The sequence below is a fragment of the Ruegeria sp. YTSA072 genome (assembly GCF_059610285.1).
Genome location: NZ_JBXWNI010000002.1, coordinates 280,847 through 396,189 on the forward strand (window position 1 = coordinate 280,847; position 115,343 = coordinate 396,189).

General features: G+C 56.8%; 101 protein-coding genes, 2 tRNA genes and 1 pseudogene (1 of these 104 cut by a window edge). 44 read left to right on the plus strand and 60 right to left on the minus strand.

Translation table 11 applies throughout. The annotated features are described in order from the left end of the window. The 4 genes from AC2FIB_RS05630 to AC2FIB_RS05645 all read right to left on the minus strand — a co-directional run. Positions 1-685: the 5' portion of a F0F1 ATP synthase subunit gamma gene (locus tag AC2FIB_RS05630; protein ID WP_058275508.1), read on the minus strand. Its footprint begins 191 nt before the window's first position; the window shows 685 of its 876 coding nt (coding positions 1-685); the start codon lies at positions 683-685; its stop codon lies beyond the left edge, outside the window. Positions 686-700: 15 nt separating this feature from the next. Then, positions 701-2,239 (minus strand): F0F1 ATP synthase subunit alpha, encoded by a 1,539-nt coding sequence (atpA, locus tag AC2FIB_RS05635; RefSeq protein ID WP_058275507.1) that lies wholly within the window; start codon positions 2,237-2,239, stop codon positions 701-703. Further along, the gene (locus AC2FIB_RS05640) at positions 2,240-2,800 is read right to left on the minus strand and encodes a F0F1 ATP synthase subunit delta (RefSeq protein ID WP_058276054.1); all 561 of its coding nucleotides are present in this window, start codon (positions 2,798-2,800) and stop codon (positions 2,240-2,242) included. Positions 2,801-3,111: 311 nt separating this feature from the next. Continuing rightward, positions 3,112-3,846: a class I SAM-dependent methyltransferase gene (locus AC2FIB_RS05645; RefSeq protein ID WP_109313357.1), complete on the minus strand. Its 735-nt coding sequence runs from the start codon at positions 3,844-3,846 to the stop codon at positions 3,112-3,114. 61 nt (positions 3,847-3,907) lie between these two features. Between AC2FIB_RS05645 and gloB the strand changes: the two genes are divergently transcribed. The 3 genes from gloB (at position 3,908) to AC2FIB_RS05660 (ending at position 8,198) form a co-directional block, all read left to right on the plus strand. Continuing rightward, positions 3,908-4,675, plus strand: a complete 768-nt coding sequence (gloB, locus tag AC2FIB_RS05650) for a hydroxyacylglutathione hydrolase (RefSeq protein WP_496733866.1) — start codon at positions 3,908-3,910, stop codon at positions 4,673-4,675. Positions 4,676-4,847: 172 nt separating this feature from the next. After that, positions 4,848-7,172, plus strand: a complete 2,325-nt coding sequence (gene clpA / locus AC2FIB_RS05655; RefSeq protein ID WP_058275504.1) for an ATP-dependent Clp protease ATP-binding subunit ClpA — start codon at positions 4,848-4,850, stop codon at positions 7,170-7,172. 138 nt (positions 7,173-7,310) lie between these two features. After that, positions 7,311-8,198 (plus strand): YHYH protein, encoded by an 888-nt coding sequence (locus tag AC2FIB_RS05660; protein WP_496841804.1) that lies wholly within the window; start codon positions 7,311-7,313, stop codon positions 8,196-8,198. 25 nt (positions 8,199-8,223) lie between these two features. On the opposite strand, the gene AC2FIB_RS05665 is transcribed toward AC2FIB_RS05660, so the two are convergent. The 3 genes from AC2FIB_RS05665 to AC2FIB_RS05675 form a co-directional block, all read right to left on the minus strand. Next, entirely contained in the window at positions 8,224-9,924 is a 1,701-nt protein-coding gene (locus AC2FIB_RS05665) for a peptidoglycan -binding protein (RefSeq protein ID WP_496841805.1), read from the minus strand. Positions 9,925-9,927: 3 nt separating this feature from the next. Next, entirely contained in the window at positions 9,928-11,106 is a 1,179-nt protein-coding gene (locus tag AC2FIB_RS05670) for a biopolymer transporter ExbB (RefSeq protein WP_496733863.1), read from the minus strand. 69 nt (positions 11,107-11,175) lie between these two features. After that, positions 11,176-11,706, minus strand: a complete 531-nt coding sequence (locus tag AC2FIB_RS05675) for a gamma-glutamylcyclotransferase (protein ID WP_496733861.1) — start codon at positions 11,704-11,706, stop codon at positions 11,176-11,178. A gap of 67 nt (positions 11,707-11,773) precedes the next feature. On the opposite strand from AC2FIB_RS05675, the gene AC2FIB_RS05680 reads away from it, so the two are divergent. Further along, positions 11,774-12,775 (plus strand): DUF2125 domain-containing protein, encoded by a 1,002-nt coding sequence (locus AC2FIB_RS05680; RefSeq protein ID WP_496733860.1) that lies wholly within the window; start codon positions 11,774-11,776, stop codon positions 12,773-12,775. On the opposite strand, the gene AC2FIB_RS05685 is transcribed toward AC2FIB_RS05680, so the two are convergent. The 4 genes from AC2FIB_RS05685 to AC2FIB_RS05700 all read right to left on the minus strand — a co-directional run bounded on the left by AC2FIB_RS05685 (position 12,772) and on the right by AC2FIB_RS05700 (position 17,087). After that, positions 12,772-13,608 carry an extensin-like domain-containing protein gene (locus tag AC2FIB_RS05685; RefSeq protein WP_496733858.1) on the minus strand — a complete coding sequence of 279 codons (837 nt, stop codon included), beginning with the start codon at positions 13,606-13,608 and terminating at the stop codon, positions 12,772-12,774. The genes AC2FIB_RS05680 and AC2FIB_RS05685 overlap by 4 nt on opposite strands. Next, positions 13,605-14,525: a prephenate/arogenate dehydrogenase family protein gene (locus AC2FIB_RS05690; RefSeq protein ID WP_496733857.1), complete on the minus strand. Its 921-nt coding sequence runs from the start codon at positions 14,523-14,525 to the stop codon at positions 13,605-13,607. The genes AC2FIB_RS05685 and AC2FIB_RS05690 overlap by 4 nt, the downstream gene beginning before the upstream one ends. After that, positions 14,522-15,607, minus strand: coding sequence for a histidinol-phosphate transaminase (hisC, locus tag AC2FIB_RS05695; protein ID WP_496733855.1), 1,086 nt, complete (start codon positions 15,605-15,607; stop codon positions 14,522-14,524). The genes AC2FIB_RS05690 and hisC overlap by 4 nt, the downstream gene beginning before the upstream one ends. A 64-nt stretch (positions 15,608-15,671) precedes the next feature. Next, a complete protein-coding gene (locus tag AC2FIB_RS05700) occupies positions 15,672-17,087 on the minus strand; it encodes an aminotransferase class V-fold PLP-dependent enzyme (RefSeq protein ID WP_496733853.1) in 1,416 nt (471 codons plus the stop codon). 103 nt (positions 17,088-17,190) lie between these two features. Between AC2FIB_RS05700 and AC2FIB_RS05705 the strand changes: the two genes are divergently transcribed. Further along, a complete protein-coding gene (locus AC2FIB_RS05705; RefSeq protein ID WP_058275495.1) occupies positions 17,191-17,652 on the plus strand; it encodes an Lrp/AsnC family transcriptional regulator in 462 nt (153 codons plus the stop codon). Positions 17,653-17,929: 277 nt separating this feature from the next. Here AC2FIB_RS05705 and rpsD read toward each other — a convergent pair whose 3' ends face one another. The 11 genes from rpsD to AC2FIB_RS05760 form a co-directional block, all read right to left on the minus strand. After that, positions 17,930-18,550 (minus strand): 30S ribosomal protein S4, encoded by a 621-nt coding sequence (gene rpsD / locus AC2FIB_RS05710; protein WP_058275494.1) that lies wholly within the window; start codon positions 18,548-18,550, stop codon positions 17,930-17,932. Between the two features lie 167 nt (positions 18,551-18,717). Further along, positions 18,718-19,251 carry a hypothetical protein gene (locus AC2FIB_RS05715; RefSeq protein ID WP_496733851.1) on the minus strand — a complete coding sequence of 178 codons (534 nt, stop codon included), beginning with the start codon at positions 19,249-19,251 and terminating at the stop codon, positions 18,718-18,720. A gap of 416 nt (positions 19,252-19,667) precedes the next feature. Further along, positions 19,668-20,456: a hypothetical protein gene (locus AC2FIB_RS05720; RefSeq protein ID WP_496733849.1), complete on the minus strand. Its 789-nt coding sequence runs from the start codon at positions 20,454-20,456 to the stop codon at positions 19,668-19,670. A 91-nt stretch (positions 20,457-20,547) separates the two neighbouring features. Beyond that, positions 20,548-20,775: a hypothetical protein gene (locus AC2FIB_RS05725; RefSeq protein WP_496733847.1), complete on the minus strand. Its 228-nt coding sequence runs from the start codon at positions 20,773-20,775 to the stop codon at positions 20,548-20,550. A 17-nt stretch (positions 20,776-20,792) separates the two neighbouring features. Next, positions 20,793-21,476: an NUDIX hydrolase gene (locus AC2FIB_RS05730; protein WP_496841806.1), complete on the minus strand. Its 684-nt coding sequence runs from the start codon at positions 21,474-21,476 to the stop codon at positions 20,793-20,795. Positions 21,477-22,008: 532 nt separating this feature from the next. Next, positions 22,009-22,290 carry a hypothetical protein gene (locus AC2FIB_RS05735; RefSeq protein ID WP_282119865.1) on the minus strand — a complete coding sequence of 94 codons (282 nt, stop codon included), beginning with the start codon at positions 22,288-22,290 and terminating at the stop codon, positions 22,009-22,011. A gap of 118 nt (positions 22,291-22,408) precedes the next feature. Further along, entirely contained in the window at positions 22,409-22,621 is a 213-nt protein-coding gene (locus AC2FIB_RS05740; protein ID WP_496733843.1) for a hypothetical protein, read from the minus strand. A 49-nt stretch (positions 22,622-22,670) separates the two neighbouring features. After that, complete coding sequence (locus tag AC2FIB_RS05745; protein ID WP_496733841.1) at positions 22,671-23,792, minus strand: alanine/ornithine racemase family PLP-dependent enzyme; 1,122 nt, start codon at positions 23,790-23,792, stop codon at positions 22,671-22,673. Next, positions 23,789-24,988 carry an N-acetyltransferase DgcN family protein gene (locus AC2FIB_RS05750; protein WP_496841807.1) on the minus strand — a complete coding sequence of 400 codons (1,200 nt, stop codon included), beginning with the start codon at positions 24,986-24,988 and terminating at the stop codon, positions 23,789-23,791. Before AC2FIB_RS05750 ends, AC2FIB_RS05745 begins: the two co-directional genes overlap by 4 nt. Before the next feature lie 84 nt (positions 24,989-25,072). Continuing rightward, entirely contained in the window at positions 25,073-25,912 is an 840-nt protein-coding gene (locus AC2FIB_RS05755; RefSeq protein ID WP_496841808.1) for a hypothetical protein, read from the minus strand. After that, positions 25,902-26,255: a hypothetical protein gene (locus tag AC2FIB_RS05760; RefSeq protein WP_496841809.1), complete on the minus strand. Its 354-nt coding sequence runs from the start codon at positions 26,253-26,255 to the stop codon at positions 25,902-25,904. Before AC2FIB_RS05760 ends, AC2FIB_RS05755 begins: the two co-directional genes overlap by 11 nt. Before the next feature lie 783 nt (positions 26,256-27,038). Between AC2FIB_RS05760 and AC2FIB_RS05765 the strand changes: the two genes are divergently transcribed. After that, complete coding sequence (locus AC2FIB_RS05765; RefSeq protein WP_496733836.1) at positions 27,039-28,796, plus strand: adenylate/guanylate cyclase domain-containing protein; 1,758 nt, start codon at positions 27,039-27,041, stop codon at positions 28,794-28,796. Positions 28,797-29,642: 846 nt separating this feature from the next. On the opposite strand, the gene gntH (AC2FIB_RS05770) is transcribed toward AC2FIB_RS05765, so the two are convergent. Together gntH (AC2FIB_RS05770) and AC2FIB_RS05775 are read right to left on the minus strand one after the other, a co-directional pair. Then, positions 29,643-30,770 carry a guanitoxin biosynthesis MBL fold metallo-hydrolase GntH gene (gntH, locus tag AC2FIB_RS05770; RefSeq protein ID WP_496733834.1) on the minus strand — a complete coding sequence of 376 codons (1,128 nt, stop codon included), beginning with the start codon at positions 30,768-30,770 and terminating at the stop codon, positions 29,643-29,645. A 206-nt stretch (positions 30,771-30,976) separates the two neighbouring features. After that, on the minus strand, positions 30,977-31,546 hold the full coding sequence (locus tag AC2FIB_RS05775) for a TetR/AcrR family transcriptional regulator (RefSeq protein WP_481669049.1): 570 nt from the start codon (positions 31,544-31,546) through the stop codon (positions 30,977-30,979). Positions 31,547-31,660: 114 nt separating this feature from the next. On the opposite strand from AC2FIB_RS05775, the gene gntH (AC2FIB_RS05780) reads away from it, so the two are divergent. The 3 genes from gntH (AC2FIB_RS05780) to AC2FIB_RS05790 all read left to right on the plus strand — a co-directional run bounded on the left by gntH (AC2FIB_RS05780) (position 31,661) and on the right by AC2FIB_RS05790 (position 36,012). Next, positions 31,661-32,857: a guanitoxin biosynthesis MBL fold metallo-hydrolase GntH gene (gene gntH / locus AC2FIB_RS05780; RefSeq protein ID WP_282170937.1), complete on the plus strand. Its 1,197-nt coding sequence runs from the start codon at positions 31,661-31,663 to the stop codon at positions 32,855-32,857. 100 nt (positions 32,858-32,957) lie between these two features. After that, on the plus strand, positions 32,958-34,736 hold the full coding sequence (locus AC2FIB_RS05785; protein ID WP_496733832.1) for a hypothetical protein: 1,779 nt from the start codon (positions 32,958-32,960) through the stop codon (positions 34,734-34,736). Further along, positions 34,729-36,012, plus strand: a complete 1,284-nt coding sequence (locus AC2FIB_RS05790; RefSeq protein ID WP_496733830.1) for a HupE/UreJ family protein — start codon at positions 34,729-34,731, stop codon at positions 36,010-36,012. Before AC2FIB_RS05785 ends, AC2FIB_RS05790 begins: the two co-directional genes overlap by 8 nt. A 274-nt stretch (positions 36,013-36,286) precedes the next feature. Here the strand turns inward: AC2FIB_RS05790 and AC2FIB_RS05795 are convergent, their stop codons facing one another. Together AC2FIB_RS05795 and AC2FIB_RS05800 are read right to left on the minus strand one after the other, a co-directional pair. Continuing rightward, positions 36,287-37,402, minus strand: coding sequence for an AAA family ATPase (locus AC2FIB_RS05795; RefSeq protein ID WP_496841810.1), 1,116 nt, complete (start codon positions 37,400-37,402; stop codon positions 36,287-36,289). Between the two features lie 356 nt (positions 37,403-37,758). Next, on the minus strand, positions 37,759-40,041 hold the full coding sequence (locus AC2FIB_RS05800) for an adenosylcobalamin-dependent ribonucleoside-diphosphate reductase (RefSeq protein WP_496733826.1): 2,283 nt from the start codon (positions 40,039-40,041) through the stop codon (positions 37,759-37,761). 128 nt (positions 40,042-40,169) lie between these two features. On the opposite strand from AC2FIB_RS05800, the gene AC2FIB_RS05805 reads away from it, so the two are divergent. Then, on the plus strand, positions 40,170-40,601 hold the full coding sequence (locus AC2FIB_RS05805; protein WP_496733824.1) for a DUF1489 family protein: 432 nt from the start codon (positions 40,170-40,172) through the stop codon (positions 40,599-40,601). Here AC2FIB_RS05805 and hisG read toward each other — a convergent pair whose 3' ends face one another. From hisG to hisS, 3 genes are read right to left on the minus strand one after another with little or no spacing between them, the layout of a single operon-like run. Next, on the minus strand, positions 40,602-41,291 hold the full coding sequence (gene hisG / locus AC2FIB_RS05810; protein ID WP_496733823.1) for an ATP phosphoribosyltransferase: 690 nt from the start codon (positions 41,289-41,291) through the stop codon (positions 40,602-40,604). Beyond that, positions 41,288-42,376, minus strand: coding sequence for an ATP phosphoribosyltransferase regulatory subunit (locus AC2FIB_RS05815; RefSeq protein WP_496733821.1), 1,089 nt, complete (start codon positions 42,374-42,376; stop codon positions 41,288-41,290). The genes hisG and AC2FIB_RS05815 overlap by 4 nt, the downstream gene beginning before the upstream one ends. A gap of 3 nt (positions 42,377-42,379) precedes the next feature. Then, positions 42,380-43,867, minus strand: a complete 1,488-nt coding sequence (hisS, locus tag AC2FIB_RS05820; protein ID WP_496733820.1) for a histidine--tRNA ligase — start codon at positions 43,865-43,867, stop codon at positions 42,380-42,382. A gap of 131 nt (positions 43,868-43,998) precedes the next feature. On the opposite strand from hisS, the gene AC2FIB_RS05825 reads away from it, so the two are divergent. Continuing rightward, positions 43,999-44,193, plus strand: coding sequence for a SlyX family protein (locus AC2FIB_RS05825; RefSeq protein ID WP_108859244.1), 195 nt, complete (start codon positions 43,999-44,001; stop codon positions 44,191-44,193). 4 nt (positions 44,194-44,197) lie between these two features. Here the strand turns inward: AC2FIB_RS05825 and AC2FIB_RS05830 are convergent, their stop codons facing one another. The 3 genes from AC2FIB_RS05830 to dnaE all read right to left on the minus strand — a co-directional run bounded on the left by AC2FIB_RS05830 (position 44,198) and on the right by dnaE (position 48,376). Beyond that, a complete protein-coding gene (locus AC2FIB_RS05830; RefSeq protein ID WP_496733818.1) occupies positions 44,198-44,566 on the minus strand; it encodes a hypothetical protein in 369 nt (122 codons plus the stop codon). Between the two features lie 5 nt (positions 44,567-44,571). Beyond that, positions 44,572-44,790, minus strand: a complete 219-nt coding sequence (locus tag AC2FIB_RS05835; protein WP_496733816.1) for a YMGG-like glycine zipper-containing protein — start codon at positions 44,788-44,790, stop codon at positions 44,572-44,574. Positions 44,791-44,875: 85 nt separating this feature from the next. Then, entirely contained in the window at positions 44,876-48,376 is a 3,501-nt protein-coding gene (dnaE, locus tag AC2FIB_RS05840) for a DNA polymerase III subunit alpha (RefSeq protein ID WP_496733815.1), read from the minus strand. Between the two features lie 344 nt (positions 48,377-48,720). Between dnaE and xdhA the strand changes: the two genes are divergently transcribed. From xdhA to AC2FIB_RS05880, 8 genes are all read left to right on the plus strand, one after another. Further along, on the plus strand, positions 48,721-50,082 hold the full coding sequence (xdhA, locus tag AC2FIB_RS05845; protein ID WP_496733811.1) for a xanthine dehydrogenase small subunit: 1,362 nt from the start codon (positions 48,721-48,723) through the stop codon (positions 50,080-50,082). Further along, the gene (xdhB, locus tag AC2FIB_RS05850) at positions 50,079-52,481 is read left to right on the plus strand and encodes a xanthine dehydrogenase molybdopterin binding subunit (protein WP_496733809.1); all 2,403 of its coding nucleotides are present in this window, start codon (positions 50,079-50,081) and stop codon (positions 52,479-52,481) included. Before xdhA ends, xdhB begins: the two co-directional genes overlap by 4 nt. After that, on the plus strand, positions 52,481-53,416 hold the full coding sequence (gene xdhC, locus AC2FIB_RS05855) for a xanthine dehydrogenase accessory protein XdhC (protein ID WP_496733807.1): 936 nt from the start codon (positions 52,481-52,483) through the stop codon (positions 53,414-53,416). Before xdhB ends, xdhC begins: the two co-directional genes overlap by 1 nt. Beyond that, the gene (locus tag AC2FIB_RS05860) at positions 53,413-54,930 is read left to right on the plus strand and encodes an ABC transporter ATP-binding protein (RefSeq protein ID WP_496733805.1); all 1,518 of its coding nucleotides are present in this window, start codon (positions 53,413-53,415) and stop codon (positions 54,928-54,930) included. Before xdhC ends, AC2FIB_RS05860 begins: the two co-directional genes overlap by 4 nt. A gap of 63 nt (positions 54,931-54,993) precedes the next feature. After that, positions 54,994-56,076: an ABC transporter permease gene (locus tag AC2FIB_RS05865; RefSeq protein ID WP_496733804.1), complete on the plus strand. Its 1,083-nt coding sequence runs from the start codon at positions 54,994-54,996 to the stop codon at positions 56,074-56,076. 3 nt (positions 56,077-56,079) lie between these two features. After that, positions 56,080-57,000 carry an ABC transporter permease gene (locus AC2FIB_RS05870; RefSeq protein ID WP_108859238.1) on the plus strand — a complete coding sequence of 307 codons (921 nt, stop codon included), beginning with the start codon at positions 56,080-56,082 and terminating at the stop codon, positions 56,998-57,000. Between the two features lie 35 nt (positions 57,001-57,035). After that, positions 57,036-58,109: a BMP family ABC transporter substrate-binding protein gene (locus AC2FIB_RS05875; RefSeq protein WP_496733802.1), complete on the plus strand. Its 1,074-nt coding sequence runs from the start codon at positions 57,036-57,038 to the stop codon at positions 58,107-58,109. A gap of 166 nt (positions 58,110-58,275) precedes the next feature. Next, positions 58,276-59,643 carry an MFS transporter gene (locus AC2FIB_RS05880; protein WP_496733801.1) on the plus strand — a complete coding sequence of 456 codons (1,368 nt, stop codon included), beginning with the start codon at positions 58,276-58,278 and terminating at the stop codon, positions 59,641-59,643. A 42-nt stretch (positions 59,644-59,685) separates the two neighbouring features. Here the strand turns inward: AC2FIB_RS05880 and AC2FIB_RS05885 are convergent, their stop codons facing one another. Both AC2FIB_RS05885 and AC2FIB_RS05890 read right to left on the minus strand, forming a co-directional pair. Continuing rightward, positions 59,686-60,918, minus strand: coding sequence for an HlyD family secretion protein (locus AC2FIB_RS05885; RefSeq protein WP_496733799.1), 1,233 nt, complete (start codon positions 60,916-60,918; stop codon positions 59,686-59,688). Positions 60,919-60,921: 3 nt separating this feature from the next. Then, positions 60,922-61,302 carry a hypothetical protein gene (locus tag AC2FIB_RS05890; RefSeq protein WP_496734209.1) on the minus strand — a complete coding sequence of 127 codons (381 nt, stop codon included), beginning with the start codon at positions 61,300-61,302 and terminating at the stop codon, positions 60,922-60,924. A gap of 204 nt (positions 61,303-61,506) precedes the next feature. Between AC2FIB_RS05890 and AC2FIB_RS05895 the strand changes: the two genes are divergently transcribed. The 3 genes from AC2FIB_RS05895 to AC2FIB_RS05905 all read left to right on the plus strand — a co-directional run bounded on the left by AC2FIB_RS05895 (position 61,507) and on the right by AC2FIB_RS05905 (position 63,628). Next, positions 61,507-62,574 carry an NAD(P)/FAD-dependent oxidoreductase gene (locus AC2FIB_RS05895; protein ID WP_496841811.1) on the plus strand — a complete coding sequence of 356 codons (1,068 nt, stop codon included), beginning with the start codon at positions 61,507-61,509 and terminating at the stop codon, positions 62,572-62,574. Then, positions 62,571-63,224: a DUF938 domain-containing protein gene (locus AC2FIB_RS05900; RefSeq protein ID WP_496733797.1), complete on the plus strand. Its 654-nt coding sequence runs from the start codon at positions 62,571-62,573 to the stop codon at positions 63,222-63,224. The genes AC2FIB_RS05895 and AC2FIB_RS05900 overlap by 4 nt, the downstream gene beginning before the upstream one ends. A 68-nt stretch (positions 63,225-63,292) precedes the next feature. After that, entirely contained in the window at positions 63,293-63,628 is a 336-nt protein-coding gene (locus AC2FIB_RS05905; RefSeq protein WP_496733795.1) for a carboxymuconolactone decarboxylase family protein, read from the plus strand. A 36-nt stretch (positions 63,629-63,664) separates the two neighbouring features. On the opposite strand, the gene AC2FIB_RS05910 is transcribed toward AC2FIB_RS05905, so the two are convergent. The 5 genes from AC2FIB_RS05910 to AC2FIB_RS05930 all read right to left on the minus strand — a co-directional run bounded on the left by AC2FIB_RS05910 (position 63,665) and on the right by AC2FIB_RS05930 (position 71,936). Beyond that, positions 63,665-66,172 carry a GcvT family protein gene (locus AC2FIB_RS05910; RefSeq protein ID WP_496733794.1) on the minus strand — a complete coding sequence of 836 codons (2,508 nt, stop codon included), beginning with the start codon at positions 66,170-66,172 and terminating at the stop codon, positions 63,665-63,667. 137 nt (positions 66,173-66,309) lie between these two features. Further along, positions 66,310-67,557 carry a hypothetical protein gene (locus AC2FIB_RS05915; RefSeq protein ID WP_496841812.1) on the minus strand — a complete coding sequence of 416 codons (1,248 nt, stop codon included), beginning with the start codon at positions 67,555-67,557 and terminating at the stop codon, positions 66,310-66,312. 100 nt (positions 67,558-67,657) lie between these two features. Further along, positions 67,658-69,064, minus strand: a complete 1,407-nt coding sequence (locus AC2FIB_RS05920) for an FAD-binding oxidoreductase (protein ID WP_496733791.1) — start codon at positions 69,062-69,064, stop codon at positions 67,658-67,660. Positions 69,065-69,088: 24 nt separating this feature from the next. After that, the gene (gene ggt, locus AC2FIB_RS05925; protein WP_496841813.1) at positions 69,089-70,882 is read right to left on the minus strand and encodes a gamma-glutamyltransferase; all 1,794 of its coding nucleotides are present in this window, start codon (positions 70,880-70,882) and stop codon (positions 69,089-69,091) included. Positions 70,883-70,949: 67 nt separating this feature from the next. Then, positions 70,950-71,936 carry a 2-hydroxyacid dehydrogenase gene (locus tag AC2FIB_RS05930; protein ID WP_496734208.1) on the minus strand — a complete coding sequence of 329 codons (987 nt, stop codon included), beginning with the start codon at positions 71,934-71,936 and terminating at the stop codon, positions 70,950-70,952. 138 nt (positions 71,937-72,074) lie between these two features. Between AC2FIB_RS05930 and AC2FIB_RS05935 the strand changes: the two genes are divergently transcribed. Further along, the gene (locus tag AC2FIB_RS05935; RefSeq protein ID WP_496725537.1) at positions 72,075-72,596 is read left to right on the plus strand and encodes an SH3 domain-containing protein; all 522 of its coding nucleotides are present in this window, start codon (positions 72,075-72,077) and stop codon (positions 72,594-72,596) included. A 10-nt stretch (positions 72,597-72,606) separates the two neighbouring features. Here AC2FIB_RS05935 and AC2FIB_RS05940 read toward each other — a convergent pair whose 3' ends face one another. Continuing rightward, positions 72,607-73,515, minus strand: coding sequence for a haloalkane dehalogenase (locus AC2FIB_RS05940; protein ID WP_496733789.1), 909 nt, complete (start codon positions 73,513-73,515; stop codon positions 72,607-72,609). A gap of 305 nt (positions 73,516-73,820) precedes the next feature. Here AC2FIB_RS05940 and AC2FIB_RS05945 point away from each other — a divergent pair. Then, a tRNA-Gln gene (locus tag AC2FIB_RS05945) sits at positions 73,821-73,895 on the plus strand. A 130-nt stretch (positions 73,896-74,025) separates the two neighbouring features. Here the strand turns inward: AC2FIB_RS05945 and AC2FIB_RS05950 are convergent. Continuing rightward, positions 74,026-74,640: pseudogene (locus AC2FIB_RS05950) on the minus strand (tripartite tricarboxylate transporter permease). Here AC2FIB_RS05950 and AC2FIB_RS05955 point away from each other — a divergent pair. Continuing rightward, positions 74,618-74,932 carry a putative Na+/H+ antiporter gene (locus AC2FIB_RS05955; protein WP_496841814.1) on the plus strand — a complete coding sequence of 105 codons (315 nt, stop codon included), beginning with the start codon at positions 74,618-74,620 and terminating at the stop codon, positions 74,930-74,932. The pseudogene AC2FIB_RS05950 and the gene AC2FIB_RS05955 overlap by 23 nt on opposite strands. A 404-nt stretch (positions 74,933-75,336) precedes the next feature. Here AC2FIB_RS05955 and AC2FIB_RS05960 read toward each other — a convergent pair whose 3' ends face one another. The 3 genes from AC2FIB_RS05960 to dcm are packed head-to-tail and all read right to left on the minus strand — an operon-like array spanning position 75,337 to position 78,286. Continuing rightward, complete coding sequence (locus tag AC2FIB_RS05960) at positions 75,337-76,587, minus strand: type II restriction endonuclease (RefSeq protein ID WP_496733787.1); 1,251 nt, start codon at positions 76,585-76,587, stop codon at positions 75,337-75,339. An 18-nt stretch (positions 76,588-76,605) separates the two neighbouring features. Beyond that, on the minus strand, positions 76,606-77,022 hold the full coding sequence (locus AC2FIB_RS05965) for a very short patch repair endonuclease (protein WP_496733785.1): 417 nt from the start codon (positions 77,020-77,022) through the stop codon (positions 76,606-76,608). Between the two features lie 31 nt (positions 77,023-77,053). Then, complete coding sequence (dcm, locus tag AC2FIB_RS05970; protein WP_496841815.1) at positions 77,054-78,286, minus strand: DNA (cytosine-5-)-methyltransferase; 1,233 nt, start codon at positions 78,284-78,286, stop codon at positions 77,054-77,056. 230 nt (positions 78,287-78,516) lie between these two features. Here dcm and AC2FIB_RS05975 point away from each other — a divergent pair, with 230 nt between their 5' ends. After that, positions 78,517-78,810, plus strand: coding sequence for a hypothetical protein (locus tag AC2FIB_RS05975; RefSeq protein ID WP_496733783.1), 294 nt, complete (start codon positions 78,517-78,519; stop codon positions 78,808-78,810). A gap of 106 nt (positions 78,811-78,916) precedes the next feature. Here the strand turns inward: AC2FIB_RS05975 and AC2FIB_RS05980 are convergent, their stop codons facing one another. Then, complete coding sequence (locus AC2FIB_RS05980; protein WP_496733781.1) at positions 78,917-79,444, minus strand: ZrgA family zinc uptake protein; 528 nt, start codon at positions 79,442-79,444, stop codon at positions 78,917-78,919. A gap of 232 nt (positions 79,445-79,676) precedes the next feature. Here AC2FIB_RS05980 and AC2FIB_RS05985 point away from each other — a divergent pair, with 232 nt between their 5' ends. The 10 genes from AC2FIB_RS05985 (at position 79,677) to speB (ending at position 90,744) form a co-directional block, all read left to right on the plus strand. Then, positions 79,677-80,945, plus strand: a complete 1,269-nt coding sequence (locus AC2FIB_RS05985; protein WP_496733780.1) for an imelysin family protein — start codon at positions 79,677-79,679, stop codon at positions 80,943-80,945. A gap of 141 nt (positions 80,946-81,086) precedes the next feature. After that, positions 81,087-81,380, plus strand: coding sequence for a (2Fe-2S)-binding protein (locus AC2FIB_RS05990; protein WP_108859208.1), 294 nt, complete (start codon positions 81,087-81,089; stop codon positions 81,378-81,380). Then, entirely contained in the window at positions 81,328-81,813 is a 486-nt protein-coding gene (gene bfr, locus AC2FIB_RS05995; protein WP_282170976.1) for a bacterioferritin, read from the plus strand. Before AC2FIB_RS05990 ends, bfr begins: the two co-directional genes overlap by 53 nt. Then, complete coding sequence (locus tag AC2FIB_RS06000; protein WP_496733778.1) at positions 81,773-83,320, plus strand: di-heme oxidoreductase family protein; 1,548 nt, start codon at positions 81,773-81,775, stop codon at positions 83,318-83,320. Before bfr ends, AC2FIB_RS06000 begins: the two co-directional genes overlap by 41 nt. Before the next feature lie 3 nt (positions 83,321-83,323). After that, positions 83,324-84,334, plus strand: coding sequence for an imelysin family protein (locus tag AC2FIB_RS06005; protein ID WP_496733776.1), 1,011 nt, complete (start codon positions 83,324-83,326; stop codon positions 84,332-84,334). 3 nt (positions 84,335-84,337) lie between these two features. Then, the gene (locus tag AC2FIB_RS06010) at positions 84,338-85,423 is read left to right on the plus strand and encodes a DUF1513 domain-containing protein (RefSeq protein ID WP_496733775.1); all 1,086 of its coding nucleotides are present in this window, start codon (positions 84,338-84,340) and stop codon (positions 85,421-85,423) included. Positions 85,424-85,524: 101 nt separating this feature from the next. After that, positions 85,525-87,414 carry a biosynthetic arginine decarboxylase gene (speA, locus tag AC2FIB_RS06015; protein WP_496733773.1) on the plus strand — a complete coding sequence of 630 codons (1,890 nt, stop codon included), beginning with the start codon at positions 85,525-85,527 and terminating at the stop codon, positions 87,412-87,414. Positions 87,415-87,436: 22 nt separating this feature from the next. After that, positions 87,437-88,660: a saccharopine dehydrogenase family protein gene (locus AC2FIB_RS06020; protein ID WP_496733771.1), complete on the plus strand. Its 1,224-nt coding sequence runs from the start codon at positions 87,437-87,439 to the stop codon at positions 88,658-88,660. Positions 88,661-88,735: 75 nt separating this feature from the next. Further along, the gene (gene nspC / locus AC2FIB_RS06025) at positions 88,736-89,905 is read left to right on the plus strand and encodes a carboxynorspermidine decarboxylase (RefSeq protein WP_496841816.1); all 1,170 of its coding nucleotides are present in this window, start codon (positions 88,736-88,738) and stop codon (positions 89,903-89,905) included. Beyond that, positions 89,902-90,744, plus strand: a complete 843-nt coding sequence (gene speB, locus AC2FIB_RS06030; RefSeq protein ID WP_496733768.1) for an agmatinase — start codon at positions 89,902-89,904, stop codon at positions 90,742-90,744. Before nspC ends, speB begins: the two co-directional genes overlap by 4 nt. Here the strand turns inward: speB and AC2FIB_RS06035 are convergent. Then, on the minus strand, positions 90,741-91,331 hold the full coding sequence (locus AC2FIB_RS06035) for an HD domain-containing protein (protein WP_058278402.1): 591 nt from the start codon (positions 91,329-91,331) through the stop codon (positions 90,741-90,743). The two genes, speB and AC2FIB_RS06035, sit on opposite strands and share 4 nt — an antisense overlap. A 100-nt stretch (positions 91,332-91,431) precedes the next feature. On the opposite strand from AC2FIB_RS06035, the gene AC2FIB_RS06040 reads away from it, so the two are divergent. Continuing rightward, a complete protein-coding gene (locus tag AC2FIB_RS06040) occupies positions 91,432-92,262 on the plus strand; it encodes a LysR family transcriptional regulator (protein ID WP_496841817.1) in 831 nt (276 codons plus the stop codon). On the opposite strand, the gene lptF is transcribed toward AC2FIB_RS06040, so the two are convergent. Together lptF and AC2FIB_RS06050 are read right to left on the minus strand one after the other, a co-directional pair. Further along, positions 92,259-93,398: an LPS export ABC transporter permease LptF gene (gene lptF, locus AC2FIB_RS06045; protein ID WP_496733764.1), complete on the minus strand. Its 1,140-nt coding sequence runs from the start codon at positions 93,396-93,398 to the stop codon at positions 92,259-92,261. The two genes, AC2FIB_RS06040 and lptF, sit on opposite strands and share 4 nt — an antisense overlap. 832 nt (positions 93,399-94,230) lie before the next feature. After that, positions 94,231-94,306, minus strand: a tRNA-Trp gene (locus AC2FIB_RS06050). A 143-nt stretch (positions 94,307-94,449) separates the two neighbouring features. Here AC2FIB_RS06050 and AC2FIB_RS06055 point away from each other — a divergent pair. Beyond that, positions 94,450-95,157, plus strand: a complete 708-nt coding sequence (locus AC2FIB_RS06055; protein WP_496733762.1) for a lysophospholipid acyltransferase family protein — start codon at positions 94,450-94,452, stop codon at positions 95,155-95,157. Here AC2FIB_RS06055 and AC2FIB_RS06060 read toward each other — a convergent pair. The 5 genes from AC2FIB_RS06060 to AC2FIB_RS06080 all read right to left on the minus strand — a co-directional run bounded on the left by AC2FIB_RS06060 (position 95,154) and on the right by AC2FIB_RS06080 (position 102,331). Continuing rightward, the gene (locus AC2FIB_RS06060) at positions 95,154-95,399 is read right to left on the minus strand and encodes a MoaD/ThiS family protein (RefSeq protein WP_496725387.1); all 246 of its coding nucleotides are present in this window, start codon (positions 95,397-95,399) and stop codon (positions 95,154-95,156) included. The genes AC2FIB_RS06055 and AC2FIB_RS06060 overlap by 4 nt on opposite strands. Next, complete coding sequence (locus AC2FIB_RS06065) at positions 95,392-97,647, minus strand: xanthine dehydrogenase family protein molybdopterin-binding subunit (RefSeq protein WP_496841818.1); 2,256 nt, start codon at positions 97,645-97,647, stop codon at positions 95,392-95,394. Before AC2FIB_RS06065 ends, AC2FIB_RS06060 begins: the two co-directional genes overlap by 8 nt. Next, on the minus strand, positions 97,647-98,126 hold the full coding sequence (locus AC2FIB_RS06070; RefSeq protein ID WP_058278395.1) for a (2Fe-2S)-binding protein: 480 nt from the start codon (positions 98,124-98,126) through the stop codon (positions 97,647-97,649). The genes AC2FIB_RS06065 and AC2FIB_RS06070 overlap by 1 nt, the downstream gene beginning before the upstream one ends. After that, positions 98,123-98,989 carry an FAD binding domain-containing protein gene (locus AC2FIB_RS06075; protein WP_496841819.1) on the minus strand — a complete coding sequence of 289 codons (867 nt, stop codon included), beginning with the start codon at positions 98,987-98,989 and terminating at the stop codon, positions 98,123-98,125. Before AC2FIB_RS06075 ends, AC2FIB_RS06070 begins: the two co-directional genes overlap by 4 nt. A gap of 129 nt (positions 98,990-99,118) precedes the next feature. Continuing rightward, entirely contained in the window at positions 99,119-102,331 is a 3,213-nt protein-coding gene (locus AC2FIB_RS06080) for a reductive dehalogenase (RefSeq protein WP_496841820.1), read from the minus strand. 76 nt (positions 102,332-102,407) lie between these two features. Here AC2FIB_RS06080 and AC2FIB_RS06085 point away from each other — a divergent pair, with 76 nt between their 5' ends. Continuing rightward, positions 102,408-103,310 carry a LysR family transcriptional regulator gene (locus AC2FIB_RS06085; protein WP_058275318.1) on the plus strand — a complete coding sequence of 301 codons (903 nt, stop codon included), beginning with the start codon at positions 102,408-102,410 and terminating at the stop codon, positions 103,308-103,310. Here the strand turns inward: AC2FIB_RS06085 and AC2FIB_RS06090 are convergent. Then, positions 103,301-104,152 (minus strand): LysR substrate-binding domain-containing protein, encoded by an 852-nt coding sequence (locus AC2FIB_RS06090; protein ID WP_496841821.1) that lies wholly within the window; start codon positions 104,150-104,152, stop codon positions 103,301-103,303. The two genes, AC2FIB_RS06085 and AC2FIB_RS06090, sit on opposite strands and share 10 nt — an antisense overlap. 103 nt (positions 104,153-104,255) lie before the next feature. Between AC2FIB_RS06090 and AC2FIB_RS06095 the strand changes: the two genes are divergently transcribed. Further along, entirely contained in the window at positions 104,256-104,957 is a 702-nt protein-coding gene (locus AC2FIB_RS06095) for an SDR family oxidoreductase (RefSeq protein ID WP_496733751.1), read from the plus strand. Between the two features lie 2 nt (positions 104,958-104,959). Here AC2FIB_RS06095 and AC2FIB_RS06100 read toward each other — a convergent pair whose 3' ends face one another. The 4 genes from AC2FIB_RS06100 to AC2FIB_RS06115 are packed head-to-tail and all read right to left on the minus strand — an operon-like array spanning position 104,960 to position 110,685. Beyond that, complete coding sequence (locus tag AC2FIB_RS06100) at positions 104,960-106,231, minus strand: NAD(P)/FAD-dependent oxidoreductase (RefSeq protein ID WP_496841822.1); 1,272 nt, start codon at positions 106,229-106,231, stop codon at positions 104,960-104,962. Positions 106,232-106,270: 39 nt separating this feature from the next. After that, positions 106,271-107,305, minus strand: a complete 1,035-nt coding sequence (locus AC2FIB_RS06105) for an ACP S-malonyltransferase (RefSeq protein ID WP_496841823.1) — start codon at positions 107,303-107,305, stop codon at positions 106,271-106,273. Beyond that, the gene (locus AC2FIB_RS06110) at positions 107,302-109,494 is read right to left on the minus strand and encodes a dehydrogenase E1 component subunit alpha/beta (RefSeq protein WP_496733747.1); all 2,193 of its coding nucleotides are present in this window, start codon (positions 109,492-109,494) and stop codon (positions 107,302-107,304) included. Before AC2FIB_RS06110 ends, AC2FIB_RS06105 begins: the two co-directional genes overlap by 4 nt. A gap of 24 nt (positions 109,495-109,518) precedes the next feature. Next, positions 109,519-110,685, minus strand: coding sequence for a pyridoxal phosphate-dependent aminotransferase (locus AC2FIB_RS06115; RefSeq protein WP_496733745.1), 1,167 nt, complete (start codon positions 110,683-110,685; stop codon positions 109,519-109,521). A gap of 96 nt (positions 110,686-110,781) precedes the next feature. Here AC2FIB_RS06115 and AC2FIB_RS06120 point away from each other — a divergent pair, with 96 nt between their 5' ends. Next, complete coding sequence (locus AC2FIB_RS06120) at positions 110,782-111,672, plus strand: LysR substrate-binding domain-containing protein (protein ID WP_496733744.1); 891 nt, start codon at positions 110,782-110,784, stop codon at positions 111,670-111,672. A 144-nt stretch (positions 111,673-111,816) separates the two neighbouring features. Here AC2FIB_RS06120 and AC2FIB_RS06125 read toward each other — a convergent pair whose 3' ends face one another. Together AC2FIB_RS06125 and AC2FIB_RS06130 are read right to left on the minus strand one after the other, a co-directional pair. After that, on the minus strand, positions 111,817-112,974 hold the full coding sequence (locus AC2FIB_RS06125) for an acyl-CoA dehydrogenase family protein (RefSeq protein WP_496733742.1): 1,158 nt from the start codon (positions 112,972-112,974) through the stop codon (positions 111,817-111,819). A 126-nt stretch (positions 112,975-113,100) separates the two neighbouring features. Then, positions 113,101-113,664 (minus strand): TetR/AcrR family transcriptional regulator, encoded by a 564-nt coding sequence (locus tag AC2FIB_RS06130; RefSeq protein ID WP_496733740.1) that lies wholly within the window; start codon positions 113,662-113,664, stop codon positions 113,101-113,103. 301 nt (positions 113,665-113,965) lie between these two features. On the opposite strand from AC2FIB_RS06130, the gene AC2FIB_RS06135 reads away from it, so the two are divergent. From AC2FIB_RS06135 to AC2FIB_RS06145, 3 genes are read left to right on the plus strand one after another with little or no spacing between them, the layout of a single operon-like run. Then, the gene (locus AC2FIB_RS06135; RefSeq protein ID WP_496733738.1) at positions 113,966-114,430 is read left to right on the plus strand and encodes a nuclear transport factor 2 family protein; all 465 of its coding nucleotides are present in this window, start codon (positions 113,966-113,968) and stop codon (positions 114,428-114,430) included. Between the two features lie 11 nt (positions 114,431-114,441). Then, on the plus strand, positions 114,442-115,062 hold the full coding sequence (locus tag AC2FIB_RS06140; protein WP_496733737.1) for a pyridoxamine 5'-phosphate oxidase family protein: 621 nt from the start codon (positions 114,442-114,444) through the stop codon (positions 115,060-115,062). A 42-nt stretch (positions 115,063-115,104) separates the two neighbouring features. After that, positions 115,105-115,266 carry a hypothetical protein gene (locus tag AC2FIB_RS06145; protein ID WP_472722960.1) on the plus strand — a complete coding sequence of 54 codons (162 nt, stop codon included), beginning with the start codon at positions 115,105-115,107 and terminating at the stop codon, positions 115,264-115,266. Positions 115,267-115,343 lie beyond the last annotated feature (77 nt).

The following is a 115,343-nucleotide window of genomic DNA, read 5'->3' on the forward strand; positions in this document are numbered from 1 at the left end:
CAACCCCCTTTGGTAGCAAGTCGGCCAGAATGGCCTCTTCGCTGGGCTCGTAGTCGAACACGGCACCACTGTCGTCGCCCTCGGTATCCTCAAACGAGGCTGGGATGACCTGTTGTGCCGTCGGGATCTGGGTCACAACGTTGACGAACTTCGAGTAGAAGATCGTGGCAACATCGAACTCACCCCCATCGAAACGGGACAAGATGCCCTTGGCGATGTCTTGCGCGTTGGAATACCCCAGACGCTTGACCTCGCTCAGGTCGATATGTCCAACGAACAGATCGCCAAGATCACGTTTGAGCGCGTCGCGGCCTTTCTTGCCGACAGTCAAAACCTTGACCGTCTTGCCTTTCAGGCGCAGCTCTTCCGCTTTGACACGGGCCAGCTTGGCGATGCTCGAGTTGAAGCCGCCACACAGGCCGCGTTCAGCTGTCATGACAACCAGCAGGTGGACATCATCACTGCCCGTACCACGGAGCAGCTTGGGGGCGCTGTCGCTGCCCCCGACCGATGCCGCCAGCCCCGCCATCACGGCATTGAACCGTTCAGCATAGGGACGCGAGGCTTCGGCAGATTCCTGGGCGCGGCGCAGTTTTGCAGCCGCGACCATCTGCATGGCCTTGGTGATCTTGCGGGTCGATTTGACCGACTCGATCCTGTTTTTAAGATCCTTAAGATTTGGCATGTGCCCGCCTCTCCCTTAAGCGAAGGTTGCGGCGTATTCGTCCAGCGCAGCCTTGATCTTGTCGGAAGCGTCGCCCTTGATCTTGGGATCTTCGTCGGTGATCCACTGAAGCAGGTCGGCGTGCTTGCCGCGCAGGTGCGCCAGCAGGCCAGCTTCGTAACGGCCAACATCGGAAACGTCGATCTTGTCGAGGTAACCGTTGGTGCCGGCGAAGATGACACAGACGATTTCAGCGTTGGTCAGCGGCGAGTACTGCGGCTGCTTCATCAGCTCGGTCAGACGCGCACCACGGTTCAGCAGCTGCTGGGTCGCGGCGTCAAGGTCGGAACCAAACTGCGCAAACGCAGCCATTTCGCGGTACTGAGCCAGTTCCAGCTTAACCGGACCGGCAACCGACTTCATCGAGTTGGTCTGAGCCGAAGAGCCCACACGCGAAACCGACAGACCGGTGTTCACAGCAGGACGGATGCCCTGATAGAACAGTTCGGTTTCCAGGAAGATCTGGCCGTCGGTGATCGAGATCACGTTGGTCGGAATAAACGCCGAAACGTCACCACCTTGCGTTTCGATAACCGGCAGAGCGGTCAGCGAGCCAGCACCGAAGTCTTCGTTCAGCTTCGCCGAACGCTCCAGCAGGCGGGAGTGGAGATAGAAAACGTCGCCAGGATAGGCTTCACGTCCGGGCGGACGACGCAGCAGCAGCGACATCTGTCGATAAGACACAGCCTGTTTCGACAGGTCATCATAGATGATCAGTGCGTGGCGGCCATTGTCGCGGAAGAATTCGGCCATTGCGGTTGCGGCATAGGGTGCCAGGAACTGCATCGGCGCCGGGTCGGACGCGGTTGCGGCCACAACGATCGAGTAGTCAATCGCGCCGGACTCTTCCAGTTTCTTCACCAGCTGCGCAACGGTCGAACGCTTTTGGCCGATCGCAACGTAAACGCAGTACAGCTTCTTCGACTCGTCGTCGCCTGCTGCATCGTTGTAGGTTTTCTGGTTCAGGATGGCGTCCAGAGCAACGGCAGTTTTACCGGTCTGACGGTCACCAATGATCAACTCACGCTGGCCACGACCAATCGGGATCATCGCGTCAACCGATTTCAGGCCGGTTGCCATCGGTTCATGAACCGATTTACGCGGGATGATGCCCGGTGCTTTGACGTCAGCAACGCCACGCTCGGTGGATTCGATGGGGCCTTTGCCGTCCAGCGGGTTGCCCAGACCGTCAACAACACGACCCAGCAGACCGTTACCAATCGGAACGTCCACGATCGAGTTGGTGCGCTTGACGATGTCACCTTCTTTGATGTCACGGTCGGAACCGAAGATAACAACACCAACGTTGTCGCTTTCCAGGTTCAGCGCCATGCCCATGATGCCACCGGGGAATTCGACCATCTCACCCGCTTGCACATTGTCCAGACCGTATACGCGGGCAATCCCGTCACCGACGCTCAGCACGCGACCGATTTCGGCCACTTCGGCTTCCTGACCAAAATTCTTGATCTGGTCCTTCAGGATTGCAGAAATCTCTGCAGCTTGGATTCCCATTTATCCGACCTCTTTCATTGCATTCTGTAGGGAGTTGAGCTTCGAACGGATCGAGCTATCGATCATCTTCGAGCCCACTTTAACGACAAGACCGCCAATGAGGCTTTCATCAACGGTCGCATTTATTGTCACGGTCTTGCCCACACGCTCGGACAGCGTCTTGGACAGTTTTTCCAGTTGTGTCTTGGTCAGCGCCTTGGCCGACGCGACATCGGCGGTCACTTCGCCACGTTCGTCCGCCAGCATGTCGCGCAGAACCTGCACCAACTCGGGAACGACGAACAGACGGCGCTTCTGAGCCATCAGAGCCAGCGTGTTACGCATGATGGCGTGCAGACCCATTTTGTCAGCGATTGCGGTAATGGCGCCTTCTTGTTCGGCACGCGAAACCAGAGGCGATGCGATCAGGTCGCGCAGTTCGGCGCTTTCGCCCAATGCTGCTGCCAGATCGTTGATTCCGGTTTCCAGACCTGCGAGGTCATTATTCTCTTTGGCGATCTCAAAGATCGCGGTGGCATAGCGCTTGGCAATGCCTGTGGAAATCGAAGCTGGTTCGGACACGTCCACCCTTCCGATATTTTGGGCCCCGAATTCGCGTTGCGGCAGCTACCCCGGGGGCGTGAAGAAACCCCGGCCAGACGGTCGGGGATCAAAATCACCGGGGATGTAGCAGAGCCGAACCCAGCTAGCAATATATTATCACGGCAACAGGTTTATCCACAAAATGTTCAATTTCAATTACTTAAGGAGGGTGCGACCCTTTTATCCGGCTGAAACAGACGAAAAATGTTACGAAAGTGTAGGTTTTTGCGATTCCTGTGTCCTTTTTCCCTCAATTTTTGCGAATTGAAGAGGGAAAACGACCGGGCTGCTCAGGCTGGTTTCAGAAGGCCATCAAGTGCCTTTATCGGACGACGTTCGGCATCCTTTGCAACACTGCCGCTGGGCGGTCGGATGTGTTTTGTCACCTCAACCATAAGCACTCCGCCTGCCATGACTGTTGGCAGCCTTTGGCCAGTCTTTTCGATCAGGCTCGCCGACTTCAGCCAGAAACGGCGAAATGACGGCGGCAGATACAGAGCCGAGCAATGGCTTTCCGGGATGAAGTGGTGCGCCTTGAGCTGACTTTCCAGCTGCGAGGCTGTGTACGGTCGGCCAAAGCCAAACGGGGTCTTATCCGTCCGCGACCACAAACCAGCCCGATTGGGCACGACAAAGAATGCGCGCCCCCCTGGCCCCAACACGCGCCAGCACTCATTTAGCAATTGGCTGGGCCGCTGCGAGGTTTCAAGCCCGTGCATCACAATCAGCTTGTCGACATGACCTGTTTCAATCGGCCACAGGGTTTCTTCGGTCAGAACCGACACATTGGGCATTCCGGCGGGCCAGGGCATGACGCCTTGCGGGCCTGGCATCAAACCGATCACGCGGCGGGCGTCCGCAAGATAAGGACGCAGCAATGGAACCGCGAAACCAAATCCAGCAACCGTTTGCCCCTTGGCTTCGGGCCATTGCTCGATCAGTCGCCCACGGATCGCCGCCTGCGCGGCACGACCCAGAGTGCTGCGATAGTAGAAGTTCCTCAAATCCTGCACATCAAGATGCATTGCAGACACCCGGTCAATCGGCTTAGCTGGGCGCAGTCTAGCAACGAAAGGGCAAAAGGCCATGCCTCTTGAGGTCGTTACCATCCCATGTCTCAGCGACAATTACGCATTTCTGGCGCATGACGCCGCAAGCGGCAATACCGCACTGGTCGACGCGCCCGAAGCCGGACCCATTCTGGCCGAGTTGGACAAGCGCGGCTGGACATTATCCCATGTTCTTCTAACCCATCACCATTGGGACCATGTGGATGGCCTGTATGCCATTTTGGAAAGACATCCGGCCAAAGTTGTTGGCGCAGCCGCCGATGCGCACCGCTTGCCCCCGCTGGATCAGCAGGTCAGCGACGGCGATACCTTTGAATTCGGAAGCGAGCAGATTCGGGTGCTGGATGTGTCCGGCCATACTGTTGGCCATGTCGCCTTTTACATGCCGGACAGCGCAGTGGTTTTCACTGCAGACAGCCTCATGGCATTGGGGTGTGGGCGCTTGTTCGAAGGCACGGCGCCACAGATGTGGGCTTCGCTCAGCAAGTTGGCCGCCCTTCCCGATGAGACAATCGTATGCTCCGGCCACGAATACACGCAATCAAACGCAAAATTCGCGTTAACCGTCGATCCAACCAATGCCGCACTGCAAAAACGCGCTGATGATATCAACCGCGCGCGCGCTGCCGGAGAACCCACGGTTCCTTCGACGATGGCGCTGGAAAAGGCCACAAACCCGTTCTTGCGGGCCGCTGACCCGGCGATTCAGGCGCATTTGGGAATGCAAAATTCGGACCCCGCAGAAGTTTTTGCTGAAATTCGGACTAGAAAAGACAGCTTTTAGTACCCAAATTGCCTTCCTCACGGCCACGGTCACGTGAAATGTGACTGTCAAGAGCAAGAAAACCCTTGAAGCCGGGCCACGATCAACCAAACTCTAATAGTATGAGGACATGGTTGGGATGGGGTTCCGGCCGAAGCCTGCCCCTTTCGACCCAAGACAGAGGAGCACCCGCGTGCCTTCATTCTCGAGCACATTAGAACAAGCCATCCACGCGGCCTTGGCGGCTGCGAATGAACGGCGTCACGAATTTGCCACGCTAGAGCATCTGCTTTTGGCGTTACTGGAAGAACCTGACGCCATCCGCGTCATGAAAGCCTGCAGCGTCGATCTGGAAGAACTGCGCAGCACTCTGGTTGAATTCATTGACGAAGACCTGTCCAATCTGGTCACGGATATCGACGGTTCCGAGGCCGTGCCAACGGCCGCTTTCCAGCGTGTCATACAACGCGCGGCGATCCACGTCCAAAGCTCGGGCCGGACCGAAGTGACCGGCGCAAACGTTCTGGTCGCCATCTTCGCCGAACGTGAAAGCAATGCAGCCTATTTCCTGCAAGAGCAGGACATGACGCGCTATGACGCGGTTAACTTCATCGCGCATGGTGTGGCCAAAGACCCTGCCTACGGCGAAAACCGCTCGGTTTCGGGCGCGGATCAAGTCGAGGAAGAGGCTCAGCCTGGCGTCACCGAAGGCGAACAGAAGGAAAGCGCGCTTGGGAAGTACTGCATTGACCTGAACGCTAAATCGCGCGCAGGCGATGTCGACCCGCTGATCGGCCGTGCTGATGAGGTTGAGCGTTGTATTCAGGTCCTGTGCCGCCGCCGCAAGAACAACCCGCTGCTGGTAGGTGATCCCGGCGTGGGCAAGACCGCCATCGCTGAAGGCCTGGCACGCAAGATTGTTGGCGGCGAAGCGCCAGATGTGTTGTCGGAGACCACAATTTATTCTCTCGACATGGGTGCTCTGCTGGCAGGTACCCGCTATCGCGGAGACTTCGAGGAACGCCTGAAGGCGGTTGTGACCGAGTTGGAAGACCACCCGGACGCGGTGCTGTTCATTGACGAGATCCACACCGTGATCGGTGCCGGTGCCACCTCGGGTGGCGCGATGGATGCGTCGAACCTGCTGAAACCTGCCCTGCAGGGCGGCAAGCTGCGCACCATGGGCTCGACCACATACAAGGAATTCCGTCAGCATTTTGAAAAAGACCGCGCGCTGAGCCGCCGGTTCCAGAAGATCGACGTGAGCGAGCCTTCGGTCGAAGATAGCGTGAAAATTCTGCGCGGTCTGAAACCCTATTTCGAAGAGCATCATGAGATCAAATATACCGCCGATGCCATCAAGACCGCGGTGGAACTGTCGGCCCGCTATATCAACGACCGTAAACTGCCCGATAAAGCCATCGATGTAATCGATGAGGCCGGTGCGGCGCAGCATCTGGTGGCTGAGAGCAAACGGCGCAAGACCATCGGGGTCAAAGAAATCGAGGCGGTCGTCGCCAAGATCGCCCGCATTCCGCCCAAGAACGTCACCAAAGACGATGCCGAGGTGCTGAAAGATCTCGAGGCTTCGTTGAAACGTGTCGTATTCGGTCAGGATCTGGCAATCGAGGCGCTGTCCAGTGCAATCAAACTGGCGCGTGCCGGTCTGCGTGAACCTGAAAAGCCCATCGGCAACTATCTGTTCGCCGGCCCGACCGGTGTGGGTAAGACCGAAGTGGCGAAACAGCTGGCGGATACGCTGGGTGTAGAACTGCTGCGCTTTGACATGTCAGAGTACATGGAGAAGCACGCCGTCAGCCGTCTGATCGGCGCGCCTCCGGGCTATGTAGGCTTTGATCAGGGCGGTCTGCTGACCGACGGCGTCGACCAGCATCCGCATTGCGTGCTGCTACTGGATGAAATCGAAAAAGCCCATCCGGACGTGTTCAACATCCTGTTGCAGGTGATGGACCACGGTGAGTTGACCGATCACAACGGACGTACGGTGAACTTCCGCAACGTGGTGCTGATCATGACCTCTAACGCGGGTGCGCAAGAACAGGCCAAGGCCGCCATCGGCTTTGCACGTGACCGTCGCGAAGGCGAGGATACGGCCGCAATCGAACGTATGTTCACGCCGGAATTCCGCAACCGCTTGGACGCTGTGATCTCATTCGCGCCACTACCGAAAGAGGTCATCCTGCAAGTGGTCGAGAAGTTCGTTCTGCAGCTTGAAGCGCAATTGCTGGATCGCAATGTGACCATCGATCTGACCCCCAAAGCCGCCGCGTGGCTGGCGGAAAAAGGGTATGACGACAAGATGGGTGCACGCCCTCTGGGTCGTGTCATTCAGGAACACATCAAGAAACCACTGGCCGAAGAGTTGCTGTTCGGCAAGCTGGCCAAGGGTGGTGTGGTCCGCGTGTCTGTCAAGAAAGGCGATTTGAACCTGGATATCCTTGGCCCCGATCAGCCAAGAATTCCGGGCGACAAACCTCCGCTTTTGACCGCGGATTAAGACGCCGCATTCGCCTAACAAGTCTAATCGCCCGGTTGTTCAGCAGCCGGGCGATTTCGTCTCGGCCACAAACTTTTTCGACGGAACAGCCAAACCTGCGCGTTTCATTATCACTGATGAATTGCAAAGGGGATTTTGATGACCAAAACCGTCGCCGTTTGGAGCGTAGCATTCGCCCTTTCCGCCGTTTCCGCCATAGCAACCGCTCAGCATAGATTTCGGTATCATGACGAAACGGAGACGCAGCCATTGCGCCTGCAGGCCGCAACGGTTGATCCGGGGCACAGCCACTCTGAAATCTCTGAGACCCGCAAAAGTATATGCGTCTCGGCCAACGGGATCCCCGATCACTTTGTCGGGCGCTTTCCGAACCAAGGCAATCCGCACAGCATTTCCGAGCAGCGCGTTAACTTGAAAGTACCGACGAACCCGAAATCCAATCGATCCACCACCCCGCTTGAAATGGGATGGAACTTTGGTGTGTCTCTGAACGGCGTCGTGTTCGACCCGTTGGCCGCAGAGTTCTGGCAGGGCAATCCCCGCTCAGCCTGGTCCTACAATGCGCTTGGGGGCGCGGTTACTTTGGGGTTCGACGAAAACTATGCCCATGTGCAACCCAATGGAAAATATCATTACCACGGCATCCCCACGGGCTTTATTGAGCTGCTGAACTATACACCCAGCCGACATTCACCGCTGATCGGATTCGCGGCAGACGGCTTCCCGATTTACGCAATGACCGGCGTTTTGGATGGGAAAGTGACGCAAATGAAGTCGTCGTACAGATTGAAAAGCGGCAACCGCCCTGGAGGAAGCGCACCCGACGGAAAGCATGATGGCACGTTCAATGAGGACTACGCTTATGTGGCAGGCGCCGGAAATCTGGATGAATGTAACGGAGCCTATACGATTTCGCCGGAATATCCATCTGGAACGTATGCCTATTTCCTGACTGAAAGCTACCCAGTCGTCCCGCGCTGCTTTGCGGGTAAGCCAGATAACAGCTTTCGGTTTGGTCGTCGCTGACCCGTACCCTTAACGAGTGTCTCGGTTACCTTTCGGTGAGTTTCAGCTCGATCCGGCGGTTTTGTGCCCGGGCCTCCGGGGTGTCTGCCGGATTTACGGGCTGGAACTCACCAAAACCGTTTGCGGCCAACCGGCTCGGCGGGATGCCCAGCGCATCGACCATGTAGCGCACCACGGACAAGGCGCGGCCCTGACTAAGCTCCCAATTGTCGCGATAGCGCCCGGACCCGGCAAGTGGCACGTTATCGGTGTGACCATCGACGCGGATCACCCAGTTCAGGCCTTCGGGAATTTCAGCCGCCACGCTGCGCAGGATATTGGCCACTTTGGCGATGTCCTGCTGCCCGGCCGGTGACAAGACGGCCGAACCCGTGTCAAACAGGACCTCGGACGAGAATACAAAACGGTCGCCTTCGATCCGAACGCCCTCCTCATCCCCAAGCACGTCGCGCAGTCTTCCAAAGAACTCTGACCGATAGCGTTGCAGGTCTTCGGCCTGCGCGGCCAGTTCCTGATTTTGTCCAGACAGAGCTTCTGCTTCGGCTTCAAGCCGGACACGCTCAGCCTCTTCCAGCAGGCGCCGGCGGCGTTCTTCCGAGGCCGCGCGGGCCAAAGCTGCGTTCAGGTCCTGACCCAGGGTCTGAATTCGAATGTCCGAAGCGGCGTTGCGTTCTTCATAGTCGTCCAACAACGCCTGCAACCCGCCAAGTTGTTGGCGCAGCGCCGCCATCTGTTGGTTCAACAACGCCGTTTCTCGCTGCGCTTTTGCGGAAATCGTTTTCTCCGCCGAGATCGCTTCACGGGCCACAGCCAATAGGTTTGCACGCTCTTCGGCTAATGATCGTTGCGATTGTGCCTCGGCCTGCGCCTCGGTTTGCGCAGCCAAAGCAGCTTGTAATTGCGCCTGCAACTCGTCCGCATCCAGCGCACCAAACTGGCGCTCAAGTTCGGCACTGGCGGCTTGTGCTGCGGCAAGCAGGGTCAGTGTATCCTCAGCTTCTTTGCGCTGTGCTTCCAAGGCCAGTGTCATTGCCGTCAACTCGGCATCTGCATCCTGCAGTCGGTTACGCAGGTTTTCGGCAGCGGCAGCTTCGGCCAGCTTGGCGGCCTCTTCCGCGCTGATCTGTTCTTCCAGTTCACTGATCCGGGTGGATTGCGCCGCGTCGCTTTGTTCAAGATCCGCAACCAACGCCTCCAGCGCCTCGCGTTGGGCGGCTGCCAGCCGGGCGGTTTCGGCCTGTTCGTCGATTTCAGATCGGCTTTGCGCCAGTGCGAGGATCAGCGCCTCTTGGTCCTCCAGCAACTTGGCGCGCTGGGATTCCAGTGTTGCAATTGCACCGCGTGCCCGCTCCTGATCCGTCAAAAGTGCCGCGACCTGCGCCTCAAAATCCGTGATACGCGCCTGCGACAAGGCCAGGTCCACTTCGGCCCGCGCCAGCGTATCTTCAGTTTGCGACAGGGTCGTGTTCAACGCGCCAAGACGGGCCTCCAGGCGGTTATTCTCACGCTCCTCCAATCCCAATGCCCCGGCCAGCGCTGCGACTTCATCCGACAGAGCGGTCAGTTCGTCCTCTTGCCCGGAAATGGTTTCGCGCAACACGAACTGCACCACCATAAAGATGGTCAGAACGAAGGTCAGCACCATCAGCAAACCGGTGATCGCGTCAACAAAACCCGGCCAAACCGAGCCCTGAAAACGCTGACCTGTGCGGCGGGACAGAGCCATGGATTACTCTCCTTCCGGAGCGGTGCGAACGGCGCCTCGGGGCAATGTCAGGGCTTTGACAAGCAGTTCGATATCCTTGCGCAATTCGCTCATGCTTTCCTGGCGACCGGCCGAGATTTCTTCGAGGATGCGCAATAGTTGAACGTCCATCGACCGCAGGCGCATCCGGCTTTCGGCGTCAATTCCATCCCCTGTACCCTGATCACGCATGTGATCCAACAGGGCGTCCTGCCCAAGGGCCACGCGTTCCAATGCGGCTGTCACCCCTTCGGATTCAGACTGTCGCACGTTCATCTCACCGATCGCGTCGACCAGTTGGCCCAGTTTGACCGACACGGCAGCACGATCAGCCTCTTGCCCCGAAAACAGGTCCTGCAGTGCATCCATCTGTTCGGACATCGCGTCCAGAACTGGGGTCAGAACCGCAAGCTCTGCGCCACCCTCATCTGCAGCCGCAAAACCAACGCGGGTGATTGAGGACAACCATTCCTCAAGCTCGCGGTAGAACCGGTTCTGGCCGTGACCTGCGAACAGTTCCAGCAAACCGACGATCAGAGACCCGGCAAGGCCCAAAAGGGACGACCCAAATGCCACGCCCATTCCTTGTAGCTGGGCTTCTAACCCCACCATCAGGCGGTTGAATACGGCCAGCCCTTCTTCGCCCTCTTGCGGGTTCAGGCTGCGGATCGTGTCGACAATGGCTGGGACGGTGGTCGCCAAGCCAAAGAACGTGCCCAAAAGGCCCAGATAAATCAGAACATTGGTAATATAGCGCGTGATCTCACGCTCTTCCTCGACGCGTTCCGCGACCGAATCCAGGATCGACCGGGTCGAACTGGAACTGATCTGTGACCGTGCACCACGTTCGCGCAGCAATGAGGCCAAAGGTGCCAGCAATTGCGGGGTGCGCGCGTCCTCGCGGACAACGCCGCCAACAAAAGCCTCAATCCAGCGCACCGAGCCAATCAGCTGTGTCACCTGAAAGAAACAGGCGAAAACGCCGATTATGAAAACCAGGATGATAAAGCCGTTCAGGTACGGGTTGGCCTGAAACACCGGCAGCACATAAGGCAGCGCCATAAAGACGCCCAAACCCGCCAGGCCAATTGCGACCAACATCATCACAATCTGACGAATGGGATGCGAGAAATGGGGTCTCGCGCCCTGATGTGCCTGCGCCATGCGCGTGTTTCCCGGTTTTTGCCTGCTCTGGCTTGAATCTAGCCAAAATCCGCCGGTGACGCCAAGGGTTTATGCTGTGATACTGCGCACCCGTTGCGCTAACCACTCAAGATCAGGATCGCGCAGGTCGATCTCGGCCAGATGCCCCGCAGTATTATACAGGTATTCTGTATTCGGCCCGCGCCCGCCAACCGCATGCGCAATGATCTGCGCTTGCTCCTCTAACGGCATACCACCACAGTATTGAACGTGGTCTGCGTCGATCACATAGGTCACGGCGGTGATGACATCGCCAGTGTTCAGATGCACATCAAGGTTTTTCTCGACATAGGCTGACGAAATCAGCTCACGCTCGCGCAATTCATGCAAGGTGCGCTCTTCATGGCCGGCCTCGACCGCAAGTGCCAAGCCGGTGCAATTGGCATCGGCCTGTTCGTCCAGTGCCAGCACAAGGCCGGGGTGTTCTTCGGTGCCGCGGTGGTGAATTGAACTCATGCAGAATGACCGGGCATACCCATGCAGCGTGGCGTGTTCGCTTCGGGCCACCGGAAAGCCCGGATTCCACAACAGCGATCCATATCCGAAAACCCACATCGTCATTGCTCTGGTCCTTGCCCGTTTCGGCCTATAAACATCAAATTCAACGCGGGAAAAAGGGCCAACTGCCATGCGCGGTCTAATACGAGTAGTCATTTTCTTAACGGTTATCTGGAGCGCCTATTGGTTCGTCGCCGGATTCGGATTGCGCAACGCAATCACCGCCTGGTTCGACAATCAGCAAGAACAAGGCTGGCAGGCCGACTTTTCCGATGTTTCAACAGCCGGGTATCCGTTGCGCCACGTTACGCGCCTGAACAGTCCGGCGCTGGCTGATCCAGTCAACGGCACCGCATGGAGCGCCGATTGGATCGAATTCCAAAGCCCTGCAATCTGGCCGGGACGTCAGGTGCTGCGCTTTGCTGACACCCCCCAGCGCCTATCCTATTTTGATCAGACGGCAACCATCAAAGCCAGCGACCTGCAGGCCGAGCTGCAGCTACAGCCCGGTGTCGCGCTGGTACTGGAAAAAATGGCTTTGACCGCGGGTTCATGGTTGATCACTGATGATGCCGAAGCGCTGGCTGGCGGCGATACGCTGACGCTGGTCATGGAACAGACTTCTATTCCGGTGACCTATGCCATCGGTGCCCGTATTGACGGGTTCAACCCGGGTGACAGTCTGCGGGAACTGATGCGGTCGGCCACCACATTGCCGCAGACGTTTGAAACGCTCGAGCTGGACATGACGGCCACGTTCAACAAACCGTGGGATCGTACGGCTCTGGAACAAGGCAGACCGCAGCCGGTGAAGATTGACCTGAATCTGGCCGAGATGAAATGGGGTGCTTTGCGTTTGTTTGCAGCGGGTGAGCTCGACATCGACCACCAGGGAATCCCAACGGGCGAGATTGCGGTCAAAGCTGAAAACTGGCGCGACATGATTGCAATGGCTAATGCTGCAGGTGCCCTGCCCGATCAGGCCGTTGATCCTGTGACTCGCGCGCTGAATTTCATGGCCGGGCTGGGCGGTAATCCAAATGCGCTAGACCTGCAGCTTAACTTCCGCGACGGATTCGTGGCGCTGGGGCCTTTGCCGCTGGGGCCTGCCCCCCGCCTAATCCTGCGTTAACGGCAGTATGGCCCGCGACGGTGGCGGGCTGTATCCAGATGGAAATGATCCCGGTGATACCGGTCCGCGTTTGGCCCCAATACGGTGCCAAACGGCCCGCATGCATCGCGCCAGATCTTGACCAGTTGTTTTTGCGATGGGTTCTTGCGCCAGCCATTCAGGACCGTCACAACTTCTCCATCGGCCATCTTGAAGGCCGAGATATCAATCGCGCGGCCTTTTCCATGCTCGGAAATGCGGGCGCCCTTACGGTTGTTGCGTGTCCGACACGCGTAGTGTGCGGCAACCTGCAATTGAACCACAGGCCCGCGTCGCTTGAACGTCGGCTTGACCGCTTTCGCAACCCATTTGTTCAGCGCAATTGCCGTTCCACAATCCATCGTGGAGGGACGGCTAAGCGTCACACCTGAGACCGAGGTGATCTGAACAGCGTCCTTGATCCCGCAAGCCTTGATCCTGCCCGGTACCGTCCCGACAGGCTTACCCTGAATATCGATGTCGCCACACACCGATCCTTTGCGCAGTTTGCGCTTTTTGAACAGCGCCTCCTGCTCCAAGGCTTTGGGCCGCAGGTAAGGCATCAGCGACGTGTCCGGGCCAAGCAGAGGCAGCTCTGCAGGCCGTGCCGCGGCTGCTAAAACCTGCGGTGAATCCGGCCGCAATTCTGGTCGTATGGTGGCCGGAGGCAGCTGAGGCACTGCGCTGCTAAGGACCGCAAGTGTAGCCTGAGGTCGCGATATCGGTATTAACGAACGTTCCAGCGAACCAGCCTGAGTTGACATTGCGCAAAGCGCTGCAAATCCGGTCAGAATGGTTCTCCAGCCCTGCGTCATGGGTTTGTTTTTCCCCGTCCGAAATCAGGCGCATCCGTATCCTGGCCTGCATCAATGATGCCGCGGCGGATGGCGCGCGTACGAGTGAAATAATCGAAAAGCTGCTCGCCGTCACCTGTTCTGATCGCACGCTGCAGTGCAAACAGTTCTTCGGTGAACCGGCCAAGGATCTCCAGCGTCGCATCCTTGTTGGTCAGGAACACGTCCCGCCACATGGTCGGGTCCGAGGCCGCGATGCGGGTGAAGTCTCGGAATCCGGCGGCGGAATACTTGATGACCTCGGTATCGGTGACCCGGCGCAGATCATCCGCAACGCCCACCATCGTATAGGCGATCAGGTGCGGCGCGTGCGATGTGACTGCCAGAACCAGATCATGGTGATCGGCGTCCATCTCATCGACGTTTGACCCCATGCCCTCCCAGAGTGCCCGCAAACGGGCAATCGCATCCGGGTCCGAGCCTTCAACCGGAACCAAAAGGCACCAGCGGTTGTCAAAGAGTTCTGCAAAACCCGATTCCGGGCCGGAATGCTCCGTCCCTGCCAGCGGGTGCGCGGGGATGAAATGCACACCATCCGGGATTTCCGGCCCGACGGCCTGAATAACGTGACGCTTGACCGAGCCGACATCAGTCACCGTCGCCCCGGGTTTCAGGACAGGTGCAATATCTTTCGCAACAGCGCCCATCGCGCCGACAGGAACGCAGAGAACGACCAGATCCGCGCCCTCGACCGCCTCTTGCGCGGTATCGCAGACGCGATCACACAAGCCGATGCGGCGGGCCGTGTCGCGGGTGGTCTCGGATCGGGCATAGCCAGTCACTTCGCCAGCAAGCCCGGCACGTTTGATCGCCCAGAACATGGACGAGGCGATCAGGCCAAGCCCGATCAAGGCCACACGGTCGTAAACTTGGCTCATGCGACGCCCCCTTTGAACGCGGTGATGGCCGCAACAACGCGGCGGCAGGCTTCTTCGTCGCCCACGGTGATCCGCAAAGCGTTTGGCAGGTTGTAGCCCGCCACACGGCGCACAATCAAACCTTGGGTCTTGAGATGGTCGTCACAAGCCTCGGCCTCGGTCCGATCGGCAAAGCGGGCGAGGATGAAATTGGTGCAGGACACATCCGAGGGCACGCCAATCTTGTCCAGTTCTTCCGACAACCACACCCGCAGGCGCGCATTTTCGGCCTGGCAGAAGGACAGGAATTCCGCGTCATTTACCGCTGCCTCTGCAGCAGCCAAAGCGGTCAAGGACAGGTTGAAGGGCTGGCGCACCCGGTTCAGTACGTCGATAATCGATTGCGCGGCATAGCCCCAACCGACACGCATTCCGCCCAGACCGTACACCTTGGAAAAGGTCCGCGTCATGATCACGTTGTCAAACCGATCCACCAGCGATGCGCCACCGTCGAACCCATCGACAAACTCGGCATAGGCCCCGTCGATCACCATCAGGCAGGTCTTAGGCAATGCTTCGGCCATACGCAGCAACTCAGCCTCGGGGATCATAGTCGAGGTCGGATTGCCCGGATTGGTAACGAACACAATCCGCGTTTGGTCAGTAACGGCGGCAAGGATGTTGTCCACGTCCACGTGACGGTCCCGTTCCGGCACCATAACCGGCGTCGCTCCGACCATACGGGCGATGATCGGGTACATCGAAAACCCGTGCTCGGTATAGATGACCTCATCCCCCGGGCCCGCATAAGCCTGAGCGATGAACTGCAGGACTTCGTCACTGCCAACGCCGCAGATAAGTCGTGCCGGGTCCAGCGCGTGACGCTCGCCGATCGCCGCGCGCAGACTGGCGTGGTCGGTGCTGGGATAACGATGAAGCGTTGCCGCGCTATCGCGAACCGCTTCGATAGCCTTGGGGCTTGGCCCAAACGGATTTTCGTTCGAGCTGAGCTTGATCACATGCTCGATCCCGGCCACATGCGACTGACCGCCTTGATAAAGCGCGATGTCCATAATGCCGGGTTGCGGGGTGATCTTGTTCATAAGAGGCTCCGTTGTTGGAGCCTCTCATACCCCTCTCAACGCGTTGAGAAAAGCGGCAATTCCGTCACGCCGCTTTGAAGCGGGCGGTCGCCGGGTCCGCGTTGTAATAAGGGGTGAATTCCTCAGTCCGGTGGGACAGGTCATTGACGCTGTCGATGATGAACTGAACCGTCTCTTCGCTCATAAGGTACGAGAAATTCAGGCGGACCCACCCGGGTTTCTTCATCTCTTCCCCTGCGGACAATGCGGCATGCAATTCAGCGGACGTTTCACGGTCGATTTCCAGCAAGCGATGCGCATATGGCCCGGCACACGCGCAACCACCGCGCGCCTGAATGCCGTAGATGTCGCTGAGCATCCGGGTAAACAGCTGCTGATGCACCGGCTGGCCAGAGTTGTCCCGCACAAGGAAAGAATAGATCGGCAAACGATGCGGGTTTTCAGTACCTAGCAAAGTCAGGTTCGGATTGTCGCCCCACCCTTTCAATGCCATTTCATTGTACCGGGCTTCGCGTTCAGCAATTTCATCCGTGCCTACGACATCCTTGACAATGAAGGCCAGCGCGGCGCGAATATCTCCGATCACATTGGGTGTTCCGGCTTCTTCTCGCGTGGCCAAATCCTCGCTGTAGTCATGGCGCCAGGGTGACACAAAGCTGACAGTGCCGCCACCAGGCCAACTTGGGCAAGTGCGGCGAACTGCGTTCTGATTGACGATCAGCACACCGGACGCGCCCGGGCCGCCCGGGAATTTGTGCGGGGATACTACGATGGCGTCCTTGCGCGCATCTTCCGGCCCCATGTCCATCGGCAAATATGGTCCACCACCAGCGTAATCCCAGATCGAAACAGCGCCATGAGACTTGAGCAGCCGCGTGATCGGGTCCGGGTCTGTAATGATGCCGGTTACGTTAGAGGCAGCGGAAAAAGAACCGATAATCAGATCGGAATCGGCATTGTCCACCAATGTCCGTTCAAGTGCACCGAGATCAACGCCGCCGTCGGGCGCTTCAGGGATTTCGATGACCTGCGCTTTGCTTTCCCGCCAGGGGAGGATGTTCGAATGATGCTCATACGGCCCGATCAGAACAACCGGCCGGTCAGCCCCCTCAATTCCCATCAAACTGACCAGCCGGTTAAGACCCGCAGTGGCGCCGGACCCGGTAAAGATCACCGCGTCGTCTTCCTTTGCTCCAACAATGCGGGCTATTTCCGCGCGCGCTTCGCGGCGCAGACGGGTCATATACGACCCACAATAGGAGGCCTCAGTGTGGCTGTTGGCATAAAAAGGCAGCACCTCATGGGCGACAAAATCCTCTACCTGCTGCAGCGCACGACCCGAAGCGACGTAGTCCGCATAAACCAGCGGAACGTCCCCATTCAGACCGGGGATCAGAACATTCTCTCCGATCAGCCCGTCGCGCAGGGTTGAATTGCGAGTGGTGGATTGGAGGTCTGCGCGAAATTTGGACAAGGTCATGATTAATTCTCCATATTGCATCACAAAATATGATTGAATAAGGACACAGAAACTTCACCTTTCTTTTGGTAGATTTCTAAAATTTTGTGTCATATGCTTCTGTATGGCAGAAAAATTAGATCATATTGACAAGCGCATCCTTCGAGAACTTCAAACAGACGCAACACTTTCCCAGCGTGAGTTGGCGGACCGAGTCGGGTTGTCGCAAAATGCCTGTTGGCGGCGGCTGAAGGCGTTGAACGAAAATGGCGTCATTACCGGTTCGACCGCGCGGATCGCCCGCGAAAAATTGGGGCTGAGCCTTGTGGTCTTTGTTATGCTGCGCACCCGGCACCATTCGGCTGAATGGCTACAGGCATTTCGAAGCCATGTCCTAACCATCCCCGAGGTAGTGGATTTTCACCGCATTGGTGGCGACTATGACTATCAGTTGAAAGTCGTCACGCAAGATATGACGTCATATGACAAGGTGTATCAGCGATTGATCGACAAGGTCGAACTAGACAGTGTGACCTCGTACTTTGCGATGGAGGCCATCGCCGAAAGCAGGCCCCTGCCAATTTGACTCAGCGCCTTCGGCGGGCTTGATCAGTGATTTGGCTGCAAGGCTGTTCGTAGGTTGTTACGCGTTCAATTCGAAATGCAGCTTGTGCAAGCCGAGCGTGAATTCCAGCATTCCACCCAATGCGGGCGTTCTGCTAAGGCACTTCAGTTGATACTTTTTGAAAACCCGAGACGCAAATTTTGGACATGCCGTCAAATCCAATACGCGTCGTCACATGACCAAACAAAAAAAGGCCGCGCAAACTGCGCGGCCCTGAAATTCTGGATGTCGGCGAAAATTAGTTCTTCGCGTAGAATTCGACGACCAGGTTCGGTTCCATGACGACCGGGTAAGGCACATCGCCCAGGCCTGGTGCGCGAACGAAGGTCGCGGTCATTTTCGAGTGGTCGGCGTCGATGTAGTCAGGCACGTCACGTTCGGCCAGAGCAGCGGCTTCCAGAACTACAGCCAGTTGCTTGGACTTGTCGCGTACTTCGATCACGTCGCCTTCTTTGACACGGTAGCTGGGGATGTTGACCCGCTTGCCGTTCACTTTGACGTGGCCGTGGTTCACGAACTGACGTGCAGCAAAGACGGTTGCAACGAACTTGGCACGGTAGACAACCGCGTCCAGACGACGCTCCAGCAGACCGATCAGGTTTTCACCGGTATCGCCGTTCACACGTACAGCTTCGGCGTAGATGCGGCGGAATTGCTTCTCGGTCAGGTCGCCATAGTAGCCTTTCAGCTTCTGCTTGGCGCGCAGCTGCAGACCGAAGTCCGAAAGTTTGCCCTTGCGGCGCTGGCCGTGCTGGCCGGGGCCGTATTCGCGACGGTTGACCGGGGATTTCGGACGACCCCAGATGTTTTCACCCATCCGGCGGTCAATTTTGTACTTGGCAGACGTGCGTTTGGTCACGGCTGATCTCCTTCTTTAGGTCGAGGCCCATACAGGTCACTATGAAGGGCGTTGTCCTCTTGAGGTTTCCCCCATGACAGGAATCCCCTTACGGGGTCCACCAACACCAATGAAGCCGCGCTTATATCCGCAGAATTGGCGGAGTCAACACGGCTATGGGTTTTTTGCTATTTGTGAATACAGTCGGCCTGCTTGGAACTTGAGTCTGCTACGCTTCGGACGCCCGCAACTGCGTGTTCCCAACTCTTATCCATCGGCGACCGCGTCGGGAAAGCGACAACGGTTTGGTCCGGGAGGCTGGAATTGCTTTCGCTTTCAAACTCGGTATACGCGCTGACCCAGAATTCCTGATCGCGCGCGGGATACCCGTTTTCAAAAACCAGCGTTGGTTCTGCCTCTCCGGCGACCGAAAACAAGAGCGCCGTGTATTTTTGCGCGCCATTGGTCAGAACGATACGACCCAGTGCTCCGTCTGCCAGATTCGGCGACGGCGCTATGCTGTTTAGCACTTGTGAGGAATAAGCTTCGGCCTGGCCTGACACCACAAGGCCCTGCTCGGCCGGACTGGCCAATGAAAGAGCCTGCCCACGCCACGACCATGCGGCTCCAATTTTCAAAAAAGACTGGGGCGCCGCCTCAAGTCCGTTTAACTCTGTCTGCGTCCACGAAATGGATATGCGACCGTTGTCCCCGGCTGTCATTGTATCCGCCTGCACCTTTCAACAAATCACTGCTTACTGCACCTTCTTATCAGGACAGAATCTGGCGGAAAAGAGACCGAAGTTCAGCAATCACGCAAATGTTTCCAGTGTGTCAAGTCAAACTGACACTAAAACTGAAAAAATTCAACCTTAGATTGTTCTTGGCAAAAAAGCGACGAACCAACCTCAAGAAATTTCAAAGAGATTCTCTGCGCAAATATTTGCTTTTAAGTTGTAAACTATATCCAGTGCATTCGCCTCTTATGCACCACCATTTCCGAGCCACAATTTGGAAACCATGATGTTTTGGCTCATCCAAACCTATCTGGGCATCCGATTTTGGCCGTCCGATCGTTGCATTACAGCAACTAAATTGGGCAGCGGCACCAACCTGAGCCTGCCCTTGCTTCAATTCATCAATGGGTGCCATTCGATCGCTTCAGCTTGTCCAAGTAAGCTCGTTTCGCGGCCGCTACCTCTTCATCGCTCAAATTCGATCGGTTCAGGTCCAGAAAATAATCTGTGCCTCCGGCTGGCTGGACGTTCCGATTGTCACTTGTGATGAGCCTATCGGATCTCACGTTTAGAATGGACAGTGCCTTTATCAACGGGAAATCATGATCGCCCAGACCAGAAACGTTGACAGATTCCACCTCGGCGCGCGGTGAAACCGCCTCTTTCACGCGGCGGACCACCGCCTCAAGATCTGCACCCTGTTGCAACGCCTTGCCGTACTGTGACAGATCCTCGCGGATTCTATGGCTGCGAAGGTTTTGCCAATACGTACTTCTGATCCAATCAGCCGCGTTTCTGGTCGTAAATAGAAAGATAATGCGATCCCCGGCATCAGTCAGGCGCAAGACCTCATCCAACAGAGTTTTGGCAAGAACGTGCGTTTGCTCATATGACCAAACCCCTTTGCGACCAGGGATCAGACCAGCGAATTCTTCATTGCTGATCAGCAGGGGTTTGCCACCATGGTCCGCAAAAGGCTTCAGCGCCTCGCGAACGATTGCTCCGAAATTGCGAAGGGTGCGATCCTTGGGGGCGACCGCATACCGCCGTGCAGACAGGCTGGCTTCTTGTAAGTCATCAGGCAATAGAACATTCACGCGATATTTCAGGTATTCCCGATTTTTCGAGAGCGTCTTTTGCAGGGTCGTTGTGCCCGTTTTGTGGAAACCTTGATGAATTACGACCTTCAATACACTACGTCCCGTTCGTCCTTGGCCTGCGTGCTGCTGGGCTTTCAAAAAAATGCCAAACCTGCTCAACACAGGCTTGGCACTTCTTTGGTCAGACCAATTTGAAACCGACTGATGCGCCAAGCAATTGAGACCCAAAGTCAAAAAAAATATCCTTGTTTTCAACGCCCAACTTGAAACCAACACCAAGAACGGCGGAATGTTTACCCGACAAACCTTTACCTGACTGCACCCGCTGTCCCTTACGATACTGCTGAACATGGCTTGAGGCGTCGGCCCGCAGGTGCCGGATGAACGGGTATCTTGTGATCTGAGCCATAACGACAAGCTCCTTTCTTAAAGACGCGTGTAAAGTTCGGCGGGACGAAATGCAGACGCTTCCTCACGTCGCCCCGTCGCCTTGATCGTCTTGCGATCAAGGAGTTTCCGGCGGAACGCGGGCTTTGTCAGGCTGCGTCCCAGAATTGCTTCGTAGACTTCCTGGGCCCGCCGAAGAGTGAATGATGCGGGCAGTAGCTCCAATGCAATATTGGTGTAGTCCAGCTTCCCGCGTAGTCGCTTGACGACATCCCCGAGCATCTCTGCGTGGTCAAAAGCAAGAGCAAGAGCGTTTCCGTCATCGGATACCGCACTAGCCGGCCCCCCGGTTTCGCCATCCCAATCCGTTTGAACCGAAGCGAGCTGCAACGACTCAGATTTCCGAACAGCATGGTAAAGATCTGTGGATGGCATCAGCGCAAAATGTGTAACGCTGACAACCCGTTCACGTGGGTCGCGATCCAAGGCGCCGTACGTAAACAACTGCTCAAGATAGGCCGATTTTAATCCGACTTTTTCATTCAAGACCCGCTGAACCGTGGCGTCGATTCCCTCGTCAACTCGGACATACCCTCCGGGCAATGCCCATTCGCCTCCAACCTTGTCAGCATCAGCACGTTTCATCATCAAGCACTTCAGTTCACCATCTGCGACGGTGATCAGGGCCAAGTCGACGGCAAGTGATGGCTTGGTATGAGGCATGCGATTCTCCTTATATCCATCACAGTTATTACTATTATACATATAAGTAAATAGAAATAATTCCTCCCTTCAGATAGGTAGACTTGCTTAGCCCTGGGACGATTGATTTTCAGATGTTTAGGTTTTGACAATACGAGAAACGAGCGACTAGATGATTGATCCCTTTTGTCCGGTCGCGGCCGCTTTCTGGATCGCGGGACAGAGGGCAGAGGCTTATGCTGCTTCAGCTCAGAGGAGCTACTAAGCGCCTAGCCGTCGTTGATCATGCTCTAATCATTCGCTCATGCTGCGAATCACAAACCGCGCACTCCAGACGTTCAGCACTAAGCGCCAATAGGCCGGTGAGAGGACAAAATTAGCTTTCGCTGCGCTTGCACCAATGACCGTTTTTTCTGGTATTCATGGCCCAGTTTCTTTGCAAAACCCACGTCCAAAATGGTCTATTTTGCTGGCACCAAAAGATGTGTATCTGGTCGAGCTAGTACCGAATTCAAGGTGCAAATAGAGAGCTAAGCTGAAGCCAGCAAAATACCTAAAACTCATCAAATTCCGGGACGTTGCCAAGCCGGATGAGGAAACTTGGCGACCCGACTTCGCCACTGTTCGGATCTTCACTGACCATGTAGGCATCGGCGCCAGCGCAATCGTCGGATTGCGCTTCTCTTTCTGCTCTGTTCTGTGCCTCCGCTGCCGTGGAGTACTCAAATTGCTTGCCTATTTTCAGGCTTCCTTGCCCTCCGCGTCCTGGCTTCTGTTCGACATATGTCTGGCAGATATAGTGAACTTTTTCTGAGCTCTCATCTGAGTTTGTCATGGCAATATCCTTGAAACGAGTACGGGTGCTACTGATGCATGAGATAAACAGTGCTCGCTAGCCGCATTGTTTGTGTTTCGTTCAATTAAGTTGCGCAAAAAGAGAGGCAGCGATCCTGTCACCGCTTTTTGACGGGCTTCGACGGACTGGCGTCAGATGGTGTCTTCGCATCCCTTTCGAGCCGAGTTTTGCGAAGCCGGGCGTTCTTAATCTGTCTTTGCTCTGCTTCTTCGTTGACCATTTCCCGAACGACCCGCGTTGTTTTTTCCATCGGCGTTTCCGCCTTGGGAACGTGTGCATTGAAGAGAGTTGCTTTTTTCGGCTTTGCCAATGGTTATTCTCCTATCCGTTTCCAACGGCGCATTTATCAGTTGAGTATTTCATATTGATGCCAGGTGATTGCCTGGTCCTTGAGAGACACGCACGTGACGTGAAGGACTGCGATGGAGCAGCTTTGTCTGAACGTCAGGAGCGGACATAGCTTTCATCAACGCACTATAGTTCATTTGGAATCTCATTTCCGATCCTACGCTCTGTGTCGAATGGGATGTGCCGATGACAAGATGATCGCTTGTTGCACCGATGAGTCTGTTTCTAGGAGGCATAGAAAGCCCCAAAACGTCCGTATCTTGCTGACCAATGGCGAGGATTAGTTGTGTGCTCTGTCCACTTTTTGGAACAAGGTGAAGTCTTTTGAATACCGGGTCGCAGATGCTCTGAGGGTAAGATGAAGGTTTGGACCCTGTTTCAATGACCTCGGCGACAAGCGTAAAGGCATCCGTATACATCCCGCCTATCTGATCTCCGGAAACCGGATCAACGCCCAGAAGTATTGCTTCCCCCAGCCTTAAATCGTTGATGCGACCAGCTGGGTGCCCACTGAAGGCCCAAGGAAGGTTGGCCGAGTTACCGCCAGATACCGTCTGAAGGAAGGGGCCACACTGCCCCTCTGTGTCATTCGCCAAGACAGACAAGGCGTCCATGTCTGCTGCATTCGGGGCAATTCCACTCAGGCATGCGAAGTTCGCTCCGATGCCTTTTAGCGCGACACCTGGCATATCCACCACTTGCCGTGCAATTGAACCGAGGTATTTGGGCATGACCCCTTCGCGCAGATCGCCCATCTCAACCATCAAGATAATGCCGTGAATGCAGTCCTTCCGGATCGCGGCGGCGGCTAGAGCGGTAATCACGAGGATTTCTGTGTTGTAGCTTGCCTCACAGTACTGGACGACCTGATCGACCTGGCTCAGCATTGGTGTACGGATCAAGGTGATCGGGCATGTCATGCCCGCATTGCGTAACTTCCGAACGTTGCTAAGACGCGCTTCTGCAAGTCCCACAGCGCCACCGTCCAGCATGGCCCGAGCGATGGTTGGATGCCCGCACACCGCTTTGGTCACACCGGTGACGCTGATGCCGCGTGTCTTGAGGCGCCCGATCACAGTCTTTGCATTGTGGCGTATCTTGCTCAGATGCACCTCAATGCGGGGTGTACTCATATCGCAGCCACAGGCGTGGGTTGATGCAACCCAGGATAGGCGGCGACAACCATTGCAAGCAAATGCGATGCCGGCCGGCTGAGCACATCCGTTACGGGTAACCCGAGCATTTGTGACTGTGCGGCGATAGTGTCGGTAATCTCGGCCTCAGACATCCCCTCGTGATTGAGCGTGACGCCGATGACTTTTGTGTCAGCAAACGCTTCGATGAGGGCAATCTCACTTGCAGGCTTGGGCATTGACATATTGGGAAAATCACAGCGATGCGCGCGCTTTGGAGCGTGTTGAAGGATCACGGCGTCCGGCTGGCTGCCCCGCAGGATAAAGGCGGATGTGCAGAACGCCGGATGGCTCAACGCTCCTTGACCTTCAATCAAAATGACATCGGGTTGTTCAGCCTCGGAAGCGTCAACAATCGCACCTTCAAGCTCGCCGCAACAGAACTGCGGCGGCACGGCATCCATTGCCACTCCAAATTTTGCGCCCTGCATCAAACCCGTTTGGCCCGTACTAACAAGAACAGTCTTGATGCCCCTTGCATTCAAGGCGCGGGCCAATACGGTCGCTGTTGTCCGTTTTCCAATGGCGCAATCGGTTCCAAGAACCGCTATGCGCAGTGCCTTCACATCTGCAATACTTCCGTCGAACAGACGCATATCCTTGCTGGGTTTAGGTTTTCGAATATCTCGAATGGTGACTTTGCGTTCGACTGCAAAAGACGCGATTTCGAGATCATCGCTCAAATACTCATGCAATCCACTGACGATGTTCATACCAAGTGAAATCGCGTCGAGAACAACGTCGCGATCTGTCGAAGAGAGTCTCCCCGTAGAGGGTGCCATCCCGTAAATGAGGGTATCTGGGATGACGGCTTCATGGGCGACAGCAGCGTCCAAGCTTTTGAAGACCGGAATGTGGTTTACTGCATCGTCAAGAACCTGCCCACTGTCTTCGCCGTCGTGGTCGCTATCAATGACAGACAGGATCCTGTAGGCCTCTGAATGACGAACAAGGCCATTTGCAGTTTTGCCATCAATGTTGGCGAAGTTACCTTGGCAATAGATAATCGCAGTTGGCGGCAAGACGATCTGAGTGGCAGGGGTCGATCTTACGGGTTTATCGCTGGTCAATGGCGGCGCTTGTGCACCGCTGACGGGACGACGGATAGTGTTAGCCGCGCCAAAGTCGGTTTTCATGATGTTTCCTTTTTTGTGTTCGACGCCGAAGGCAACGCTGCCGTCACCATTGGGTAATGAAGTCGAGAATGTCGTGCCGCACGCTCAGTTATCGAGAATGCAAAGTCCCTTAGATAACTTGAAATTCTTGTTGCAGTCCCACCGGTTTCCGGATCTGTCGAGATGGGCATTCGCAGGAAGGTCTATTACTTCACAGCTCACACCTGAGGCTGCGTATCCCCGCTCGCACTTCCATCCCGTTCCGTAACTCGCATCGTCAAAGTAGGCATGTTCAGGGATCACAACGGGCGCGCACAATCCATCCAGTGCAAAGTACCCACGTTCGCATGTCCAGGGTTGGCCGTATCCTGATGAATTCAGATAAGCGTTGGCCGGGACAACAATGGCGACACAAAGGTCGTCTAATGCTTTATACCCACGTTTGCATTCCCACGCGGGCCCATAGGTCGTAGCTGCCAGGTAGGCGTTTGCGGGCACGACAATTTCTTGGCACGTGTCGTCGATTTTTTGAAAACCGCGAGAGCAATGCCAGCGCTCACCTGATGGATCAAGAAACCCGCCATCGGGTACAACCACCGCAACACAGGCCGTATCATCGTTCTTGCGAAAACCATGAAGACATTCCCAACCAGAACCATAGGTGCGGTTGGTCGGATACGCATTTTCTGGCACTATGACAACGGCGCAGACATCGCCACTCAGCCTATATCCGGCGTTACATTTCCAGCCGTCACCGTAGCTCTTTGCAGTGGCATTTTCAGGCACAGGTTGCGATGTGGATTGAGCATATGCAGGCGTTGAAAACAGAAGCAGAGCACAGATTGGGAGCACAATCAGAGCCGCAATCATCTCAATGCCTGGTGACAGATGCGCTCCCCAGATCGTCCGACAGAGTTGCGGCATTGCCTTTGAGTTATGATCCATTCAGATCAAGCCCCGCGATACAGGCATCTGCAAGGTCGCGGCTAGGCGTTTGCGATCCCGGCAGCGTAGCCCAACCCGTATCCATCATAGCCTTGCGGCGACTGAAGCCAGAGGCCTCTTGGAGGGTTAAGATGATTTCTTCTCGCTTGGGGTCAGCAGCTGACCTGTTCAGGCAAACCGGCACCATCGCGAGCGTCACTTCTTCGCTTGCATGATCCTTAGCCAATTCTTGAGCGCTGCCGCTGGTTGTCCAACCGCCCCAGGTAAAGCCAAGGATTGAGACCGCAATCGCACCACACAAAGCACCGTAGATGCCTGGTTTCGTCCATTCTGGAAATGTCATTTTAAATCCTCTGGCGGAGAAAGCGCCGCCGCGCTGTTTTGTGTCTTTTTGCGCATTCTTATTCTCGCGCTAGGGCCATACCCAAGCCGCGATGACCGATAGGCGCGGTTCGGGCCTACCGGAAGCTCGTTTGATCAACGGTTGCGTTGTGGTTCTTTGGCAAACCATCGGTGCGTCTGATCACCAAAACGGATCAACAAACGTCACAAGCGATGTGGTTGTGCGCGAAAACATCGGCAACCTTCCCAAACATCAGATCCAAGTAGAGGACGTGACAGCTGAATTTTCATGATGGAAGAACTTAGTTCACTCTAGCAGGCGATACGCCTAGGCCGCAGAAAACCAGAACTTTAGTGGACTTAACATAACCACTTGGCGACGGTATTACAACGTTCGTGGGCCTAACGCTTTTTCCAAGGCCCCGGATGCCGATGAAAAATATGGTTTCAATCTGGCATTCGCCTTGTGTATCGGCAAATTCGTAGCCACTTTTGTAACCTTCTTAGTATGCCACTCTGAAGCCGACATTCGCTGCATCACAGAAAACATGTAGTGAGGGCTCGCTGCTGAAGTTCTCTGCACCACGTAGCAGCGACCGGTGGCAGCCCGAAGCGGTCGTTGGATTTAAATCGCCCAAGCTGAATTTAGCGGTGCGAAGCCTTGGGGGCCATATTATTAGCTTCAAAAAATTATCTCCGCGATGGAACAGCAAACGTTCAAGGGGGCACAAACGTAGACCTTGCGGGTCGTTGCCTCTAACGTAACTTGCGCGGAGGGCTGACAGTGAAGCGGAAACTTGTAGCGATTTTGGCAGCCGATGTTGCTGGCTTCTCACGCCTCATGGGGGGTGATGAAGAAAACACGCTACTACGCCTAAACCTTTTACTATCTGAATTGGTTCAACCCCAAATACGCGAGGCAAGAGGGCGAATAGTCAAGTTGATGGGCGATGGTTTGTTGGCCGAATTCACCAGTGTGGTCGGCGCGGCAGACTGCGCTATTGCCATTCAACGAGCAATGCAGGACCGAGAACCCGACGTGCCCCGCGCACAACGCATTCAATTGCGGATCGGTATTCATCTGGGAGATGTAATTTCTGAAGGTTCAGATGTTTTTGGGGAAGGCGTCAACGTAGCCGCAAGATTGGAAGCAATTGCAGAACCCGGAAGCGTCTGCATTTCCGAGGATGTATACCGTCAAATCAAAGGAAAGGTCTCCGGCAGCTTCAAGAATCTGGGTGAACAAGATCTAAAAAACATCGAGCATAGGATTGGCGCCTACAGCATCGATCTCGACCCGGCGCGCCTGTCACCTGAGTTCTACGAAGTTCTAACGGGTGAGCAGTTGGAGTTGCCGGACCAACCGTCAATCGCTGTCCTGCCATTTCAAAACATGTCAGGCGACCCAGAGCAGGAATACTTCGCGGACGGAATTACCGAAGACATTATCACTGCCTTGTCGCATATCAATGGCCTCATCGTGATGGCGCGCAATTCGACCTTTGCCTACAAAGGAAGGTCTGTCGATGTGAGACAGGTCGGGCGGGAATTAGGCGTTCGTTTCGTCCTTGAAGGGAGTATTCGAAAGGCGGGGCAGCGGGTTCGCATCACCGGGCAGCTTATTGAGTGCCAAACCGGGTCGCATTTGTGGGCCGACCGGTATGACCGTCAGATTGAAGACATATTTGCCGTTCAAGATGAAATCACACGCGAAATTTCCATCTCATTGGCGGTCAACCTTACACACGGACAAGAGCTCAGGCTTTGGGCTGATCAAGCGCCTAACTTTGAGGCATGGGACTTGATGATGCGTGGCATCAGTGAACAATACAAATTTACAAAAGAAGGGAATCTCTCTGCGATTCAGCTCTACCGCAAAGCGGTTGAACTTGACCCCGAGAACTCCTCATTCAGAACGGGCCTGGGCTGGGCGTTGCAAGCCGGTGCCCGCCTTGGGTTTCATCAAGATCCGAAGGCATCAACTGACGAGGCCCAGTCAATTTGCGACGCATTGTTGGCTATGAAAAATGTCCCGGCTGATGTCTATGCGCTGCAAGGGTATATTTTCACCAACCAATCTCGTTTTGATGAAGCCAAAGCCTTCTGCAATGAAGCTATCGAACGGCAACCCAGTGTCTCGCTTTCTCACGCCATGCTGGCAATTGCGTACAATAGTTGTGGTGAATTTGAGGAAAGCCTGAATAGCATGCGAAAGGCCATTCGGCTGTCGCCCTACAGCCCGGACTGGTATTTCAGCCATTTGGGGGATGCCTATCGCGGGTTAGGTCAGCTGGAGCAAGCAAGAACAGTTTACCGGCACTTGGAAACCCGCTTGCCAGGCACCTTGTTGTGCCAAATCCGTTTGGCAGCGATCCACGCTGATCTTGATGACACCGAAAATGCTACGAAAGCAGTAGACGCAGTTCTTTCAATCGATCCTCAATTTTCAGTGCAAACCTATACCGGGCACATGGTCTACAAAACTGAAGCCCTGCGCAAATTCTGGGCGGATGCTATGCTAAAGGCCGGTCTACCAGAGTAGCGCCACAGTATTGTATTAGTTTTCCGAGATCAGAAGATTGTTTTGATTGCCACGAATTTGCTTAGCGCTTTAATACTTAAATCGAAAATTCGGATCAGGCACAGTATCGACTAAGATAGCTGTCAGCCGATAGTGTTGAAAAACTCGGAATTTTCTCGCTCTCGTATTTTCACCAAATTCCTGTGTAACATGAAAGTCAGTCCTGTTTGCGTTTGACAGGTTGAAAGAGCCGCTCACATGGCCACACCCATGTTTTGGCCGACCCCTTGGCGAAATTGTGCAACCGACCTTCTACGGGCGAATTTTTCATTGGTTTTCTGCAAAATGGGAGTTTTTCAACACTATCAGCCCAAACCGGACATTCATTACTGAGCTTTGGAAGTCCTTGGAGCGGACAAATCGGCCTTTTGCCCACGCAGCTATTGCTGACTCAGAAAGTCGTCGCTGCTGCGGGCCAAAAGTTCGGCAACGCAGCGGTTTTCACCGAACCAGTCCTTCACCCGCGTTGATTGCGCGGAATTTCGTACGGACCTATCGCAGCGTTCAGCTTCGACAATCGAGACGCGCAACAAATCCGCCTTTTACCCACGCAACTTTCTCTCACACAGAAAACCTTTGCGCTTGCGCTTGCGATCATTCGGCGGGCGGCAGATTTTCCCAGGCCGGTCGTTTAATCCAGCGGACTTCGGCTAAATCCAAGCCAGTCTTCCGCCGCGATCTGGCCCTACAATCCAAGAGCAGATAACGCGGACCCTTGCCGAATGATCGGCAAAAGGTTCTTCACCACAAGTATGTGGGCTTTGCCGATTTCTCAAACCCAGTTTGGCAAGAATTGCTTCTCGCAGGTTACTCCTGGCCAAGGTCGAGTCGGCCTGCGTTGAGCCAATCTGACAATTCTGTTCGTTCACTTGGGTCAGGTGGCCCGGCGGGTGTCGGGGGGGCAACTGGCAACGGATTGTCTGATCCTATAACTTCTCGAACGGTTACTGACTCCGCCGAAATGTTCCAGACGAGCATATCTTGAGCCAAGGTAAGCGGCCCATCATAGGTCATTCGAATTGCCGCAATTGTATCGGGGGCGATGTCGAAGTCGGCAAATGTATGATAGGCAATCGCGTGCCGAGGCTCGATAGCCGAAAATAGCTTGCCGCACGCATCCGGTGGTGTGTGAACTACCGTTGCAACCAAACGAGCACGTTCGGGATCGTAGTTCTTTATATCGATAAATTGTTGTACCGTTAGGTAACATTCATGGATGACGAGATCAGCCTCTTTGGCGTTTTCTACGAACCACTTGTTTGGGTTGGTGTCACCCGAATAGACAAACTTAAGCCCGTTCCATTCCACGCTGTATGACACGGAACCGTCAATGCCGTGTATCGCGGGCCAGGAGCGTATGACCACACCATCGTTCTCATAAACCACCTGCGTCTTCGAATAGTCGAACTCAGTTACCTTTAGATGGCCTCCCGCGGAGGGCATGTTTCCGCGACGTCCAGCCACGTCCCACGCTAGCATTTTTTGAAGCCCGTCCATTGCCGCCGCGGTTCCATACTCTGGTTCCAGTCCACTTGGCCCCCAGACCTGTAATGGCACAGTCCGGTTGGAAACCCATCCGCCGACAAAAAGCGCATCCAGGTCTCCGATATGATCTACGTGCAGGTGACTGATGAACACTTTGTCGAGATACGTGTACGGAATCTCCAAGGCTGCCAAATTGGCTAACGAACCAGTCCCGACATCGAATAGAAATTTATCGCCGTTCCCAAGTTCGACCAACCATGATGCAGACGCCTGGGAGTGTCGAAAATTGGGCGTTCCAGTACCCAGCGAGACAACGCGCATCTCCGCTTCACCAAGTAGTTCAGTATTCGGATAATAGAACTTTCGCGCCTCCAGCGCACTGTCAGAAGCCGCAGTTGAGCATATCGAAGCAAATGCCAAGCCTAGAGTTGATATCAGATTCAATCGCACACTTAGTCCCCCCAAAAATTTTTGATTTCGATAAGGATACTACGAAATACCATCAGCCCGAAATCGATAGCCATTGGACACGGAACGGACCCGCAGGAGCCCAGCGTGTGACACCAATGTGTACAAAATCAACGCTTCAATCAGCTCGGAGACAAAAGCTGCAAAATTGATCGAAAATGACGTTGTTCAACCCAATCGGTGGGAAACTATTTGTCCACCAAAACTCGCCAGTGCCGGTCAATTACACTCGGCCAGTTTTCTTGCAGTTTCAGATCGTTCGTTGTCTCACCCATCAGGGTCATGACCATCATCCGGCCTCGAATCTCAGCATCAGGGGGTGCAAAACCGAGCTCTTGGAACAGCCATGTAGAAAATTCAAATCGTCGTTTAATAGCACGCTTATAGCATTGTGCGGCATCGGCATCGGATTTTGCCCAGACCGCGATAGCTCCATCCGGCCTGGAAGCGTCTTCGCGGATAACCTGATGCATCAATACCCTTATCCGCTCTTCCGGCGGTCCCTGGAACTGAAGTGCGTCTTCGATGATATGACCAGTTAGAGCGTCTTCCCAAAATAGCAGAACCGAGTCGAGAAGATCCTTTAAGTTCCGAAAATGCCAATAGAAACTTCCACTGGTCAGGCCAAGCCTGCGGGCAATTGCAACAACTTTCACACCTTCGATTCCCCGCTCCCTCAGAACGTCCAGTGTCGCAAGCAGCCAATCTTCCCGTGACGCCTTTTCCCGTTTTTCAATTATCCTTGGCTCAGCTTCCATAGGCACCTCTATTGACATAGAGCAGTCTATGGACCTACCGTAGAGATGTCTACGGAGAATGGGGAGCTCACGAATTTGTGTGCTGAATGACTATTTCAGAATGGAGGGGGAACTATGAATAGCTTGCTCAATTCCGCAACGGCTTTGGTTTTTGCAATGGGGATCGCGGTAGCTGGAACCGCCACAGCGCAGAATATGTTGCCCACGGGTCGAACGGCTGCCCCCATTGAAGATGGTGTTTATCCGGCATCCTATTTCCCCAATACTGAAATTCTCGGCGAAGATGAGATGCGGATAACCGCGTTAGGGACAGGTATGCCAAACCAGACAAAGGCCGCCGTTTCAATTTCGTTTTATGTGGAATTGGGCAACGGTGATGTCTTTCTGTTCGACGTCGGCACCGGATCAACGGGTAACTTGTTCTCGCTGCGCCCGGATTTTTCGAAGATCGACAAAGTTTTCTTCAGCCACCTGCATGTTGATCATGTTGGGGACTTTATGGGGCTGCACGTTGGTGGATGGTTATCAGGTCGTTATACACCGCTTCACATCTATGGCCCCACGGGATCAGAAGATGAACTTGGAACAAAAGCCTACGTTGAGGGTATGTCAAAAGCCTATGCGTGGGACCTTGCTACGCGAACGGGCGCGTTGCCGGATGAGGGCGCCAAGCTCGAAGTCACCGAGTTCGACTACATGCAGGAAAACGAGATCGTTTATCAAGACAACGGTGTCACCATTCGTTCCTGGCCTGCGATCCATAGCCTCGACGGTTCCGTCAGCTATTCCCTTGAGTGGAATGGGCTGAAATACGTTTTTGGCGGAGATACCTACCCGAACAAGTGGTATGTCGAATATGCCAAAGGAGCCGATCTTGCTTCCCACGAGGCTTTCCTGCCACCTGATGCGCTGGCACCGTATTTTGGCTGGGACATGACGCAAGCGACATATGTCGCCACGCGCGTCCATTCCGAGCCAGCGGCATTCGGAAAGGTCATGTCTGCCGTCCAACCGCGTATGGCCTTGGGATATCACTCCGTGCTTTCACCAGAAAACTACCAGGCGATTCTGGAGGGGGTGCGGTCGACTTACGATGGGCCACTCACGCTGGCACGTGATCTTCAGGTGATCAACGTAACCAAAGACCAGATTGTCGTACGCGAGGCGAGCGTGGATGACTATGCGTTGCCGCCCGCAGTAAGCGACGAATACATCGATGCACAGCGTTCAAAAGAAAAAGAACCGTCGGACAAGGTCCAAGCAGGTAAATGGGACGGTTACACGCCACCGCCTATGCCGGATCAAAACTGACGTAATGACACGTTTTGGTGCGGCTCGATAATGAGCTGCACAAGACGGAAATGACAAAGTTTCTGTACTTAGTTTGACGCCGCGAAGGACGCTGGCCAAATTGCTGATCCAATTCCGATGCCTTCTGACGTTGTTCGCCGCTTTGGTGATAGGCAGCTCTGCAATAGGTGACGTCATTCCGTATAGCGGGGCGGAGGTCGCCAGAAACATCGCAGTCTTTCAGGTGGAAAACGACGGCGTTCGACTTGAGCTGGAAGTCTATCCCGAGGATTTTGAAGGTTTTGCGTCGTTTTTGCCTAGCGAGATATTGCAGGACCTCCACCCGACAGTTGCTACACATCAAGCTGCGTTTGGCAGTGAATCCGAAGGCATTTCGGTAAGCCGCGCCGACAGATCACCTTTGTCGTTCAAATTTGTGACTGCCGAGAACCGTGAGAGAATTGACCGCGCATCCCCCTTGGCCGGAAGAACCGATCCCATTACCGGGCGCATAATTCCTGCTCCTCCTGAAGATCCGCAAGTTATCTACATCGAAGCTTTCTTCGGTTTTGACGGCGCGCGCCCCGAGACCCTGATTTTTCGCCCTCCGACACCCAAGGAGGATAAGCCCGCCACATCAATTGGCTTCATGGTTTTTGATCGTGCCGTCCCTGTCACCAAATTCAGTTACTTCGATAGTGACGCACGACTTGAGATTGACTGGTCCGACCCATGGTTCACCGCGTTCACCAATGCGAACCTCAATCGGTCAGCTCAAAGCGGCACAACGTCTTTTCTGTACGTTGCGCCACGCGAGGTTCGCCACGAGATCCTTATCCGGCTGCGGGAACTTGCGCCCTGGATAGACATGGACCTTGGTACGGGTTCCAAACTGAACCCATCTCAGCAGGAAACAATACTCGACGCTGCGCTGGACGCATTCGAAACCCGTAATCCGGTCATTATCGGGGGGGATCCAGTTCAGCCCACCTCTGTCAGGGGCGCATTTCTGACGCTGGGCGAAACAGGAGTTCAAGTCGTTGAGGGCTCTCCGACGCTTCTGACCGACACGACTTTTGCAGGCTTGATATTGTCCTATCCGATTTCGACTCTGCCCGAAGAGGCGACTGTCACATGGGATATGTTCGACCAAACCATTCAGCATGTGCCTGTGACGTTGACAGATGTTGCCGGTCCCTTTCTGGATTGGGCTACTCCTGAAGATCCAGAGGTAAGTTGGATCAACCATTTGAAACGCTACGTCGACCCTGAAGTTACGCGGGTACAGGCGACGGGAGTTTTCTTTCTGCCGATTTGGACTGCACTGGCTGTCGCTGTTGCGCTTGGTGCAGGCGTGGGCGCGCTCTTGTCGACCCTAAAAAGTCGGCGGATCGGGTTCGTCCTGCTGTCGGCTGGCAGTTTAGTTGCAGGGGTCGCCTTTCGGCACGAAATGCAAATTCCATTTCAAAATCCAATAGCCGGTCCATCCAGAGAACAGATGGCTTCTGAAATTTTTTCCCTACTTTTGGCGAACTCGTATGTGGCCGCGCTTGAGGTCTCACCAGAAGCACGTCGCAAAGCGCTAGAGCCAATTGTCAGGAACACGGCCCTCACAGACGTCGCTGCTGAACTCGAAACAAACCTTGCCATTCATGTGCCTGGCGGAAGCCGCGCACAGATCGCCGAAGTGACCGATGTCGCAATCATGGAAGGCGACAATAAGATAACCGGTGCTTTCGAAGGGGTTGCCAAGTGGATTGTAGACGCCCGAGCGGGTCACTGGGGCCATGATCATCGTCGTCGGGTGGAATATCGGGCAAGGGTCGAGTTCCGTCCCGAAAGAGGCGTTTGGAAGCTTACGGGTATCACTGTAATGGAGGCGCGCGCACCGGATGTTTAACCGACTGAACAAGGTGTTGTTGATTTGGATAACGACCTGTTTGATCTTGGCTGCGGTCGCCAGCCAGGCGCATTTCCTGCTGAACCTCAATGTTCGTATTTTTCACGTAGAACACACAAGCGACGGTCTGCGCATCTATTTGCGAACGCCCATGCCATATCTAGTGGCGGACAAAATCGGCAAAAAGGGTGAGGATGGTCTTCCTGAAGCGGCTCCTTTCACGACAAATGCGCTTGAGGATGGTCAGGTGGTTCATTTTGTCGACTCCTCACAAATCGCTGAAAACCCGCTTGGCCTTGGGCGCATCGCGGAAACCGGTACGATCATCGAAATCACTGGTACGCGGGTTCTGGGCGACGTTGAATCCGTGACCATTCACAAAGTAGGTGAGGAGCCGGGTTTTGCGACGCTGAGCGAAGCCCAGCAATCTGTGTCAGCGGGAACGACCATACAGGATGACCCGCCAGTTTATGTTGGTGACGTTATTGTGGATGTCACGCTCTGGTATGAATTGGGAAATGCGCCGATCTCCTATGCCATCTCCAGTTCTTTGGACCCAGGCCTGCCCGATCAGGAAATGACCGCCAATCTCATTCTGGACTATGGATCAAGCGATCCGCTAGTCTTTCGAACCCGAGGCCTGATGGAAGAACCGGTGCAGGTTTCCAGGTCCCGGCTCTCAGGGATCGTAACTTTCGTTTGGGAAGGCCTGCGACACATCCTGGAAGGCATCGACCACGTGTTATTTGTTATCTGCCTGGTGATTGGTGCCCCCGGTCTAAGCGCACTTCTGTGGCGAGTCACCGGCTTTACGGTAGGCCATAGCGTAACTCTGTCCCTTGGATTTTTCGGGTATGTGCCGTCAGGAGCCTGGTTTGTGCCATTTGTCGAAACCGGGATTGCCTTGTCCATCGTCTACGCGGCCTTTCTGGCCGTTAGACGGGACAAGTTGGAAAGGAACTCTAACAAAAAGGTCTTTGTCGTAACGGTACTTATGGGTCTTCTTCATGGCTTGGGCTTCAGTTTCGTTTTACATGAAATACTTCAGGTGACGTCGCCTAACATCTGGCAGAGCCTGCTGGCGTTTAATGTTGGTGTTGAAGTTGGTCAGCTCGCTATTGTTCTTGTGATCTGGCCATTGCTGCACTTCTTCGCGAAACTAGGTCCGACACCCGAAATGTCGTTGAGAGTTTCGATTGCAATTGTATGTGCAGCTATCGCAAGTTGGTGGACTTTCGAACGCGGAATAGATTTTCTATCATTGATTACGATTTAGAAAGGACTACTGCTTCCAACCCAGTGACAGCGTTCGGTTCGGTCTTTTTTCAGATGCTGCCGCGATTTCGGGCACGGTTGGTTTCGGAAAGCGAACGGCGCATAGGTAACGTACTGTAGTATCTACCTTCGTATGACGAAGCAGAAGCTGAACCGCAGAAGGGTTAGGGCCGCACGCCGGACTTTGCAAAGTCTGCTTTCTGCGCATTGCGGCCGTTCGCATTAGATTTCGTTTCTCCTACCTCCAAAAAATCAACCTCTCAATCTCACTTGAGTTAGTGGTAAATTTCCCGGTTCTCTAATGTCTCAGCACGGAGCAACATGCGAACGACATTGCGCAGGCTCAAATAATGCCCTCGTTCATCCATGGATTGTTCGATCACGCGTTCAATTGCGTCCAATGAAACTTTCGACAAGCCCATTCGGGCAGCTTGATGGCGTGCAAACCCCTTTAGTTGACTACTTGAGATTGCTTGCAACTCGATCACTGTGCATCGGTTGACCAAAGGCTCGGGCACACGAGAAACATCATTCGCTGTCAGTACCCACGAAATGTGGGACATATCAAACTTGGTACGGTAGTACGGGCACTCCCAAGCAACAGCTGTCGCAGGTTCCAAAAAGCTCAGCAATGAGGCCGAAAATGCGTGATGGGCACCACTGTCTGAAGTACCTGACTGAGCCTTGCAAATCTCATCAACAACAATCAGAGGATTACCAACGCGGTGCTGGAGGATCGTTTCAAGCGGTCTTCCTGGTTGCGCTGACGACCAACCCCTTTCCGTTCCCGCAACACTGAAACCTACTCCACCCAAGCTGGCATCAATCTCGCATCTGGGCACTTCGAACAGTTCGGACAGCCTTCTGGCCCAAACCGATTTACCAATTCCTGGCGGTCCATTCAGCAACAGAGTCGGCAATCGGATCGTATCTTTGGTACTAGCGATGCGCCGCAACGCGTGCCAAACCTCATTGGTGGCGGCAGACATCCACGGCATTTCTTCATGTAACGCAGATACTTTTTCGTCCACCCAATGCTCGTTTCTCGGCTCCGCCAAACGAACCTCATTCATTAGTGGGCGCAGTCGTTGGATTTCTTTCTCCGAGAGGTGCGCAAGACCTGAGGCTTCAGTCCTGTGCTGTAAGATGCACTGAACTCGATTTTTGATGCGCCGTTTGTCATCCCAAGTCAGCAAGACACCGTCTGACAGTTCGCAAGCAACTTTATCAAAGTCATCTCTACCGAGATCGGCCGAGTGTTCATCATCTCCGATGAATTCTTCGGCCAGCCGCATTTTACGCAAATTCTTCAGGTATTCAGTAAACCGATGCGTAAGGGCACCTTTTTCAATGTTGGGATCCGTGGCGAGTAGGAGTTTGATGGTCTTCATAGCAGTTCCCTCATCTATCCAGTGAGACAAACCGACCGAAAACGAGCGCAAAAGAAGATAAATTATCAGCAGCTACCGGTCGGCCCTAACAGGGGCAGATCAGAAAAACCGTATGAGAAAGATATGCTGCGATGTCGTCATAGAATGAAACAGCCCTATTACTGGACGCACGTCAATACCTTCGAATGATTGATGCTGACTGAGAAAGCGTCCGCTAAGAAATTCAGACGCTTTCCCGCCCCTATGAAAACAAGGGGATTTTGATACTTGGGCGACAAAGACCTTGTCTTCGGGCGAAAAAATCGCTGATTTGGGTCTCAATTGCTTGGTGCATCACGACGCTGAATTTCATGACATCAGCCACATTTTGAATGACCGCAGCTGCGGCAGGTCATGCAGCCCTCGATCATCACCATGTCGTACTGGCCGCAGGATGGGCAGGCTTTTCCGCGTGGCGCGTCCATGTTGACGACCTGCGCCTGGGGGTCGGATTTGAGCGCCATGCCCTCGCCCTCAAGAAAGCCGATATTGATCATGTGCTGTTCGATCACGCCACCAATTGCGGCCAAGATCGACGGGATATACTTGCCCTGAACCCATGCACCACCGCGCGGGTCGAATACCGCTTTTAGTTCTTCCACCACAAAAGACACATCCCCACCCCGGCGGAACACGGCCGAGATCATGCGGGTCAGCGCCAGCGTCCAGGCGTAATGCTCCATGTTCTTCGAGTTGATGAACACTTCGAACGGACGGCGACGGCCACCAATGACAATGTCATTGATCGTCAAGTAAATCGCATGTTCGCTGTCGGGCCACTTCAACTTATAGGTCGACCCTTCCAGAGATTGTGGGCGATCCAGCGGCTCCGACATGTAGATCACGTCGCCACCGTCAATTTCATGCGGTGCGCTTGCACTTTCACCCGGCGCTTTGTCTTCGCTTTCTGACACGGTCAGGACGGACCCCGTCACATCGTTCGGACGATAGGTCGTGCACCCTTTGCACCCCTGATCCCAGGCCTGCATGTAGACATCTTTGAAAGCGTCAAAGCTGATATCCTCGGGGCAGTTGATCGTTTTTGAGATCGAGCTGTCGATCCATTTCTGCGCCGCCGCTTGCATCTTGACGTGATCGGAGGGGGACAGCGTTTGTGCGTTGACGAAATAGTCTGGCAGCTCTTTGTCGCCAAACTTGTCGCGCCACATCTGCACGGCGTAGTCCACGACCTCTTCTTCAGTACGCGAGCCATCCTTTTGCAGGACCTTCCGCGTATAGGCATAGGCAAAGACCGGCTCGATCCCTGACGACACATTCCCCGCATAGAGAGAAATCGTACCGGTCGGCGCGATCGAAGTCAGCAAAGCGTTGCGGATACCGTGTTCGCGGATTGCATCGCGCACATCATCATCCATCTGCTGCATCGTGCCGCTTTCCAAGTATTTCTCGGCGTCGAACAGGGGGAACGCCCCCTTTTCCTTCGCCAAGTCGACCGACGCCAGATACGCTGCGCGCGCAATCGCTTTCAACCAGAGCTCGGTCTGACGCGCGCCCTCGTCCGATCCATAGCGCAGACCCAACATCAGCAGAGCATCCGCCAACCCGGTCACGCCCAGCCCGATACGGCGCTTGGCCTGCGCCTCGGCAGCCTGTTCGGGCAGCGGGAACTTCGACGCGTCTACAACGTTGTCCATCATGCGGACAGCTGTTGCGACCAGCTCTTGCAAGGCAGCCTCATTCAGATGGGCCGCATATTCGAACGGTTCTGCCACAAGACGGGCAAGGTTGATGGACCCCAACAGACATGCACCATATGGCGGCAACGGCTGCTCGCCACACGGGTTCGTCGCGGCGATGGTTTCGGCATAGCTGAGGTTGTTGGCCTTGTTGATCCGGTCGATGAAAATCACACCCGGTTCGGCATAGTCATAGGTGGCCTGCATGATCTTGTTCCACAGATCACGCGCTTGAACTGTGTGATAGACCTTGCCATCGAACACCAGCTCCCACGGGCCATCGGCTTTGACAGCTTCCATAAAGGGATCGGTGACAAGCACCGACATATTGAACATGCGCAGGCGTGCGGGATCAGATTTGGCGGTGATGAACTGTTCGATATCCGGGTGATCACAGCGCATGGTCGCCATCATCGCGCCACGGCGCGAGCCGGCGGACATGATCGTCCGACACATGGCATCCCATACATCCATGAAGCTTAGTGGCCCCGACGCGTCCGCTGCCACACCATGAACATCTGCACCACGTGGGCGGATGGTCGAGAAATCATACCCGATCCCCCCACCCTGCTGCATGGTCAGCGCGGCCTCTTTCAGCATATCGAAGATACCGCCCATGCTGTCCGGCACCGTGCCCATGACAAAGCAGTTAAACAGCGTCACACGTCGCGCAGTGCCTGCGCCAGCGGTGATACGGCCAGCAGGCAGGTATTTGAAATCTTCCAGCGCTTCGAAGAACTTCTGCTCCCAATGCGCCGGGTCTTTTTCGACCTGCGCAAGATCGCGAGCGATACGCCGCCAGCTGTCCTCAACCGTTTGGTCAATGGGAGTGCCATCGGCCTGTTTGAAACGATATTTCATGTCCCAGATCTGCTCGGCGATGGGGGCGGCAAAGCGGCTCATTGGTGATTCCCTGTTCTGAAAGAGGTATCCAGATTATCCCAGATCACACCTTAACCACAACACCTTGATGACAGGCTTTCTTGAGCTACAATGTATAGACGGTCTTGGGACGACTCTGTGGGAAAGCTGTGGATAAGTACATAAACCTCATAAAACTCTCCGTCGGATCGGAAAGCGTCGACACGCTGATGGAATGGCAGGATAGCCGCAAACCGCTTTATGAAGACGGCTTGCCGCGCCACGTCACTCGCATGTGGCCCAAGCGCGAAGCCGAGATTCTGAACGGCGGATCAATCTATTGGGTGATCAAGGGTGTCGTACAGTGCCGCCAGAAGATCCTGCGGCTGGACGAAGTGCGCGGCGAGGACGGTATACGCCGCTGCGCCATCGTGCTGGACCCTGAGGTGCACCGCACACAGAGTGCCTTGAAACGCCCGTTCCAAGGGTGGCGATACCTTAAATCCGAAGATACGCCTGCCGATCTTCCCAAAGGACGGGCCGAGGATGATTCCCTGCCCGACGATCTGAATCGCGCGTTGGCGGACATCGGCGTGCTGTAATCAGCTCAGCCGATCAAGCAATTCGGAAAGAACCTCTTTTTCACCGACACCATAGCTGGCAACCCGACTACGCCACAGCGTGGCCTGTGATTGCAGGATAAGGCCGTCCGACAGGATTTTTAGGTGGTTTGCGCGCAATGTCTCACCTGTCGAGGTGATATCGGCAATCGCCTCGGCGGTTTCGTTCATCACAGTGCCTTCGGTTGCGCCCTGGCTGTCGACCAGAGTGTAATCTGCAACCCCCGCGTCCGTCAGAAACTCGCGTACCAATCGGTGGTACTTGGTCGCAATCCGCAACCGGTGCCCGTGGGTTTTGCGAAACGCTGCCGCCGCAGCATCGAGATCGTCCAGAGTTTCGACATCGACCCAACAGGCAGGGGTCGCAATGATCAGATCCGCTTTGCCGAAGCCCAACTCGGAGACTTCTTCAATCTGCTGTTCCCACCGTGGCAATTTTTCGTGCACCAGATCTGTTCCGGTGACACCCATATGAATGCGGCCCGCTGCCAGTTCGCGGGGGATTTCCCCGGCAGACAGCAGGATCAGCGAGACTCCCTCGATCCCTTCAACCTTACCGGCATATTCCCGGTCTGATCCGCTGCGCGACAATGTGATGCCGCGCTTTTCGAACCACGAAAAGGTCTTATCCATCAATCGGCCCTTCGAGGGCACGCCCAGTTTCAAGCTCATTGCGCGGCCTCCTCGATTTCCAGCATCAGGTCCGGGCGCAATACGCCGCCAACAGCTGGAATTTCTGCCCCGTTGCCCAGTTGTCGCGTCAGCGCATCGTAACGCCCGCCGGTGGCAATCGGAGGCAAATCGGGGCGACCTTCGGCATAAAACCCAAAGACAAACCCGTCGTAATACTCCATCGACGTACGCCCATAGGCAGCCTCGAAATCCAACCGACTCACATCAACACCACGCGCCTGCAGGGCGGCAATTCTTGCCTCAAGCCTGTCCAGCGCCGGAGTGATCTGAGGCAGGTCAACGGCCACATCCCGCAACTGCTCCAAAGCGAAGGGCATGGTTTCCCGAACGGTCAGTAGAGATTCCAGGCCTGCAAGCTCGTTGTCAGAAATCGGTGGCGTGTCGCGATCTTCGCGCAACGCGTCGATGCGCGCCTCGATCTCGGCAACGCGGCGTTTGCCAATCATAGGAACGTCAAACCCCATCGGGTCTGCGGCCTCCAAAAGCATTGTGCGGTGTTCCGGCTCGGGCTTTCGCCCGGCGAACCGATCGAGCAGGACGCGGAACCGACGTGGACGCCACAGGTGGCGCATCAGCGCGGCCTTGCGCCGATCCGTGGTGCGCAGCCCCTGAACAGCCGCCGTCAGGATGCCGATGTCACCGGTTGCCGCGCGCAGGGGCAGCCCCCGCAATTGCAGGGCAAACAGGGAAAACACCTCGGCATCGGCCCCGGCGGGATCATTGCGGTCAAAAACTTCATAACCGACCTGAATGTACTCGTTGGACCGATCCGGGTCATGCTCTTGCCGACGAAAAACTTCACCAGAATAGGTATAGCGTGCGGGTTCAGCCCCTTCGGTCATGTGCATCTGCACGACCGGAAGGGTGAAATCGGGGCGCAGCATCTGTTCACCTCGCAACGCATCCGAAGTCACATAAGCACGCGCGCGGATGTCTTCGCCATAAAGGTCCAGCAACGTTTCAGCCGGTTGCAGCAGGGGCGTATCCACAACCTGCGCCCCGGCGGCTTCAAACCGGACACGCATCATCGCGGCGCGGGCCTGTATCTGGGAACGATTGGGCATCGGTCAGTCCTGACTGTCCAGAATTTCGCGCACTTTGGCGACCAGATCACCACGTGACACTTCGAACTGGCTGGGGCGTTCTTTCCATTCCTCGAGCGTGGCGCTTTCGGCGATCTTCGCGCCAAGGATCAGGTCCTTGATCTGCACGATCCCATTGGCTTTCTCGTCACCGCCCTCGATCACTGCAATCGGAGAGTTCCGTTTATCCGCATATTTCAGCTGATTGCCGAAGTTCTTGGGATTACCCAGATAAACCTCTGCCCGGATACCTGCGTTGCGCAGTTCTGCCACCATCGCCTGATAATCGGCCATCCGGTCGCGATCCATAACGGTCACGACTACAGGACCCGTAGCCTGCGCGGCTATCCTGCCTTTTTCGCGCAGGGCAGCGAGCAGACGGTCGACACCGATGGAGACGCCGGTCGCCGGAACTTCCTGCCCGGTGAAGCGTTTGACCAGATCGTCATAGCGACCACCACCTGCGACCGAGCCGAACTGGCGTTTGCGGCCTTTCTCATCGAAAATCTCAAAGGTCAGCTCGGCCTCATAAACCGGCCCGGTATAGTAACCCAGACCGCGCACGACCGAAGGGTCAATCTCGATCCGGTCCGCGCCGTACCCGCCCGCATCCAACAAGGTGCCGATTTGTTCCAACTCGGCGATCCCGTCCGCGCCGATCTTGCTGTCGCCTACGGCGGCGCGCAAGTTGGCCAATGTTCCGGCGGTTTCCGCTGCCTTGGAGGTCAGAAACGCGATCACCGGCTCAGCCTGATCCTCGCTAAGACCAACACCGTCGATAAACGCGCCAGAGGCGTCCAGACGGCCTTTGGTCAGCAGCTCTCGCACGCCTTGCTCGCCAACTTTGTCGAACTTGTCGATGGTGCGCAGAACGTCGTCGCGGGCAGCGACGTCTTCGCCAAGCCCCATCGCCTCAAGCACGCCGTTCAGAACTTTGCGGTTGTTGACCCGCACAAGATAATCGCCGCGCGGAATGCCGACGGTCTCAAGCGTGTCCGACAGCATCGCGCAAATCTCGGCGTCAGCGGCCATCGAGGCCGTACCCACCGTATCCGCATCGCATTGATAAAACTGGCGATAACGCCCCGGCCCCGGCTTTTCGTTCCGCCAGACTGGTCCCATCGCATAACGACGATAAGGCGTCGGCAGATTGTTGCGGTGCTGCGCGTAAACCCGGGCCAAAGGCGCGGTTAGGTCATAGCGCAGGGCCATCCAGTCGCCCTTGTCATTCTCGTCGACTTCCTGCCACGCGAACACACCCTCGTTCGGGCGATCTACATCCGGAAGGAATTTGCCCAGCGCCTCGACGGTTTCAACCGCGCTGCTTTCCAGGGCGTCAAACCCGTACTGATGATAGACGTCCGCAATAGCCCGCAGCATCTCGGTGCGCTGCGTGACTTCCTGGCCGAAATAGTCGCGGAACCCTTTTGGCGTTACGGCCTTGGGGCGGGGCTGTTTCTTGGGCTTGGCCATGTGGGACGTCCTTGGGAGTTGCCTTGTTCCGCGCGCGGTCTATCCCATGGCCTGCATCGGGGCAAGGCGCGCTTTCGCTGGCCATGCGCTGTCCGGGTCGCTATGACCGGCCTAAGACACAGGAGTCCCCCATGCAGCATCTGGAAGAGCAGATCGCCCATCTTGCCCGTACGGTCGAAGACCTCAACTCGGTCGTCACCCGCCAACAGGACGAGATTGATCGTTTAACACGCCGTGTCGAGATGCTGATGCGCCGCGAAGGCGAACGGTCGCAGGAAGGCTCGGGCGGGATCGTTCTGGGCGACGAACGCCCGCCGCACTATTGATGATTTAGAGCCCCAGCGACGTTTTCACCGCGTTGTCGACCACGCCACCCAATAGGGCATCCTTATCTGCTGCACATCCTTCCGACAGCGCGGCTATGAACGCCTCACGCAGTTTGGCTTTCTCCTCATCCGTGGCTGCATGATCTTCGATATTGATCTGGCGATTGTGGAGAGATAGGGCAGTCATCTTTCCAACAACAGTCACAACAAAGGCTTCGTCGCCATCCGCTTCTTCTGCAATCGAGGCGCAAGTATAGTGCATGACGGGCAATGCATCCTGTACCATCTGCTCAGCCGCCTCATCGGCCGCAGCCACACACGGAGCCGCCAGGATTGCGGCGCAAGCGGACATTTTGAGTTTGAAAAAACGCATCACAATCACTTCCAGTTATGTCCAATAATAGCTCCGGCCACGCCACCAATCGCTGCGCCTTTTCCGTCACCGACAATCGCTCCAACACCTGCGCCGATCAGCGCGCCTTCGATGGTTTTCTTTTTCTTCTTGTCGTCTGCCATCGCGACCGAGGCTGCAACCAAAGCCAGCGATGCCGCCGCCCCGAACAAAACTCTTCTGAAATTGAGACCTGCAATTGTCATATCAACACCCTCCTGCGGCATGACCCAAAGACATCTCTGTCGGGTCAGCCTAGCGGGGTGCTAACTGTCTGGCAACAAAGAGAGGTCAGATCTCTTCGACGGACAGAATACCTTCCAGCGATTTTATCGCGCCTTTGATCTGCGGGTTGATCGGAAACTCAGCGCCCAGGTCCATTTCGACATCACCTGGCAGGCTTGGGTCCAGTAACAACAATTGGATCGGACCGCGCGCCGCGCCTTTGGCGGCAGTTGCGGCATCCTCAAGGACTTTTGCCACGGTTGGCACCGCTTGCGCTGCGCCAACAAAGATACGCAGCCCCGTTGCCCCGGCTTCTGCCACCACAGAATCCGCCGGGCCGACCGAGCGCCCCAGCAGCTTGAGTTGGTCAGCTTCCATCGTCGCCTCGACCGTCAGCACCACCTGTGCTCCGGTTTCCAGATACTCGCGTGACTTTTCGAGCGTTTCTGAAAACAGCGTTACTTCGTATGCACCTGTCGGGTCGGACAACTGGGCAAAGGCGAACCGGTTGCCGCGTGCGGACTTTCGCTCTTGCCGTCCGGCAACAACTCCGGCCATTTTAGCGATCAAAGGGCCCGAACGCGCCTTTTCGGTCACTTCGTCCAACGTCAGAACCTGCTTACGCCTTAACGCGGGCATGTAGTCATCCAACGGGTGGCCTGACAAATAGAAACCAATAGCCTTAAATTCTTCGCTCAAACGTTCCGCCGGCAGCCAGTCTGGCGAAGGCGACAGGCGCGGTTCGGGCAGATCGTCCCCGGCTTCACCAAACAACGACACCTGGTTCGAGTTCTTCTGGTCATGGATTGCCGCCGAATATTGCACCAACGGATCGAGGCTTTCGAACACGCGACGGCGGTTTTTGTCGAGCTGATCGAAGGCCCCTGCCCGCGCCATCATCTCTAGCGGGCGCTTGCCGACCCTCTTCAGATCAACCTTACGGGCAAAGTCGAACAGGTTCACGAACGGCTTGCCTTCGCGCCCCGCGACCACAAGGTTCATCGCTTCGACACCCACATTCTTTAGCGCGCCCAGCGCATAGACCAGGTGCCCGTCCACCACGTCGAATGTCGACAGCGAGCGGTTCACGCAAGGCGGCACGTAAGGCAGTTCCAGTCCCTTACGGACCTCTTCGAAGTATACGGCCAGCTTGTCGGTCAGGTGGATATCGCAGTTCATGACACCGGCCATGAACTCAACCGGGTGGTTCGCCTTCAGCCAGCCTGTCTGATAGCTGACAACCGCATAGGCGGCAGCGTGGGATTTGTTGAACCCGTAGTTGGCGAATTTATCCAACAGGTTCCAAACCTCGGTCGCCTTGGCCTCATCCACATCGTTCTCAGCAGCACCCTTGAGGAACTTGGGCCGCTCTGCGTCCATCGCCTCCTGGATTTTCTTACCCATCGCGCGGCGCAGCAAATCCGCACCGCCAAGGCTGTAGCCCGCCATTTCCTGGGCGATCTGCATCACCTGTTCCTGGTAGACGATGATGCCTTGCGTCTCGTCCAGGATATGATCGATGGACGGGTGCAGCGTGTCCCGTTCGCTCAGCTTGTTCTTGACCTCACAGAACTTGGGGATGTTCTCCATGGGGCCAGGTCGGTAGAGCGCGACGAGGGCAATGATATCTTCGATACAGTCAGGCTTCATCCGCTTGAGCGCATCCATCATGCCCGAGGATTCCACCTGAAACACCGCCACGGTCTTGGCCGCCGAATAAAGTTTGTACGTCGCCTCATCATCCAGCGGGATGGCGTTGATCTGGTTTTCCGCCCCTTCAGCGGGTTCGTAAAGCTCCGTACCATCAGCAGCGACATGCAACGGGCGATCGGATTTGAAGATCAGATCCATAGCGTTCTGGATCACAGTCAGCGTCTTCAGGCCCAGAAAGTCGAATTTCACCAGCCCGGCCTGTTCGACCCATTTCATGTTGAACTGAGTGGCAGGCATATCGGACCGCGGGTCCTGATACAGCGGCACAAGCGCGTCCAATGGACGATCCCCGATCACCACGCCTGCCGCGTGGGTCGAAGCGTTTCGCAGCAACCCCTCGACCTGCTGACCGTAAGTCAGCAGGCGGTCCACAACCTCCTCGTTACGCGCCTCTTCCCGTAGCCGGGGTTCGTCCTTCAACGCCTTTTCGATGGAAACGGGTTTGACGCCTTCCACCGGGATCATCTTGGACAGGCGATCCACCTGCCCGTATGGAATCTGCAAAACGCGACCAATGTCGCGCACCGCAGCTTTCGACAGCAATGCGCCAAAGGTGATGATCTGCCCCACCTTGTCGCGACCGTATTTCTGCTGCACGTAACGGATCACCTCTTCTCGGCGATCCATGCAGAAGTCGATATCGAAGTCCGGCATCGAAACCCGTTCCGGGTTCAGGAACCGTTCGAAAAGCAGCGAATAGCGCAGCGGATCAAGGTCAGTAATCGTTAGCGCATAGGCCACCAGTGACCCCGCGCCCGAGCCACGACCTGGCCCCACCGGGATGTCCTGATCCTTGGACCACTGAATAAAATCGGCAACAATCAGGAAGTAGCCGGGGAACCCCATGCCTTCGATGATATCGAGCTCGAAGTCCAAGCGTTCCTGATATTCCTCTGGCGTTACTGCGTGCGGGATCACTGCCAGACGTTTTTGCAAACCATCATTCGCAATACGGCGCAGTTCGGCAACCTCGTCATCAGCGAATTTCGGCAGGATCGGATCGCGGCGATAGGCCATGAACGCACAGCGCTTGGCAATCTCGACCGTATTCTCAATGGCCTCGGGCAAGTCGGCGAACAAGGTCGCCATTTCCTGCTGCGACTTGAAATAATGCTGCGCGGTCAGGCGGCGGCGGCCTTCTTGCTGATCGACATAGGCCCCCTCCGAGATACAGATCAGCGCATCGTGCGCTTCGTACATATCTGTGGTCGGGAAATAGACGTCATTGGTGGCGACCAGAGGAAGGTTTTTGGCATAGGCCATTTCCACATGGCCACGCTCGGTCAGACGTTCTGCCTCTGGCTGACCACCCTCACCCGGATGACGCTGGAGTTCGATATAGAGGCGATCGGGGAACATCGCTGACAACCGGTCCACCACGGCCTCAGCTGCGGGGCGTTGACCCTGCTGCAACAACATCCCAACCGGTCCATCCGGCCCACCGGACAAGCAGATCAACCCGTCAGATCGTTCCGCAAGTTCTTCCAGAGTCACCTGCGGCAACTGCCCACCCTTGTCGACGTAAAGACACGAGCTGAGCTTCATCAGGTTCTCATACCCGACCTCGGACTGGGCAAGCAAAACCACCGGCGCGGGTGTTTTGGGCTTTTCGCCCGGTTGCGCCTGCACATAGGTCAGGTCAACCTGACAACCCATAATCGGCTGCACTCCGGCCCCGCTGGCGGTGACCGAAAACTCCAAAGCCGAGAACATGCTGTTAGTATCCGTCACAGCGACGGCGGGCATATCCATCTTATCACACAGACCGGGCAGCTTTTTCAGCCGCACGGCGCCTTCCAGCAGGGAATATTCGGTGTGAACTCGGAGGTGAATGAATCGAGGAGTACTGCTCATGACTGCCACGCTATCCCAGCCGCGCGCCCGGCAAAAGCAGGAACCTTGGCTTTGGATTGCCAAAAAGATGGGCTTTGATTATTCGGCTTTTCCAGAAGGTGCTTCGGAGCCCGGCAGTAGCCAAAGACAAAAAACGCTTTAGTTTCAATCCAGTGATCGCTAAACGAAGATAACAATCACGCAGCGTCAGTGCTCAATGGTGTATCACATAGGTAGTTTTTCTTGCCAGACAACCTGCGCTGTTTCTAACATCAGATGGCAAGCTATCCGCCCGCTACTCTTTCTACGTCGCATCGAAGGGGGGCACGCAAGGGCGCAACCGGGTAAGGCGACGGGTTTCTCGAATGAATATCACGTTTCTTCTGAACGGAGAGACAGTGGAACTGGCGGATGTCAATCCGACAGCGACCCTGCTGGATTGGCTGCGTGAGGATCGCGGCCTGACCGGCACCAAAGAAGGCTGCAACGAAGGCGATTGCGGGGCATGCACTGTCATGGTGACGGATGAAGGTGACCACAAGGCGCTAAATTCCTGCATCCTGTTTCTGCCTCAACTGCATGGTAAGGCGGTTCGCACGGTCGAAGGCGCCAGTGGCCCCAATGGCGAGGCGCACCCAGCCCAGCAGGCGATGGTGGATCTGCACGGCTCGCAATGTGGCTTCTGCACGCCCGGTTTCGTTATGTCGATGGTGGCAGGTCATGCAAATGGCGCGACGGATCACGACACCCAGCTTGCTGGCAACCTGTGCCGATGCACCGGCTACGCGCCGATCATTCGCGCCGCCAAGGCTGCCGAAGAAGTTCCCGTGCCGGTTTGGGTGAAAGACAAGCCAGTCGCCACGCGGGTCACATCGCAGATGTTGCCGGAGTCTTCGGATGAATTGGCCAAAATCTACGCGGAACACCCGGACGCCACTCTGGTCGCCGGTGCGACGGACGTTGGGCTTTGGGTGACCAAGCAACTGCGTGACCTCGACCCAGTGATTTTTCTGAACCGCTGTGATGATCTGAAAGAGATCACCATCACGGATGACGAGGTTCGGTTCGGCGCGATGGTCGATATGAACCGGATGGGCGAAGCATTGGCGGACCTGCATCCGTCTTATGCCGAAATGATCCGACGCTACGCCAGCGTACAGGTGCGGCACGCGGCCACCGTGGGCGGAAATATCGCAAACGGCTCGCCCATAGGTGACAACCCGCCCGCACTGATCGCCCTGGGCGCAACGCTACAACTGCGCAAGGGCGACGAACGTCGCTCGGTCGCATTGGAGGACTTCTTTATCGACTACGGCAAACAAGACCGCACACCTGGCGAGTTTGTCGAATCCGTAAGTTTTTCGCGTCAGGCGGATCGTTTGAAGGCTTACAAACTCAGTAAACGTTTCGATCAGGATATCTCGGCAGTGTGTGGGTGCTTTAACATCACTGTTTCGGACGGAATCGTTGCTGATGCGCGTATTGCCTTTGGTGGTATGGCCGGCACTCCCAAACGGGCTTCAAATGTCGAAGCCGCACTGGTTGGCAAGCCATGGACGCATGAGACTGTCCGGTCCGCCATTCCGGCCTTCGACAGTGATTTCACGCCAATGACGGACATGCGCGCATCGGCCAACTATCGGCTGCAGACCGCCAAAGCGCTGCTCGAACGATATTTCCTTGAGGATCAAGGCGAAGTGACAAATGTATTGGAGGTGTCCGCATGAGCGTGACCAAACCCCTCCCCCATGACGCGGCGCCACTGCATGTCGCGGGAACCGCACGGTATGTGGATGACATTCCGACGCCCAAAGGGTCGTTGCATTTGGCCTTTGGCATTAGCCCGATTGCCAAGGGTAAGATCACCACGATGGACCTGTCGGCGGTGAAGGCCGCTGAAGGTGTCGTCATGGTGATGACAGCCGACGATCTGCCGTTTGCCAATGACGTCTCACCGTCGATCCATGATGAACCTCTGCTGTCTGATGGTACGGTTCACTATATCGGGCAACCCGTTTTCCTCGTTATCGCGACCAGCCACCTTGCCGCGCGGAAAGCGGCGCGTTTGGGCCAGATCGATTATGCCGAAGAGACCCCGATCCTGACGGTTGAAGAGGCGCTTGCTGCGGACAGCCGGTTCGAGGACGGCCCGCGCATCTACGCCAAGGGCGATGCGGATGCGGCCATTGCGGGTTCGGCGCATGTGATCGAAGGTGGATTCGAGCTTGGCGGTCAGGAGCATTTCTATCTGGAAGGTCAGGCTGCACTGGCCGTGCCCAATGAGGGCGCGGATATGTTGGTGCATAGCTCGACCCAACACCCGACCGAGATTCAGCACAAAGTAGCGGACGCTCTGGGTGTTCCGATGCACGCGGTTCGCGTTGAAACGCGCCGTATGGGCGGCGGCTTTGGCGGCAAGGAAAGTCAGGGCAACGCTTTGGCTGTTTCCTGCGCTATCGCGGCACGTGCAACCGGCAAAGCCTGCAAGATGCGCTATGACCGCGATGATGACATGATCATAACCGGCAAGCGCCACGCGTTCCGGATTGCATATAAGGCCGGATTTGATGAGAACGGCCACATCCAAGGCGTTTCCTTCCTGCATCATGCGATTTGTGGTTGGGCGCAGGATCTGTCCTTGCCGGTCGCTGACCGTGCGATGCTGCATTCGGACAATGCCTATCTGCTGCCGAATGCCCGGATCGAAAGCCACCGGCTGAAGACTAACACTCAATCCGCAACCGCCTATCGCGGGTTCGGCGGACCTCAGGGTATGGTCGGGATCGAACGCGTGATGGATCACGCCGCGTATGAACTGGGCATGGACCCGGTCGAATTGCGTCGCCGGAACTACTATGAACCGGCGCATGTTGTTGCGGATCCCGTGGTCGCTGAAAAGCCGCTGGGCCATCCTGACCCGCACGAAGACCTCACTAGCCGAGGTGCAGTGGAAATGGGCGACGCACCAGTGCGTCCGTTGCCCGCAGGCGGCAATACCACGCCGTACGGGATGGAGGTCAGTGACTTCGAATTGCACGGCATGACCGCCAAGTTGCTACAATCCAGCGACTACACCGCACGCAAGGCTGCCATTGAGAAGTGGAATGCCGAGAACAGCGTGATCAAGAAGGGAATTGGCTTTTCTCCGGTTAAGTTTGGCATTTCGTTTACGTTGACCCACCTGAACCAGGCGGGCGCGTTGGTGCATGTGTATCAGGACGGCTCGGTCCACCTGAACCATGGCGGTACCGAGATGGGGCAAGGTCTTTTCCAAAAGGTCGCGCAGGTGGCCGCGTCCCGCTTTGGCATTCCGTTGGAGATGGTGAAAATCACCGCGACCGACACCGCCAAGGTGCCGAATACCTCGGCTACGGCCGCGTCCTCGGGCAGTGACCTGAACGGCATGGCGGTCAAAGCGGCTTGCGACACGATCCGCGACCGGATGGCCGACTATCTGGCGCATCGACATCAGGCCGATCCCTCGACAGTGACGTTTTCGGATGGCCACGTCTCGGTCGGCGAAGAGCGCTATACATTCTCAGAAGCAGCTGCGCTGGTTTATCAGGGCCGGGTCAGCCTGTCTGCGACCGGGTTCTATAAGACACCCAAGATCGAGTGGGACCGGATCAAAGGCCGGGGGCGTCCGTTCTTTTATTTCGCCTACGGCGCGTCGATCACCGAAGTCGCAATCGATACACTGACTGGCGAGAACCGCATTTTGCGGACGGATATCCTGCATGATGCAGGCGCATCGCTGAACCCGGCGCTGGATATTGGGCAGGTCGAAGGCGCATACGTACAGGGCGCTGGTTGGCTGACAACCGAAGAGCTGGTTTGGGATGGCAAAGGGAACCTGCGCACGCACGCGCCGTCGACCTACAAGATTCCCGCTTGCTCGGACCGGCCTGACGTTTTCAATGTCGCGCTCTGGAGCGGTGAAAACCGCGAGGACACGATCTATCGCTCAAAAGCGGTCGGAGAGCCGCCGTTCATGCTGGGTATTTCCGCGTGGCTTGCCCTGTCGAATGCGGTGGCGGCCTGCGGGGGCAGCTATCCGGCACTGGATGCACCCGCCACGGCTGAAGAAGTCTGGAAGGGTGTCCAGCGGGTAAAGGGAGAGACCTGATGGGATTTGATCGAGAGGCTTTGAGGGAGGCGGTCAAAACCCACGGCAAGGTGACCCGGGTGGTTATCGCCGGGATCAAGGGGTCATCCCCCCGTGAAGTTGGCGCTGCAATGCTTGTTTGGGAGAACGGGCAGTCGGGCACCATCGGCGGTGGCACGTTGGAGTATCAGGCGGCTGAAGCAGCCCGATCCCAAGCAGCGCCCATGCGCCAAACGCACCACGCGCTTGGCCCGGATATGGGCCAGTGTTGTGGCGGTGCAGTAACTCTGCTGAGTGAAATCTATGACCTTGAGGCCGTCGACCGGCTGGATGATGCAGTCATTGCGCGCTCGGCTTCGGGCGGTGAGATGCCGCTTTCGGTCAAGCGACTGTTGTCGCAGGCCCGCGGTCAAGGTGTTGCGCCCGAACCGCAGCTGATTGACGGCTGGATGGTCGAACCCGTTCACGAACCCGCGCGCAATCTGTGGATATGGGGTGCTGGTCACGTTGGCCGGGCTCTGGTCGATGTCCTGTCACCGCTGCCCGATCTGTCGATCACCTGGGTCGATACCGGACCTGAGCGTTTTCCCGAAGCGGTGCCCGCAGGCGTAACCGTCGTTCCGGCAGCGAAACCGGCTGAACTGGTACGCCATGCGCCGCGTGATGCCGAGCACCTTGTGCTTACTTATTCACACAATCTGGACCTGGAACTGTGCAACAGGTTGCTTTTGCACGATTTCCGCTTTGCGGGCCTGATTGGCTCGGCTACGAAATGGGCGCGGTTCCGGTCCCGGCTGGCCGCTTTGGGACATGCGCCCGAGCGGATTGGCCGGATCACCTGCCCAATCGGAGATCCAGCCCTGGGCAAACACCCGCAGATGATCGCAGTTGGTGTCGCGGCGCAGATCCTGCGCCCTGCCCGGCAAAACGAAATAAAGAAGGACCTGAGCGCGTGACCACTCCACTTCTAAGCTTACAAGGGCTGACTAAAGCCTATCCCGGCGTCGTGGCCAATGATCAGGTGTCCTTTGACATCGGTGAGGGTGAGGTACACGCCTTGCTTGGCGAAAACGGTGCCGGCAAATCCACGTTGGTCAAAATGATCTACGGTCTGGTGAAGCCCGACAGCGGAACCATGCTGCTGCGCGGACAAGCCTTCGCGCCACCCGAACCCCGCGCCGCACGGGCGGACGGGATCGCGATGGTGTTCCAGCACTTCTCGTTGTTCGACGCATTGAACGTGGCCGAAAACATCGCCTTGGGGATGGAAAACCCACCAGCCATGGGCGATCTGGCGGCGCGTATTCGCGAAGTATCGGAAACCTATGGTCTGCCGCTGGATCCCTATCGCACTGTCGGCGATCTGTCCGCGGGTGAGCGTCAGCGGGTCGAAATCATCCGCTGCCTGTTACAGGATCCGAAGCTGCTGATCATGGATGAGCCGACATCGGTTCTGACACCTCAGGAAGTCGATATTCTGTTTGAAACGCTGAACAAATTGCGGTCCGAGGGTACTTCGATCCTGTATATCTCGCACAAGCTGGAAGAAATCCGCACACTGTGCGACCACGCCACAATCCTGCGTTTGGGTAAGAATGTCGGCGAATGCGTTCCCGCTGAGACCTCCGCGCGGGATATGGCCGAGATGATGGTGGGTTCGACCCTGCAAACACCGGAGCGTTCGGGGCGTGAGTTCGGTGAGGTCGCCCTGGATGTCAGCGGTTTGTCAGTTCCATCACCATCCGAGTTCGGTACCGCATTGAAGAATGTCCACATGACCGTCCGTAAGGGCGAAGTTCTGGGCATCGGCGGTGTCGCGGGCAACGGCCAGGACGAATTGTTGGGCGTTCTGTCGGGCGAGATCACCACAGCGCCCGACGCGATCAAGTTCAACGGCCAGCCGATCGGCAAACTGGGGCCGACCGCGCGCCGCAAAATGGGCGTTCTGACTGCTCCGGAAGAACGGTTGGGACATGCGGCCGCCCCTGACATGAGCCTGACCGAGAACGCGCTGCTAACCGGATCAGTCCGGGAAGGACTTGAGAACAACGGCTTCCTCAAATGGGCAGAAACCAAGAGCTTTGCCGAAAAGATCATCAGTGCCTTTGACGTCCGCACACCGGGGCCAGAAAACGCAGCACGATCTTTGTCAGGCGGTAACCTGCAGAAATTCGTCATTGGGCGCGAAGTCCTGCAAAACCCGGACGTTCTGGTTGTGAACCAACCGACATGGGGCGTGGATGCGGCCGCCGCGGCCTCGATCCGTCAGGCCATTCTGGATTTGGCCGCCAAAGGCACCGCAGTCATCTGCATATCGCAAGATCTGGATGAGCTGATGGAGATATCGGACAGCTTTGCAGCGCTCAATGAAGGGCGGCTCAGCGCTCCGCGTACGACCACGGGTCTGACGGTCGACGAAATCGGCCTGATGATGGGCGGCGCGCATGGCATGGAGGTGGCCCATGTTTAATCCGTCGGACCGCCTTCGGCGGGAAAATTTACAAAAAGATGAAGAAACTGGGGGAATGAGCAGATGATTGTGTTGGAGAAACGGCAGCAGCCGTCCAAAGCGTGGTCTTACGCGACCCCTTTGGTGGCCGTGCTGGCAACCATGGTTTTCGGCGGCATCCTGTTCGCCATTCTGGGCAAGAACCCGATCCAAGCCATTGGCACCATTTTCTGGGAGCCGCTGTTTGGCGAGTTCGCTTTCTACTATCGTCCACAATTGCTGGTCAAAGGCGCGCCGCTGGTTCTGATCGCCATTGGCCTGTCCTTGGGTTTCCGAGCCGGTATCTGGAATATCGGGGCCGAGGGGCAATACATCATGGGCGCTATCTTTGGCGCAGGTGCAGGTCTGGCCTTTTACCCGCTGGATGCGTTCTACGTTTTCCCGATCATGGTGATCGCCGGCGCATTTGGCGGTTGGCTTTGGGCGGCAATCCCAGCCTTCCTGAAGGTGCGTTTTGGCACCAACGAAATTCTCGTATCACTGATGCTGGTCTACGTGGCCGAGCAGATGCTGGCTTCGGTTTCGCTTGGCCTGCTTAAAAACCCCGAAGGGTTTGGCTTTCCCGGATCGCGCAATCTGCAATCCTATGAAAGCGCGCATAACGCTGAGTTGATCGCCGGATCGGGAATGCACTGGGGTGTGGTGACCGCGCTGATCGCTGTGATCTTTGCCTATGTCCTGCTGAACCGTCACATGCTGGGCTTCCACATTCGCCTGACGGGTGAAGCGCCTCGGGCGGCGAAGTTCGCAGGTGTAAACCCGGCACGTCTGATCCTGTTCTGTCTGGGCATGTCCGGTGCCCTGGCCGGGTTGGCGGGGATGTTCGAGGTCGCAGGCCCATCAGGTCAGGTCAGCATCGACTTTAACGTGGGCTACGGCTTTACAGCGATCATCGTGGCCTTTCTGGGTCGTCTGCATCCGGTGGGTATCCTGCTGGCAGGTGGCTTGATGGCGTTGACCTATATTGGCGGCGAAATCGCGCAATCCCAGTTGGGCCTGCCTGCTGCTGCCATTCAGGTCTTTCAGGGCATGCTCCTGTTCTTCCTGCTGGCTTTCGATCTTTTGACCAACTACCGCATCCGTGCGGCTCGTAATGAGGTGGCGTGACCCATGGACCTAGGTGAAATCAATCCCGTACTTCTGGTCGCCTCGCTTATGGTGGCTGCAACCCCCCTGCTGCTGGCGGCGATCGGAGAGCTTGTCGTCGAAAAAGCAGGTGTTCTGAACCTTGGCGTAGAGGGCATGATGATCGTCGGCGCAATCAGCGGATTTGCGATCTCTGTCGAAACAGGATCACCCTGGCTGGGGTTCATTGCAGCAGCCATTGGTGGCGCGGTTCTGTCCCTGCTGTTCGTCCTGCTGACGCAGTTTGCGCTGGCGAACCAGGTGGCCAGTGGTCTTGCACTTACCCTGTTCGGCCTAGGCTTCAGCGCGCTGATGGGTCAAAGCTATGTAGGTGTCAAACCGCCCAGCATGGGAGATATCCATATCCCGTTGCTCAGCGATATTCCTGTGATCGGCCCAATCCTGTTCCAGCATGATCCGATCCTGTATCTGGGCATCGCCTTGGTTGCGGCCGTCTGGGCCACGCTGAAATACACCCGCGTCGGTCTGATCCTGCGCGCAGTGGGTGAAAACCACGACGCCGCACACGCCTTGGGCTACAAGGTCATCAAGATCCGCATCCTGGCGATCCTGTTTGGTGGCGCCTGCGCGGGCCTCGGCGGAGCCTATATCAGCCTGATCCGCGTTCCGCAGTGGACCGAGGGCATGACCGCCGGTGTTGGCTGGATCGCTCTTGCGCTGGTGGTCTTTGCCAGCTGGAAACCATGGCGTGCATTGCTGGGTGCTTATTTGTTTGGCGGAATCACGGTGTTGCAGCTTAATCTGCAGGCCGCAGGCGTTGCCATCCCAGTCGAGTATCTGGCAATGTCGCCCTACATCATCACGATCCTTGTGCTTGTGATCCTTTCGGCCGACAAGAGCAGCGCACCTGCCTCACTGGGCCGGACCTTCCACGCCTCGCACTAGACGGGGCCAATTGAACCAACTTGGGGAGTAACCACATGAAATTCACTTCACTTCTTGCCAGTGCCGCGATGGTGCTGGGTCTGGCGACCGGCGCGGTCGCACAGGACAAAACAAAAGTAGGCTTTGTCTATGTCGGCCCAGTTGGCGACGGTGGCTGGACCTATGAGCACAACAAAGGCCGCCTAGCCGTGGAAGATCACTTTGGCGACAAGGTCGAGACCGTGTTCGTCGAATCCGTTCCCGAAGGCCCGGATGCCGAGCGTGTGATGACGCAGATGGCGCTGGAAGGCGCTGACCTGATCTTTACCACCTCGTTTGGCTACATGGATCCGACCATTAACGTGGCCAAGAAGTTCCCGGACGTTAAGTTCGAGCATGCGACCGGTTACAAGACTGCCGATAACGTCTCGGTCTATTCGGCCCGTTTCTACGAAGGTCGCGCAGTTCAGGGCCACATCGCCGGTAAAATGACCAAGTCGAACATTATCGGTTACATCGGTTCCTATCCGATCCCCGAAGTGATCCGTGGCATCAACTCGGCCTACCTCCACGCCAAAAAGGTAAACCCAGATGTCGAGTTCAAGATCATCTGGGCCTACACTTGGTTTGATCCGGCGAAAGAGGCTGACGCGGCTTCGGTTCTGATCGAACAAGGCGCGGACGTGATCTTGCAGCATACCGACTCGACCGCACCGCAGGCGGCCGCGCAAGAAGCGGGCAACGTGGTCACCTTTGGTCAGGCCTCGGACATGAGCGAATACGCTCCGTTCCCACGCGTGTCATCGATCATCGATGATTGGGCTCCCTACTACATCGCACGCACCCAGGCCGTCATGGATGGAACATGGGAAAGTGCCAATACCTGGGACGGTATCCGCGAAGGCATGGTAGCAATCGGCGAGATCTCCGATGCCGTTCCGGCCGATGTCAAAGAAGAAGCGCTGGCGCTGAAGGCCGCCATGGCTGCGGGTGAGTATCACCCCTTTACCGGCCCGATCAAAAAGCAGGACGGCAGCGACTGGCTTGCTGAAGGCGAAACCGCCGATGACGGTACACTGGCAGGCATGAACTTCTACATTGAAGGTTTGGAAGGCGAAATTCCGCAGTAAATCTTTGCACGAACACGCTGAAGGGCTGGCCATTAGGCTGGCCCTTTTTCGTTTCTATACGAGCACCTCGCCTAACCTTAACTAAATACTGTCTTGACGAGTGCCGGCACGACGGACCTGATGGGGTTAATGTTTTACCTGCCTCAACACGAAACGTAAAAATCCCATGGAGATCAAAGCGCAAGACCACAGCCGCTGGTGGATACTCGGCGCAATGGGCGCCATCTTGGGTGTTATTCTGCTGGACGAAACGGTCGTCAGCGTCGCGCTTCCGACCATCCGGGATGAGCTTGGCCTGTCTCTGCTGGAAGCGCATTGGGTGGTGAATATCTATCTGCTGGTGTTGGCTTGTTTTGCGGGCGCAGCAGGGCGATTGGGCGATGTTCTGGGCATTCGGCTTTTGCTCAGTGCGGGTTTATTGACTTTCGGCTTATCCTCTGCGCTGGGAGGGTTTGCCGAAAGCGGATTTGAACTGCTAACAGCGCGCGCCGCACAGGGCATCGGTGCAGCACTGATTTTCCCGCTGTCGCTAGTGGTTCTGATCCAGTCTTTTGACGAAAAGGAACGCGGGCTGGCACTGGGTTTATATGGCGGGATCGGGACAGTGTTCCTGTCAATGGGTCCGCTGGTTGGAGGCGTTCTGACCGAATATCTGTCTTGGCGCTGGATCTTCTGGGTCAACCCCCCAATCGTGCTTGTAGTCGCTCTGGTCGCCTGGGTTTTCTGGCGGGACCCGCCACACCAACGGGAGCGCGAGTTCGACCTGAAAGGCCTAATTCTACTGGTGACGGGGTTGGCGGTTATTGTGTTCGGTGTCATGGAGGGCCCGGACAGAGGCTGGGCACAGCCCGTAGTTCTTATGGCCCTGTCAGCGGGTCTTATACTTTTGGTGTTATTTGTCCGCGTCGAACAGAGGGCAACATCGCCTCTGATTGCCATCTCCTTTTTTGCCGGCCCCGGGTTTGCTGCTTCAAACATGATCCTGTTCACCGCACAATTCGGCAAGATTACTCTGTTCGTGTTCGGCGCATCCTACTTTCAATCAAAGCTCGGGTTTTCACCGCTGACTGCTGGTGTCGCCCTGTTGCCGATTGCTTTTCCGCAGATTTTCATTGCCCCGATGGCGGGGAAAATTGCTGATAAATTTGGTTCACGCGGCCCTTCTCTGACAGGTACAGCGCTGGGTGCGATTGCCATACTTATTGTCGCACTGGGAATGCATTTAGACGTCGCCGCGCTGATCTATGCTGGCTACTTCCTTTGGGGTTGTTGCGTGCCGTTTCTGTTTGTCCCCCCAAGGCGGGCCATCATGTCAACGGTACCACAAGCTCTGCACGGACAGGCAAGTGGCATCTCGATGACATTTCAGCTGCTGGGCGGTACGGTCGGGATGGCCCTGGGCAGTTCGGTTTTTGCCATAACCGGCTCGTTCACTCTGGTTTTCTGTTTTGTTGCGGCGTTCGCTGTCTGCGTTCTCGCGTTTGCTTACGCGTCCCTCGCCTTAGATAACAAACCCGGCCGCCCAGCGGTTTAAACCTCACACAGGCCGGATCTGAAATCAAAACGCGTGAATGGCTCAATGCCCGGTCAGCACCAACGTATTCACCGGCATCAGGATCAGACGCAGGCGCAAGCCCGCCGCGTGGACAACACCGATCGTGTCTATCACATGCAAGGCGGCGGCGTGCCAGAATCCCAGGTCTTCATGTTCCAGCCGTTCGTGGTTGTCGGTGTAGACATTCGCCAGACAATTGCTGCCGGGCGGTATGTCATCGGCCATGTTTTTGTACAGCGGCTCCATGTAGACCAAAATCGAGCCAGGCACCGTGTTGGCCTGGACATCGCGCAGCTCATCCGTGGGGCGTATCTGGCCCGACGGGATGACATCCTGCACCTCGACCACAACCATCGGGATGACAGTGAAGGGCTTGGTCATGCAACCCAGCTCTCCGATCATGCCCGGCTTGATGACCTGAGCGGCCATCTGGTTGAATGCAGCCTGAAACCGGTTATGGCCCGAGCTTGACGGAACCAGAATGCCCGCAGGCCGCAGCAAGGGGCTGACATAGTCGCCCACCTGAAGGCCGAATTGTTCAACCCGACCGGTCACACCTGCGCTTACGACTGTTTTGTCCAGCTCGGTCAGCGCGGCGTCCAACTGGGCGTTGGCGCTGGCCAGTTGGGCCGGGATCAGTTCTTCGATCTGCTGCACCACGGCGGCACGGCGGGATCGCGATGCGGTAAGCTGCGCTTCACGCTCGGCAACAAGGTTTTCCAACCGGTCGATTTCGGCCAATCGCACGGCGCTGGAGCCTTCGTCCCGCAGGGTGGTGTTACGCTCCAAATCCTCAAGCGATTGATCCAATGCAGCGCGCGCGCCTGCGATGCCTGCGTCGGCCTCGGCCAGATCGGTTTCCGCCACTTTCAGCGAGGCCTGAACCTGCGCGATCTGCGCATGCGCGGCCTCGACCTGTGCGGTTTGGGTGAAATCCTCGATCCGGAAAATCGGCTGGCCGGCAGTGACCTGCTGATTGTTGGTGACGTAAATTTCGGACACGCGACCACCGAGTTGAGGCAGAATTGTCACCGTTCGGAAATAGGACGCCGCCGTTTTACTGGCAGGGTGGAAGTAAAACAGCGTGGTGATCACGGTCAGCGCAAGAATGGCGCAGGTGGTCAGGCCCCAACGCAGTTCATACCACATGGTGAACAGTGTGATTTCATGGCCTATACGTTTGCCCTGTACGTAACGGCGAAATAAGTAATCCGGCAACACGGTGACCAGCGCGCACATCAGTGTTTCAAGCATCTCTTACTGCTCCTGCTGCGCGGTCGGTTGCGATGGGGCTGCGGCGGCGGGGTTATCAGTGCTTTTATTACCCAGCGATCGAATCGCGTCCGCAATTGCCCGCAAGGGAGCCGCTACATCCGGGAACTGGAAGCCAGCCACCAGTATGGCCGCCACCCAGAACAAGCCGTTATGGGTGAATAGCGCCAACAGTGCCAGGATCCCTACGAGCTGAAACTGAGGGTGATTTGATTCATGCGCGATTTTTTCAGGGATCGAATGCAGGGTGAAATAGCCAACGCCAATCAGCACGATCACCAGAACGGTAAAAATAAACATGAAGGTTAGCAAAAAGTCGCTGCCATCTGCCTGCGTGACGTATGAGGGGATATGCCCCGTGGCCATTGGATGTAATTCTGCCGGTGTCACGTCTTTCTCCGATTCCGATGATAGCTGCACTAAAAACAGGCCGGTCTCTTTGGTTCAAGTTTACATTGCGGAAATTACGCCTCATTTCCAATAGTGTTACGCATGCGAAGCTTTGCGCATGAATAAAAGCAGATCTCAAATCCACCCGTTTTGGGGTGATCCCAGGGCGGAGTTTCTAACATGATCGATTTCCTGGTCATCGGTGGCGGCATCGCCGGATTAAGCGCGGGCGCGCGTTTGTCCGAACATGGTCATGTCGTCGTGCTCGAAGGCGAAGACGCGCTGGGATATCACACCTCTGGCCGGTCAGCGGCGTTGTTTGAAAAGGGGTATGGACCACCTTCCGTGAAGACCCTGAATGCAGCGAGCGAAGCTTGCCTCAGATCGAACGGCTATCTGTCGCCGCGCGGGTTGATGCTGATCGCCGGGCATGATCAAGAAGATGAGTTTTTTCAGGATCAGGCTGACCTTCGTCTATCAGAAATCTCGGTTGACGAGGCCATTTCGCGGGTTCCGATACTGAACCCACAGACTGTTGGGTTTGCCGCCGCCAGCAGCGTTGCTTTTGACATTGATACCGACCGGATGATGCAAGATTTCGCACGTGTAATCCGGGCCAACGACGGCTTGGTTCTGACCCGTCAGAAGGTCAAAAGCATCACCAAAGTTGGGCACTGGTTTGTTGAGGCGGCAGAACCTTTCGAGGCTAAGGCCCTTGTGAATGCCGCAGGCGCGTGGGTGGATGAGATCGCCATGATGGCTGGCATTACACCGATCGGAATAGAACCGCGCCGGCGATCTGTGGCCCGTATTCCCGCCCCTGCCGGTCATGACGTGACCGGTTGGCCTTTGATGTTGGGCGCTGGCGAAGGCTGGTATGCGAAACCGGATGCCGGAAAGCTGATCGTTTCCCCTTGCGAGGCTGATCCGACCTTTCCCCATGATGCCTATGCGGACGACATGGTGTTGGCCGAGGGTCTGGCGCGGTACGAAGCGATGGTGACCGAGCCGGTCACAAGGGTCGAGGCGAACTGGGCCGGACTTCGCAGCTTTGCGCCGGATGGTACGCTGGTCTTAGGACCCGACCCTGCCGAACCCACGTTTATCTGGTCGGCAGCGCAAGGCGGTTATGGCTTTCAAACGGCACCGGCGGCCTCACAACTGGTGGCAGATTTGACGACTGGTGCTCGTTCAGAATTGGAGGCGGCGAGCGTTTTCGCCCTAAGGCCAGAAAGGTTACGTGGATGACAAAACGCAAACTCCCTGCAAATGCCAGCGTCGCGACGGTATCCGATGGGCAAAAATTGGTCGCTCCGGCGGCCAGCAGGAATGCCGACGCGCTGTGTGATCTGCTGGCTCAGTTCGCCCCTGTGTCCGGTCGCGCGCTGGAACTGGCCAGTGGTACAGGGCAGCACGTCGTGGCTTTTGCAAATCGATTGCCCGGTCTGGATTGGCAACCCAGTGAGGTTGAACCTGAACGACGCGCTTCAATCGACGCGTATGCCGAAGGCGTAGAAAACATAGCCCCTGCGATAGAACTCGATGCGGTTCAACCCGGCTGGCATATTGTTCACGGGGCAAATGACCTGATCCTCTTGATCAACTTGCTGCATCTGATCAGTTGGTCGGAGGTGGAAGCCTTGGTGACCGAGGCCGCGCTGGCGCTGAACCCGGGCGGTCGGCTAATCCTCTATGGGCCATTCATGCGCGCTGGCCGATTGACCAGTACCGGAGACCAGAACTTTCATGCTGCATTGAGCCAACAAGACCCGGACATCGGATACAAGGATGACGCCGATATTTTGGACCTGCTGCGTCGAGTTCAATTGAGTTTAATCGATGCTGTTGAAATGCCGGCAAACAACCTGGCATTTATCGCTGAAAGACCTGTAGTCTGATCAAGATCAAAGTCAGGCAGTTTCCATGAACATATTCACAAGATGATATGTTTAAAGGAAGCCCACAAATGAACTGGCAAGACAAGCTCTCGGATACCCGCAACAATTTGCGCAACCTAAACGCAGCAATCCCCGACACGGCGCGTGCATTCGGTGCGCTTGGAAAATCCGTCAAAGAGGGCGGTTCGTTGGATTACAAAACCAAAGAGCTGATCGCTTTGGGCATGTCTATCGCCGCCCGCTGCGAGCCTTGCATAACGCTACACACCGAAGCCTTGGTCAATGCCGGAACAAGCCGCGAAGAAGTGTCGGACGTTCTGGCTATGGCTATTCAGATGGGCGGCGGACCGTCGATGATGTATGCCGCCAAGGCACTGGAATGCTTTGATGAGCTGTCTGTATGAAAAAAGGCCCCGGAAAACTCCGGGGCCTTTGTTTGTTCAACCGTCTTTGCGGATGGTTTCGTTCTTCGGATCGTAGGGGCTATCGCAGGTCACGACCGCATCCCACAATTTGTCCTGAATCTTGACCTTCAGCTTAGTGCCTTCGACCGCCATCTCGGGCTTCACATAACCCATGCCGATGGATTTCTCGAACGCGACCGAGTATCCGCCCGAGGTCAAACGACCCACGCGTTCACCTTCCGGTGTGTACAGCGCCTCGCGGCCCCATGGGTCGGCATCGTCCGGCCCGTCGATCAGAAGGGTGCAGCACTTCACGCGCACACCGGTCTCTTCCAGCTTGTCCTTGCCGTAGAAATCTTTCGACAGATCAACAAAACGCGGCAGGTCGGCTTCCAGCGGGGTCGCGTCGCGGCCCAGTTCAGTGCCAAAGGCGCGATAGGATTTCTCCTGACGCAGCCAGTTCTGAGCGCGCGCACCGACCAGCTTCATACCGTGCTTTTCACCGGCTTTTTCCAGCAGGTCGAACAGGTAGTTCTGCATCTCGATCGGATGGTGCAGTTCCCAGCCCAACTCACCGGTATAGGCCACACGGATCGCGTTGACCGGGCACATGCCCAGTTCGATCTGACGAGCCGACAGCCATGGGAAGCGCTTGTTGGACAGAGCGGTTTCCGGATCGGCGTCTTTGATGACCTCTTTCAGGACATCACGCGATTTGGGTCCGGCGATAGCGAAAACGCCCCACTGGGTGGTCACGTCCTGGATCTCGATGTAGCCGAACTCCTCCATCTTGTCCTCAGCCGCCTTGCGCAGATAGTCCGCGTCGTACTCGGTCCAGGCACCGGCAGAGACGATGTAGTAGTTGTTCTCGCCATTGCGGACGATGGTGTACTCGGTGCGGGTGGTGCCGTGCGAGGTCAGCGCGTAGGTCAGGTTGATACGACCGACCTTGGGCAGCTTGTTGCAGGTGAACCAATCCAAGAATTGCGTCGCACCGGGTCCTTTGACGACATGCTTGGTGAAGGCCGATGCGTCGATCAGGCCAACGCCTTCGCGGATCGCTTTGGCTTCTTCGACTGCGTACTGCCACCAGCCACCGCGACGGAATGAGCGGGCGTCATGGTCGAAGTTTTCGGGTGCATCCAGCGGACCGAAATAGTTCGGGCGCTCCCATCCATTGACCCAGCCAAACTGTGCGCCACGCGCTTTCTGACGGTCATAGGCCGGAACAGTCCGCAGCGGACGGCAGGCAGCACGTTCTTCATCGGGGTGGTGCAGGATGTAGACGTGCTCATAGCACTCTTCGTTCTTGCGCGCTGCAAACTCGGTGGTCATCCAGTTGCTGCTGTAACGCTTGGGGTCCAGCGACGCCATGTCGATCTCGGCTTCGCCATCGACCATCATCTGCGCCAAATAATAGCCGGTGCCGCCTGCAGCGGTGATGCCGAACGAGAAGCCCTCGGCCAGCCAAATGTTGCGAAGGCCCGGAGCAGGACCAACCAGCGGGTTGCCGTCGGGAGTGTAGCAGATCGGGCCATTGAAATCGTCTTTCAGGCCGGATTCGGCGCAGGAAGGAACGCGCTCGGCCATTGCCATGTACTGATCTGCAATCCGGTCCAGATCCAGCGGGAACAGGTCCGCGCGGAAACTGTCCGGCACACCATGTTCGAACTGTGCGGGCGCGCCGTGTTCATAAATACCCAGAATCCAGCCGCCACGTTCCTCACGCGCGTAAGATTCGTTGTCGGCATCACGGACAACAGGGTGTTCTGGGTTGCCCGCTTCACGCCATTTGACCAGCTCAGGGTCTTTGTCCATGACGATAAAGGTATGCTCGACCGGGATCGCGGGCATCTTGATGCCCAGCATCTTGGCGGTGCGCTGCGCGTGGTTGCCCGATGCAGTCACGACGTGCTCGGCGGTAATCACCACCTGCTCGTCAGACGGGATGAGGTTGCCGCCCTTCTCGACCATCTTTGTGCAGGTCACTTCCCAGTGAGTGCCGTTCCAGTGGAAGGCATCGGCCTGCATCTTGCGAACAATATCAACGCCGCGCTGACGGGCACCCTTAGCCATCGCCTGCGTCACGTCTGCAGGGTTAATGTAGCCGTCTTCGGTGTGATATATCGCACCCTTCAGGTCCGATGTCTCAATCAGCGGCCAGCGTTCCTTGATCTGCTCGGGCGTCAGCCATTCGTAGGCGACATCACAAGTTTCAGCGGTGGACGCATAGAGCATGTATTCATCCATGCGCTCTTGCGTTTGTGCCATGCGCAGGTTGCCAACGACGGCAAAGCCTGCGTTTAGGCCGGTCTCTTCCCCAAGCTGCTTGTAGAAGTCGACCGAGTACTTGTGGATGTGTGTCGTTGCATAGGACATGTTGAACAGCGGCAACAGCCCTGCTGCGTGCCATGTCGAGCCCGATGTCAGCTCGTCCCGCTCAATCAACATCACATCGTCCCAGCCTGCCTTGGCCAGGTGATATGCAATCGAAGTGCCGACGGCACCACCGCCAACGACCAGTGCTTTGACTTGGGTTTTCATTACCGGGCGTCTCCCCTTGAATTCAGTTGACACCATATGGCGCATTTGAATGCCCCGGCGCGACATTCATCCGACCAGTGATATAAAGAAAACGACCCGTGCATGGCGCAGAGCGTCGATTTTTCAGGTGAAAGGTTTCAGTTGCCCCCGACAGAGCACCGTTTGCTACTGCCTAACGTTGCACAGGATGATTGGCCTAAACCACCCTTCCTGACTTTGACCTCACCTGATGGAGCAACCAGAGGCTGGCGTTCATCCGATTTTGCGTCGGCGTGGGCCACTTTGCCCATCAATCCCTTAATGAACCCACCGATACCACCTGTGCTGGCCACTTCGGTTTCCACCTCGCTCAGCGCAGATTCAAGCAGCAAGTTCTGGGTGCGAATGTAAGATAGCTGCGACAGTTCCTGATTTTCGAAGACTTCGCCGTTGGTGATGTCCATGACGCCTTCAGAGTTGAAGCCAGAATTGCTTAAGGTATTCACCACCAGAGCGGCCGCATCCACATTTTCCAGCTTTTCCTGACCCAACCTTAGCTGCGCGATTTGCATCGTTTCATAAAGATCGTGCATTTCATCCGCAATTTCGGGCTGCCGGGTCAGAGGGACCTCGGTTCCCTTTCCCACAACCAGCGCTGGATGCGGCAACATTGCGTTCAGGCCTGCGTAATCTACCAAGCCAAGAAACTCTCGGATCGTCGCATCGCTGGCATCTGCATGAAGGCGGATTACAACCTCTTGATCAAAGCCGATACGGCCTGTGAACGCGCGATAGTTGGTCTTTTTGGTATCATCCAGCAGATTTCCGGTTGTTTCGATGAAAGCGACGCCGTCAATCATCGCATACCCTTGTTCGGCCTTCATCCCATCCAGAAACGCATCCTGCGCACTCAGCGCCAATCCGGCCAAAGTGTTTCGTGCCGCTTGGGGTTTGAGGGTGATATCAAGCCAGATCAGTTCATCTTCTTTTGCGTAAACAGTGCCTGTCTCATCCAGTTTTCGAAGCGCACCGTCTTTACCGGCGGCGTTGAGCTGAAGCAATTCGGCGGGCCCGCTGATCGAACTGACAAGGGGTACTGCCCCAAATTCTGAAAGAACTCTGGAGACTGCCTTGGCGTCGGGCTCGGTCAGGGCATATTGCGCCCACCCTTCTGGGGGGCTCGGAAGAAAGGCTTTTGCACCGGCATCCCATAGCTTTTGACGTTCTCGCGCCGCTTGTTTCACTTCCCGCTCTTTTTGGCTTTGATCGAACCGAGCTGAGATGGTTTCAACATAACCGGTCAACGAAAGCGTATCGTCTGTTTTTTTATCCTGCTGGAAGTAATCTAGCCCCGCGACGACCAGACCAACTATCAACGCAAACCCAATGAACCTTAGCGCGCCCATTATGACCTCAAAATCAATTGCTGCTCATTTTCGCAATTGATAGCCGCAGAATTGGGCACCCTTGTGGCTCTGAGGCGGAATTCCCAAGGATGCGCCGTTTCTACGTGTTCAACAGGATCTTTCCGGGGTTCATGATGTTATCGGGGTCCAGTGCCTTTTTGATGGCAGTCATATACGTGACCGCTGGTCCAAGCTCTTTGACCAGGTAGGGCTGTTTGCCCTGTCCGATCCCATGTTCGCCCGTGCACGTGCCTTCCATCGAAATAGCCAGATCATTCAGCCAACCGACGAATTCGTCAGCTTTGCTGATTTCGTCCGCATTTTCCATGTCGATCAGCAGCAAGGAATGAAAGTTGCCATCCCCGACATGCCCAACCACCGGGGCCATAAGTCCTAGCTCACGCGCTTTGTCCTGAGTCGCTGTGACGCACTCTGCCAAACGCGAGATCGGGACGCAGACATCCGTGGAAATTCCCCGCGCGCCCGGACGCAGTTGCAAGGAAGCCCAGTACATATCATGCCGGGCCTGCCAGAGTTTATTGCGTTCCTCAGTCGTTGAGGTCGCCGCAAAATCGGTGCCACCGAACTCTTCCGCGATCTGGTTGAAGGTTTCGGACTGTTCGACCGCACCGTTTTCCGATCCGTGGAACTCGAGCAAGAGCAATGGCGTTTCCGGCAGGCTCAGCCCGGAATAGGCATTAGCGGCCTGGACCGACATTTCATCCAGCAGCTCAATCCGCGCCACCGGAACACCATATTGGATCGTCATCATGACAGCCTGACAGGCCGCATCCACAGACGGAAATGAACAACGGGCCGAGGTGATCGCCTCGGGGATGCCCTGTAGGCGCAGGGTAAGTTCGGTGATGATGCCCAAAGTCCCTTCGGCCCCAATCAACAGTCGGGTCAGGTCGTAACCGGCCGAGGATTTCTTGGCTCGGTGCCCGGTTCGGATAATCTGCCCATCCGGCATGACCGCCTCAAGACTAAGGACATTGTCCTTCATCGTGCCATAGCGAACCGCATTGGTCCCAGACGCCCGCGTCGCCGCCATTCCACCCAACGAAGCATTCGCGCCGGGGTCAATCGGAAAAAACAAACCCTGATCTCGCAAATGGGTATTCAGGTCTTCGCGCGTCACACCCGGCTGTACGACGCAATCCAGATCACCCGGGTTCACAGCCAGCACCTTATTCATCTGGGTCAGGTCAACCGAGATACCACCAGCGGGCGCATTTACATGGCCTTCCAATGACGTACCCGTTCCAAACGCAATCACTGGCACCTTGTGTGTTGCGCAGGTTTTGACGATCTCGGATACCTCCTGCGTTGAGCACGGAAAGACCACGGCATCCGGGGATTGGTTTTCGATCCAGGTGGTCGTGTGACCATGCTGTTCGCGGATTGCCTGACCGGTTTGCAACCGGTCGCCAAATTTCTGCTTCAGGATGCCGACAGCTGCCTCAATCCCCACTTCGTTTCGCGGCATAGCAACTGCCTGCACCATGGTCTTCCCCTTTGAAACGCCGAGCTATTCGCCCAGCGCAATTCCTTCACGACGTGGATCGGCACCGCCGACCAGCACATCCCCGATCTCAATCGCATGCAGGCCCGATGTCAGGTCGCGCGGGTTCACTTCAAAACCCAGCTCGATTAGCGGATCCGAGAACCCTTCGGCGGCGGTTCCCACTTCGACATCATAAGTGCCAAAACGATTGACGAGATGCGGCAGTGAAAGAGCTTGCTGCACATCCATGTCCCAATCTGCCCAGGCGATGATCGACTTGGCAACATAGCCGATGATACGGCTGCCGCCCGGCGATCCGATGGCCAGAACAGGCGCGCCGTCCCGCATCACAATTGTCGGGCTCATCGACGAGCGTGGGCGTTTGCCTGGCTCCAACCGGTTGGCAATCGGCACACCGTCACTGTGCGTTTTGAACGAGAAATCCGTCAATTCGTTGTTTAGCAAAAACCCGTTTGTCATCAGCCGTGAACCGAACCCGTTCTCAATCGTCGTCGTCATCGACAAAACGTTGCCATACTGATCAACGATCGAGATATGCGAGGTCGAGGGTAACTCGATCGAGACATCGTCGGCCCAATTCGACGCATGATCGAACTCGGGGTTACCCGGTGCGACCTCTGTCAGAGCGGCTTCTCCGCCTAACAGAGAGCCACGGTCGGACAGATAAGATGGATCAACCAAGCCCTGCGTTGGCATGGGAACAAAATCATGATCGGCCATGTAGCGACCGCGGTCGGCAAAAGCCAGACGCGAGGCATCACCGATCAGGCGCCATGCATTGGTGTCTTCGGGGCCCATCGCAGCCAGATCATAGCCGTCCAGCATGCCCAGAATCTGACCAACGGTCAGCGCGCCTGACGATGGCGGGCCCATTCCGCAGACCTCATAGGCGCGATAGGTTGCGCACACTGGTTCACGCTCAATCACCTGATATAGCGCCAGATCAATTCCCGACAGAACGCCCGGGTTGCCTTCGGCGTTGCGTACGGTGCTGACGATGCCAGCGGCAATCTCACCACCGTAGAAACCGGCCGAGCCTTCCTCGGCCAAAATATGCAGAGTTTCGGCATAGGCCGGGTTGGTCAGGCGTTGCCCCTGCTCAAGCGGCTTACCGTCGGGCAGGAAATATTCTGCGGTTGCAGGAAAGCGCGACAGGCGTTCGGCATCCTTTTCGACCAGGCCAGCAAGGCGCGGAGATACCAGAAAACCGGCGTCCGCCAACGCGATGCCATCGGTAAACAGGCTTGGCCAGGGACTGCGGCCCCAGCGCCGGTGTGCCTCTTCCAGCAAGGCCGGTGTCCCGGGTGTGCCCACCGACAATCCGCCGACAACCGCATCAAAGAACTTCAGCGGTTCGCCGTTTTCGTCATGGAACAGCCTGTGGTTCGCCTCAAGCGGGGCCGTTTCACGCCCATCCAATGTCGTCAGCTTGCCCGATGCAGCGTCATACCAAACCAAAAATGCACCGCCACCAAGGCCCGACGATTGCGGTTCGACCAACCCCAGCACAACCTGAACGGCGACCATTGCATCAGCCGCCGACCCGCCAGCGCGCAAAACCTTTGCGCCTGCTTCAACCGCCAATGGATTCGCAGCAGCGACCATCCAGTTTTCAGATGTGACCGGCTGCCCTGCCATCTTGGCCTCAAGCGCAGCGATCACCTCTTCGGTCAGGCCTTGCACCTGCCCCTCGGACGCGCCTTCGGGCGCAACGGCATCCGCCGTTTCCTGAGCAGTCAATGGTCCTGCCAGCACCACCGCCGACAGCAACACTCCCGAAATCAGACTTCGTTTCATCGTATCCTCCTGAAAATATGCGTGTGTAAATTGGCACCGCCCGCATCAAAACACGGGAAACACCTGATCAAAGCATTGCGGGGACCACCTGATCCGGTGGGCGGTGACCGTCTTCGAAAGTCTTGATATTTATAATAACTTTCTCGCCCATTTCGATCCGACCCTCTAACGTGGCCGACCCCATGTGGGGCAGCAGAACAACGTTTGGTAACTGTCGCAATCTTGGGTTCACATCCGTCCCATGCTCATAGACATCCAGGCCCGCGCCGGCGATTTCGCCTGAGCGTATCCGGCGTGTCAGAGCGTTTTCGTCGATCACCTCACCCCTTGAGGTATTCACGATAACGGCTGTCGGCTTCATCAATTTCAGCCGCCGTGCATTCATCAAATGGAAGGTAGACGGAGTCGACGGGCAATGGACCGAAATCACATCCATTCGCGCCACCATCTGATCGAGGCTTTCCCAGTAGGTCGCTTCCATCTCTTGTTCGATCTCGGGGCGAAGCCTGCGACGGTTGTGGTAATGTACCTGCATTCCAAATGCGCTGGCACGGCGGGCCACGGCCTGGCCGATACGCCCCATGCCAAGAACGCCCAAACGCCGCCCGCCGATACGTCCGCCCAACAAGGCATTCGGCGCCCACCCGGTCCAATCGCCCTTTTGCATGACAGACAGACCCTCGGGAATTCGGCGGGTCACAGCGAGAATCAGCGCCATGGTCATATCAGCGGTATCGTCGGTCAGAACCCCCGGGGTGTTCGACACCAGAATGCCCCTCTGACGCGCGGTCGAGACATCGATATTGTCGACCCCTGCCCCGTAATTCGCGATCAAGCGCAGGTTTTCGCCCGCTTGCCCCAAAAGGCCACCGTCGATCGTATCGGTCACGGTTGGCACCAGAACATCGGCGGTTTTCACGGCCTCCACCAGTTCTTCGCGGGTCATCGGGTTGTCATCGTCGCGCAATTGCACATCGAACAATTCGCTCAACCGGGTTTCAACCGCCTCGGGCAACCGTCGCGTAACGACAACACTCAGACGTTCTCTTGACACCTCTGCACTCCCACTGCTTTGCAAACCTTCGCGCGCCATGTCATCGTGGCGCAGGATAAGGCGGGGCACAAGAACCCCATAGGCATTGAGTCGACCTTTTTTCGAAGCAAGATCAACAGGCACAAGAGCAGACAGTAAGTGAGTGGTTTTCTACCCGTAAAACGCCTTGTTTCGGCGGCATTCGCTGTTTTCCTGACGGTGTTTGGTGGCTTGGCTGCCAGCGCGCAGGACAAGCGTGGCCAAGTCACCAACCTGCCCCTTCCACGGTTTGTCTCGATGAAAGCCGCCGAGGGCAATGTGCGCCGTGGCCCATCCCTGACACACCGAATCGATTGGGTTTTCAAACGGCGCGGTATGCCACTGCAGATAACGGCGGAATATGGAAACTGGCGCAGGGTTCAGGACCGCGACGGAGCCGGAGGATGGGTGCATTATGCCCTTTTGTCAGGTGTTCGAACGGTATTGGTCGACGCCGAATTACTGACCGTTTACACAAGCCCCGACGCAAATGCGCCGATCAGCGCACAGTTTGAAACGGGCGTTGTTGCTCGCCTGGGAAGCTGTTCGCTGGACTGGTGCCAGATTTCTGCGGGCGGATATCGCGGCTGGGCGCAGAAAACAAACCTTTGGGGCGTCGACCCAGCCGAAATCCGAGAATAACCTTAACGGGTCAGGATGTACGCGCGATGAAATCGCAGGTCAGCTTGACCAGTTCCGGACCAACGTCTTCTTGCAAGAAATGCCCCGCATTCGGCAAAATAACATGAGGCTGCCCTGCGGCCCCCGGGCACAGTTTCTGGAACACCGCATCAATCCCCGCCATGACCAGATCATCGGCCCCGAAAGCAGTGAGGACAGGCGTCTGAAGCCCTCGGATCACCTCCCAAGCCCGCCGGTTCGGACCCGAGGACGGATCATCAGGCGTCGCTGGCACTAGCATAGGAAACTGCCGCGCCCCGGCCTTGTAACTTTCATCTGGAAAAGGCGCATCATACGCCGCGATAACGTCTTCGGACAGGGGTGATACAGTTCCGCCTTTCAGGATTCCCCCAGCTGGAAATACCGGAACCTCTTGGCTGAACCTGCGCCAGTTCTCAAACGCAGCGCCCATTGGCTGATCGCCGGTCGGCAGCGCCGTGTTAGCAATCACTATACGCGCGAACCTCTCCGGCATCTCTGCCCATAACCGCAGCCCGATTAGCCCGCCCCAGTCCTGGCAAACCAGAGTGATGTTGCGCAGGTCCACCTTGCGCAGCCACTCACCCATCCAAGCCACGTGGCGTTCATAAGTGTAGTCGCTTCGTTCGGTTGGTTTGTCGGATCGCCCGAACCCAATCAGGTCTGGTGCAACCGCGCGATGACCCTGCGCGACGAATCCCGCAATCATGTGACGGTAAAGGTAGGACCAGCTTGGCTCTCCATGCATCATCAGTACCGGATCGGTCTCGGCAGGCCCTTCATCCACATAATGCATCCGCAACTGGCCGCCTTCGGTGTCATCCACCTGCGCGTAATTCGGTGCAAACGGATAATCTGAGAGCCCGTCAAACCGGGTATCTGGCGTACGTAGAAACTTCATTCTCTTCCCTTTCAGAGTTTCCAACCCGAACGCTCTGCCACCAATGCGCGCATCCAGCCCATCGCGAAACATTAGATTTCAAAAACCGCACCGCAAGAACAGGCTCTATGGGCGACCCATTCCGCATAAACTCCGCTGCCCTGGCAAACGACCAGATCACAGCAGGATTGAACACCTTTCTCAGGAAAACAAGCCACTCTCAGATCTTCGATTAGCGCCTTTAGATTTTTTTCAATCCGCACTCATTTTTTTGTCTGAAAGGTCTTGAACCCACCGATCAACAATCGTAGACAGCGCCTCACCGTTGGGGTGTAGCCAAGTGGTAAGGCAACTGTTTTTGGTACAGTGTACCGTAGGTTCGAATCCTACCACCCCAGCCACCTTTTCCAGAAAAGCCAGGAAAATAAGGGGCAACAGAACCTCCGGAAAATCCGATGTTACACAGCCGGCCAGTAAACTGAGAAGATCCCAGCTTCACAGCCAGTTCTGTAGAAACAGTTGTTAGAGTGTCTACTTTGCCTCGCGCCGCAGAGAGCAAATTCGGAAGATCACTGCACCAAGGCCGAGCAGTAGGAACCCGAGCGCAACAGGCAACGTCACAAATATCATCAGCCCGTTGTCGGACAGTAGCAGCGACTGGCGGAATGCTTCTTCAGCCCCTCCGGCCAAAACGAACGAAATGACGAATGCCGCAGGGTTGAAATCGAGCTTCTTCATCAGCCAACCAGCAAAACCTGCTGCAACCATGACCCAAACGTCAAACAAGCTGCCCCGAGAGGCATAGGCCGCTACGAAAGCAGTCAGAAAGACAAGAGGATAGAGGACGCGGGTTGGGATTTTTATGATCAACCGCCCAACTGCTGCAGCGCTAAAATATCCGATCAAACCGTATCAGGCGATCCCCAGAAACCCCGCGGCAAAAAGGCTATAGACCAGCTCTTTTGACGTCACGAATAGTGTCGGCCCGACCTGAATGCCATGGATTAGAAACACGCCGACAAGGATCGCACCAATGGTCGATCCAGGAATACCCAAAGTTAATAGCGGTGCCATCGACGGCCCGGACACGGCGTTGTTGCAGAGTTTGAACGCCGTGCAGCTGATGCTTGGCGCAACTGTTCTCACTGCGTTCAACGACAATGCTGCGATTACCCTTTTGGCTACGCTCGTTCCTGGATTTACAGACGAACTGAAATACGCCGTTGTCGCCGGGGCGGTAACCGGAGGCGGCCTCACTGTAATCGCCAATACCCCCAACCCAGCGGGCCAATCCATCCTGAAGGGTCACTTTGGCAACGCCGTATCCCCGCTGGTTTGGTTAAGGCAGCAATCGTTCCGACGATCATATGTTGGCTTTGCTTTGCTCTTCTCTAAGTGTGCCAAGAGAATACAGTGTTCGGGTTTTGCCTGGACTTAGCAGAACCGGATTGCTGAAACATATCTAAGAGCTTCTTCGCGTCCACAATCGTTGCATTGGTGTTTTCTATAGCTTGCCACCCATCGCTGGCTGACCAGGTAGTGGACAAATTTGGACGCGATTTAAGGGCGAATGCCAGAGGCGCGTTGGCATTGTTGGGAATTTCTGCGGTTCCAAATGAGACCGCTTCAGCCCTTTTCTTGGACACTGGCGCAAGTAATGAGTAATGACCGGAACTTCGACTTTAGATCAGGACAACTCGGTGGTGGGTTCAGAGTTGGCAGGAACTTTCCCTTAAATTTGGAAGGTTATGTCGGATAAGCCCAAGCTGGCTTCAAGCCGTCTCAGCCCCTGATCCCATTCATCTCTTGTGCGTCCAGCGTTGAGAGTTTTTTGTGAACCCGTCATAGCAACAAATCTCCGGATCCGCGTTTCCGCACCAGATCGAGAAAGTCAGCGACACTCAGCAACCAGGGTTGCTGGTCCGCGCGATATGTACCGTGCAACCCTTGCGGCAAAACAAGGCGCAGGTTCAGTGCCTGCATTTCTGATGTCTGCGCGCGGGAAATCGCGGGCTCAAGTGTCAACAGGTGTTTTTCGGCAATCCGGCCGGCTTCAGCCAGAACCTGCCGCCAACGATCTTTGCAGGATGTTTTCACACCGAGCATCGTGAGACCACTTTTCGGATAGCGGGTGTTTGCGTACTCTTCTTCGCCCGGAAAAAGGAAATCAGCAGCATTGCGTTTTTCGGTCGTGGCTTCGCGTTTGTAGCGCAGGTTGTGAGCCTGAAGGATTGCCTCTGTATGATGACCGAAGGCAAATCCGGCTCGTGACTTGCGACGGTTCTGAACCCCTAGCGAGAATTTCAGAAAACCCGCCACATCAGCACCACTTTCATCGAAGAACCCTGTCTTTAACCGGTCCGTGACGATCTCGCGTTCCATGAAACGGAACAACGCTTCTTCATGCTCCATCCAAGCCAGCAGGGCCTCGTCCGGAGATCCGACAGGATCAACACCGAACAGACTGTCACGCGCGAATTTCGAGAATTTCGCAGTCGACGGGAAAGCCAGACCAAACTTGCAAACGAGCCGCTCGAAGGCAGGCGGCTCAACGTCCTCCGGCTCAATGCCCAGGGCATCCAGAATGATCCGGGCAGCAAAATCAACGTCCCTGCCCCCCTCACTGCCAATGTCCCGCTGGCTGAGCTCATAATCCCCGGTGAGAGCCAGCCCAAACAACCACAGGAGCTGTTGTTCAATTGAACTGCCAGCAGGGCAGAGAACGGCCAGTACTTGGCGCTGAGCGGTCATGCAGAGAAACAGAGTGTCTCCGGCAGACGCGCGATAAACAACCGGTTCTGAAGCTGCCGGATAGTACAGCCTGTACTCCGCTGTCCGGTGTGGCTGCCGCTTCCGGCTGTTGTACCAGGAGCCCGTGAGGTTCAGCCTGATGGGATCATCCTCGCTGTCGTCGATCCAGATATAGGTGACCGGGATCTTTTCCCGGTCTTCCGGGGTCCCGACAAATGCCCGGAACACATCAACGCCCTGGAACTCATGGCCATGGGAGACTTTGGGATCAACTTCCGTGCCGCGTAGGATTTTTGCACCGGCACCAACAAAATACTTCGACAGAAAACCGTGCCCGGACAAATACTGCTCCCTGAATTGCTACCGGAGCCCCTCGATATCAAGCTCCGCGTCGCCACAGGACAACCATTGCGAGAGCGTGTCAATCACATCCGCAACGTTTTGCCTGCTTTTTCCTTTCAGGGCACATTCCCACACGATCGCCACGCGCCAGTCCGCCGCCCGCATGGCAGAGAGGTTTTTCTGATCCCGCGCCACATTCCCGCCGATCTTGCCCCGCCAGAACTTTTCGCGCATTTTTGGCCATTTGAAAACCGGGCATTGATGACCATGCCAGAAGCACCCGTTTACAAAGATCACCGCCTGATATTTTGGCAGTACCAGATCCGGCCGCCCCGGCAGTTTTCGGTCGTGCAGGCGATAGCGGAAACCCCGGGCATGAAGCCCGCGCCGGATGATCAGTTCCGGTTTGGTATCCACACCCCGGATTGCCGCCATGTTGCGGCTGCGGGTTTGCCGGTCGTGGACGTCAGCCAGCTTTGCGAACAGGTATCGTCCCCTGCCCTTTCAGGATTGCACGGACATGCGGCTCCATAATCCGCGCCACCTCGGCAAATACCGGCACGGCCACCGAGTTCCCAAACTGCTTGTAGGCCTGTGTATCCGAGACCGGGATCCGGAAATCTTCCGGATACCCCATCAGGCGGGCACATTCGCGCGGTGTGAGCCTGCGGGGGTTGTTGCCTTCGCCCCGGCTTACGAGGATTTCGGACCCATCCTTGTAGTAGCGGGCGGACAGAGTTCTGGCGATGCAGTCTCCGTCTACAAGGCCGAAGCCAAACCCGTTACCCTTAGCTTTGTGTTTGGCCGCATAGTCCTGCAGGTATTTCCAGAGCTTATCGCTCAGGGTGTATTTGTCGCTGACAGTGGCGTCATTGCCGAGCGTGAAATGCCCTTCAGGATTCTCCAGACCGTTCTCCGGGTGCAGAATGTCCCGCATTCGGCGTGCGCCCCGGACCGGCAGAGCAACATCATCAAAGCTGAACGGAACTTCCTCACGGAATCCCACAATTACGATCCGCTCCCGGTGTTGAGGCACAAAATGGGCTGCATCAATCACCCGGGGGTCAGGCACGTAATAGCCCAGTTCGTCCCGGAGTTTCCGCATGATGACCTCAAAGGTCCGGCCTTTGTCGTGGCTGCGCAGGTTTTTCACGTTTTCCAGCATGAAGGCCGCCGGACGGTGATGTTTCAGGATCCGCAGCACATCGAAGAATAGTGTGCCCTGGGTCTCGTCATCAAATCCGTGTGCACGGCCAAGTGCGTTCTTTTTCGAAACGCCGGCAATCGAAAACGGCTGACAGGGAAACCCGGCAACCAGAACATCATGTTGCGGGATTTCTTCGGCTTCGATTCCCGTGATGTCGCCCGCTATGGGACGGTTGTCCGCGAAGTTTGCGTCGTAGGTCTGCTGAGCGTATTTGTCCCATTCCGACGTAAAAACACAGCGCCCGCCCGCGCTCTCCATCGCCTTTCTCAGGCCGCCGATACCGGCAAACAGGTCGATGAACGAAAATGCGGCACCGGAGGTATCCGGCTGGCGCGCCTCGGCCTCCATTCGCAGGAGGTTCATCACCCCCTCACGCGGGGTTTCCTCTCCGCGTTTCCAGCGGTAGATGTGACTTTCTGAGTAACCTAGGATTTCCGCGGCCTCAGAAACCGAATGCCCGGTTTTCTGCAACAACAATTCAAATTCGGTCATTCTGCTCGCCCTCTGCTCCCGCGCTTCAGATTTTCGCGGGGAATTTTTTTGTCACTATGGCGACCAGATTCCCGCGAAGCAAGAACATTCTGGAAACACCGGAGTGAATCTGAAGTTAACGCAGGTTGGGATCTGAATACCGTCACGACTTTCAGCGCGTTTTTGCGACACATCCGAAGGCAGTGCAGAAATTGCTCGACTTCTGTGGCCCGACAAGCGGCACTGCCGCCATGGACGACGCAACTCGGGAACAGCTCAGTTTTGTTTTTGCTAAGCTGACCGGTAATCTGGAGGATGCGGCGTCGCTAGCCCTGAAGGGCCAGCACCCGCAAACAGATGTGGTAGAGGCCGAAGATCTGATACGGTCCATTCAGGCCCTGCTGAACCACTCTGGCTCTCGCATAACGTCGCAGGACGCTGATCGGTTGGCGGCATTGGTCACCTCTGCATTGGCGGGCGCGGATATCGCCGCCGAGGTTGCAGAGTGGCGGCAGAGTTTTTCAGAACTGCATTTCGTGCACTAACGGCATATTGGGTGCCGTCCATGGCGCTTTCGTCACGACTACATGACTGCGCCCTTTGAATCGTATATGTGCGCGGGCCGACTGTTATGGCCCGCGTTTTGGCATTTCACATTGCCAGATCCGGTTGGTTCCGAGTTATCTCATACGTTCGGATTTGACCGGATCGGGTCACCTGCAAGATCAACTTCTGGGCATTTTCAAACCGTTCGAAATACGCAAACTGAATATTAGCCAGCGCTGTAATATCCTGGCACTGAATCAGGTAGTCGGCCAAAAAAATGCTATGTTGATCTTGATCAACAGACTTGTTGGTATTGTCCTGCCCCAATCCTTCACCCGTAAGCGTGACATTGGCTGATGCGGTAACGCATCCGGCCTCTTTCGCCACCACAAACAGGCCCAGAGGTTTGGACAGGTCGGAGACCGCGACCGCAACCTGCGCGCGATCGTCATCGGTTTCGGCCGGGCCTTCAAAACCAATGATGTCCGCAGAAGGCACGTTGAGGGACAAAGTAAATGCCTGATCAGAAAAGGCGATATCCACATACCCCGTACCATGTTCATGGGCAGGGCCTTGCACCTGCGATAGAACAATCGCCGGTGTCAGCATCAAAGCAATGGCTGCACATTTCATAAACAAAGCACCATCCAACAGGGAATCACGTAGTCCATTCTAATGTGATTAAAACCCTGTGCAATCGTGGCTTCGGCCCACCTACCCCGCTAATTATGGGGAAAGAGTGCGACATTTATTTCTGACAATAAGACTCAGGTTGACTTAACTTACTAATTAACTCAGTTTTTGGCGCATGCGCGTCGCTAAGACGGAGCTAGTGAGTTTTTTCTGACAGGAAAGTGTCACCTCCATGACCAAATTTTTTGCCGCCACCAGCGTATTGACCCTTGGGATCGCGACTGCAGCGTTTGCGGACGCCCCAGCGAAGATCGACGTTCTGACCACCTACGCGAACATCGCCGAAGCCAAATATGACGACAGCCTGATCGCGGCAAAGTCGCTGCAGGCCGCCGTAAACGCGCTGATCGATGATCCGTCAGACGCCACACTCAACTCGGCACGCGCCGCTTGGGTTGCCGCACGTGTTCCTTACCAGCAGACAGAGGTTTACCGTTTCGGCAACGCGATCGTTGACGAATGGGAAGGCAAGGTAAACGCATGGCCGCTGGACGAAGGGCTGATCGACTATGTGGACGCAGCCTATGGCGGTCCGACTGACGAGAACGAGTTCGCCGCGCTGAATGTCATCGCCAACCCCAGCTTTGAGCTGTCGGGCAAAACCATCGACGCCAGCGAAATCACCCCGGAATTGCTGGGCGAAACCCTGCACGAAGCCGACGGGATCGAGGCAAACGTTGCCACAGGCTACCACGCAATCGAATTCCTGCTGTGGGGCCAGGATCTGAACGGCCATGGCGCGGGCGCAGGCGACCGTCCGTATACCGATTACGTTCAGGGTGACGACTGCACCAACAGCAATTGCGACCGCCGTGCACAATACCTGAGCGCTGCGACTGATCTGCTGGTCAGCGATCTGGAATGGATGGCCGCGCAATGGGCCGAAGGTGGCGAAGCACGCGCCGCCTTGACGGCCGACGAAACCGCTGGCGTCAGCGCCATTCTGACCGGCATGGGTTCGCTGTCATACGGCGAGCAGGCCGGTGAACGTATGCGTCTGGGCCTGATGCTGAACGACCCCGAAGAAGAGCATGATTGCTTCTCGGACAACACCCACAACAGCCACTACTACGATGGTCTGGGCGTTCAGAACGTCTATCTGGGCAGCTACACCCGCATCGACGGCACTCCGGTTTCCGGCGCATCGCTGTCGGATCTGGTTGTTGCCAACGATCCGGCTCTGGATGCCGAGATGAAGGTGAAACTAGCCAACACCATGCAGGCCCTTGGGCGTCTGAAATCGACCGCAGAGGCCGGTTTTGCCTATGACCAGATGCTGAAACGCGGCAGCGAAGGCGGCGAAGTGCTGATCATGGGTGGCGTTAACGGTCTGGTCGATCAGACCAAGACGATCGAGCGCATTGTGACTGTATTGGAACTTGACCAAATCGCGTTCGAAGGTTCGGACAGCCTGGACAACCCAGACGCGGTCTTCCAGTAAAACACAAGGTTTGCGCCAAACGGAGGCGGCTGCTTCACGCCGCCTCCAAATCTTGTGAGGTACCTTTGATCTGTTGCCTCTGGACGTTTCCAAATTAACTTACTAATACAGTAAGAAATACAACTCAGAGCCCTGATTGCTATGATCGTATGCCACTGCACAAACATCTCGGATCACGATATCCGCGCAGCCATCGATTGGATGCGTACGTCTGATCCTTACGCGGTCATTACCCCTGGTAAAATCTACCATGCCCTTGGAAAATCAGCAGATTGTGGCGGGTGCATGCCGCTTTTCCTAGACTCGATGCGCTCCAGCGATAAGTTGGAGGTCCCGATGCAGCTTCGCGCACTTCGCAGCGAGGTAACACAGGAGAATGCAGATGAAGGGCGACCCCAAGGTCATAGAGTATCTCAACAAATCTCTGCGGCATGAGCTAACGGCGGTCAGCCAGTATTGGCTGCATTACCGCCTGCAGGAAGATTGGGGCCTTGGCCACATGGCCAAGAAAAGCCGCGAAGAATCTATCGAAGAAATGGAGCACGCGGACAAGCTGATCGAGCGAATCATTTTCCTGGGCGGTCACCCGAATCTGCAACAACTTGACCCGTTGCGCATCGGCCAGACCCCAAAAGAGACGTTGGAATGTGATCTGGCCGCAGAGGTCGACGCCCGGGCCTTGTACAAGGAAGCGCGCGAATACTGTCAGAGCGCTGGCGACTACGTCACTATGTCTCTGTTTGAAGGATTGCTGGCGGATGAGGAAGGGCATATCGATTTCCTCGAAACACAGCTGGACCTGTACGAAAGGATTGGCGAAGCCAATTATGCGCAACTCAACGCATCGAAAATGGACGAAGGCGCGTAAGCTTTCGCTGGTGACGGTGGCCGCCCTTGCGGCCACCCAATCCCTGTCGGCCGAGCTGCGGGATTTTCACCTGAACTACCTTCCCAGAACCGAAGACGAACAAGCAAGGATTGCGCGCGTAACCGCCGCACCTGACGATTTCAGCGCGCCGCAGCGCTTTGAAGAGTTGCCCGGTGGTGCCGCAACTGTCCGCGTGCGCACCGACGCAGATGCGTTTTCGCAGCCCTCGGGCAACCTGAGTTTCGAGCAGGAGCTTGACTTCAAAGTCGGCAACGGCCTGTTCAAGAAAATCTGGGTGTCATCTCCGTCATCCACACTGGCCTCAGATGGGTTGGGGCCGCTCTACAACGCACGATCCTGCCAACGCTGTCACATCAAAGACGGGCGCGGGCATACGCCCAACGGGCCAGATGACAACGCGATTTCGATGTTCCTGCGCGTGTCCATCCCTGGCACATCCGAAGACGGGTACGCCGAGATCGAAGACTACATCGCCACCCTGCCCGAACCGAATTACGGCGGGCAGATGCAGGATCTGGCCCTTCCCGGCCACCCGGCGGAATACAGGTTGGATATCACTTACGAGGACGTTCCCGTCACGTTGGCTGATGGGGAAACCATTACCTTGCGCCGCCCGACCTACGAGGCTGCGGATCTGGGTTATGGCCCGCTGCACCCCGACGCCATGATAAGCCCGCGCGTAGCCCCGCAGATGATCGGCTTGGGTCTGCTCGAAGCGATCCCGGTTGAGGACTTGTTGGCAAACGCAGACCCCGAAGATGAGGATGGCGACGGGATTTCCGGCCGCCCCAATATCGCATGGGCGATTGAGTACGGCGCGCCGATGATGGGCCGGTTTGGCCACAAGGCAGGTATGCCCACGATCATGGAGCAATCCGCAGCGGCCTTTGCCGGGGATATCGGCATCTCCAGCCCGCTCTACCCGGCTCCGCATGGTGACTGCACCACTTCGCAGGTCGATTGCGTGAACGCGCCGCATGGTGATGGCGACGACCGGACCTTCGAAATCGATCAAATCGGCATGGATCTGGTCGCCTTCTACAGCCGCAATCTGGGTGTACCGGCCCGCCGGGATATGGACGATCCTCAGGTGTTGCGCGGCAAGCAGGTGTTCCACGACACCGGGTGTGCATCGTGCCACACGCCCTCGTTCGTGACGCATCGTATGGAAGACCGTCCCGAGCATAGCTTTCAGCTGATCTGGCCTTATTCGGACCTGCTGCTGCACGACATGGGCGAAGGTTTGGCCGATAGCCGGCCCGAGGCCCGCGCCACGGGTCGTGAATGGCGTACACCACCACTTTGGGGGGTCGGCCTGACCCAACAGGTGTCAGGCCATACGCAGTTTCTACATGATGGGCGGGCGCAATCGTTGCTCGAATCGATCCTGTGGCACGGCGGTGAGGCGCAGGCAGCGCGTGACGCTGTCGTCGAGATGCCAAAACCCGATCGCGATGCCCTTATCCGTTTTCTAGAAAGCCTTTGACCCATGCGCGCCTTCGTACTTGCCCTTTTCCTGACATTGCCGCTTGGCGCCTATGCGCAAGAGCGCGGCCCGATCCTGTCCGACGCCATCGAGGCGCACATCCTGCCCGGCTATGCCAGACTGACGGAGACCACCGATGCATTGGCCGAGGCAGCGCAGACAGATTGCAACCCAACCTCGGTCGCGCTTCGCACTGCTTACCACGCGGCGTTTGACGACTGGATTTCAGTCAGCCATCTGCGCTTTGGCCCATCTGAGGCAGAAGACCGCGCGTTTGCATTGGCGTTTTGGCCCGACACCAAGGGCTTTACGCCCAAAGCCCTGTCCGGCCTGATCGCTGCCGAAGACACAGCCATCCAGTCACCCGACACGTTCGCGGAAACCTCCGTGGCCGGTCGCGGTTTTTTCGCGCTGGAACTGATGCTCTACGATCCACGGTTCACCGATCAGGGCAGCGCCGAGTATCGCTGCGCACTAATGCAGGCCATCACCGCCGATATCAACCGCAACGCCATGGCAATTGATGCAGACTGGGCGAACTACGCACGCGCATTGGCAAGCCCGGGTGAGAACAGCCCATACCGGTCTGAAGACGAGGCCATGCAAGAGCTTTATAAAACCCTGACGACTGGTTTGGAATTCACCGCCGAAACCCGCCTTGGCCGCCCAATGGGAAGTTTCGACCGCCCCCGCCCCAAACGCGCCGAGGCGCGGCGTTCGGAACGTTCACTGCGCCACGTGCAGCTGTCTCTGACCGCCTTGCGTGACCTTGCCGCGCGCCTGTCGGCAGATCATCCGGACATCGCGGCAGATCTGGACGGCGCATTCGCTGCAGCCATCGACCGGGCGCAGTCGCTGAACGATCCGGCGTTTGCCGGGGTGGCAAACCTGCAGGGAAGGTTCCGCCTTGAGGCACTACAGCAATCCATCAACAATATCCGCGCCATTGCCTCGACCGAGCTTGGCCCCACACTGGGCATCAATGCCGGGTTCAACTCACTGGACGGGGATTGAACCGTGAAAAGCCGTCGAAGCTTTCTCGCTGGGTTGGCTGCCACCAGCCTTGCGCCCTTGCGTGGATGGTCCGCTGTCGGCGCACCGGATTATCTTGCCGCCGCACTGTTCCCGGATGGAACTTTTCGGCTGGCCGGGTTGGATAAGGGCGGTGACATCTTGTTTTCTCTGCCGTTGCCCGCGCGCGGGCACGCGGCGGCGGCCCATCCGCACCGCGCGCAGGCGGTAGCTTTTGCACGCCGTCCGGGAACATTTGCAATCATCATCGACTGCGCGACCGGCACACAGACCGCTGTGTTAGAAGCCCCAAAAGGCCGCCATTTCTATGGGCATGGCGTGTTCTCAACCGATGGAAAACGGCTGTTCACCACTGAAAACGATTTTGAGACCGGTCAAGGCGTGATTGGTGTCTGGAACACAGATGACTACACACGAATTCGCGAGTTCGCTTCGGGCGGTGTCGGTCCCCATGACATGCGTCTCATGCCAGATGGTCGCACATTGGTTGTGGCAAATGGCGGGATCGAAACCCACCCAGAAACAGGAAGAACCAAGCTCAACCTGCCCGTGATGCAACCGCGCCTGACCTATCTGGACCAAAATGGCAGGGTTCTGGAGCAGGTAGAGCTGCCACAAGCCTTGCACAAAAACTCGATCCGCCACCTGGCTGTGCGATCCGACGGTCTGGTCGGATTCGCGATGCAATGGCAGGGCGACACATCGCAACAACCACCCCTGCTGGGCCTGCATCGTCGTGGTGAAAACCCTCGGCTGCTTAGCGCCCCCGACGCTGACCAAAGCACGTTGCAGGGATATGCGGGCAGCATCGCCTTTTCCGGTGCAGGCGAAACAGTCGCCATCACCTGTCCCCGCGGCAACGCTCTGCACCGTTTTCGGGTCGCGGACGGACAGCTTGATGGCGTCTTCCTGCACGAGGATGTTTGCGGCCTAGGCACCGCATCAAACGGGTTTGTGTTCACATCCGGGACAGGAGTCATCGGGCAATTGTCCACAAACAAGGCCCAAATATCCAACCGGGCTGATTGCCAATGGGACAACCATTTGATCCCAATTCGCACAGCTGCATGAATTCGGAAAATTCCGCCCCATAGATTACACTTGGAAGAATCATATAGCTGCCGTATTGGCGGGCGCGAAACTGGCACCCTGACTTACAAGGACTGACTTGATTGAAACACACGCCCGACGCACCGCATTCCATCTACGGAGTTGAGAAATGGGGCAAAGGTCTCATTGAGGTGACGGAGCTGGGCGAAATCGGTCTGCGCAATCCGATGGCTCCCGAGGCCGAAGCGATCAGCTTACCGGGTATTCTCAGTGATCTGGATGAACGCGGCATCAAAGCGCCGATGATCCTGCGCGTCAGTTCTTATCTGGAACACGAGATTGTCCACATTAACGAGAGCTTTCGCGATGCGATTGCACGCACCGGCTACAAGGGCAGCTATCGCGGCGTGTTCCCGATCAAGGTGAACCAGCAGGCGCAAGTGGTCGACCGGATTGTCGAGTTCGGCAAGAAATACAATTATGGACTTGAGGCCGGGTCAAAGCCTGAGCTGGTAGTGGCCTTGGCGCACCGTCTGGCCAGTGAGGCGTTGATTGTCTGCAACGGCGTCAAGGATGCCGAGTTCATTCAGTTGGCCATCCTCAGCCGCAAGATTGGGTTCAACACGGTCATTGTTCTGGAAAGCCCGAAAGAGGCTGACACGGTGATCCAGGTCTATAACGAGTTGGGCATCGAACCCCTGATCGGCGTGCGGGTAAAACTGACCAACCAGATCAGCGGCAAGTGGGAAGAAAGCTCGGGCGACCGGTCCGCCTTTGGCATGAACACCGACCAGTTGGTCGCCACCGTGGACAAGCTGAAAGCGGCGGGACTGTTGCATTGCCTGAAGCTGCAGCACTCACACCTTGGCTCGCAGGTGCAGGACGTCAACGATGTACGCCGCGCGGTGGGCGAAGCCTGCCGCTATTACACTGAACTGACACGCGAAGGCGTGCCGCTGACCCATCTGGACCTCGGCGGCGGTATGGGCGTGGACTACACAGGTGAGAAGAAGGCTGCCGAGAACTCGATCAACTACACGGTCGAGGAATATTGCGCCAATGTTGTCGAAACCGTCTCCTATGCGATGGATGAGGCAGAAGTGAACCACCCTACGCTGGTCACTGAAAGCGGCCGCGCCGTGGTGGCAACATCGTCGATGCTGGTGTTTAACGTGCTGGAAAGCACGCTTTACGATGCGCCCAACGGCCCCGAGGTTGAAGCGGACGACCACCATCTGGTCTCAGACTTGGCTGCAATCAACGGCTATCTCAGCAGCGACCGACTGCAGGAATGCTGGAACGACGCGAATTTCTACCGCAACGAACTGCGCGCGCTGTTCCGCCGCGGCTATGTGGACCTGCGCCAGATGGCCCGGGCTGAACGGATCTACCTGTCGCTGATGGCCCGTCTCAAGGCGCTGGCCGCAAGCGATGATCTGGACACGGATGTGGATGATCAGCTTGAGAAAGTAGCCGATATCTATCACTGCAACTTCTCACTGTTCCAGTCGCTGCCTGATGTCTGGGCCATTGACCAACTGCACCCTATCGTGCCGTTGCAGGGCCTGAACGAGACGCCAGATCGTCGCGCGGTGCTGTCGGACATCACCTGCGACAGCGACGGCAAGATCGACCGGTTTATTCTGGCCGACGGCGTCTCGCCCAGCCTGCCGGTGCATTCCCTGCCCGAGGATCAGGAGTACCTCATGGGCGTCTTCTTCGTCGGTGCCTATCAGGAAACGCTGGGCGATCTGCACAACCTGTTCGGCGACACCAACGTTGTCACCATCGACCTGCGCGCGGACGGTGGCTTTGACCTGCTACACGAGCAAGAGGGTGACACCATCAGCCAGGTTCTGTCGTATGTCGAGTTCGACCCCAACGATTGTGTCGCCGCGTTCCGTAAAATGGTGGACGAGGCGATCTCGACCGGTACTCTGATGGCCAAGGACCGTAAAACCCTGATGAGCGCCTATCGCGACTCCATCAACGGCTACACCTATTACGAATAACTCCAGAGAGGAGATGACCCCCATGGGAACTTTGAGTGGCAAAACACTGGTTGTCGGCGCAGGCGGCGTATCGCACGCGGCCGTGCACAAGATGGCAATGAATTCGGATATCTTCACCGAAATCACTCTGGCCAGCCGCACGAAATCAAAATGCGATGCCATCGCCAAGGCAGTGAAAGATCGCGTGGGCGTTGACATCGCCACGGCGGAGCTGGACGCCTATAAGGTCGAAGATACCGTCAAGCTGATCAAGGAAACAGGGGCCGAACTGCTGGTGAACCTCGCCCTGCCCTATCAGGATCTGGTGCTTATGGATGCGTGTCTTGAGGCGGGCATTCATTATCTCGACACTGCGAACTATGAACCCGAAGACGTGGCCAAGTTCGAATACCACTGGCAATGGGCCTATCAGGACCGGTTCAAAGAGGCTGGCCTGACCGCCATCCTCGGCTCGGGCTTCGATCCGGGCGTGACCAGCGTGTTCGCCAAATGGCTGAAGAAACACAAGCTGGACACCATCCGCCAGATCGACGTGTTGGACGCCAATGGCGGCTCGAACGACCAGGAATTTGCCACCAACTTCAACCCTGAGATCAATCTGCGCGAAGTGCTGGCCGAAGTGCGCCACTGGGAAAACGGCGCATGGCATACCAGCCCGGCGATGACCACAAAGGTCGAATACGATTTCCCCGCCATCGGCCAGAAAAACATGTACCAGATGTACCACGAGGAATTGGAGTCACTTACGACCCACTTCCCCGAGATTGAGCGCGCCCGCTTCTGGATGACCTTTGGCGATGCTTACATCATGCATGCCAAGGTACTGGAAAACGTCGGCATGACCCGCATCGATCCGGTGATGCATGACGGCAAGGAAATCATCCCGATCCAGTTCCTGAAAACTCTGCTGCCCGATCCCGGCGATCTGGGTGCCGAAACTAAAGGCAAAGCCTGCATCGGTGACATCGCCACGGGTCAGGCCAAGGACGGCTCGGGCGAGAAGACCTATTACATCTACAACATCTGCGACCACGAAGAATGCTACGCAGAAGTCGGCAGCCAAGCCGTCAGCTACACCACGGGCGTCCCCGCCATGATCGGTGCGGCGCAGGTGCTGAAAGGCAACTGGTGCGAGCCGGGCGTGTGGAACATGGAACAGCTGGATCCGGACAACTTCATGGATATGCTGAACGAACACGGCTTACCGTGGCAGGTCCACGAACTCGACGGTCCGGTCGAGTTCTAAATTCATCTTTTCTCAAATACTCCGGGGGTCCGGGGGCAGAGCCCCCGGCCTCTCCACAATTCGGAGGTGCCGGACATGTCCGACATGATGACCACACAGGCCGGAGGTGCCGGAGCCTTTCGCAGCTTTGACCTGAGCCGCGTGCCAAGCCCCTGCTTCGTGGTTGATGAAAAAGCCGTCGAGCGGAACCTGACCATTCTCTCCGATATTGGAACCCGATCCGGCGCCCATGTGCTGAGCGCGCTCAAGGCATTCTCGATGTTCTCGCTCGCCCCGCTTGTCCGCCAACATCTTGGCGGCACATGCGCGTCCGGCATTTTCGAAGCACGGCTGGGTCGCGAAGAATATGGAGGCGAGGTCGCGACCTTCTGCGCCGGGTACAAGGACGCGGACGTCGATGAAATTCTGTCGTTGTCCGATCACATCATATTCAACTCACCAGCGCAAAAAGACCGGTTTCTTGCCAAAGCTCGGAACGCTGGCGTTCAGGTCGGTCTGCGCATAAACCCGGAACATTCCGAAGGCGAGATCCCAAAATATGACCCCTGTGCGCCCTGCTCTCGCCTTGGCACCCCAATCAATCAGTTGACGACCGACGAATTGACCGGGGTTGATGGCCTGCACATGCACACGCTCTGCGAACAAGGGTTCGCGCCATTGCAGCGCACTTGGGAAGCCGTCCTGCCAAGACTCAAGCCCTTCCTCGGCCAACTCAAATGGCTGAACTTTGGAGGCGGCCATCATATCACGCGCGACGACTATGACCGCGACGGGCTGGTGGCTTTCATCCGGGACATCCGCGAGACATACGGCATCGAAGTCTATCTAGAACCCGGTGAGGCGGTCGCGCTGGACGCAGGTATCTTGGTCGGCGAAATCCTCGACCTGCCAACCAATGACATGAACCTTGCAATCACCGATATCTCGGCCACCTGCCACATGCCTGACGTGATCGAAGCCCCCTATCGTCCCGCCCTGATGGATGAGGCCGAAGCAGGCCACACCTACCGTCTGGGCGGCCCCTCCTGTCTGGCCGGTGACGTGATCGGGGATTACACATGGGATCAGCCACTGGAAATCGGCCAACGCTTTGCCTTCCTGGATCAGGCGCACTATTCGATGGTCAAGACCAACACGTTCAACGGTGTTCCTCTGCCTACCATCGCCTTGTGGAACAGCGAAACAGACGAACTGAAGATCATCAAACAGTTCGGCTATGACGACTTTAAGGACAGACTCTCATGAGCATTTTCCTCGACAGTGAACTGACCGAAGCCGAGCGGACTGAAGATGCCCGCTTTCGCGTGATCCCGGTGCCGCTGGAGCGCACGGTTTCTTACGGCTCGGGCACGGCCAAAGGGCCTGATGCCATTATCGAGGCCAGCAATGAGCTGGAACGCATTACCGGACATGCTGAACCATGCGTCGAGGGGATCTTCACCGAAGACCCGGTCGATTGCGATGCTTCGCTTGCTGAGATCATGGACCGCCTTTCCCAGCGCACCGAAGCCGCTGTTCGCGCGGGCAAGGTTCCGGTGACTTTGGGCGGAGAGCATTCCCTCAGCTACGGTGCCGTTGTGGGTGTGGCGCGCGCATTAGGTCAGCCAATCGGCATCGTTCAGATCGACGCCCATGCCGACCTGCGCAATGCCTATCAGGGGGAAAAACACTCCCATGCTTCGGTCATGCACCTGCTGGCCGAAGAAGGCGTTCGATTGGCTCAGTTCGGTGTCCGCGCCTTTTCGACTGAAGAGGCACAAAGCCGCCTGAAAAACCACATCTTCCACGTGGATGCAGAAGATCTGGTCACAGGCAATATCCACGCTGTCGACCTGCCAGAGGATTTTCCCGAGCTGGTCTATGTCAGTTTCGATGTCGACGGGCTGGACCCGGCGATCATGCCCGCCACGGGAACTCCGGTGCCGGGTGGTTTGGGATATTATCAGGCTCTGCGGCTGGTTGAACACGCCCTGAAAGGCCGCACATTCGTGGGCTTCGACGTGGTGGAGTTGGCCCCGAACGGCAATGCCGCCTGGGACTTCACCGCCGCGCAGATCGTTTATCGCCTGATGGCTGCCTGTTAACCCTCGGACGTTTCGTTCAGTTCCATATGGCCTTCGCCCTTGTTCAGGACGCGGCGCAGCATGGGTTCAAAGAACTCAAGCGGTTTGGTCGGATACTCGGGATCAAACGCCTTCTGATCGTATTCATGGCAGAAGTAACGGCAGTCCTCCCAATAGGGGCTGTCGCGGTACTTGTCGCGGGCGTTACGATCGCCTCCCAGGTGGTGATTGTAGTAATAGCCTTGGAATACGCAGTGGTGTTTTAATATCCAGTGGGTTTTCTCGCTGACATAAGGTTTCATCATCGCTGCCGACAGCTCACCGTGGTTATACGGTGACAGAATATCTCCGGTGTCATGGATCAGTGCCGCGACCACCAGTTCTTCATCTGCACCATCCTCATAGGCACGCGTCGCGGCCTGAAGGCTGTGCTGGTAACGATTGACCGGGTATGGCGTCCACGCCTCGTCCAGGGAACGGATCGCGTCCAGGATTCGGTCTGGAAGGGCGGCGTTGAACGCCTCTTCATACTCCATGACGGCGTCCCAATCGGCTTTGGTCGCCTCCTCAAAACTGGTCCAGGTGGGTTTGTGGCTTTTGTCCAGCATGATGTTTCCTCTGGCTGATCTGTTACGGCCAGTATATCCGAAGGCAACAGCTGAAAAAAATGAATTGATTTTATCGCTTCGATCAAAAAATACTTTCGACATGCAAATCAAAGCCCTTGAGACATTTTTGTGCGTTGCAGACATCGGTGGCTTCCATGCCGCTGCACGGCACCTAAACATCACTCAGACAGCGGTCAGCGCCCGTATCAAACTGATCGAAGAGGAAACCGGAAAGCCCTTGTTCACTCGGGGCGCAGGCGGCACCAACCTGACAGAATTCGGACGGCAGTTTCGACCCTATGCCGAGCAGATGTTGTCCTTGTGGTCCTTCGCCTCTCGTGACCTTCCGGGGCAGACACCGCACCGGATCGCCCTTCGCCTTGGTGCACAGCTCAGCGTTTGGGATCCATTACTGGTCGATCTGGCCGTTCGCTATGAACAACGCCATGGCCAGCTACTACTGACCCTGAACTACGATCATGACCTCAACATGGTCGAGGCCGTGGCGACGCATGTATTGGATGCCGCACTGACCCACGAAAAACCATCTGATCGGCGCGTTCTATATCACGAACTGGCACCGGAACGTTTATTGCTGGTCGAAACCCTCGGCGCGGGCAAAGACCCAGTTTTCGTAAATCTCGAGTTAGGCGAAGTTTATCAGGACCACGTGCGGTCAGCAGCGCGCAAAGCGGCAGGACAGACGCTTTTTTTGGGCAATTGCATAATGGGCCTGCGGTATGTTTTGCAGCGCGGCGGCACGGGGTACTTTCCCGAATATGTTATTCGGGATCAATTGAACGAAGGCACCTTTGTGCCGGTTACCGAAGCGATAGACCTGATGTTGCCGCTTTATCTGGTGACCCGGCGGGACAGCGAAGCCTTCGATGACGTGGTGGCCTGCCTGACCGAACTGCGTGCGGTGGATTAAGCTTGAGACAAGGCTCCATTCGCCCCCCGCGATCGGGTGCGCAGCAATGGCCGCCCGGCGATCAACAGGAACACGCATGAAATCAAGACGCCGACAATCGCCGGAAGATAAAGCAAAATCCACAGGTTTGGATCATCAATCACGACCGGGGACACAAAGCCCCGGACCCCCTCCAAAAGGACCAAAATCGTGAAGGCTCCGAATATCTGTGGCCACAGCCCAAAGCGCGAAAAACTGCCCAGCATCAGCGTTGAAAAACCAGCCATCGCCACCGCGATACAAATGGCGATCCATGAAAAACGCTGATGCAGCTCTTCGATCAGTTCCCCTTCTGAGAACTGCTCGGTCGCCAGAATACTTTCACGACCTTGCAAAAGCTCGAGCGTTGGGATCGCCTCAAGACTGCGCATGGCGTTGGTGTCTGAATTTGTGAGTTCCGAGATGTCATAAGAGGCATCCGCAAAAAGCGTCGAAGACAGCGTCCTGCCTTCCGGATTCAGGCGCAATGCGATCCCGTCCACCATCACCAGATGAATGCCGGAGCCATTGTTGACCAGATAGGCCGTCTTGCTGGAATAGCTGACCGGGCTCTCTTTATCCCGACGATCCGAGACAAAAACCTCGGACAAAGTGCCATCCAGATCAATTTCCCCGATATAAACCGTAACGCCCTGCGCGGGATGCAGAAATTCACCCTCATTCAAAAGCTGGGCGGTGACGTCCCCCGCGACCTCGGCCTGACGCTGCTCTAATTGTTCAACTGACGCGGGGCGCAGGAAGACACTGATCGCGGCCATCATCAAGCCAGTTACGATGCCAAATACGAACACTGCGCGCGCCAGTCTCCAGGGGCTGGTCCCGGTGGCCAGCATCACTGTCATCTCGCTTTCACGGCTCAGGCGGTTGGTGGCATAGACGGCTGCAGCAAACACCGCCATTGGCATCACAGTGCGGATCAGGGTCGGCAGGGTCAGTGCGGTGAATTCCAGAAACACCATCGCGGGTTGGCCGCCGCTGATCACCCGGTCAAACAGGCTGACGGAACGGGTAATCCAGAATACACCCACCAGAACCAGGGTGAAAAAGCCGAACAGAATCAGCAGTTGCCGCAGGAAGTAACCATCAAAGCGCGACATGAACCCTCTTCCGCCTGTCCGTTGTGGGCAGGACCATAAGCCATTCCATAGGCGTAGGAAACCGGATTGATCGAATTGTCAGGTGCCTGACGCAGTGCATTCCCAAATCGACGTCAATCTCACCTAAAGCCAGGGTTCAAAACGCCTCCTAATCTGATCGAAATGACCAGCTGGTGTGTCAAAAGAGATGGATACGATAGCATAGGCAGATTTCGTCGCGGGAATAAGTGTCTTTTCAAACCCGAACCGAAGGCCGCGTACAATCGCATGCGGCGTGAGGCCGGTTGGATGTTGTAAATGGACCGGTCAGAATAAGCCGCGCGCTACCAACTCTTCGGGTCTCAAATTTTCGGTATGCAACACTAGCCAAGATTTCTACGCCACACATTTGCCATACTTCCTTTCAGTTGATACGGTCGCAAAAAAGGCGAATGCCGGTGGCCCAAATAGAGCAGCAGTCAAAATATTCTAAGAGCGTCGCAGCGCTCACCGTGCCAGAGTCCTTAAAGGGCAAACGCGGAGGGCTGTTCTATTTGCTTCACGAGATGGAAAGGTCTCGACTTATGAAGCTGCACGGGGCTAACTTCGAAGACTTCTTCTCAAAATCACCTGCGGGCTGGGACTCAAACAACAGTCGGTTGGTCAGTATGCTCTCCGTCGACGAATTCAAATTTTTCTAGCAATCAATGCCGTGCTGCGGCGTTGCTCGAAAAGTTAGGAATCGCGCCCCGCGTCCGGGTCCCTGCAGACTCAGATTACACTCCAAGCTCTTGTAGGATACCCAGCTTGGGTTTCATTCTTTGGTTGAAACGGCCGCAGATCAAAGAATGAGTGGCAGGGGCAGCAGGGTTCGAACCCGCGACCTACGGTTTTGGAGACCGTCGCTCTACCAACTGAGCTATACCCCTAAGGTGCGCTTCAAATATGCCAGCCGCGCAGCGGACTCAAGAGGCTTTTTTAGATTCCGCGCGACTAATGCATCCGACAAACAAGTTGCGTGCAGCGTTTAGTTCTATAAGACACGGTTTGGTCAGTACGAGGGACCCAATCCGTGAGTATCCGTAAAAAGATCGCCGACAGCGAAGCCGTTTTGAACTGGGCCGCGCGCCGCATCGCAAGTTATATCCGGATGGTCAATCGCAACACCAAATGGCAGCGCATCGGATACGAAGAACTGGACCAACTGGCCGAACAAGGTGAGCCGGTGATCGTGGTGCTGTGGCACCAAAGGCTGGCGCAGTCGCCGTATTTCTTCCCGCTGGACAAAGGGCGCATCTGTTCAATCACTTCGTCTGCGCGGGCCGGCAGCATGGTAGGTCGGGTGCAGAAACTATTCGGCATGGACACCATCGCCATGGCGAGCAAACACAAGAGCAACGTTGCCGTGTCGCGAGAGGTGATCGGTAAGATAAAACAAGGGATTTCCATCGGCATCGCTGCTGACGGGCCTCGTGGGCCTGAGCGTGTGCTTTCCACGGTGCCATTGGTTTGGGCGCGCACGTCTGGCAAACGGATCTTCGGGATCACCTTTTCGGCACAATATGGCAGCGAAGCGGGTACATGGGATCGTCTGTTGATGCCCCGCCCCTGGCGGAACACCGGAGTCTTTCTATGCCGCGAGTGGACTGAGGCCGTGCCGCGCAAAGCATCAGAAGAGCAAATCGAAGAGCTGCGCCAAAGCCTTGAGCAGCATATGAACGATATCACTGCCGAGGCCGACCGCATGGTCGGGCGCGAACCGTGGTCGCCAGAGGCCTAACCGCCCCTTAACCGCTGCATCAGGTAAACTTCGCTGCCTTCCGGGATTGGCTCGGTCAACCCTGTGGCGATAACGCGGCCATCAATTGCGATAGACACCCCGGCATCAATAGGACCTTGAAGCTGTGGATGGGCCAGCACCAATGCACGTAACAGTTCTCCGGTCGTCTTGGCTTCAACCTCGACGACCTGCTGGCCCCCGGTCAATGACCGGAGGCCGGACCAGAGATGAACTTCAACCATCATCCTTGAGCGCGGCCAGAATGCGCGGCGGCGACATCGGCAACTGACGCATGCGCACGCCAGCCGCATGGGACACGGCGTTGGCAATGGCGGCCAGAGGCGGCACGATGCCGGTCTCGCCGACGCCTCGCACACCGAAGGGGTGACCGGGGTTGGGCACTTCGACAATCACCGTGTCGATCATCGGCAGGTCACTGGCGACGGGGATGCGATAGTCGAGGAAGATCGAGTTCTGCAGGCGACCGTCATCGCCGTAGATATACTCTTCGTTCAGCGCCCAGCCGATGCCTTGCGCGGCACCGCCCTGATACTGGCCTTCCACATATGTCGGGTGAATCGCCTTCCCCGCATCCTGAATGACCGTGTAGCGGGTGATCGCGGTTTTGCCCGTTTCCGGATCAACCTCGGCATCGACGATATGGGTGCCAAAGGACACACCCGCGCCTTCAGGGGTCGCCTCAAAGTGGCCCGAGATCGGACCGCCGGTCGAACCCATATGGGCCGTGATATCGGCCAGCGGGCGTGGATCGAAGTCACCGGCGTTGGGGCCAGAGGGCACCGCACAGCCGTTTTCCCATTTGACTGCGTCCGTCGGAATTCCCCAGCTGGCCGCCGCACGTTCGCACAGTTTTTCGACCGCGTGTTTGGCTGCTTTGATGGTGGCCAGACCGGAGGCGTATGTCACGCGAGAGCCATGGCTGACGTCGTTGTACCCAAGCGTCGCTGTATCGGCGATGGTAACACGGATATTCTCGTACGGAATGCCCAGAACCTCAGCCGCCATCAGCGCCATAGACGCCCGCGAGCCGCCGATATCGGGCGTACCGACCATCAACTGGGCCGAACCGTCCTCGGACAGGGACAACGACACCGAGGTCTCGCCGCCATGGTTGAACCAGAACCCACAGGAAATCCCTCGTCCCTGCCCCGGTTTCAACGGCGCCGAGTAGTGCGGGTGCGCCTTGGCGGCTTCCAGCGTCTCCACCAGACCGATGCGCTCATACCGCGGGCCATAACTGGCCTTGGTACCTTCATGCGCCGCATTTTTTAGGCGTACATCGACGGGATCAAGGTCCAGCTTTTTGCACAGCTCATCAATCACCGACTCAACGGCAAACGCCCCCATTGGGGCACCGGGCGCGCGGTAGGCTGCCTGTTTCGGTCGGTTGGCCATAACGTCATAGCCAACCTGTTTGACGTTGGTCAGATTGTAGGGCGCAAAGGCGCACATGGCGGTCATATCGCCGGGCGCGCCCGGAAACGCGCCACCTTGCAGGCGGAACACGCCCTGCGCGGCCGAGATGGTACCGTCCTTCTTCATGCCGATCTTGATATCCATCGACGCCGAGGACGTGGGGCCAGTTGCGCGAAACACTTCGGATCGGGTCATCACAACCTTGACCGGGCGGTTGGCCTTGCGGCTCAGCGCCAGCGCAACGGGTTCGATAAAGACGGTTGTCTTACCGCCAAAACCGCCACCAATCTCAGACGCAGTCACGCGCAGCTGTGAGGTCTCAATGCCCAACAGCGCTGCACAGGTTTTCTGCGCGATCCAGTGGCCTTGGGTCGTGCACCACAACTCACCCTTGCCATCATTGCCCAGCATACCCAGGCAGGCATGCGGCTCGATGTAACCCTGATGGGTCGCCTCAGTGACAAAGCTGTCTTCAATGATCAGATCAGCTTCGGCAAACCCGGCCTCGACATCGCCATGACCACTTTCGTGGTACCGCACGACATTGGGGTGCATGCCCTCGGGCACCGAATAATCCGCGGCACCTTCACGAATGACCGGAGCATCCGAGGCCATCGCTTTGTCCACATCGGTGACGTGGGGCAGCACCTCGTATTCAACCTCGATCAGCTTGAGCGCATCACGCGCTGCAAGGGCAGACGTAGCAGCAACAGCCGCAACGGCGTGACCGTCATACAGAGCCTTTTCGCCCGCCATAACGTTTTCCAGAACGTTCCAGAATTCGCCCTCCAGTCCCGATTTGAACGGGACGTCCGCAAAATCCGCGCGGGTCACGACGGCTTTGACTTCCTTATGCGCCTCGGCTTTCGACGTGTTGATCTTCACGATCCGCGCATGGGCGTGAGGCGAGCGCAGGATCGCGCCGTGCAACATACCGGGTGCCGACATATCGGCCCCGAACTTGGCTCGGCCCGTAACCTTGTCCAACCCATCGGGACGGTTCGGTCGCGTGCCAACAAAGGTGAATTCAGATTTGCGATCGTCGAGTGCCATTACGAAGCCTCCCGCAGTTCTTCTGCCGTTTCCATGACGGCGCGAATGATTTTGTCATAACCGGTGCAGCGGCAAAGGTTGCCCGCCAGCCAGTACCGGGTTTCTTCTTCGGTCGGGTTGGGGTTCTTTTCCAACAGAGACTTGGCCGCGACCAGAATGCCCGGTGTGCAGATGCCGCACTGAAGCGCGGCGTGTTCGATAAACTTCTGCTGCAGCGGGTGCAGAACGTCGCCGTCTGCGATGCCCTCGACCGTTTCGATCTGCTTGCCATCGGCCTCGACGCCCAGCATCAGGCAGGAACAGACCAGGCGCCCGTCGACCGAGACGGAACACGCGCCGCAGTCACCAGTACCACAGCCTTCTTTCGCGCCGGTCAGGTTCAGCTTGTCGCGCAGACAGTCCAGCAGGGTTTCGCGCGGGTCGCAGAGGTATTCAACCGAGTCGCCGTTTACAGTGGTGGATACGTGGAACTTGCTCATGCTTGTTCTCCCTTCGCACGGGCATAGGCGATTTTCGCGGCGCGCTTGGCCAGAACGCCAGCGACCTCGGTGCGGAACGCGATGGTGCCGCGCTTGTCGTCAATCGGGTTGCACGCAGCGGATGCCGCAGCAGCCAGCGCATCAAGCGCGGCGTCGTCCAGTGTACTGCCGATGATGGCCTTAGCACAGTCTTCGACCAGCAGAACGGTCGGGGCGACAGCACCCAGCGATACGCGGGCTTCGGTGACAGTGTCGCCGTCCAAACGAATGTTTACACCCACGCCAACGACGGCAATGTCCATTTCGGTCCGTGGTATGAACCGCAGATAGGCGTCGCCACCATCCTCACCCCGTGCGGGAATGTGCACGGCCGAGACCAGCTCACCCTTGGACAGCGACGTTTTGCCGGGGCCGGTCGGAATTTCTTCGACAGCAACTTCGCGATCACCACTTGGGCCTGTCACGGTAACGGTCACTCCGGCGGCGACCATAGCAGGCACAGAATCGGCCGCAGGAGAGCCATTGCACAAGTTCCCGGTCAGCGTTGCGCGCCCCTGCACTTGGGTTGATCCGATCAGGTCCATCGCCTCAACTACGCCGGGCCAATCGCGGCCCAATTCGGAATGTTCGCTCATCTCGGCACCGGTGGCCGCGACGCCAATCGTCCAGCTGCCATCGGCATTGCTGATGATGTCGCTGACGCCGTCGATCTTTTTGATGTCGATCAGCGTGTCGGGGGTCACAAGTTCCGAGCGCAGCTGCACCAGAACATCGGTGCCTCCTGCCAGAAACCGGGTAATGCCCGTCGCGTTCGCGGCCAGAGCCGACGCCTCGGCAAAGCTGGCGGGGCTGTGATAATCCATGAAAATACCTCGCACCTGTTGATCAGGATTCACTGGGGTTCGCAGGGGACGTTAGTGCAGCTACCCCACGGCGTCCATGGCTGGAACGACCAATTTTTGTGTTTATCGAAGTCGTTTTCAGACCTCAGATCAGAGGTCGAGTTCAATCACACCGTCAGGTTCAGCCGCGCGGCTTTGACACAAGATGATCGCGCCCTCGCGCTGTTTGTTGGACAGAACGAAATCACGATGCTCAATATCGCCGGAAACCACACCGCATTTGCAGACGCCACATATGCCGTCGGCGCATTTCACATCCACATGAATACCCGCCTCGTTCAAAACCTGAGCGGCATCTTTGTCTTCGGGGACGGTCAGTTCCCTACCCGACTTCGCCAGCTTCAACCTGAAGGAGTGATTTTCATATTCCGGCTGTTCGGGGACCGAAAAATACTCCAGGTGCCGCGCCTCTTCGGGAAATCCCTGCCGGTCGGCCGCTTGTATGACACCGTCCATGTAGCGATCCGGTCCGCAGGTATAGACGTGCAACCCTTCCTGATAACCCGACAGGACTGCATCCAGATCGGCGCGCGTTCCTTCATCCGAGAAATGAAAATGCACGTGGTCGGCCCAGGGCATCGCCGCCAGATCGTCCAGGTACCCGGCCCCAGCACGGGTGCTGGCGGAATAGTGTAATGCGAACGGCTTGCCCAGCGCATGCAACCGATGAGCAAATGCAATCATCGGGGTGATGCCGATCCCACCACCCATCAGGAAGGTCTTTGTTGCAGTTTCATCCAGTTCGAAATGGTTGATCGGTTTCGAGATGAAGACCTTGCGCCCCTCGCTGAAGATTCGATGCAACAGGGCCGAACCGCCGCGTCCTTCATCCTCGCGCAGGACGCCGATCTGGTAGACTGACCCGTCCGATGGGTCCCCCGACATTGAGTACTGGCGCAGAAACTCAGGCGCGACCAGCACATCCAGATGCGCCCCGGCGGTCCAATCCGGTAAAGGCGCACCATTCAGGGCCGAGAATTCATACTTGGTCACATCCGCCGTCATCTTGTCGACCTTGGTCAGAGCAACTCGCATCACCGGCGCATCGCCCGCGATCGAGTACCGATGCACGATCGATGTATCCCCTGCTGCCTTGCGGTTTTTGTATTCTTCGGCTGACACCATCGCCTGATAGGCCGCAATCCCGGCCTCGCGGTCCATCGCAAAGGGATATGGCCACGGATGGGGGGCCAGATAGGCAGGATAGACGGCTAAAGTCTGATCTTCGAACCGCAGGTCCAGATCCGTTTGCAGGTCACGCCGGTTCAGCGGATGTTTCGTCGGGCGGTAAGCTCCATCCGCCTGCAATTCGATATCCCACCACCATTTCTTGATGTCGTTCAAACCGCCATTACCCACGGCATCGTCCAGTTTCGCCAATGCCGGCGCGGCTTTCGGGATGTTCATCGCGGCCCAGCGGAACGGACGTTCCTTGAAGATGCCCTCAAGGTTCCACGGGCAGGTCTTCATGCAGCGCCCGCACATCGCACCGCCCGGTGTGGTCACGCGGTAGGTTGCGCATTTCTGGCTGTCGGATTTCCAGATCTCATAGCCGTTGAACATGAGTTTCGGCCCCGCGGTGATTGCCCCCGACGGACATTCGCGCGCGCATTTGTTGCAGCTTTCACAGAAAGTCTGCAGGCCAAAATCAATCGGTTTGTCGTGCTCCATCGGCATATCGGTTGTCACCGCGCCGGACTTGAGCCGGGGTCCGAGATAAGGGTTCAGGATGACCTCGCCAATCCGGCTGACCTCGCCCAATCCAGACAGCAACAAAAGCGGCGGCTGAAGCACTTCGCCATCCATGACCGTATGCGCCTTGGCTTTGAAGCCAAGGTTGCGGATCTGCTGCGCGATCACACCGCCCAAAAGTGAAAACCGCAGATAGGCGCGCATCGATTGGGCAACTGCGATCCAGTCATCGCCACTGGACCCCTCCATCGTTTCATAGCCCTGGTCGATGATCATGCTGATGGCCTGATCGTGGGTCGGGTTGATCTCTTCTCCGGTCGCGTCGTGAGAGTACCACGCCCATTCAGGACAACGGCTGAGGCCCACGGCATCGCCTCCAATGAAATAGGTCGCAGCCTTGATATTCGCGGCATTTCGGGCGGCATCGGTCGGGCGCGGGCCATCCGCGCTGTCGCCATCCTGCAAAAGCACAAATGCGCCCAGTGAACGGCGTTGCGCGAAACTGGGGGCGGCCTTGCGCACGTAGTGCCCCCCCCTGGCTGCATCCTGCAGCGGTTTGCCCATATCCCCGAATTGTGCGCGGGCAAACATGTCGGCGCGTTTGGGAACGCGGGCCACGTTTTCTTCGTCGATGTAGGTCGTCGGGTCCTCGACGCGCTTAAGCTTCTCGAACGGATGCGCCCCGTCCACGTAGCGTCGTTTGGCGTAAGCATCCCGGTTCAGCGCGTTCTTGGCGAACCCCGTTCCCAGCCACCACGCCGGACCCTGAGTGCGAAACCACGGTTGCTGCGCCATGGATTGCAGGGGTCGATCATGCGCAATCTCCATCTCGGTCGTAACAGCTGCCAGACCAAACCGCGTCCCTAGCCACGGCACAACGACGTCGCCAATCTCGACCGAGGCCAAACCAGCCGCCACCGCCAGTTTTCCAAGATCAACCTCAGACGACATCGCGGTATGCGCCCGCGCATCGAACCCCAACAACCGGATGTAATTGGCAATCACCACCGCATTTTCGGTCGCCAGCAAACAGGAACGGTGGTCCTGCGCATCCATGATCCATTCAGAGCCGGGCTCATCCGGGTTCGGATCACGGTTGTGTTCATAGACAAAGACGATGGAGTGGCGGTGGGTGTCCATCGGCTTGGGGGCCGCCTCCATACTTTCCTTAAGGTCGGCCATAATGACATCAATACCCGACGCCAGCGTCTTGGTCTGCCGGGTCTTCAGCGCATGGGCCAGTCGATCTATGTCGGGGTTAATACGCGGCTGGGGCAGTATCGCCTCGGCAGGCAAAGGCCCGCACCCCATCATCGACGCGTCATTGAAATAGCCAAAGGCCTTCAGGTGATGCGCACGCGCGCTCGGATCAGCCGGGATTTCAGAAGGCACGGCATTCACGAATCCATCACGAATAGCGTCCATCATCGCCTGAAACTCACCCATGGCGTTGACGATGCTTTCAGGCTGACCCGGCCGGAGAAAACTGAGTACGGGCATCGGCGGCACGGCAGACAGGTCCGGCACAACGCTCTGACGTGCCAACCGCTCCAATGGATAAGGCCCCATGTGGACCGGCCGGTTCTTGTCCGAGAAAAAGCGGATCCCCATCGTGCGCCTCCTGATTTCTAGGTCTCACCTAATGCGGCGTGGACAGTAAATCCATTCATGAATAATCATAAGCGGTATGAGCAAAATAGATTTTATGGATCTGGACGGGAAAGTCCTGAGGGTCTTTCTAACCATTCTCGAAGAAAACTCGGTGTCCAAGGCCGCAGATCGGCTTGGCGTGACGCAATCGGCCATCAGCCACACCCTGTCCAAACTTCGGGTGGTTCTGGGCGATCCGTTATTTATCAGATCAGGGCAAGGTCTAACCCCTACTGAGCGCGCCTTGTCCCTGAAAGACCCCGTGCAGCAGGTTCTGGACAATATGCGCGCACTGACCGAGGACCGCCCGTTCGACCCGCTGTCCGAAGAGATGGTCTTTCACATCGCCACAAACGACATGCCGAGGGAATTGATTTTCCCGCAATTGCTGCAAAAGGTTCGGACCGAAGGCGTGCGGCTGGGGTTGGGGTTTATCCCATCAGGTGTTCCAGACCCTGAGCTGCTGCGCAGCGATCGGTGTCAATTGATGCTGACACCTTTGCCGCCGGATGGACCGGACATCTTTCAAAAGCGCATCCTCAGCAGTCCGTTGATGATCTACTATGATGGCACCCGACGATCTCCTCCGGACAGTTGGGAAACCTATTGCGAAACCGAGCATGTCGAAGTGCGCTTTGCGGATGGTCGCAGCTCGCGCGCTGTCATGCGGGGTGTCGATCAAAACCAGATCAGGCCACCGACGGTTACCCTGCCGCATTTCAATGCCATTACCTCATTTGTGAAAGGCGGCGACCTGATTTCCACCGACACCGCGTTGATGAAACACGGGCCGCTACATGCGTTGGATTGTGCGCCCTTGCCCTTCGCATGCGACCCTGTCTCGATCTACATGGTCTGGCACCAAAGATCTTCCAACGATCCGGCACATCGCTGGTTGCGTGACAGGATCGAAGCCATCGCAGCGACGCTTCAGGATTGAGACAGCAACCAGTCTTTCATCACTGCGACCAGCGCGGGTTGACGTGGCTGTTTGGGTGTCACGATGTAAAAGCCCAAGTCCTCGACCAGCTCGTCCGGGATCGGGCGCACCAACTGACCGGCGGCCAACTGGGCAGAAACAAGCGGTTCGTTAGCAAGCGCAACGCCCTGACCGGACACGGCTGCATCGATGGCAAGGCTGGTCTGGCTGAAACTCATCATCTTTGGCTTGCCGGTGATCCCTGCCCGCTGCAGAAACAAAGGCCACAGCCCATGGGTGTCGTTCAGCAGAGTGTGCTTTATCAGGTCAGCAGGATGCGCAATTCTGGCCGCCATCTCAGGACCGCAAACCGGAACGAAAGTTGTGGAAAACAGAGGCACTGCGACCACCTCGGATCCAAACGGCGCGCGCCCTTGCCGAACAGCAATGTCGACACCGTCCCCCTGGAAATCCGCCAGCCGTTCCCGCGCGTCAACCTGCACGGCAATGTCAGGGTGGTGCAGCGTAAAGTCCGGAAGACGGGGAACCAGCCATTTCGAGGCAAAGCTGGGCGTGACAGAGATAGCAATTTGTCTGTCCCCAGAAAGATCCTCGACGGCCTCTTCGATCAGACGGAAGGCCCGGCGCAAGGGCGCATGGAACCTGCGCCCGGCCTCGGTCAGCGCAAGGCCGCGCGGCAGGCGGTCAAAGAGCGTCACAGCCAATCGCGCCTCAAGTCCGCGCACCTGTTGCGCGACAGCACCTTGTGTGACGCCCAAATCCTCGGCGGCTAAGCGAAAGTTCAGATGCCGCGCCGAAGCTTCGAAGGCCCGCAAAGCGTTCAGAGGGGGAAGAGCCGCCATCAGAGCTCCCTGTAGTTTTTCTACATCATAAGGCCAGCAGAACTGATTGGTCAATTAGATCGCCAAGGCGCATCTTCATGCCATCAATGAATGGAGAAATCACATGACAAAAGTGGCGCTGATAACAGCGGGCGGCAGCGGAATGGGCGCGGATTCAGCCCGACGTCTGGTCGCAGACGGGTTCAAGGTCGGCATCCTGTCGTCTTCGGGCAAGGGTGAGGCGCTGGCGCACGAACTTGGTGGCGTTGGTGTGACCGGGTCAAACCAATCGACGGATGATCTGCAAAAACTGGTCGATACCGCGATGACCCATTGGGGGCGCATCGACGTGCTGGTCAACTCGGCCGGTCACGGACCGCGCGCGCCGGTGCTGGAGCTGTCGGACGAAGACTGGCACACCGGAATGGACGTCTATTTCCTGAACGCCGTCAGACCAACCCGGCTGGTGACACCGATCATGCAGAAACAAGGTGGCGGGTCGATCATCAACATTTCAACCTTCGCCGCGTTCGAGCCCGACCCGGTTTTCCCGACGTCGGGTGTTTTTCGCGCGGGTTTGGCCGCTTTCACCAAACTGTTCTCGGATCATTACGCGGCTGACAACATCCGGATGAACAACGTCTTGCCAGGGTTCATCGACAGCCTGCCAGAGAAAGAGGAATTCCGCGCGCGCATCCCGATGGGCCGCTATGGACGCAGCTATGACGAGATCGCCTCGGTCGTGGCGATGCTTGCATCAGAGGGCGGCGGCTATATCACCGGTCAAAACATCCGGGTTGATGGCGGCATCACCCGCGCGGTCTGAGGTCAGAACCGCGCTTTTACAAAATGGGTCAGCGCCGCGCCGGTTTCAAAATAGGCGCGGCGTAGCCCTATCCACTTTTCCTGATACTCTGGGACTGCGGGCACCGGCAAAAGGCTTGGGTCGTCCTGCAACAGACTTTGGGCAACAAGGCGGCCAAAGACAGTGCCTGGCCCGATTCCACGCCCCGAAAATCCATGAACGGACAGAGCGTTGGGACCGATCTGCGTAATCTTCGGGATGTGGTCCGACGTCATGGCGATACGGCCATGCCATCCTTCGATCAACGGCTGATCAGCCAGTTGCGGATACAGCTGTGCCAGTTTGCGCTTGATCCAGCTCTTGTGAATCCCACCGCCTGCCTGATCCAGATCACCCATGGCACCGATGATAAACCGCCCCTCTTGATCCATTCGGAACGAGGTCATGATCAGGTCTGTGTCCCAGCACCCCTCGCCCCCCGGCAAAACACTGGCGCGCAGATTATCGGACAAAGGAGCCGTGGCATATTGGAAATAATAGACTGGCACATAAGCGGGGGCCGATGTGGTCAGATCACGGTGATAGGCATTGGTCGCCTGAATGACCCATTTGGCGCGCACCGTGCGCCGAGCAGTCTTCAACACCCAGATTCCATCCATTTGCTGCATGGACAGAACCGGATCTTGCGTGGAAACTGACGCGCCAACCTCGATCCCGGCACGGGCCAATCCACGCACATATGCCAATGGCTGGATGGTCCCGGCGCGCGGGTCGAACAGAGCACCGCCAAAGGCCGCGCTGCCCATTCGCTGCGCTGTCAGTTCTGCAGACAGCAACTCGACCGGTGCACCAGCAGCGCTGAGTTGCGCATGACGCGCCTGCAGATCCCGAAGCCCCGCAGCCGAATGCGCACAGTGCAAAGTTCCGTTGCGCACAGGTTCGCAGTCTATCCCATGTTGGTCGATCAGGCTGAACACCTCTGATAGAGCAGCAGCCAGAAGGTCAACCAGCCGATCCCCAACCATGTCACCCAGATGCGCGCGAATCTCAACGGGCGGCAACCACAGCCCCGCATTCGCTAGCCCGACATTGCGGCCCGATCCGCCGTGACCGATGTCATGCGCCTCAAGCAGACAGACCGAGGCACCAGCCTTGGCTGCAGTCAGGGCCGCAGAACAGCCGGTGTACCCACCACCGATCACCGCCAGATCAACAGTGATATCACCGGTCGAAACACCGGGTTCGACAAGTTCACGGCATGTGTTCAGCCAAAGGGACTGGTTGTGGTCGCTCACGTCGCGCTCCTTGAAATTGCGCGGATCATCAGGGCAGTGTCAGCCGGTTGCAAGCGCTCTTTGATCCTCGCGCCCCATCGCGATCAGGAAGGGTTGCGCATCCTGTTTCGCTTGAAAATCAGCCTTGTTACCCATGCCACGCCAGTTCGCTAGAACAAGGGATTGCGCCACTGCGCCACTTAAGGTCGCGCCGGGGCCGGTAACAATGAACAGGTCTGGCGCGAACTCATGCGCGGCGGTCTGGATCGCACGGGTAAAGTCATAGGGTTCGGTCACTTGGTGGCCCAGAGTATAATCCCAAAGCGCCTGCGTATCCGTCGCACCCGGCCACCAAATCTTTCCGCGACCGTCGATCAGGGCGCGTTCAGGCTGTCCGAACAAGTCCGCGTCCAAGCGCGCACGCCCTTCGGCAGCGACCGGTGCCTGCAAGGATGTGTGAAACGCGGCATGGTTTGGCAAGCGCATCGGGAAACGGTCCTGCACGGTGGGTTGCGACGCCTCGAAAGCCTTCAGCCCCATCTCATTGCCTGCCAGAACCAGCATTCCGCCCAGATCAATGGACAAAGCAAGGTCGTGACCGTCCACCGCATTGATGCGTTTCACATCCGCCAGCAGCTCTGCCTTGCGAACAGCGTCGTCCGCCCAACCGTCGTCGGCAAAGGGATAAACCAGTTGGCCACCGATCAGGTGATCTTGCATCAGTGTTCCCATCGTGTTCACGACGCGGAACCCTTCGTCAGGCGACAACGCCCCGGCAGCGGCCAGCGCAATATACCACCCCATCGAGTTCCCGGTGACCGCGACCACCTCGATATCATCGGCCAGCGATTGCGCGTCTGCCAGCGAAGCTGCGTAGATGAGCGGTGAAGCAATATCGCCTTTTGAATACTTGGAAACTGTGAACCGCGCTGCGCCATCCAATGCGGTAACGGCCTCTTGCCCTGCTTCCGCACGTATCGCGTCGAAGCCCCGAAACATCGCATTCTGCTGCGCGTGATGGCGATGCAGATAGCCAAGCTCGGGCTTGTTGTATGTACCCCGACCAGGGCAGATGACGACGGCTGTGCGAGTCATGAGCGGCCACCCGTCAGTTTAAGCGCGGCGGTGATAATCCCGTCCTTCGATGGCAGCGGAGCGGCATAGGCGGGACCAGTGGCGATAAAACAATCTTCGGCCGCGACGCGTGCAGTTGGGGTCGTGGGACTGTTTTCAGTGAAAAAGGTCATCAGCCCCTCAGACTGGCTGCCGGTCCGGCGGCACTCGTCGACGATCAGGACGTGTTTGCAACCCTTTGTGGCCTGACGCAGAGCCTCAATCGGCAGAGGTGCCAGCCAGTGCATGTCGATGATACGGGTTTTCACGCCTGCGGCCTCCAACTCGGGCAGAGCCTGTTTCGACAGGTAATGCCCATTTCCATAAGTGACGATGGCCAGATCTTTACCCTCACCATGCACGCTAACCTCACCCAGCGCGATACTCTGGTCAGGCGACGGATACGTCGTCATCCAGCCTGCGTCCTGTGCATCGTGCAGATCGCGGATCGGATAAAGCGCAATAGGTTCCAGAAAGACCACGACCCGCTGTTCTTCGCGCGCCAGCCGTACGCATTCGCGCAGCATCTTCGCCGCATCCGCGCCTGTCGATGGACAGGCAATGATCACGCCGGGAATATCGCGCAGGACAGCTAGAGAATTGTCGTTGTGGAAATGACCGCCGAACCCTTTCTGATAGCCAAGCCCCGCGATGCGTAGAACCATCGGGTTGGTGAACTGCCCGTTCGAGAAAAAGGGCAGCGTCGCGGCTTCGCCTCTGATCTGGTCCTCGGCATTGTGCAGATAAGCGAGGAACTGGATTTCGGGGATCGGGACAAACCCGTTATGCCCCATGCCAATGGCCAGTCCCAGAATGGACTGCTCATCCAACAGCGTGTCGATCACCCGGTCCGGGCCAAAGCGTTGTTGCAGTTTCTGGGTCACGCCATAGACGCCGCCCTTGCGGCCGACATCTTCGCCCATGCAGACGACCTCGCCGTGTTCCAGCATCAGATCGGTCAGCGCCCAGTTGATCAGACGGCTCATGGGTTGCGGATCATCCATGGCCCGCGTGTCGCCGCCAAAGGCCTTGTCGCGCGCTTCGGCGCTGGGACCGTTAGTGGGCTTACAAGCCCGTTTTGGCGGGATCAGGCTGGCCATAACCTCAGAGGCGGTGGTCAGGTGCGGACGGGTTGCGGCCTCCGCCGCGATGCGATCAGTACGGGCGCAGGTGTCTTCGTAGATTTTCAACGCCTGTTCCGGCGCCAACGCCCCGGCATGTTCCAGCAAGCGCACCGAGTGCAGCAGGGGGTCGTTGGCCTCGTCCGCCTCAACCTCGGACTTCGGCAAGTACGTGGTCGGCACATCTGCGCCCGCATGGCCGTAAAGACGCACGGTTTTCAGATGCAGGAAGGCCGGTTTCCGGCGGGTACGGACATACTCGGCGGCGTCTTGCGCAACCGCGAAGGTCTCATAGATATCCAGACCGTTGGCCTGAAAGTACTTGATCCCGGGGCGATGCTCCATCGACGCCTGTATCCAGCCTTTGGGCGTTTTGACCGAGATTCCGATCCCGTTATCTTCACACACAAACAACAGCGGCAGAGGCGTCGATTGCACGCTGGTCCAGCCTGCGGTGTTGATCGCGCCCTGCGCTGTAGAATGATTGGCCGAGGCATCCCCGAAGGAACACATCGCAATCCCGTCCAAGGGCAGTTCACGGTGTTCAGGATCGTGTCTCCGCGCGGCACCTAGCGAATACGCAGCGCCCACCGCCTTGGGCAAGTGGCTAGCGATAGTCGAGGTCTGCGGCGGGATCGTCAACGCTTTGGACCCTAGTACCTTATGCCGCCCGCCCGAGGTCGGATCCTCATTCGAACAGGCAAAACTCAGCAGCATGTCCCACGCGATCTGCTGGCCCGGCATCTGCTCAGCCCGCGCTATCTGAAATGCCGCATCCCGGTAGTGAAGAAAGGCGATATCGGTCGGGCGTAGTGCATGCGCCACGGCGGCCATCCCTTCGTGGCCGGATGATCCGATAGTATAAAACCCCTGCCCCGCCTTCTGCATCGCCCGACTGGTCCGGTCCAACGCGCGGCTAAGGACCTGTGACCGGAACAGCGACACCGCATCGGTTCCGCTTAGCCCCGGCCTCGGGCTTGCGCCTTCGGGGAAGTCGCGCTTGGCGACCCGGGTCAGGAAATTCTCGTGAACGATCTGGGCGCGGTCCATTGGGTGTTTTCCGGTCTTACTTAGTTACAACTTGGCGGTAGCGTCCGCGATACGGCGCATACCTTCTTGCAGGCTTTCGGTGGCATAGGCAAAAGAAAGCCGCAAATGCCCCGGCATCCCAAACGCGCGCCCCGGCACCAGCGCCACGCCCGCCTCATCCAGCAGATAGCGACAGAATTCATGGTCTGTGGCCATTTTCGCATGAGTTTTGGGAAAGACGTAAAACGCGCCATCCGGCACGGCACATTCCAGACCAGCGGCGTTTAGCCCTTCGACAACCAGATCGCGGCGCGCTCGCATTGCTTGACGGCGTTCTGCCAGCAAGCCTTGGGGCCCGATGATGGCCTCCAATGCTGCAGCCTGGGCAATCGAACACGCCCCCGACGTGATTTGCCCCTGCACAGCCACCATCGCCTTGATCAACTCAGCAGGGCCAATTCCCCACCCGATGCGCCAGCCGGTCATGGAATAGGCCTTGGACACGCCGTTCACGATCAACGTTCGTTCCGCCAATTCGGGAACGGCCGGCACAAAGGGCGTGAAAGGCACAAAAGACAGGTGTTGATAAATCTCGTCAGAAATCACCCAGACCTGAGGATAGTTTTGCAATACCGCGCCCAGCGCCTGCAATTCCGCCTTGGAATAGACCGCGCCGGTCGGATTGGACGGCGAGTTCAGCAGCAGCCAACGCGTGCGCGGGGTGATCGCGGCCTCCAACTGATCCGGCGTCAGTTTGAATTTCTGCGTCGCCGGACAGCGGACGACTACGGGGACACCGCCAGCCAAACTGACCATATCCGCATAGCTTGTCCAGAATGGAGCAGCCATAATCACTTCATCACCAGGGTTCAGAGTTGCCATCATTGCGGAGGCCAAAACCTGCTTGGCACCCGTCGAAACGATTACATTTTCGGGGCGCGCGCCAGCCTCAGTCGCAATCGCTGATCGCAAGGCGGGCGTTCCTGCCGTTGCGGGGTATCGCGTCTGCCCGTCAATAGCTGCGCGGTGGGCCGCCTCAACAACATGCGGCGGCGTTGGGAAATCAGGCTCACCTGTGCTGAGCGCAATCACGTCGGCACCCTGCGCGCGAAGACGCGCGGCCTGCTCTGAGATACGAACGATCTCTGACAGCTCAATGCCATTCAACCGGTCGGCGGGCTGAAACTCTTTAATACTGGTCGTCAGGTTCATTGGTCCACATCCACGCTGGAATCCACACCTCTGTATCGGGCTGGCGCGCTGCAATTGCCAGTGATATTCCGTGTGAAAGGTATGAGGATTAGTCATATGATTGCGCCCCGTCGGTTTCTTCCCTCGATCCCCTCTCTTCTGGCATTGGAGGCGGTTGATCGCCTCGGCAGTGCCTCGGCTGCAGCCGAGGAGCTGTCGCTAACCCAAAGCGCGATCAGCCGACAGCTGAAGTCCATGGAGGACCAACTGGGCGTCGATCTCATTCAGCGAAACCAGATGCGATTGCACCTGACCCCCGCCGCGAAAGACTATGTTCAGGTGGCGCGCACAGCGCTAAACCAAATTGCGCAAGCGTCACTTAAACTGAAGGCCAACCCAACAGGCGGGTCGCTGAACCTGTCCATCCTGCCCGCCTTTGGAATGCACTGGCTGGCACCGCGCCTGCAGGATTTTGCCCGTCGCCACCCTGAAGTGACCGTGAACCTGAGCACATGCCTCAAGCCGTTTGATTTCGAGACCGAACATTTTGATGCCGCCATCCACTTCGGCCAAAAGAACTGGCCGGGCGTCAACTACCTGCCGATTATGCGTGAAGATGTGGTTCCGGTCTGCGCGCAGGACCTGTTGCCCGATCAGGAGCAGGACTTGGGCTGGCTAATGACGGCTCCCCTGCTGCATCTAGAGACCCGACCGGACGCTTGGGAGCAATGGTTTGCGGCACAAGGGCGTGACGTATCAGGGATGCGGGGAATGCTGTTCGATCAGTTCTCGACCATGGTGCAGGCCACGATCCACGGGCTGGGAGCGGCGCTATTGCCCAGCTATCTGATCGAAGACGAGCTGAAAACCGAAAGGTTGGTTCCAGCATGGAACGGACCCCACATCAGCCTTGGGCAATTCTTTTTGGTCTGGCCACAGTCACGACCGGAATCCGAACCGCTACGGTCGTTTCGAATGTGGCTGCAAGGTCAGGTTGGCCCATTCTGATCCAAAACTGCACAGCCTCCGGCTTTGCGTCCTGCGGACGGCGGAGGGGTCGGGCAGGTGTGGGCTGCGCCCGCACCTGCCCGACCCAACGGGATGAGACGTTTTCCAGAAACGTTGGCGACAGGCGGGAGCCCTTTGGGTGCGTTACTTGTCCAGCGAACGGGCGATCAGTTCCTTCATGATCTCGTTGGTGCCGCCGTAGATCATCTGCACCCGCGCATCCGCATAAAGCCGTGCAATCGGGTATTCCATCATGAACCCGTAACCACCGAACAACTGAAGGCATTCGTGCATGATCTCGTTCTGCACTTCTGAACCCCAGTATTTCACCATAGAAGCCGTCGCCGCATCCAATGTACCAGCCTCAAGCTGCGCGATGCAGTCATTGACGAAACTGCGCAGAACCTCGGCCTTGGTTTTGCACTCGGCCAGTTTGAAACGCGTGTTCTGAAAGTCCATAACGCGCTGGCCAAATGCCTTGCGTTCCTGCGTATAACGCACTGTCTCGGCAATTGCGAAGTCGATCGCGCCCAGCGCCATGATACCGATGGTCAGGCGTTCCCACGGCAATTGCTTCATCATCTGATAGAAGCCCTGACCTTCCTCGGGTCCGATCAGGTTGGTCATGGGAACCTTGACGTCTTCAAAAAACAGCTCGGCCGTATCGTTGGCCTTCATCCCCAGTTTCTTGAGGTTACGGCCCCGGCGAAATCCTTCTGCGCCTTCGGTTTCTACTGCGATCAGCGATACGCCCTTGGATCCTTGCGATTTATCCGTCTTTGCGGCCACCAGAATCAAATCGGCGGATTGTCCGTTGGTGATAAAGATCTTGGATCCGTTCAGGCGATAGGAATTTCCATCCATGTCTGCGGTGGTGCGAACGGACTGAACGTCCGAGCCTGTTCCGGGCTCAGTCATGGCCAAAGCGCCGACCATCTCACCGGATGCCAGACGGGGCAGCCATTTGTGTTTTTGATCCTCGCTGCCGTATGCGTTCAGGTAATGGATAACGATAGACTGAATCCCAAATCCCCAGCCTGCATCGCCGCGTGCGGATTGGCCGTACAACGTGACCGCGTCAAATCCGATCCCGCCGCCAACGCCACCATATTCCTCGGCAATAGCGCCGGCCATCAGACCCATATCCCCGGCCTTGTTCCAGAATTCGCGATCGACCATGCCGTTTTGGTTCCAGCGTTCGATATTGGGTACAAGTTCGTCGTCCATGAACCGGTTTGCCATTTCGGCAAACATCTGATGTTCGTCAGTGACCCAGTTGGCGGTTGGCTTGAATAGCGACATGTAGGCTTCTCCCAAATCGAATTTCGATAAGGGTAGCGTTGGGCACCGCGCAAACCAACCCATCCGCCGGATTGCTACGCAACGTCTTTTTCGTACAAGACCTTACGTTCACAGGTTTAAACCCGGTCAGGCCAAGGCATTATCCAGCAGAACCTGTGCCGCTGCCTTTGCATCTCGCGCAGGATCGCAGCTTTTTACCAGGACGGCCGTAACGATTGCGCCCTCTTGCAAGAGCAGCAGCTGGCATCCCAATGCCTCGGGATCACGTGCGCCTGCCTGGCGGGCCAAATTTGTGAGAAATTCGAGCATCAGATGCTTGTGTTCGGCTGCCTGCACATGGATCGGGTGATCTTGTTCCTGATACTCTGCGCCCGCTTTGATGAACATGCATCCGCGAAAGCTGTCCTCCAGGAACCATTCGCCCAGCACATCGAAACTGGCGATCAGCCGTTCGGCCGGTGTATCGGCCAGCTCATCTACCCGTTGCAGGAACCATTTGCGAAAGTTCTCATCCCGCAACTGTAAAGCCGCCAGGATCAGCTCTTCCTTGGTACGGAAATGTTTGTACATCGACGTTTTCGACACGCCCGTCTCGACCACTAACTTGTCCATGCCGGTGACGTGAAATCCGTCACGATAGAAGACCTGCAAAGCCTTGCGGACCAGCTCGTCACGTTTGTTCGGGCGCATCTGTCAGCTCCTGTATGTACTGATCGGTACATAGTGCACCGCAGCGATGGCTGCAACAGACACAGCCTAACCTGCTGTTTTTACATACTCCTCTTAGGAGACGAAAATGTGGGTTCAAAAAAAACCAACTCAACACTTGAAAAAGGTTACCGATCTGTACACATTCAAGACACAGTGTACCGATCAGTAAACTCAGGAGCGAACATATGAGACCCCGCACCAGACCTCTCTCGCACCAGTACATCCCCCTTCTTTTGACCATCGCCTTGATGGCAGCTTCTCTGACCTGAAAGACCCGCGCATGAACCGTCCTCCTCTGCCCCCGTTCACCCTGGAAACCGCAACGCAAAAAGTGCGATTGGCGGAAAACGCCTGGAACAGCCGTGATGCGGATGTCGTGACCCCGGCCTATACCGAAGACAGCCAATGGAGAAATCGGGCAGAATTCCTAATTGGCCATGCAGACATCCATGCCTTTCTGACACGCAAGTGGCACAAGGAACTGGACTATCGGTTGATCAAAGAGCTGTGGGCCTTTTCCGGTGACCGCATTGCGGTTCGTTATGCTTATGAATGGCGTGACGACAGCGGTCAGTGGTTTCGGTCTTATGGCAACGAAAACTGGCAATTTGCCGAAGATGGTCGAATGGCCGAACGCCACGCATCGCTGAACGACCTGCCGATTGCGGAAACCGAACGCCTGTTTTTCTGGCCGCAAGGCCCCCGCCCCGACGATCACCCCGGCCTGTCCGATCTGGGACTTTGAAAGGACATCTCATGCCTCGCGCCTTTTCCGAACTGACCTTCACCCCTGCCGTCCGCGCCCATCAGGAACGGATGGGGTCTGCCAAGACCTATGCCAAATTCATCGAAAGTGGCCCGCAGCAAGGCCACGAAATCGGCGAGCCTGAAAAGGCCTTTATCGAAGCGCGGGACGGGTTCTATCAGTCCACCGTGTCCGAAACGGGTTGGCCATATGTGCAATACCGCGGCGGACCGACCGGGTTTCTCAAAGTTCTGGGACCGCAGACAATCGGTTATGCCGACTTTTCGGGCAACAAACAGTATATCTCGCGCGGCAACCTGGATGGAAATGACCGGGTTGCAATGATCCTGATGGATTACGCCAATCGGCGACGCCTGAAAATCCTTGGCCGGGTCGCGTTCACCGAGGGCGAAGATGCCACAACCAGACTATATCCTGACGGTGCCGATGCCTTGGCTGAACGCGCCGTGATCATCCGGGTCGAAGCGCTGGACTGGAACTGCCCGCGCCACATCACGCCCCGCTTTACCGAGGCCGAGCTTCGCCCACATCTGAACTCGCTAGGGCAGCAATTGGCGCAACTTCAGGCCGAAAACGACAGGTTGAAGCAAGAGCTGGCAAAACAGTCCTGACCCAACAGCGCCTGATGAACCTCTCGAACCAGGACTTTGCCCATGTCGCGATCTTCATTGAATATGGCCGGTTTCATTCTTGTAGGCATCGCGCTGACCACGGCCGCAGTGTCGCTTGCGTTCTTTGCCTCACCCGAGGCCGTCAGATCGCCGCCACCGGATACCTACAACTCTCTCTTGCTAGAAATGTTTGCGAACAGGTGACGCCGACGCGCGGGTTGCAAAAAAGAAAATCCGCGATACCTCTTGACCTTCCCGTGACTGGAACCCCCATTTGGAGG

Coding starts and splice junctions, on each gene's coding strand:
- AC2FIB_RS05975 (WP_496733783.1), top strand. CDS start 78,517: ATGGACGACGCAACTCGGGAACAGCTCAGTTTTGTTTTTGCTAAGCTG.
- AC2FIB_RS06105 (WP_496841823.1), bottom strand. CDS start 107,305: ATGACTCGCACAGCCGTCGTCATCTGCCCTGGTCGGGGTACATACAAC.
- AC2FIB_RS06090 (WP_496841821.1), bottom strand. CDS start 104,152: ATGGCGGCTCTTCCCCCTCTGAACGCTTTGCGGGCCTTCGAAGCTTCG.
- AC2FIB_RS05815 (WP_496733821.1), bottom strand. CDS start 42,376: ATGCCCAATCGTTCCCAGATACAGGCCCGCGCCGCGATGATGCGTGTC.
- AC2FIB_RS05800 (WP_496733826.1), bottom strand. CDS start 40,041: ATGAGCCGCTTTGCCGCCCCCATCGCCGAGCAGATCTGGGACATGAAA.
- xdhB (WP_496733809.1), top strand. CDS start 50,079: ATGAGCGTGACCAAACCCCTCCCCCATGACGCGGCGCCACTGCATGTC.
- dcm (WP_496841815.1), bottom strand. CDS start 78,286: ATGACCGAATTTGAATTGTTGTTGCAGAAAACCGGGCATTCGGTTTCT.
- AC2FIB_RS06040 (WP_496841817.1), top strand. CDS start 91,432: ATGCAAATCAAAGCCCTTGAGACATTTTTGTGCGTTGCAGACATCGGT.
- AC2FIB_RS05745 (WP_496733841.1), bottom strand. CDS start 23,792: ATGAGTACACCCCGCATTGAGGTGCATCTGAGCAAGATACGCCACAAT.
- AC2FIB_RS06060 (WP_496725387.1), bottom strand. CDS start 95,399: ATGGTTGAAGTTCATCTCTGGTCCGGCCTCCGGTCATTGACCGGGGGC.
- AC2FIB_RS06080 (WP_496841820.1), bottom strand. CDS start 102,331: ATGGGGATCCGCTTTTTCTCGGACAAGAACCGGCCGGTCCACATGGGG.
- AC2FIB_RS05830 (WP_496733818.1), bottom strand. CDS start 44,566: ATGCGTTTTTTCAAACTCAAAATGTCCGCTTGCGCCGCAATCCTGGCG.
- AC2FIB_RS06110 (WP_496733747.1), bottom strand. CDS start 109,494: ATGGACCGCGCCCAGATCGTTCACGAGAATTTCCTGACCCGGGTCGCC.
- AC2FIB_RS06020 (WP_496733771.1), top strand. CDS start 87,437: ATGGGAACTTTGAGTGGCAAAACACTGGTTGTCGGCGCAGGCGGCGTA.
- xdhA (WP_496733811.1), top strand. CDS start 48,721: ATGAATATCACGTTTCTTCTGAACGGAGAGACAGTGGAACTGGCGGAT.
- AC2FIB_RS06005 (WP_496733776.1), top strand. CDS start 83,324: ATGCGCGCCTTCGTACTTGCCCTTTTCCTGACATTGCCGCTTGGCGCC.
- AC2FIB_RS05700 (WP_496733853.1), bottom strand. CDS start 17,087: ATGACCTTGTCCAAATTTCGCGCAGACCTCCAATCCACCACTCGCAAT.
- AC2FIB_RS06065 (WP_496841818.1), bottom strand. CDS start 97,647: ATGGCACTCGACGATCGCAAATCTGAATTCACCTTTGTTGGCACGCGA.
- AC2FIB_RS06075 (WP_496841819.1), bottom strand. CDS start 98,989: ATGGATTATCACAGCCCCGCCAGCTTTGCCGAGGCGTCGGCTCTGGCC.
- AC2FIB_RS05890 (WP_496734209.1), bottom strand. CDS start 61,302: ATGGCCACGGGGCATATCCCCTCATACGTCACGCAGGCAGATGGCAGC.
- AC2FIB_RS05940 (WP_496733789.1), bottom strand. CDS start 73,515: ATGAAGTTTCTACGTACGCCAGATACCCGGTTTGACGGGCTCTCAGAT.
- AC2FIB_RS05730 (WP_496841806.1), bottom strand. CDS start 21,476: ATGCCTCATACCAAGCCATCACTTGCCGTCGACTTGGCCCTGATCACC.
- AC2FIB_RS06085 (WP_058275318.1), top strand. CDS start 102,408: ATGAGCAAAATAGATTTTATGGATCTGGACGGGAAAGTCCTGAGGGTC.
- AC2FIB_RS06130 (WP_496733740.1), bottom strand. CDS start 113,664: ATGCGCCCGAACAAACGTGACGAGCTGGTCCGCAAGGCTTTGCAGGTC.
- AC2FIB_RS05670 (WP_496733863.1), bottom strand. CDS start 11,106: ATGGCGCAGGCACATCAGGGCGCGAGACCCCATTTCTCGCATCCCATT.
- AC2FIB_RS05920 (WP_496733791.1), bottom strand. CDS start 69,064: ATGGTGCAGGCAGTTGCTATGCCGCGAAACGAAGTGGGGATTGAGGCA.
- gntH (WP_282170937.1), top strand. CDS start 31,661: ATGAATAGCTTGCTCAATTCCGCAACGGCTTTGGTTTTTGCAATGGGG.
- AC2FIB_RS05750 (WP_496841807.1), bottom strand. CDS start 24,988: ATGAAAACCGACTTTGGCGCGGCTAACACTATCCGTCGTCCCGTCAGC.
- dnaE (WP_496733815.1), bottom strand. CDS start 48,376: ATGAGCAGTACTCCTCGATTCATTCACCTCCGAGTTCACACCGAATAT.
- AC2FIB_RS05965 (WP_496733785.1), bottom strand. CDS start 77,022: ATGGCGGCAATCCGGGGTGTGGATACCAAACCGGAACTGATCATCCGG.
- AC2FIB_RS05880 (WP_496733801.1), top strand. CDS start 58,276: ATGGAGATCAAAGCGCAAGACCACAGCCGCTGGTGGATACTCGGCGCA.
- AC2FIB_RS06095 (WP_496733751.1), top strand. CDS start 104,256: ATGACAAAAGTGGCGCTGATAACAGCGGGCGGCAGCGGAATGGGCGCG.
- AC2FIB_RS05760 (WP_496841809.1), bottom strand. CDS start 26,255: ATGACATTTCCAGAATGGACGAAACCAGGCATCTACGGTGCTTTGTGT.
- AC2FIB_RS05685 (WP_496733858.1), bottom strand. CDS start 13,608: ATGACGCAGGGCTGGAGAACCATTCTGACCGGATTTGCAGCGCTTTGC.
- AC2FIB_RS06125 (WP_496733742.1), bottom strand. CDS start 112,974: ATGTCGCTATTCAAGCCAACCGCCAACTGGGTCACTGACGAACATCAG.
- hisG (WP_496733823.1), bottom strand. CDS start 41,291: ATGAGCTTGAAACTGGGCGTGCCCTCGAAGGGCCGATTGATGGATAAG.
- AC2FIB_RS05895 (WP_496841811.1), top strand. CDS start 61,507: ATGATCGATTTCCTGGTCATCGGTGGCGGCATCGCCGGATTAAGCGCG.
- AC2FIB_RS05645 (WP_109313357.1), bottom strand. CDS start 3,846: ATGCATCTTGATGTGCAGGATTTGAGGAACTTCTACTATCGCAGCACT.
- AC2FIB_RS06115 (WP_496733745.1), bottom strand. CDS start 110,685: ATGAACCTGACGACCAGTATTAAAGAGTTTCAGCCCGCCGACCGGTTG.
- AC2FIB_RS06035 (WP_058278402.1), bottom strand. CDS start 91,331: ATGCTGGACAAAAGCCACAAACCCACCTGGACCAGTTTTGAGGAGGCG.
- AC2FIB_RS06070 (WP_058278395.1), bottom strand. CDS start 98,126: ATGAGCAAGTTCCACGTATCCACCACTGTAAACGGCGACTCGGTTGAA.
- hisS (WP_496733820.1), bottom strand. CDS start 43,867: ATGGCCAAGCCCAAGAAACAGCCCCGCCCCAAGGCCGTAACGCCAAAA.
- AC2FIB_RS05690 (WP_496733857.1), bottom strand. CDS start 14,525: ATGAGCCAAGTTTACGACCGTGTGGCCTTGATCGGGCTTGGCCTGATC.
- atpA (WP_058275507.1), bottom strand. CDS start 2,239: ATGGGAATCCAAGCTGCAGAGATTTCTGCAATCCTGAAGGACCAGATC.
- AC2FIB_RS05990 (WP_108859208.1), top strand. CDS start 81,087: ATGATCGTATGCCACTGCACAAACATCTCGGATCACGATATCCGCGCA.
- lptF (WP_496733764.1), bottom strand. CDS start 93,398: ATGTCGCGCTTTGATGGTTACTTCCTGCGGCAACTGCTGATTCTGTTC.
- AC2FIB_RS05825 (WP_108859244.1), top strand. CDS start 43,999: ATGCAGCATCTGGAAGAGCAGATCGCCCATCTTGCCCGTACGGTCGAA.
- speB (WP_496733768.1), top strand. CDS start 89,902: ATGAGCATTTTCCTCGACAGTGAACTGACCGAAGCCGAGCGGACTGAA.
- AC2FIB_RS05905 (WP_496733795.1), top strand. CDS start 63,293: ATGAACTGGCAAGACAAGCTCTCGGATACCCGCAACAATTTGCGCAAC.
- AC2FIB_RS06000 (WP_496733778.1), top strand. CDS start 81,773: ATGCGCAACTCAACGCATCGAAAATGGACGAAGGCGCGTAAGCTTTCG.
- AC2FIB_RS05865 (WP_496733804.1), top strand. CDS start 54,994: ATGATTGTGTTGGAGAAACGGCAGCAGCCGTCCAAAGCGTGGTCTTAC.
- AC2FIB_RS05900 (WP_496733797.1), top strand. CDS start 62,571: ATGACAAAACGCAAACTCCCTGCAAATGCCAGCGTCGCGACGGTATCC.
- AC2FIB_RS05735 (WP_282119865.1), bottom strand. CDS start 22,290: ATGACAAACTCAGATGAGAGCTCAGAAAAAGTTCACTATATCTGCCAG.
- AC2FIB_RS05980 (WP_496733781.1), bottom strand. CDS start 79,444: ATGAAATGTGCAGCCATTGCTTTGATGCTGACACCGGCGATTGTTCTA.
- bfr (WP_282170976.1), top strand. CDS start 81,328: ATGAAGGGCGACCCCAAGGTCATAGAGTATCTCAACAAATCTCTGCGG.
- AC2FIB_RS05660 (WP_496841804.1), top strand. CDS start 7,311: ATGACCAAAACCGTCGCCGTTTGGAGCGTAGCATTCGCCCTTTCCGCC.
- AC2FIB_RS06135 (WP_496733738.1), top strand. CDS start 113,966: ATGAACCGTCCTCCTCTGCCCCCGTTCACCCTGGAAACCGCAACGCAA.
- AC2FIB_RS05885 (WP_496733799.1), bottom strand. CDS start 60,918: ATGCTTGAAACACTGATGTGCGCGCTGGTCACCGTGTTGCCGGATTAC.
- AC2FIB_RS05795 (WP_496841810.1), bottom strand. CDS start 37,402: ATGAAGACCATCAAACTCCTACTCGCCACGGATCCCAACATTGAAAAA.
- hisC (WP_496733855.1), bottom strand. CDS start 15,607: ATGAACAAGATCACCCCGCAACCCGGCATTATGGACATCGCGCTTTAT.
- AC2FIB_RS06120 (WP_496733744.1), top strand. CDS start 110,782: ATGATTGCGCCCCGTCGGTTTCTTCCCTCGATCCCCTCTCTTCTGGCA.
- AC2FIB_RS06140 (WP_496733737.1), top strand. CDS start 114,442: ATGCCTCGCGCCTTTTCCGAACTGACCTTCACCCCTGCCGTCCGCGCC.
- AC2FIB_RS05675 (WP_496733861.1), bottom strand. CDS start 11,706: ATGACGATGTGGGTTTTCGGATATGGATCGCTGTTGTGGAATCCGGGC.
- AC2FIB_RS05955 (WP_496841814.1), top strand. CDS start 74,618: ATGCTTGGCGCAACTGTTCTCACTGCGTTCAACGACAATGCTGCGATT.
- AC2FIB_RS05875 (WP_496733802.1), top strand. CDS start 57,036: ATGAAATTCACTTCACTTCTTGCCAGTGCCGCGATGGTGCTGGGTCTG.
- AC2FIB_RS05680 (WP_496733860.1), top strand. CDS start 11,774: ATGCGCGGTCTAATACGAGTAGTCATTTTCTTAACGGTTATCTGGAGC.
- nspC (WP_496841816.1), top strand. CDS start 88,736: ATGTCCGACATGATGACCACACAGGCCGGAGGTGCCGGAGCCTTTCGC.
- AC2FIB_RS05910 (WP_496733794.1), bottom strand. CDS start 66,172: ATGAAAACCCAAGTCAAAGCACTGGTCGTTGGCGGTGGTGCCGTCGGC.
- AC2FIB_RS05985 (WP_496733780.1), top strand. CDS start 79,677: ATGACCAAATTTTTTGCCGCCACCAGCGTATTGACCCTTGGGATCGCG.
- ggt (WP_496841813.1), bottom strand. CDS start 70,882: ATGAAACGAAGTCTGATTTCGGGAGTGTTGCTGTCGGCGGTGGTGCTG.
- AC2FIB_RS05755 (WP_496841808.1), bottom strand. CDS start 25,912: ATGGATCATAACTCAAAGGCAATGCCGCAACTCTGTCGGACGATCTGG.
- AC2FIB_RS05870 (WP_108859238.1), top strand. CDS start 56,080: ATGGACCTAGGTGAAATCAATCCCGTACTTCTGGTCGCCTCGCTTATG.
- AC2FIB_RS05915 (WP_496841812.1), bottom strand. CDS start 67,557: ATGGGCGCGCTAAGGTTCATTGGGTTTGCGTTGATAGTTGGTCTGGTC.
- AC2FIB_RS05705 (WP_058275495.1), top strand. CDS start 17,191: ATGGCAGAAAAATTAGATCATATTGACAAGCGCATCCTTCGAGAACTT.
- gloB (WP_496733866.1), top strand. CDS start 3,908: ATGCCTCTTGAGGTCGTTACCATCCCATGTCTCAGCGACAATTACGCA.
- AC2FIB_RS05775 (WP_481669049.1), bottom strand. CDS start 31,546: ATGGAAGCTGAGCCAAGGATAATTGAAAAACGGGAAAAGGCGTCACGG.
- AC2FIB_RS05715 (WP_496733851.1), bottom strand. CDS start 19,251: ATGACAGCCGGGGACAACGGTCGCATATCCATTTCGTGGACGCAGACA.
- AC2FIB_RS05790 (WP_496733830.1), top strand. CDS start 34,729: ATGTTTAACCGACTGAACAAGGTGTTGTTGATTTGGATAACGACCTGT.
- xdhC (WP_496733807.1), top strand. CDS start 52,481: ATGGGATTTGATCGAGAGGCTTTGAGGGAGGCGGTCAAAACCCACGGC.
- AC2FIB_RS05665 (WP_496841805.1), bottom strand. CDS start 9,924: ATGGCTCTGTCCCGCCGCACAGGTCAGCGTTTTCAGGGCTCGGTTTGG.
- AC2FIB_RS05835 (WP_496733816.1), bottom strand. CDS start 44,790: ATGACAATTGCAGGTCTCAATTTCAGAAGAGTTTTGTTCGGGGCGGCG.
- AC2FIB_RS06145 (WP_472722960.1), top strand. CDS start 115,105: ATGTCGCGATCTTCATTGAATATGGCCGGTTTCATTCTTGTAGGCATC.
- AC2FIB_RS05725 (WP_496733847.1), bottom strand. CDS start 20,775: ATGGCTCAGATCACAAGATACCCGTTCATCCGGCACCTGCGGGCCGAC.